Raw genomic sequence first — 112,906 nt, 5'->3', positions numbered from 1 at the left:
GCTGGCCGGAGGACTCCAGCACCTGCACTTCATACAGCGAGCCGTCACGGTTGATCGACACCAGCAAGCGCAAGTTGCCATAAATCTGCTGGCGTCGTGCCTCGTCCGGGTAGTTGAGGTTGCCGATGCGTTCGACCTTCTTGCGCCACTCGTCCTTATACCAGGCGCCTTTGTCGCGCATGGTCGAGGCCGCGTTCAGGCGGTAGATGCGCGGGCGCTTGGCATACAGCTGTTGTTCATGGGCCAGTTCGGCTTCGAGGCTGGAAATTTCGTCGGACAGCGTCGAACTGTCGAACGTCGGCGCAGGTTTCACCGGCTCGGGTTTGGGTTCGGTCTTGGCCTTTTCGCGCTGGGTCGGGGCTTTTTGCGGCTTGGGCGCGACGGTGGCTACCGCGGCCTTGGGCGTGGCCTGCTTGACCTCGGGCTTTGGCGCCGGCGGCGGGGTGACCTTCTTGACCTGGTTGTCATGGAAGGGCGCCACTTCGGTGGTCTTGGGCACGGCTTTCTTGTCGAGGGTGCCGCTGCCTTGCTGGTTGTCCTGGGCGAGAAAGTCAGCCTTTTCGGGCTTCTTTTCGCTCTTGAACGTGGCGAGGGTGATTTCCAGGGTCTTGGTGATCTGCTTGGGTTCCACCAGGGTGAACCCCACGCCCAGGAGCAAGGCGAGGTGAATCAGCGCAGCGAGAAACAGGGTAAAACCGAGACGATCAGCCGGGCGCACGCCGCTATGGGTGAATTCGGGGGGCAGATCGGACGGGAGTGTCATGACAAGAAAACCAACATCGCGCGTTTCACAGGTGGCGCATGATAACGCAATGTTGGTGTGTGTCCGGCTGTTCTATGTCACTTGGCTTTTAGCTTGCGCTCAATGGCGGCCATCAGCATTTCGCCGATATTCGTGCCAAATGCATTGTCGATCTCGCGAATACAGGTCGGGCTGGTGACGTTGATTTCGGTGAGGTTCTCACCAATTACGTCGAGTCCGACAAACAGCAGGCCTTTTTCCCGCAGGGTCGGGCCGACTTGAGCGGCGATCCAGCGGTCCTTGTCCGACAACGGCCGCGCTTCACCGCGACCACCGGCGGCCAGGTTGCCACGGGTCTCGCCGGCTGCCGGGATACGCGCCAGGCAGTAATCTACCGGTTCGCCGTCAATCATCAGGATGCGCTTGTCGCCGTCCTTGATTGCCGGCAGGTAGGCCTGGCCCATGATCTGCTGGGTGCCCAGGGCGGTCAGGGTTTCGAGGATCACCGACAGGTTCGGGTCGCCGGCGCGGTGACGGAAGATCGAGGTGCCGCCCATGCCGTCCAGCGGCTTGAGGATCACGTCGCCATGCTTGGCGGCGAATTCACGCAGTACATCGGCGCGGCGGCTGACCACGGTCGGTGGCGTGCACTGCGGGAACAGGGTGGCGAACAGCTTTTCATTGCAGTCGCGCAGGCTTTGCGGCTTGTTGACGATCAGCACGCCGGCCCGTTCGGCCTGCTCCAGCAGGTAGGTGGAATACACAAACTCCATGTCGAACGGCGGGTCCTTGCGCATCAGGATCACGTCGAGGTCGCTCAGCGGGCTGTCGATTTCGTCAGAAAGCTCGAACCACTTCTCGGGGTTGGCGAACACCTGCAGCGGGCGCATGCGTGCGCGGGCCTCGCCGTCACCCTGGTAAAGATCGCGCTGCTCCATATAGAACAAGGTCCAGCCGCGGGCCTGGGCGGCCAGGAGCATGGCCAGCGAACTGTCCTTTTTATAGGAAATGCTGGCGATAGGGTCCATGACAATGCCGACGCGAACGCTCATGGGGGATTTCCTCTAGCAAATTGGGGCGCATAAAAGTGGCGTCAGAGTGGCGCTGCGGCTGTTGTGGGTCAAGGAAAAACCACTGGGCGGGTGCCTCGATAGATTGCGCCAGGAGACTGTGCTAAAAAGGCTGGCACGGCGCAGCAGCCCTTGTATTCCAAGGCTTGCGGCGTTCATCCTGTGCAACATCAGGCAGTACACACCGAAAACCGATTCGCTGTGGCGATGGTAGAGCAGATATGGAACAGCATTCCAACGCCTTGAAGGTGATGGTGATCGACGATTCGAAAACGATTCGCCGCACCGCCGAGACGCTGTTGAAGAACATGGGGTGCGAGGTCATCACGGCGATCGACGGTTTCGACGCCCTGGCCCGTATTGTCGATCATCACCCGCACATTATCTTTGTCGACATCATGATGCCGCGCCTGGATGGCTACCAGACCTGCGCCCTGGTGAAGAACAACCCGGCGTTCAAGTCGATCCCGGTGATCATGCTGTCCTCCAAGGATGGCCTGTTCGACAAGGCCAAGGGACGCATTGTGGGTGTCGATCAATTTTTGACCAAGCCTTTCAGCAAGGAAGAACTGCTGGGGGCGATCAAGGCTTATGTGCCTGGGTTCGCCGCAGTAGAACAAGCACACTGACGCCGCCTCACGAGGGCTGGCGCCGACCAATGTAGCGGGGAAAACCATGGCACGTGTTCTGATCGTCGACGATTCGCCGACTGAAATGTACAAACTCACCGGCATGCTGGAAAAGCATGGCCACCAGGTGCTCAAAGCCGAAAACGGCGCGGACGGCGTGGCCCTGGCCCGCCAGGAAAAGCCCGACGCGGTGCTGATGGATATCGTGATGCCCGGCCTCAACGGCTTCCAGGCCACGCGCCAGTTGTCCAAGGAGCCGGAAACCAACGGTATCCCGATCATCATCATCACCACCAAGGACCAGGAAACCGACAAGATCTGGGGCGCACGCCAGGGCGCCAAGGACTACCTGACCAAGCCTGTGGATGAAGAGACCCTGATTGCCACCCTGAACAAGGTGCTGGCCGGCTAAGGCTTGCGATCATGACCGAGTCGCAAACCGCCTTCGAGCTGCTGCTGGACATCGACCGCCGCTGCCGCTTGCTGGCCGCGGACCTGCCGTCCCAGGAAACGCGCCTGCAACGCTGGAGCGGCATCGCCTTCCGCGTAGGGCCAAACGCCTACGTGGCGCCCATGGGCGAAGTCGCCGAGGTGTTGCATGAGCCGCGCTGCACCTTGATGCCGGGGGTTAAACCTTGGGTCAAGGGCGTGGCCAACTTGCGCGGGCGCTTGCTGCCGGTGATGGACCTGGGCGGTTTCCTGGGCCTTGAGTTGTCCAGGGTGCGCAAGCAACGGCGGGTGCTGGTGGTGGAGTTCAACGACCTGTTTGTCGGGCTGCTGGTAGACGAGGTGGTAGGCATGCAGCATTTCCCATTGGACGCCTGGGTGGCGAGCGCCGCCTCGAGCGCGCCGTTTATCCAGGGCCAGTTCGACGGCGAGCCGCAGTGGCAAGTCTTCAGCCCCTTCGCCCTGGCCCAGGCCCCTGGCTTCATGGATGTTGCCGCATGAGCACCGCTACCACGCCCAAACCCCAGGCCGCTTCGCGCAGCCGTTCGCAGATCATCGTGCTGTTTATCGCCTTGATCGTGTTCATCATGTTGCTGTTCGCCAACTTCGCGTACCTCAACACCCAGTCCACCTACGATAAACAGTACATCGGCCACGCAGGTGAGCTGCGCGTGCTGTCCCAGCGCATTGCCAAGAACGCCACCGAGGCCGCTGCCGGAAAAGCGGCGGCGTTCAAGCTGCTGGGCGATGCGCGCAACGATTTTGCCCAGCGCTGGGGCTACCTGAAAAAAGGTGACCCGCAAACCGGCTTGCCGGCGGCGCCCAGTGCGGTGCGCGCCGAAATGCGGGCGGTGCAGACCGACTGGGAGGCGTTGCTGAAAAACACCGACGCCATCCTGGCCAGCGAGCAGACCGTATTGTCGTTGCACCAGGTGGCGGCGACCTTGGCCGAAACCGTGCCGCAACTGCAGATCGAGTCGGAAAAGGTCGTGGATATCCTGCTGCAACGCGGCGCCCCGGCCAGCCAAGTTGCCTTGGCCCAACGCCAATCGCTGCTGGCCGAACGTATCTTGGGGGCGGTCAACACTGTGCTCGCGGGGGATGAAACCGCCGTGCAGGCTGCCGACGCCTTTGGCCGCGATGCCAACCGTTTTGGCGTGGTGCTCAATGGCATGCTCAACGGCAACCCGGGGCTGCGTATCACTCAGGTCGAAGACCCGGACGCCCGTGCGCGGCTGGCGGACATCGCCGAGCTGTTCGAATTTGTCTCTGGCTCCGTGGATGAAATTCTCGAGACTTCGCCACAGTTGTTCCAGGTGCGCGCCTCGGCGAGCAATATTTTCAACCTGTCGCAAACCTTGCTCGATGAAGCCTCGCACCTGGCCACCGGTTTTGAAAACCTCGCCAGCGGGCGCAGCTTCGACACCATCGGCGGTTACGTGCTGGGCTTGCTGGCGCTGGCCTCGATCATCCTGATCGGCCTGGTCATGGTGCGCGAGACCAACCGCCAACTGCATGAAACCGCACAGAAGAACGAGCGCAACCAGAACGCGATCATGCGCCTGCTGGATGAAATCGAAGACCTGGCCGACGGCGACCTTACCGTCACCGCCTCGGTCACCGAAGACTTTACCGGCACCATCGCAGACTCCATCAACTATTCGGTGGACCAACTGCGCGATCTGGTCGCCACCATCAACCTCACTGCCGGGCAGGTCGCCGGTGCGGTGCAGGACACCCAGGCCACCGCGATGCACCTGGCCCAGGCGTCGGAGCATCAGGCCCAGCAGATTGCCGAAGCGTCCACGGCAATCAACCAGATGGCGCAGTCCATCGACCAGGTGTCGGCCAACGCGGCCGAATCCTCGGCAGTGGCTGAGCGCTCGGTGGAGATCGCCAACAAAGGCAACGAGGTGGTGCACAACACCATCCACGGCATGGACAACATTCGCGAGCAGATCCAGGACACCGCCAAGCGCATCAAGCGTTTGGGCGAGTCGTCCCAGGAAATTGGCGACATCATCAGCCTGATCGACGACATCGCCGACCAGACCAATATCCTCGCCCTCAACGCCGCGATCCAGGCCAGCATGGCCGGTGACGCCGGGCGCGGCTTTGCGGTGGTGGCCGATGAAGTGCAACGGCTGGCCGAGCGCTCCTCGGCGGCCACCCGGCAGATCGAAACCCTGGTGCGCACCATTCAGGCCGACACCAACGAAGCAGTGATCTCCATGGAGCAGACCACCACCGAAGTGGTACGCGGTGCGCGCCTGGCCCAGGACGCCGGGGTGGCGCTGGAAGAGATCGAAGGCGTGTCCAAAACCCTGGCGGCGCTGATCCAGAGTATTTCCAACGCGGCGCAGCAACAGACCTCATCGGCGGGGCAGATTTCCCTGACCATGAACGTGATCCAGCAGATCACCACCCAGACTTCGTCGGGTTCCACCGCCACCGCCGAAAGCATTGGTAACCTGGCGAAGATGGCCAGCCAGTTGCGCAGGTCGGTGTCGGGTTTCACCTTGCCGCCGCCCAAGCAGGTCGATGATTGAAATACGCCCTGAAGAACGCCACAGTCCAATGGTGGGAGCTCCATTGTTTGTGAGATACCAGCAACTCATGAGTTCTAAGCGGAGCAGTTATGGTTGATCGGCACGACTATGTGGCCCTCGAATGGGTCAAGGGCGATATTGCCGAAACCCTGAAACAGGCCCGTTCGGCCCTGGACGCGTACGTTGAAACCCATGACGACGACGCTCTAAACGAATGCCTGGCCGGTATCCACCAGGTGCATGGCGCGTTGCAAATGGTCGAGTTCTACGGCGCGGCGCTGCTGGCCGAAGAGATCGAGGAACTGGCCCTGGCACTACAGGCTGGGCACGTCGGCCAACGCGATGAAAGTATCCGCCTGCTGCAACAAGCCCTTGGCCAACTGCCGCTGTACCTCGAGCGCGTGCACAGCGCCCGCCGCGACTTGCCGCTGGTGGTGCTACCGCTGCTCAACGACCTGCGCAGCGCCCGGGGTGAGAGCCTGCTATCGGAAACCAGCCTGTTCAGCCCGCAACTGCTATCGATCGAGCCGTTGCCTGAGCAAGCCCTGGCCCAACGGGCAACGCCGGATCTGCATGAACAGTTGCGCCAATGGCGCCATCTGCTGCAACAAGCCCTCGCCGGGTTGCTGCGTGAAGACCACGGCCCCAGCAACCTGGAAGACATGGCACGGGTGTTCGCACGCCTTGAAGCGCTGTGCCAGGGTGCGCCGCTGCTGCCGTTGTGGCAGGTCACCTCGGCGCTGGTCGAAGGCATGCTCACTGGCGTGGTCGCCAACAGCCCGGCGTTGCGCAGCCTGCTCAAGGCCAGCGATAAACAACTCAAGCGCTTGCTGGTTCAAGGCATCAATGGCATCAACCAGCCGGCGCCGGACGAGTTGCTCAAGAGCCTGTTGTTCTACGTCGCCAAAGTCACCCGGCCGACGCCGCGCATGCAGAGCCTGAAGGAACGCTACGGTTTGGACGAAGCCTTGCCCGACAGCGCCGTGGTCGATGCTGAACGTGCACGGCTGGCCGGGCCGGATCGCAATGCCATGGGCTCGGTGCTCGGCGCGTTGTGTGAGGAGCTGGTGCGGGTCAAGGAACGCCTGGATCTGTTCGTGCGCAGTGATCGCCAGCACACTCAAGACCTCGACCCATTGCTGGCGCCGTTGCGGCAGATCGCCGATACCCTTGCGGTACTGGGTTTCGGCCAGCCGCGCAAAGTGATCATCGACCAACTCGCGGTGGTGTTGAGCCTGGTCCAGGGGCAGCGCGAACCCAATGACGCGGTGTTGATGGATGTGGCCGGCGCGTTGCTCTATGTCGAAGCGACGTTGGCCGGGATGATCGGCACTGTCGAACCGCAAAGCCGTGAAGACAGCCGCTTGCCCACCACCGACCTGACCCAGATCCATCAGTTGGTGATTCGTGAGTCGTGCCAGTGCTTGCGCCAAGCCAAGGAGCTGGTGATCGACTGCATTGAGGCTGATTGGGATCGTCAGCGCCTGGAGTCCTTGCCCGAGCTGCTGAGCCAGGTGCGCGGTGCCCTGGCGATGATTCCCTTGCCGCGTGCGGCGAGCTTGATGCGCGGTTGCACCGATTACGTCGACGAGCAATTGATGATCAACCAGGCCGCTCCTTCGGCGGCTCAACTGGCGCATTTCGCCGAGGTGGTCAGCAGCCTGGAGTATTACCTCGAACGCATGCTCCAAGACCCTGACGCGGCGGGGGAAAAAGTGCTGGAGTTGGCCACCCAGGGCTTGAATGCATTGGGCTACCTGCCGGTGGAAAAACCCTGGCGCCAGGCCCTGGTCGCGCCCGAGGGGGCACTGTCCTCCGAGGCCTCGCCAAACCTATCCCAGTTCGATGCCTTGGCCAGCCCTGCATCACGTCTCAACCCTCCGGCCTTGCAGCGTCCAGGCAGCCTGTTGCCGCCGCCGGCCGGTGAAGAACCGATTGACGATGAGCTGCGCGAAGTCTTCCTTGAAGAAACCGATGAAGTCCTCGACGTGTTGCATCGCTACCTGCCCGACAGCGCGGACAAAACCGCCCAGGGCGAAATGCGCCGCGCCTTCCATACCCTCAAGGGCAGTGGCCGGATGGTGCGGGCCCTAGTGCTGGCCGAGCTGGCCTGGGCCGTGGAGAACCTGCTCAATCGCGTGCTGGAACGCAGCGTAGTCCTTGGCCCTGAGGTGCAGCAGGTGTTGGATGAGGCCGTGGCCCTGCTGCCGGAGCTGATCGCCGATTTTGCCAGCGACGACCAACGCCAGCGCGATGAAGTCGACGCCTTGGCCGCCCGTGCCCATGCCCTGGCCAGTGGCGCTGCAACGTCGGCCAACGAGCCCCATGACCCCATGCTGCTGGAGATCTTCCGCAACGAGGCCCAGGGACATCTGGACAGCCTCGACCACTTCTTGCAACAGGCCGCCGAGCAGGTGCCGCTGCAGGTCAGCGATGAACTGCAACGCGCCTTGCACACCCTCAAGGGCAGCGCCTACATGGCCGGCGTGTTGCCCATCGCTGAACTGGCGCGCCCGCTGGATCACCTCACCCGTGAGTACAAGGCCCACCGTGTGCCGCTGGGCAAGGACGAAGTGGCGTTGTTGCTTGAAGCACAAGGGCTGTTCCAGCGCGGGGTGCGTGACCTGGACAACAATCCCCTGGCGCCGATCCACGGCGCTGCCAGCGTGATCAGCCGCACCCAACACCTGCTGGAGCATCAACTTGCCGCCTTGCTCGACGCGCCCACGGCCGGCCTGCGCGTCAAGCGTGACCCGCACTTGATCACCAACTTCCTGGCCCAGGGCATGGACATCCTGCTCGACGCCGAAAGCCTGCTGCGCCGCTGGCAGCAGCACCCCGGCGACCGTCAGGAGCTCACGGCATTGCTGGACGAGCTGACTACGTTGGGCGAGGGCGCGCACCTTGCCGACCTGCACCCTATCGACGCGTTGTGCGAGGCCTTGCTCGACCTGTATGGCGCGGTAGAAGAAAGCAGCCTGGCGGTCAGCGCCCGGTTCTTCCACGAGGCTGAACAGGCCCACGACGCGCTGATCAACATGCTCGACCAGTTGGCCGCCGGCCAGGAAATCAGCCCCGCGCCTGCACGTCTGCAGGCGTTGCGCGCGTTGCTGGACGAAGCCTTGGACCCGTCCTCCACGGGCCTGATCAAAAGCGACGGCAGCCGCACCCTGAGTATCTCCGAGTTGGGCGCGGCCACTGCGCAGTTGGATCACGCCGCCGCGATGGACGACGAGATTGTCGAGATCTTCCTTGAGGAGGCCGTAGACATCCTCGACAGCGCCGGCCAGTCGCTCAAGCGCTGGTTACTGGAACCCGACAGCGCTGCGCCCTTGTCCTCGTTGCAGCGGGATCTGCACACCCTCAAGGGCGGCGCGCGCATGGCCGAAATCGACCCGGTGGGCGACTTGGCCCAGGAGCTGGAATGCGTTTATGAGGGGCTGGTGGACCGCCGCTATAGCTACTCTGTCGAGCTGTCCCAGGCACTGATGGCCAGCCACGAACGCTTGGCCCAACAGTTGGACGAACTGCAACAGCAGCAACCCTTGAGTGACGGTGCCGAACTGGTCGAAAGGTTGCGGGAATTGCGCCAGGCCAGCAGCCCGGCAGCTCCGGCTGCGGTGGCGCCAGCGTCGGGTGCCGACCCGGAGTTGCTGGATATCTTCCTCGAAGAAGCCGCCGATATCCTCGACAGCTCCGGCAGCGCGCTCCTGCGCTGGCAGGCCGAACCGGGCAGTCGCCAGGAAGTGGAAACCCTGCTGCGGGACCTGCACACCCTCAAGGGTGGTGCACGCATGGTCGAGATAGGGCCGATCGGCGATCTGGCCCATGAGCTGGAATTTCTCTACGAAGGGCTGTCCGCCGGTTTGCTCGCGCCGACCCCTGAACTGTTCGCACTGCTGCAAGGCTGCCATGACCGCCTGGCGCAGATGATCGACGCCGTGGCCGAGGGGTTGCCGGTGGGTTCGGTGGATAAACTCATCGAGCGCATCAAGAGCCTGGTGCACCCCAGTGATGAGCCGGTCACACCGGTGGCGCTGCCGGCTGGCAAGGCCGAAGCGGTCGCCGACCCGGCTGCCGACATGGTGAAAATCTCCGCCGACTTGCTTGATGACCTGGTCAACCTGGCCGGCGAAACCTCGATCTTCCGTGGGCGTATCGAGCAGCAAGTCAAGGATGCGCGCATTGCCTTGAGTGAGATGGAAACCACCATCGAGCGCATGCGCGACCAACTGCGCCGGCTCGACAGCGAAACCCAGGGCCGCCTCTTGAGCCGCCAGCAAGCCGAGGCCGAACGCCTGGGCTACGAAGAATTCGACCCGCTGGAAATGGACCGCCACTCGCAGCTGCAACAGCTGGCCCGTGCGCTGTCCGAATCTGCCTCCGACCTGCTCGACCTCAAGGACACTCTTGAGCGCCGCAACCAGGATGCCCACAACCTGCTGCAGCAACAGGCGCGCATCAACACCGAATTGCAGGAAGGCCTGATGCGCACGCGCATGGTGCCTTTCGAGCGCATGTTGCCACGCCTCAAGCGCATCGTGCGGCAAGTGGCGGGCGAGTTGGGCAAGGACGTGGAGTTTATCGTCGGCAATGCCGAAGGCGAGATGGACCGCAATGTGCTGGAACGCATGGCGGCCCCCTTGGAGCATATGCTGCGCAACGCCGTCGACCACGGCCTGGAATCGCGCGAAGTGCGGCTGGCTGCGGGTAAACCGCAGAAGGGCCGCATCACCCTGGACCTGACCCACGAAGGCGGCGACATCGTCTTCGACATGCGCGACGACGGCGCGGGTGTGCCCCTCGAAGCGGTGCGACGCAAGGCGATCAAGCGCGGCCTGCTCGCGCCCCATCAAGAGATCAGCGACCGTGACGTGTTGCAGTTCATCCTGCAACCGGGCTTTTCCACCGCAGAAAAAATCACCCAGATTTCCGGGCGCGGCGTGGGCATGGACGTGGTGCATGAAGAAGTGCGCCAGCTCGGCGGCTCCATGGTGATCGACTCGACGCCGGGCATGGGCGTGCATTTTCGCATTCGCCTGCCGTTTACCGTGTCGGTCAATCGTGCGTTGATGGTGCACTGCGCCGACGACCAATACGCGATTCCCCTCAACACCATCGAAGGCTTGGTGCGCGTGCTGCCCCACGAGTTGGCGGGGCACTACCAGCAAGACCCAGCGCACTATGAATATGGCGGCCAGCGCTACGAGTTGTTCTACCTCGGCGACCTGCTGCACACCGCCAGCCGCCCGAAACTGCTGGGCCAGTACCAGCCGGTGCCGGTGCTGCTGGTGCACTGCAATGAACGCCGCGTGGCGGTGCACGTGGATGCCATGGCCGGTACCCGCGAGATCGTGGTCAAGGGCCTGGGGCCGCAATTCTCCGGGGTGCAGGGCGTGACCGGCGCGACCATCCTGGGCGACGGCCATGTGGTGCTGATCATCGACCTGCTGGCGCACATCCGCGCCCGACAACCGGCCTTGCCGGCCCAGGCGGTGGATGCGCCGCTGATCCTCAACGACCCACTGAAAAAACGCCCGCTGCTGGTGCTGGTGGTGGACGATTCGGTCACCGTGCGCAAAGTCACCAGCCGCCTGCTGGAGCGCAACGGCATGAACGTGCTCACCGCCAAGGACGGTATCGACGCACTCGCCATCCTGGAAGAACACACCCCGGACCTGATGCTGCTCGACATCGAAATGCCGCGCATGGACGGCTTCGAAGTGGCCATACAGATACGCAACGACCCACGCCTGATGCGCTTGCCGATCATCATGATCACCTCACGCACCGGCCAGAAACACCGCGACCGCGCCATGGCCATTGGCGTCAACGACTACCTCGGCAAGCCGTACCAAGAGTCGGTGCTGCTGGAAAGCATCGCCTACTGGAGCAAGTCCCATGCTTGAGCACCGCACCAGCCAACTCACCGGCCTGCTACTGCCCTTGGCCGACCGCCATCTGGTGCTGCCCAACGTTGCCGTGGCCGAACTGATCGACTTCCAGCGCGGCGAACCGGCCAGCGACGCACCGCCGTGGTATCTGCGGCAAGTGACCTGGCGCGATCGGCAAATTCCGTTGATCAGCTTTGAGGCGGCCTGCGGCGAAGCCAGCATGACGGGCGAACGCTCACGCATCGTGGTGTTGAATGCACTGGGCGGGCGGCCGACATTGAAATTCATTGCACTGGTGATCCAGGGCATTCCCCGCTCGTACAAGCTCGATAGCGAATTGAGCTACGTGGACGTGCCGCTGTGCCCGCTGGAACTGGCGGCGGTGCAAGTGGGCGAGCAGGTGGCGAAGGTGCCGGACTTGATGGGGCTTGAAGCGCTGCTGGTAGAGTCCGGCCTGGCCTGACTGATCGTTCCCACGCTCCGCGTGGGAATGCCGCCGGGGACGCTCCGCGTCCCGCCAGTCAGAACAAGGGCGACGCAGAGCGCCACAGGATGCATGCCCACGCGGAGCGTGGGAACGATCAGTTATGTCGGAATAGGGTGGAGTTGCTGTAGGCGAGTTCTGAATTTGGAATAGGCGGGTTTTCAGGCCGTAGTGCAGTGGCTAGTTTCTGCACTCCTCACTGCCAGCAAGGACTCGCAAATGGCCGTACCGTTAATGCCGCCCGGTGTTTCAATTCTTGAAAACATGGCGATATCCAACTGCAAACGCATTCATCTCAAGCCCGGCTCGGCATTCGCCTATTCCTGGTTTTACTCCCAGGTCCGTGCGGCCGGCCCTTGGAACTACAAGAAGCAGGGGCGTCAGTACGAAGCTTTTGGTAACTTCAATTACGGTGCCACGGGCACGGTGCTGGGCATTCCCGAAAATGTGTTGCTGCGAGCCGCCGGTGTGGCTCAAACCGTCGCCAGAACGACTCGTCCGGATTTTGGATCATGGTGGGGCGGTGAGCCTTTTGGTGACGATCCACGGGACCAATATTGGATAAGAAGAGGTATCGAATATGCCATTTCGCAAGGCCACTAAGCGCCTCATACCTGTTCTGCGTAATTGCCTGCTTGTGATCTGCCTGATCTATATCGGCGGCAGTTGGGTTCTGTCGCCCGGAACACCGGACCTGGATGAAGTGGTGTTGAAGCATTCCCTGGGCAACGGTATGTCGATCTATGGTGCGCGAGATGGCCAAGGTGGCGCGACGGTGGGGTTTTCCTACAGGTACTACGTGCATAAGGATTTGGGAAGTGATCAGGAAATACTCAGCGCATTAGTGTCTGCACCTCCTTTTCTCAAAACAAAAGAGCCAGATGTTCAAGTCAATAATGTGGGTGGCGCCCTGCATCTGGTTATTCAGGGAGAAGTGTATGAGTACCACAGTTATGCGTTGGAGGGCCTGGGGAAGGTCAGGGTGATGATGGTGTTGTGATGGACCGGCGCTCAGATTTTTCCTGCAAGATGTCGGGCTGTGCATGAACTTGTTGTGATTGATCATCGCGCCTAGTCTTCGTCCCGTCATCGCAAAAAACGGTGACACGGACGTGCAAGTCCGAGAAATCTGTTTAGGCGCACAAGACGCCTAGATCCAAAGGCGTTCCTTACTGATCCATTTTAGGAACCGAACATCATGTCGAAGTCATCTTCCAACCGTTTCACCGTAAACCCCCACCAAGACACCGAAACCCTGCTGGTCAACGCCAGCGAAACCCTGTCCTCCCTCAACGCACTCACCTGCCACCTGGCTTTCGACCTGGACACTTCCCAGCGCGCCATCATGCTGGGGATCCAGCAAATGGCAGAGTTGGGGCGGTTGCTGATCGATAGGGCGCTGGAGCAAGTCAGCCCATCGCCAGCAACTTGAAACGGTCCCAAAAAGGGACCTATCGTTCCCTCTTTGGAGCCGCTATCTAACCAACACCACCGACCAATGTGGGAGCTGGCTTGCCTGCGATGGCGGCCTGTCAGTCAACATCTCAGTAGCTGACCTACAGCTATCGCAGGCAAGCCAGCTCCCACAGTTTGATCTTCGTTACTCCAGGCGTAACGGTTCGTCCTCCAGCTTGATTGATGCCCTTGCGCTTCACTCCTAAGGTAAGCCCCACGACAGCAAACCCCGTGGAGCGACCATGACAACAACCATCACCCCCGACTCGCGCTGGACGCGGCGGCGCGACGAGAAGCAGCGGCGGCTCGGGCTGGTCAAGAAATACGCAGACGGGGCGGTGTTGCCCAGTGACAAGATCGTCGAGGCCCTTGAAGCCTTGATCCTCCCCGGCGACCGCGTAGTGCTGGAGGGCAACAACCAGAAGCAGGCCGATTTCCTCTCGCGCTCCCTGGCCAAGGCTGACCCGACCAAGCTCCACGATTTGCACATGATCATGCCCAGCGTCGGGCGTTCCGAGCACCTGGACCTGTTTGAAAAGGGCATCGCCCGCAAGCTCGACTTCTCCTTCGCCGGCACCCAATCCCTGCGCATCAGCCAGTTGCTGGAAGACGGCCTGTTGGAAATCGGCGCGATCCACACCTACATCGAACTCTACGCACGGCTGGTGGTGGACCTGATCCCCAACGTGGTGCTCTCGGCGGGTTTCATGGCCGACCGCGCCGGCAACATCTACACCGGCGCCAGCACCGAAGACACGCCAGCACTGATCGAGCCTGCCGCCTTCAGCGATGGCATCGTCATCGTGCAGGTCAACCAGTTGGTGGATGACGTCACCGATTTGCCCCGCGTCGACATACCCGCAAGCTGGGTGGATTTCGTGGTGGTGGCCGACCAGCCGTTCTACATCGAACCGCTGTTCACCCGCGACCCACGCCATATCAAGCCAGTGCATGTGTTGATGGCGATGATGGCGATCCGTGGCATCTACGAAAAACACAATGTGCAGTCGCTCAACCATGGCATAGGCTTCAACACCGCTGCCATTGAATTGATCCTGCCCACCTACGGCGAATCCCTGGGCCTCAAAGGCAAGATCTGTCGCAACTGGACCCTCAACCCACACCCCACATTGATCCCGGCGATCGAAAGCGGTTGGGTAGAAAGTGTGCATTGCTTCGGCACCGAACTGGGCATGGAAAACTACATTGCCGCACGCCCGGATGTGTTCTTCACCGGCCGCGATGGCTCGATGCGCTCCAACCGCATGTTCTGCCAGCTCGCCGGCCAATACGCCGTGGACCTGTTTATCGGCGCCACCCTGCAAGTGGACGGCGACGGGCATTCCAGCACCGTGACCCGTGGCCGCCTCGCCGGTTTCGGTGGCGCGCCGAACATGGGCCACGACCCACGCGGCCGCCGCCATGGCACGCCGGCCTGGTTGGATATGCGCCACGACGATGCGCCCGAGGCCTTGCTTGAGCGTGGCAAAAAACTCGTTGTGCAAATGGTCGAGACGTTCCAAGAGGGCGGCAAACCCACCTTCGTCGACACCCTGGACGCGGTGGAAGTGGCCCGCAAAAGCGGCATGCCCCTGGCGCCAATCATGATCTACGGCGACGACGTCACCCACTTGCTCACCGAAGAAGGCATCGCCTACCTGTACAAGGCGCGCTCCCTGGAAGAACGCCAGGCAATGATCGCCGCCGTCGCCGGGGTCACCGCCATCGGTATGCGCCACAACCCCAAGGACACTGCGCGCATGCGCCGCGAAGGCTTGATTGCCTTGCCCGAAGACTTGGGTATTCGCCGAACCGACGCCACCCGCGAGTTGTTGGCCGCCAAGAGCGTGGCCGACCTGGTGGAGTGGTCCGGTGGCCTGTACAACCCGCCCGCCAAATTCAGGAGCTGGTAAATGCGCGCGCTCAAACAGCATGAACTGAGCCTGGCCGATCGCCTGGCGGATATGGCGGTCGATGCGCTGATCGACGAAGCGGATTTGTCGCCCAAACCCGCCTTGGTAGACCGGCGCGGCAACGGCGCCCACAGCGATTTGCATCTGGGGCTGATGCACGCCTCGGCGCTGTCGCTGTGGCCGATGTTCAAGGAAATGGCCGAGGCCGCGCTCGACATCGGCGAAGTCGGCCTGCCTCTGCGCGAAGCGCTCGGGCGTATTGGCCGGGAAGGCGAGCAGGCCATGCTCGCCACCACCCAGGGCGTGAACACTCATCGTGGTGCGATCTGGGCGCTGGGGTTGCTCACCGCCGCGGCGGCCTTGGAACCCCGCTCCATAACCCTGACTGCCGCCAAACTGGCGCTGCTCAACGACCACTTCGCCCCGCGGCCCATGAGCCATGGCGCCCAGGTCGCCCAGCGGTACGGCGCACGCGGTGCCCGTGAAGAAGCGCAGCTCGGCTTCCCTTCGGTGACTCAACGCGGCCTGCCGCAACTGCACAAGAGCCGCCGCGAAAACGCCGGTGAACAGAACGCCCGCCTGGATGCTTTGCTGGCGATCATGACGGACCTGGCGGACACCTGCGTGCTCTACCGCGCCGGTACCGAAGGCCTGGCCACCATGCAACAGGGCGCCCAGGCCGTGCTCGACGCCGGTGGCAGCGCAACCCTGGCCGGACGCCGCCAATTGCATGAGCTGGACCTGCAACTGCTGGCCTTGAATGCCTCCCCCGGTGGCGCCGCCGACCTGTTGGCCGCCTGCCTGTTTATCGACCGCCTCGACGGAGCGTTGTGATGGAAACCTTATCCTTTGAATTCCCTGCCGGGCAGCCCCCCAAAGGCCGTGCGCTGGTGGGTTGCGTCGGCTCGGGCGACCTGGAAGTGCTGCTGGAACCGGGCACGCCCGGCACCTTGACCATCCAGGTGCAAACCTCGGTCAATGGCGCGCAGCAACGCTGGCAGCACCTGTTCGAACGCATCTTCCAGGAGCAGACGCCACCGGCCCTGAACATTGATATCCACGACTTCGGTGCCACGCCCGGTGTGGTGCGCTTGCGATTGGAGCAAGGTTTCGAGGAGATCGGCCATGACTGACTTACTCGCTAAACACAGCTTTGTGGAACTCGGTGCCCGGCAGCGCGCCAAGGCGCTGTTGGATGCGGGCACCTTCCGCGAGTTGATCGACCCGTTCCAGCGGGTCATGTCGCCGTGGCTCAGCCGCCAAGGCGTGGTGCCCCAGGCCGATGACGGGGTGGTGATCGCCAAGGGCAGCATCGGCGCCAAGCCTGTGGTGATTGCCGCGATCGAAGGCAACTTCCAGGGCGGCAGCCTGGGTGAAGTCGGCGGCGCGAAAATCGCGGGCGCCTTGGAACTGGCCGCCGAAGACAACCGCAACGGCATTCCCACCTGCGCCGTGCTGCTGTTGGAAACCGGTGGTGTGCGTTTGCAGGAAGCCAACCTGGGCCTGGCCGCCATTGCCGATATCCACGCGGCGATTGTCGACCTGCGCCAGTACCAGCCGGTGATCGGCGTGGTGGCCGGCAGTGTCGGTTGCTTTGGGGGCATGTCCATCGCGGCTGGCTTGTGCAGTTACCTGGTGGTCACTCGCGAAGCACGCCTGGGCTTGAATGGCCCGCAGGTGATCGAGCAGGAGGCTGGCCTGGAGGAATACGACTCCCGCGACCGGCCTTTCATCTGGAGCCTCACCGGCGGCGAGCAACGTTTTAACAGTGGCTTGGCCGACCGTTACGTGGCGGACGATGTGGCGCAGATCCAGCAGACCGTCAGCGCGCTGTTGCAACAAGGGGCGTCCGAACAACCCCGCAGCCGGCGCGCTGATTTCTACCTGACGAAGCTGGCCGAACTCGACGCAACCGCGCAAATCGAACCCGCAACGGTTCGCGCGCTGTATCAGGGAGAACGCTCATGAGAGGGTTGCAGTGGTTCAACGCATTGAGCGTCGGCGCGACACTCATAGAGGGCTTGCCGGACTCATTGAAAGTCGCAGACGGCGTATTGGGTGAGCAGGCGGTGCGCTTTATCGCCGTGGTCACCGACCCGAATAACCGCTTCCCGCGTGCACGCAATGGCGAAGTCGGTTTGCTGGAAGGTTGGGGGCTGGCCAAGGCCGTCGATGAAGCCATCGCGACGGGTGACAAACGCCCCATCATCGCCATCGTCGATGTGCCCAGCCAAGCCTATGGCCGTCGTGAAGAAGCCCTCGGCATCCACCAGGCCCTGGCCGCTGCTGCAGACAGCTACGCTCGCGCACGCCTGGCCGGCCACCCGGTGATTGCGCTGCTGGTGGGCAAGGCCATGTCCGGTGCGTTTCTGGCCCACGGTTACCAGGCTAATCGCCTGATTGCCCTGCGTGATCCCGGCGTGATGGTGCACGCCATGGGCAAGGCTTCGGCCGCACGGGTGACGCTGCGCAGCGTCGAAGAACTCGAAGCCCTGGCCGCCAGCGTGCCGCCGATGGCCTATGACATCGACAGCTATGCCAGCCTGGGTTTGCTCTGGGAGACCTTGTCGGTGAGCCAGATTGAACAGCCGACGCCGGACGATGTGGTACGGGTCAGCGATTGCCTGGTGCATGCGATCAAAGATGTCGCGCAGCCTGATTTAAAAGGACGACTTGGTGCGACTAATCGCGCCGCCTCAAGCCACGTACGCCAACTGCTGCGGGAACAATGGTGAACGCCCACGATTTGCTCTGGGGCATGACCCCCGCCCATCTCCCCGCTGGCGCTCCGGCCTGGGCGCGGGACGCGCTGAGAGCCGGTCATCCAGTAGTGGTGCGGCGTGCCATTACCGAAGCGGGTCACGTGGCGGTTGGCGTACGTGGGCGTCTACGTGAGCAGCGTTATGGGGCGGTGATGCCTGTTGCTGCGGTGCAACGGCGCGTGGCGCCCGAAGAATTGCGCCAGGTGATCTCGCCACGGGATTTACCGGCGCTACGGGCGCTCCATCAACTGCGGCCAGTGTTGGCGCAGTATCACTGGGGCGTCAGCGGCAGCGCCGGATTTGAATTGGCGAGCGGCGTCGAAGCGTTGCATGCCATGAGTGACCTGGATTTGATCCTGCGCACCCCCGAACCGCTTGATCGCAACGCGGCGCGTGCATTGCTGGCGAAATTCGACACCGCACCGTGCGCCGTGGACCTGCAACTGCAAACCCCGTTTGGCGCCGTCGCCTTGCGCGAATGGGCCGGCGGATCTCGTCGTGTGCTGCTCAAAACCAGCAGTGGCGCGCACCTTGTACCCGACCCTTGGCAGGCTGTGGCATGAGCAGCCTCTTGGTGTTTGCGGGGCAGGGCGCCCAGCGCGTGGGCATGCTCCAGGCGCTATCGGCCGAGGTTCTGGAAGAAGCCAGTGATGCCTTGGGTGAAGATGTTCGCCGGCTCGATTCGGCGCAAGCCTTGGCGAGCACGCGTGCGGTGCAACTGTGCCTGCTGATCGTCGGCGTTGCCCATGCCCAGCAGTTGCGCCATACGCCTGACTACGTGGCGGGCCTGTCCATCGGCGCTTACCCGGCCGCCGTCATCGCCGGCGCCCTGGACTTCGCTGATGCGCTGAAACTGGTCAGCCTGCGTGGCGAGCTGATGCAACAGGCTTATCCACAGGGCTACGGCATGACCGCCCTGATCGGCCCCGATTTATCCACGGTTGAAGCCTTGCTTGCAGATATCCACAGCGCTGCAACTCCGGTGTATCTGGCCAATATCAACGCCGACAACCAGACCGTGATCGCCGGCAGCAATGAGGCGATGCAGCGTGTCGCCGAGCGCATCAAAGGCAGCGGCATCGCCAAGCGTCTTGCAGTGAGCGTGCCGTCCCACTGTGCGCTGTTGGAAGCGCCGGCCAAGGTGCTTGCCCAAGCGTTCGTGCCACTCAAGGCGCCGCGCATCACCTACCTGAGCAGCACGCGCGCGCGACCTATCCACAACCCTGAGCAACTGCGCGATGACCTGGCCTTCAACATGTGCCGCGTTGTCGATTGGCGCGGCACTGTGCAAAGCGCCTACGAGCGCGGTGTGCGCCTGCAGATCGAACTGCCTCCGGGCGCGGTGCTCACCGGTCTGTCACGCCGCGTTTTCGAACAAGGCACGGTGATCGCCTGCGAAGGCGCCCGCCTGGACACCTTGCAGGCCCTGCTGCAAGAGGAGGAACGCCGCCACCGATAAAGCAATACCCAAGGCTTTCGAAGCACAACAACAACAATTTCGAACGAGCACTTTGAGGACAACGACAATGATTATCTACGGTGTGGCATTGCTGGCGATCTGCACGCTTGCGGGCGTGATCATGGGTGACATGCTCGGCGTGTTGCTGGGCGTAAAATCCAACGTGGGTGGCGTGGGGATCGCGATGATCCTGCTGATCTGCGCGCGATTGTGGATGCAAAAGCGCGGCGGCATGACCAAGGACTGCGAGATGGGCGTAGGCTTCTGGGGCGCCATGTACATTCCGGTGGTGGTGGCGATGGCGGCGCAGCAAAACGTAGTAACGGCGCTGCATGGCGGCCCGGTTGCGGTGCTCGCGGCTATTGGTTCGGTGGTGGTGTGTGGTTGCACCATCGCCTTGATCAGCCGCACCCACAAGGGCGAGCCCTTGCCGCCCGAAGAGCCGCTGATTCTCGTCGCAGGAGGTCGCTGATATGTGGGACCTCATTGAAAAAGGCTTGGAGCATAACGGCCTGATTACCGCTTTCGCGTTCGTTGGCGTGGTGATGTGGATTTCCGTGGTGCTGTCCAAGCGCCTGACGTTCGGGCGCATTCATGGCTCGGCGATTGCCATTGTTATCGGCCTGGTCTTGGCCTGGGTCGGCGGCACGCTTACGGGTGGGCAAAAGGGCCTGGCGGACCTTGCGCTGTTTTCCGGGATCGGCCTGATGGGCGGTGCGATGTTGCGTGACTTCGCCATCGTCGCCACGGCGTTCGAAGTGCAAGCCACCGAGGCGCGCAAGGCCGGGATGATCGGCGTGATTGCACTGCTGCTGGGCACGATCCTGCCGTTTATTGTCGGCGCAAGCATGGCCTGGGCCTTTGGTTATCGCGATGCGATCAGCATGACCACTATCGGAGCTGGCGCTGTAACCTACATCGTCGGCCCGGTGACCGGCGCGGCGATTGGCGCGACCTCGGATGTGATGGCGCTGTCGATCGCAACAGGCTTGATCAAGGCGATACTGGTGATGGTTGGCACGCCGGTGGCGGCGCGCTGGATGGGCCTGGATAACCCGCGTTCGGCGATGGTGTTCGGTGGGTTGGCCGGCACCGTGAGTGGCGTCACAGCGGGCCTGGCGGCGACGGATCGGCGGCTGGTACCGTATGGCGCGCTGACGGCGACGTTTCATACCGGGCTTGGGTGTTTGCTCGGGCCTTCGCTGTTGTACTTCATTGTGCGTGGGTTGGTTGGTTAGGTTTGCAGATTGTGGTGTTTGATCGGGCCCAATCGGGGGCTTGCCCCCGATGGCATTCTCAAACCTGGCGATTGGCATACATCCGACACTCCGCCAACAACGCCAGCAAATTCGGATCGCGCTCCTTGGCTTTCAGGAACACCACGCCGATCTGCTGCTGCAATCGATACCTGGGCTGCAGCGGTATCAGCTTCACGCGGTTCTCATACACCGCTGCGATCCGCCCTGGCAGCAGGGCATAACCCACCCCTGAGCTGACCATGCTCAGCAAGGTGAAGATATCGTTTACCTGCATTGCCACCTTCGGCTCGAACCCGGCCTGATGGAACACCCGGTTGCCGTCCTGGTGCGTGGCGAAGCCCTGGGTGAGCGTGATGAAGGTGGCATCGCGCACGTCGGCCAGGTCGATTTCCTGATTGCGGTCCAGGGGCGAATCGGCCGGGGTGGCGAGGAAGATGTCATCGCTGAACAGCGCGATCTGCTCGCAGTCGGGGTCGTGGGCGTGTTCGTCGAGGGAGATGAGGATCGCGTCCACCTCCATGTTCTTGAGCTTGTAGAGCAGGTCGAAGTTGGAGCCCAGGATCAGGTCGATATTGAGTTCGCTGCGCCTGATTTTCAGACCCATGATCAACTGTGGCACGGTCTTGACCGTCAGCGAATACAGCGAGCCGAGCTTGAAGCGTTCGGCGGAGAACCCGGCGGCTTCGCGGGTCAGGCGCACGCTGTCGACCACGTCGGCCACCAGTTTCTGCGCACGCTCTTCGAGCACGTAGGCGCTTTCCAGCGGAGTGAGGTTGCGCCCCTCGTGTTTGAACAGCGGGCAGCGCAGGGCACTTTCCAGGGAGTGAATGGCGCGGTGCACGCTGACATTGCTGGTTTGCAGCTCGGCGGCGGCGCGGGCCAGGTTGCCGGTGCGCATGAACGCCAGGAAGATCTCCAGCTTCTTGAGGGTGAATTCTTCGTCGATCAGCATGGCCTTGGGCTCTTGTTCGATTGCGCTCGATTGTGCCCGTAAATGCGGCTGTCGTCGCCGGAACGTCATGTGCCGCTTGCACTCTGATGCGCAAGGCTGGACGCTTGTCCGCCTGTTCTTGAGGGTTACGGGAGGTCAGTGACAGATGTACCACGGGGAACGATTCAACGCCTGGAGCCATTTGCTCGGTGCAGTCGCGGCCTGTATAGGCGCCGTGTGGATGTTGGTAGTGGCGAGCCTGGACGGCAGCCCCTGGAAGATCGTCAGCGTGGCGATTTATGGCTTTACCCTGATGGTGCTGTACAGCGCGTCAACGGTGTACCACAGCGTGCGAGGCCGGCGAAAAGAGATCATGCAGAAGGTCGATCACTTTTCCATTTACCTGTTGATAGCCGGCAGCTACACGCCATTCTGCCTGGTGACCCTGCGCGGGCCGTGGGGCTGGACGTTGTTCGGGATTGTGTGGGGGCTGGCGGTGATCGGCATCCTGCAGGAGATCAAGCCGCGTTCGGAGGCGCGGATTCTGTCCATCGTGATCTACGCCGTGATGGGCTGGATCGTACTGGTAGCGGTCAAGCCGCTGATGGCGGCGTTGGGCACGGCAGGGTTTATCTGGCTGGCGTCCGGTGGGGTGCTGTACACCGTAGGCATTATCTTTTTTGCCCTGGAGGATCGCTTGCGCCATTCCCACGGCATCTGGCATTTGTTTGTGATTGGCGGCAGCCTGCTGCATTTCGTGGCGATCATGCATTACGTGCTTTGAGCTGCGCAAGGTCCAGCAACTCACGCGCCCGGGTGCCGAAAATCTGCAGCAGGTGAGCGAACATATGCGGCGGTGGCGCACCGGCGCGGGTCAGGGCGTACAAGGTGATGGGCAGCGGCGGGGTGAATGGGCGGATACAGGTGGTGGCCGTTGAGGCGCCAAGGGCCGTAAAAGGGTCGATCACGGCAAGGCCGGCACCGGATTCCACCATCGCGCGGGCCAGGGAGTAGGTCTGTACCGAGATCGTGACCCGAGGTGCGGGCTCGACATTTTCCAGGTAACCGGCAAGTTTCGCCGCCAACGGATCGGCGCTGGAAAGGCCAATTAACGGCGCTCCCGCCAGGTCCGCCAAGGGCAACGGCTGGTTCAACTCGTCGTCGCGCCAGAACCCCTTGGAGGCCAGCGCGACCAATGCGCCGTTGGCCAGCACTTGGGAGGTCAACCCTGGGTGGCCGGAGAAGTTGAGGGTCAGTGCAAGGTCGATTTCGCGCACCAACAGCTTTTGCACCAGTTCGCTGCTATGGTCGCTGGATAGCTCGCAGGTCATGTTCGGATAGTCGCGCGTCCACTCCAGAATCGCGGGTGGCAGCAAAGACAGTGCCAGTGCCGGGATCGCACCGATACGTATGCTTTGCCCTGGGTCGCGGCGCAGGCTTCTTGCCAGGCGTCGCACGCCTTGCAGGGTCTCGGTGACTTTCTCGACTTCGTTTTCCAGCGCCAGGGCTTCCGGCGTGGGTTGCAATTTGCCGCGAACCCGCAAGAACAAAGGAAAGCCCAGCTGCAGTTCGGCGTGCTGCAGCACTTTGGTCACCGCCGGTTGCGACACGTGCAGCAACTGCGCGGCTCCGCTGACGGAGCCGGTCTGCCGGATCGCCTGGAAAATTTCGATATGACGTAGACGCATAAAGCCATAACCCTGGTTTATAGACGTCCTACTTTTATTCATTGTGCAAGCCTTGTCACGCACCCTTAGTCTCGATTTAGTTTCGTGACGTGTGAGGTGACACTTTGGCAAAGCAGGTTTGTATCATCGGTGGGGGTGTGATTGGCCTGACGAGCGCGTACGCCCTGGTACGTGCGGGAATGGATGTGACGCTGGTCGAGGGGCAGAAAACCCTGGGTAGCGCCACCAGCTTCGCCAACGGCGGCCAGCTTTCCTATCGGTATGTCACGCCACTTGCGGATGCTGGCATGCCACTCAAAGCGCTCGGTTGGCTGCTGCGGGGCGAGTCGCCGCTCAAACTCAGGCCGCGCATGGACCCACTGCAGTGGCGCTGGCTCGCGTCTTTCCTGGGCGCTTGTCGTTCATCGGTCAATCACACCAATTCTCAACATCTCCTGCGCTTGGCGGCGCTGAGCCAGCAGACGCTGGAGAGCTGGCGTCATGAGGACAAGCTCGAAGGATTCAACTGGCAGCGTAACGGCAAGCTGCTGACCTTTCGCTCCTCCGAGAGTTTTGCCCAGGCCCGCCGTAAGTTGAGCGACCCTTTACAGCAGCAAGTGTTGTCGGCCGAGGACTGTCGGCGGTTGGAGCCCTCATTGAGCTCGGGCACGTTCATCGGTGGCATTTACAACCCTACCGAAGAAGCCGCTGATTGCCATGGGTTTTGCCAGCGCCTGACCGATCATCTGCAAGCCTCTGGGCGATGCCGATTCATGCTGGGAAGCAAGGTGTTGAAGATTCACGAGGCCTTTGGTTCGGTGGTGGCTCTGGAGCTCCAGGATGAAGTGCTGCCGGTGGATAACCTGGTACTGGCCGCCGGACATAACAGCCACAGCCTGAGCTTGCCGGCCTTGCATCTGCCGTTGTATCCGCTCAAAGGCTATAGCCTTACCGTGCCGATCGAAGACCAGCATACGGCGTTGAGCATCAATGTTACCGACTATGACCGCCGTACCGTCTATGCCCGTATCGGTGAGCAATTGCGCATCGCGGCAATGGTCGACATCGTCGGGTTCAACAGTGCTCCGGAGCCCAAGCGCATGGCGGTCATAAAACGCCTGGCTCGTCAGACTTTTCCTATGGCCGGGAATTATGACGCCGCTGTTGAATGGGCAGGTATGCGCCCGGCGACGCCCACTGGCCTGCCGCTGATTGGCGCCACGGCCTATCGTAATCTTTGGCTCAACCTTGGCCATGGTGCCCTGGGGTTCACCCTCGCGTGTGGCAGTGGGCAAGTATTGGCCGAAATGATCGACGCACAATCCACGTCTATCGATACACGGGCGTTTCTTCCCAAAGTGGCATGATCTTCCCGCCTAAACGCTAGCCTATAACCTTAGGTTATGGGCTGCTCCTCTTTATTCATTTTCGGCTGCCTGCCCGATGCCCCTACGCTGAGTTCTCTTAATCGACGGCTGGGGGCTGGGATGGCCAGGCAGGTTTGCATCATTGGCGGCGGTGTCATCGGCTTGGCGAGTGCTTATGCACTGGTACGAGCCGGCCATGAAGTGACGGTAATCGATGCGCGCGACAGTCTAGGCTGCGAGACCAGCTTCGCCAATGGCGGGCAGTTGTCCTATCGGTATGTCGCTCCGCTGGCTGATTCCGGCGTGCCGCTGCAGGCGATAGGCTGGCTGTTGCGCGGTGACTCGCCCTTGAAGCTGCGTCCCCGGCTCGACCCACAGCAGTGGCGCTGGATGGCGGCCTTTATCGGCGCGTGCCGGGGTTCGGTCAACAGGCGTAACGGTGCTCATCTTCTGCGCCTGGCAACCCTGAGCCAGAGTACGTTGCAGCATTGGCGCGAGGATGATCGCCTGGACGGCTTCGACTGGCGGCGCAACGGCAAGCTGGTCATGTTCCGCAGCGCCAGCACCTTCGAACATGCCCGCCGCAAGGTGACAAGTTTCCTGCAACAACAGGTGCTGTTGCCTGTTGAGTGCGCCCGCCTGGAGCCCGCATTGGCGGACGGCGGCTTTGCTGGTGGCATCTATACGCCGAACGAAGAAGTGGGGGATTGCCACGCCTTTTGCCAGCAATTAGCGACCCGCCTTCAGGCGTCGGGGCGTTGCAGGTTCTTGCTGGGGCGCAAGGTCACCGGGTTGCGCCACGCTGGCGGTGCGGTACAAGCCGTTGAGTTGGGTGACGAGGTGATGCCGGTCGAGCAGTTGGTGCTCGCTGCGGGTTATCGCAGTGCCGCGTTGGCACTGCCGGGGTTGTCGGTGCCCGTGTATCCACTCAAGGGCTACAGCTTGAGCGTACCGATTGGCGCGCAACACAAGGCGCCGAACGTAAGCATCACCGACTACGACCGCAAGATCGTCTACGCGCGCCTAGGTGAGCAACTTCGGGTCGCGGCCATGGTGGATATCGTGGGGTTCGATACCGGCCTTGAGCCTTCGCGACTGGCACTGATTAAACGCCACGCCGTAGAGACATTTCCCCTGGCTGGCGACTACCAGCACGCGCTCGAATGGGCTGGCATGCGCCCGGCCACGCCAACGGGCGTGCCGCTGATTGGTGCCAGTCGCTATCGCAACCTGTGGCTGAACCTGGGGCACGGTGCCCTTGGCTTTACCTTGGCCTGCGGCAGCGGCCAACTGCTGGCCGAGTTGATCGACCAGCGCACCCCTTCCATTGATATGCAGGGCCTGACGCCCCGCGCCGCTTGAGGATGCAGCCATGACCATTACCCGAATCAATAGCAACGAACGACTCAGCGGTGCCGTGACGTTCAAGGACCTGGTGTTCCTTTCGGGCCAGGTACCGGGCGACGGCCTGGATGTGGCTACCCAGACCCGGGAAGTGCTGGCCAGGATCGACACGCTGTTGGCCGAGGCGGGCAGCGATAAGGACCACTTACTCAACGCCACGATTTACCTGAAGGACATCGGTGCCGGTTTTGCACCGATGAATGAAGTCTGGTCCGCATGGCTCTCGCCAGGCATGGCGCCCACCCGCACTACCTTGCAAGCAGAGCTGGCGCGGCCGAGTGTGCTGGTGGAAATCAGCGTGATTGCAGTACGTAAATAACCTCAAAGTCCAACGGAGAATAACAATGAAAAAGATCCTGTTGACCGGCTGCACCCTGGGCCTTTTGTGGGGCGCGCAGGCGCATGCAACCGAAGCGCCGCTGGAGGGCACTTTGAGCAAGATCGCCAGCGCCAAGTCCATCACCCTGGGCTACCGTGATGCGTCGGTGCCGTTTTCCTACGTGGGGGATAGCAGTGGTAAGCCGATGGGCTACTCGGTGGACCTGGCAAACAAGATTGTCGAGCGTATCCAGCAGAAAACCGCAGTGGACGACCTCAAGGTGAAGTACAACCTGGTGACGTCCCAAACCCGCATCCCACTGGTGCAGAACGGCACTGTCGATTTGGAGTGCGGCTCCACCGGCGTGACGGCTGAACGGCAGAAGCAGGTGGCGTTCTCCTACGGGTTTATCTACGTGAAGGGCCAGTTGCTGACGGGCAAGGACAGCGGGATCAAAGGCTTTGCCGACCTTGCGGGCAAGAATGTGGTGACCACTGCCGGCACCACCAATGAGCGCTTCCTCAAAAGTTATAACGCTGAACACAAAGCCAATATGTTCGTGATCAGTGCCAAGGACCATGGCGAAGCGTTCAAGATGCTCGAGACTGGCCGGGCGGTAGCGTTCTATATGGACGACGCGTTGCTCTACGGCGAGCGCGCCAAGGCCAGGGACCCGCATCATTGGGTGGTGGTGGGCGAGGAGCAATCGCGGGAGATCTACAGCTGCATGGTGCGCAAGGATGACCCGCAGTTTCTGGCGGTGGTCAACGAAACCCTGGGCGATCTGTACCGCTCGGGAGAGATCAACGGGATTTACCAGCGCTGGTTCGAGCAGCCGATTCCGCCCAAGGGCTTGAACCTGGAGTTCCCGATGACCAGCGAGTTGAAGGCGATCATCGCCAAACCGGTGAGTGACCCGGTGGAGTGAGCCCGGGGTAACCCGATAAAACTGTGGGAGCAGGCAAGCCAGCTCCCACATTTGATTGGGTTTAGAAGTCGCCCCAGAGTTGTTGGGCGACGGAGAGTGCGACGACGGGCGCGGTCTCGGTACGCAGCACCCGTGGGCCGAGGCGAGCGGCGTGGTAGCCGGCACCCTGGGCGGTCTCGACTTCATTATCGGTGAGCCCCCCTTCGGGGCCGATCAGGAACGCCAGGCTGGATGGCTTGGCGTGGCTGATCATCGGCTCTGCCACCGGGTGCAGCACCAGCTTCAAATCCGCCTCGGTTTGCTTGAGCCAGTCTGCCAGCAAGAGCGGTGGGTGAATCACCGGCACCGTTGAGCGCCCACATTGCTCGCACGCGCTGATTGCCACCTGGCGCCAGTGCAGCAAACGCTTGTCGGCGCGTTCGTCCTTGAGGCGTACCTCGCAGCGGTCGCTGAAGATCGGCGTGATCGCGTTGACGCCCAGTTCAGTGGCCTTCTGGATCGCCCAATCCATGCGCTCGCCCCGGGACAGGCCCTGGCCGAGGTGAATGTGCAGGGGAGATTCGGCCTGGCCGGCAAAGCTATCGGTGAGTTGCACGGTGACGCGTTTTTTACCGACTTCCAGCAAGGTGCCACGAAACTCCTGGCCAGAGCCGTCGAACAATTGCACGGCATCGCCTTCAGTCATGCGCAGTACACGGCTGATGTAATGCGCCTGGGCTTCGGGCAGTTCGTGATCACCGAGGCTCAACGGGGTGTCGGTGAAAAAGCGGGACAGTCTCATGTCTGTTCTCTGAAGAGGTTGTTTATGTAGGAGCGAGGGGGGACGCCTAGTTCTTGCTCGCGAAAAACGTACATCCGACGCAGCGGTGCGCCTGGAATACCTTCGCGAGCAAGCTCGCTCCTACAAGGATTTCGGCAATCAACCCGGATCACGGAAGCCCGGGTGAAAATCTTTCGGCACCGCCACACTGACCTTGCTGTTGGTGGCGATATCGATCCCCTCGCTGGCCACCTCGGCCAGAAAGTCGATCTGCTCCGGGGTAATCACATACGGCGGCAGGAAATACACCACGCTGCCCAATGGCCGCAACAGCGCCCCACGCTCCAGGGCGTGCTCGAAGACCTTCAGGCCACGGCGCTCCTGCCACGGGTAGGCGGCCTTGGTGGCTTTGTCCTGCACCATCTCGATGGCCAGCACCATGCCGGTCTGGCGCACTTCGGACACGTGAGGATGGTCCACCAAGTGCGCGGTGGCGGTGGCCATGCGCTGGGCCAGGGCCTTGTTGTTCTCGATGACGTTGTCTTCTTCAAAGATATCCAGCGTTGCCAACGCCGCCGCACAGGCCAGCGGGTTGCCGGTGTAGCTGTGAGAGTGCAGGAACGCACGCAGTGTGGGGTAGTCATCGTAGAACGCGCTGTAGACATCTTCCGTGGTAACCACCGCGGCCAGCGGCAGGTAACCGCCGGTGAGGGCCTTGGACAAGCACAGGAAGTCCGGGCGGATGCCGGCTTGTTCACAGGCAAACATACTGCCGGTGCGGCCAAAGCCCACAGCGATCTCGTCGTGGATCAAGTGCACGCCATAGCGGTCGCAGGCTTCGCGCAGCAGCTTGAGGTACACCGGGTGGTACATGCGCATGCCACCGGCGCCCTGGATCAGCGGTTCGACAATGACGGCGGCAACGGTGTCGTGATGCTCGGCCAGGGTCTGTTCCATGGCCAGGAACATAGTGCGCGAGTGTTCTTCCCAGCTCATGCCTTCAGGGCGCAGGTAGCAGTCCGGGCTCGGCACCTTGATCGTGTCGAGCAGCAGCGCCTTGTAGGTCTCGGTAAACAGCGGCACGTCGCCCACCGACATCGCGGCGATGGTTTCGCCGTGGTAGCTGTTGGTGAGGGTGACGAAGCGCTTTTTGTTCGGCTGGCCGCGGTTGAGCCAGTAGTGGAAGCTCATCTTCAGCGCCACTTCGATGCAGGACGAACCGTTATCGGCGTAGAAGCAGCGTGTCAGCCCTTCAGGCGTCATCGCGACCAGGCGTTCGGACAACTCGATCACCGGTTGATGGCTGAAACCAGCGAGGATCACGTGTTCCAGCTGATCGACCTGGTCCTTGATGCGCTGGTTGATACGCGGGTTGGCATGGCCGAATACGTTGACCCACCAGGAACTGACGGCATCGAGGTAGCGCTTGCCTTCGAAGTCTTCCAGCCATACGCCTTCACCGCGCTTGATGGGCACCAGCGGCAATTGCTGGTGGTCTTTCATCTGGGTGCAGGGATGCCACAGCACCGCGAGGTCGCGTTGCATCCACTGGTTGTTCAAGCCCATCGGTGATCTCCTCGAAGCGGTCCTGCGGCGGGCGCAGGCGAAACAATCGCGCAAGCCTATGCAATGGTGGCTTGGGTCACAAGCCATTGTGGGGAAATTCGCAGTAAATGCAGGACGGTCTGTCACGTTTCCCAGGGATAGTCTTAATCCCTTGTTAATTTATGATGCCTAGCCTCTTTATCGTATTTCTCGATATTTCAAAGCAAAATTTTCCGCTTTAATTCGATAGGTAAAGCGCTAGTCTTTGGCACAGTTCTTACGGGATTAAGTACATGCAGCTACGTAATTCGCCGGCCCGCTATGGTTGGGTCAGCATGGTTCTGCACTGGGGCGTAGCCCTGGTGGTGTTCGGTTTGTTTGCCTTGGGCCTGTGGATGGTCGGTCTTGATTACTACAGCGCCTGGCGCAAAGATGCGCCCGACTTGCACAAGAGCATTGGCATCACGCTGTTCGCCATCATGCTGTTGCGGATCGTCTGGCGCCTGGTCAGCCCGCCGCCGCCACCGCTGGCCAGCTATAGCCGCATGACGCGGATCGGTGCCGCATTTGGGCACGCGTTCCTTTATGTTGGGTTGTTTGCCGTGATGATTGCCGGTTACCTGATTTCCACCGCAGACGGTGTCGGTATCCCGGTGTTTGGCCTGTTTGAAATTCCTGCCGTGGTTTCCGGTCTACCGGACCAGGCAGATACCGCGGGTTGGGTGCACCTGTACCTGGCCTGGGTGTTGGTGGTCTTCGCCGGCTTGCACGGCGTGGCGGCACTGAAACACCATTTTATCGATCGTGATGCGACCCTGACGCGAATGCTGGGACGCAAAGCCTGATGTTCAACCTCGACTCACAAGGAATAGAAAGCATGTTGAAAAAAACACTCGCTGCACTGGCAATCGGTTCTGCTCTGCTGTCCGCAGGTTCGGCGATGGCCGCTGACTACGTGATCGACAAGGAAGGCCAGCACGCCTTCGTCGATTTCAAGGTCAGCCACCTGGGCTACAGCTACATCACCGGTACCTTCAAGGACCTGGACGGCAAGTTCAGCTTTGACGCGGCCAAGCCGGAAGACGCCAAGATTGAAATGAATGTCCGCACCGCCAGCGTGTTCTCCAACCACGCCGAGCGCGACAAGCACGTCAACGGCCCAGACTTCCTCGAGTCGGGCAAATTTCCTGACGCCAAGTTCGTCTCCACCAGCGTCAAGCCAACCGGCAAGAACGCCGCTGGCAAGCAGACTGCTGATGTAACGGGCGACCTGACCTTCCACGGCGTAACCAAGCCTATCGTGGTCAAGGCTACGTTCCTGGGTGAAGGCAAGGATCCATGGGGCGGCTACCGTGCCGGCTTTGAAGGCACCACTTCGATCAGCCGTAAAGAGTTCGTCCCCAAGGGCATGGACGTAGGTCCACAGTCCGACGTGGTTGAGCTGTACATTACCTTCGAAGGTGTGAAAGCGAAGTAATGCTTCGTATGTAGGAGCGAGCTTGCTCGCGAAGGCCGCAAGGGCACCGCGTTAAACCGGGATGCCCGCGTTATCGTTGACGACCTTCGCGAGCTAGCTCGCTCCTACAGGCAAAAAAAACCCGTATCTCGCGATACGGGTTTTTTTTATGCCTCGCGGTTGCGGGTCAGCAGCGCTGGTTTTTCACCACGAGGACGGCCTGGCAGTTGATCCAACTGCTCAGGTGTCGGGAAGCGATCAGCTTTCGACTCCTTGTGGATAATCTTCGGCGCCGGGCCACCACGCGGGTTTTGCACGGCTGGCTCGGACAGGCGAGGCTGATCGTCACGGGCCGGACGGCGGTTGTTGCTGCGCGAGTCTTCGCGACGGGCCTGGCCGTCACGCGGTGCGCCATTACGCGGGCCGCTGCGCTTGGCGGGCGGGGTACCTGTGGTACCGCCGCTGCTGTTGCGCGGGGCGTTCTGGCGACCGCCTTGTGGCTGGCCGCTACGTGGCGCACCTGCGCCCTGGGCCGGAGCCCCTGGACGACGGCCACGGCCCTGGGCCGGTTTGGCCTGGGGCACGTAATCGACGCGGTTACCGAAGTTATCGATATCGTCGTCGAGGAACTCGTCCGGCGCGCGGTCGGCAGCGGCACGTGGTGGCTGGCTCGGCTGGCGCTGTTCGCGGGCCGGGGTGCCTTCACGTGGCTTCTGCTCACGGGCCGGGCGTTCGCCACGGCTGCTGGTCGCGGATTTTTCCTTGCCCTTGTCCTTGCCTTTGTCGCGACGGCCACCGCCACCGCCACCGCCGTTCGGGCCATCGCCCTTCGGACCGCGTGGGTTGCGGGGGTTACGCACGTCCGGACGCTCGCGCGCTTCTGGCTTCTCGGCCTCCACGGCGCTGGCATCGAAGCCCATCAGGTCGCCGTCGGCGATTTTCTGCTTGGTCATGCGCTCGATGCTTTTCAGCAGTTTTTCTTCATCCGGCGCGACCAGCGAAATGGCCTCGCCCGAACGACCGGCACGGCCCGTACGGCCGATACGGTGCACATAGTCTTCATCGACGTTTGGCAGTTCGAAGTTGACCACGTGTGGCAGTTGGTCGATATCCAGGCCGCGCGCGGCGATATCGGTGGCGACCAGGATGCGCACGGTACCGGCCTTGAAGTCGGCCAGGGCTTTAGTGCGTGCGTTCTGGCTCTTGTTGCCATGGATGGCAACAGCGGTGAGACCGTGCTTGTCCAGGTACTCGGCCAGGCGGTTGGCGCCGTGCTTGGTGCGAGTGAACACCAGCACCTGTTCCCAGGCACCGTGAGTGATCAGGTGCGCCAGCAGCGAGCGCTTGTGGCTGGCGGCCAGGCGAAACACGCGTTGCTCGATACGCTCGACCGTGGTGTTCGGTGGCGTGACTTCGATGCGCTCCGGGTTGTGCAGCAGCTTGCCGGCCAGGGCAGTGATGTCCTGGGAGAACGTTGCCGAGAACAGCAGGTTCTGCCGTTTGGCCGGCAGGCGGGCGAGGACCTTTTTCACGTCATGGACAAAGCCCATGTCGAGCATGCGGTCGGCTTCGTCCAGCACGAGGATTTCCACGTGGGACAAATCGACGCTGCCTTGGCCGCACAGGTCGAGCAAGCGACCCGGGCAAGCTACCAGCACGTCGACGCCACGGGACATGGCCTGAACCTGTGGGTTCATGCCGACACCGCCGAAGATGCAGGCGCTGACGAACTTCAAGTCGCGGGCATACAGCTTGAAGCTGTCGTGCACCTGGGCGGCGAGTTCGCGGGTTGGGGTCAGGACCAGTACACGCGGTTGGCGCGGGCCGTGACGTTGGGATTTGTCCGGGTGACCGTTGGGAAACAACCGCTCCAGGATCGGGAGGGCGAAACCGCCGGTTTTACCAGTACCTGTCTGAGCCGCAACCATCAGGTCGCGACCTTGCAACACGGCGGGAATGGCCCGCTGTTGCACCGGAGTAGGCTCGGTATAGCCCGCTGCCTCGATGGCGCGGACTAAAGCCTCGGAGAGACCGAGGGAAGCAAAGGACATGAGTAATCCTGTTTTAGTTAGGGCTTGGCCCAAAGGGATAATCTTGCCGGGCGTGAATGGCGCTTAGGGGAGCGCAACCCCGTCCGGTCCTGCTGTGTCTGGCGGGCACTCCACCGGCTCGCGCGGGCTGCAAAGCTGCGCAGTAGCTGGGTTGGGTGCCGTTTTCAAGACCCGAGCGGCCGGGCGTAAGCCTGGCGGAAAGGCCGCAGTATAACAGAGCAATCACCGCGCGCTGCTTTCCTGCTGCTCAACGGCGTGTTCGGGGGCCGGTATTGGCACCGGTTGCTCGTGCATCCGGCCATATTTGGCGCTCAATGTGGCATAGGCGGGCTCTTGTTTGAAGCGCTTGAGCTCGGCGGCAAAGCGTTGCACCAGCAGATCCATGCCTGCGCCACGGCGTACCGCAAGGAATTGCTGCTGGCGGCTGACCACCACCGACGCCTGGCTGACTTTACCTTCCAGGCCCAGCGCCTTGATCACGTGGTGCCCCACGCGCCGGTCAGTCACTACCAGATCGACACGCCCCAACATGAGTTTGCCAAAATTGGCTTCATGGCTGGGGGCGGGTTCACGCTGGAAGGTGTTGGCCCCACTGAACACGTCGCCATAAAGGTAGCCCGGGGAAACGCCGACCGTCAGGCCACGCAGGTCGTCGAGCGTGGCGGCGGGGTGAGGGCGTTCGTTGGCATAGAACAAAACGAATTCGACTTCCGACAACGGCTCGCTGGGATAGAGCAGCGACGCGTCGCGCTCCTGGCTGTGAAAGATATCCAGCGCGCCGTCGGCGTGGCCCTGGTCGAGCATCGCCAGGCAGCGCTTCCAGGGCAGGAACTGCCATTGCACCTCCACCCCCAGGCGCTGGAACACGATCACTGTGGTTTCATAATCCAGGCCCGCCATGGTGCCGTTGTCTTCGTAGACATAGGGCGCCCAGGGTTCGGTGACAATGCGCAGTTTCTCGCCATGAGCGGCCAGGCTCAGGCAAGAAAACAACACAGCGGTCAACAGCTTGAAGAGGACGGGCATACCCTGAGGTTACGACGCTCCCTGAAGAAAGAGAAGCTCTGGCACGCGCATTGGCGGGCGGTCTTACTTTGCGGGAGCATTCAGCAGGTGTTCGTGGATCGCGGCGCGGCGCTCACCCAGAATCAGGCGCACCACGGGGTTGGCAAACCAGTGTTCCAACTGGTGGGCATCAACCGGGCGCTTCTGGCGTTCTTCCTGGTTTTGTCGGGCCTTGTCCCACCAAACCGGACCGCAGGCCTGGTCGAACTCGTTTTCGTGTTCGTAGCAGCCGTAGAGGATCTCGCGGATGAACTGTTGCTGGTGCTTGGGCAGCAGCAGGGTGATCAGCTTGTACATCAAGCGCTGAAAACGCGGCGGGCGCGGCAGGTGCGAGGAGACCTGACGCGTATCGGCCAGGGCCTGCGCACTGGTGGGGGCGCTGGCGTGCTTGGCGATCCACGCCTTGACCTTGGCCCGGAACAGCTGTTTGCGGCTCCAGTAATGGTGGATCAGGTCCGGGCACTCGCGCACCTTGACGGTACGGTAGGCGGCGATCGACAGGCAGAACTCTTCCAGGGTGTAGGCGCCCTGGGCGTGGGGGAACAGTTCATCCATCAACTCGATGGAGCGGTCGAGGATGTGCGCATCCTGTTGGGTCAGGCCCATGACGCCGGAGTTGAGGGTCATCATGTCATCGTCGGCTACGCCCATGTCCAGCAGACGCTGGCGCAGGGCGGTGTAGAGGATGCTTTCGTGGTTGTCGCCGTATTTGGTGTAGAAGGCGTTGCACAGCAGGGTGCCGGGCTGTACGCGTTCGAACAGGGCCATGGGCGAATGATGGAAGAAGGTGTCAGTGTCGATGAGCAGTGCCACCGGGGATTCTTGCAGCACCTGGCGCAGCACCACGTGTTTGGTGCGAAAGTGATAGCCGTGGGGCTCGCTCCAGCGTTTGCGGGTGGCCTCGTCCAACGGTCGGACGCGCACCGGCAGCAAGCGATAAGGCTCGGGGTTGTCGCTGAATACCTGAATGTCGATGTTCGCGTCCGGCGTGTCCTGCAGGAACGCCAGTGCGCTGGCGATGCTGAATACCGCTTCCTGATGGTAGGTGTCGGCGCCGAAGACCAGGTAGACCAGTTGCGGGCGGGACGTCGGGGGCACTGTATTCATGGACTGCGGGGTTCCGTGGGTAACGTAAAACGACAAAGGCCCTCGTCAGGACGAGGGCCTTGGCACAACTGGGCAAGCGTTAACGTGGCAGCTTGAGGTTGTTCCAGATGGCAAGGCTGGGTTCAGCCTGGTTCAGGGTATAGAAATGCAACCCTGGTGCACCACCTTGCAACAATTGCTCACACATCTCGGTGATGACCTGCTCGCCGAACGCCTGGATGCTTTTGACGTCATCGCCATAGGCTTCCAGTTGCTTGCGCACCCAGCGGGGGATCTCGGCGCCGCAGGCGTCGGAGAAGCGCGCCAACTTGCTGTAATTGGTGATCGGCATGATGCCCGGCACGATCGGGATATTCACGCCCATCGCCCGTACACGCTCGACGAAGTAGAAGTAGCTGTCGGAGTTGAAGAAATACTGGGTGATTGCGCTGTCGGCGCCGGCATTGGCCTTGCGCACGAAGTTCTGCAAATCGTCTTCGAAATTGCGCGCCTGGGGGTGCATCTCCGGGTAAGCGGCGACTTCGACATGGAAGTGATCGCCACTTTCTTCGCGGATGAAGCTCACCAGGTCGTTGGCGTAGCGCAGCTCACCGCTGGCCATGCCCATACCCGATGGCAGGTCGCCACGCAGGGCAACGATGCGCTTGATGCCGGCGGCTTTGTATTGGGTCAGCAGGCTACGCAGGTCGGCCTTGCTGTCGCCCACGCAGGACAAATGCGGAGCGGCGGGAACTTTGACTTCACTTTCCAGCTGCAACACGGTGTTGATCGTGCGATCACGGGTCGAGCCGCCAGCGCCGTAGGTGCAGGAGAAGAAGTCAGGGCTGAAGCTGGCCAACTGCTTGGCAGTCGCCATCAGTTTTTCATGCCCAGCATCGGTCTTGGTCGGGAAGAACTCGAAGCTGTAGCGACGGTCTTGGGACATGGTAATAACCCTATGAAACTCAGATACCGGAAGTCATGCACCGATTTAATGTGGGAGCGGGCTTGCTCGCGAATGCGGTGTGTCAGTCGCCGAATGTATGGGCTGATACACCGCATTCGCGAGCAAGCCCGCTCCCACACAAGCCCGCCCCCATAAAGAGAGCGGGCAGCAGGCAAATCAGTAGCGGTAAGCGTGCGGCTTGAACGGACCTTCAACCGTCACGCCGATGTAGTCGGCCTGGGTCTTGGTCAGTTGAGTCACCACGCCGCCGAAGCCGCGGACCATTTCCAGGGCCACTTCTTCGTCGAGTTTCTTGGGCAGTACTTCCACGGTCAGGCGCTCGGCTTTCTGGGCGGGCGACAGGTCGGCGTACTTCTGTTCGAACAGGAAGATCTGCGCCAGCACCTGGTTGGCGAACGAGCCATCCATGATGCGGCTTGGGTGACCAGTGGCGTTGCCCAGGTTCACCAGGCGGCCTTCGGCCAGCAGGATCAGGTAGTCATCGTTCTGTGGGTCGAAATCACCAGCGCCGGTACGGTGAACCTTGTGTACCTGCGGCTTCACTTCTTCCCATGCCCAGTTCTTGCGCATGAAAGCTGTGTCGATTTCATTGTCGAAGTGACCGATGTTGCAGACAACGGCGCGCTTCTTCAGGGCCTTGAGCATGTTCGCATCGCACACATTCACGTTACCGGTGGTGGTGACGATCAGGTCGATCTTGCCCAGCAGGGCTTTGTCGATGCTGGCTTCGGTGCCGTCGTTCTGGCCGTTGATGAACGGCGAAACCACTTCGAAACCGTCCATGCAGGCTTGCATGGCGCAGATCGGGTCAACTTCGGAGACCTTGACGATCATGCCTTCCTGACGCAGGGACTGGGACGAACCCTTGCCCACGTCACCGTAGCCGATCACCAGGGCTTGCTTGCCCGACAGCAGGTGGTCGGTGCCGCGCTTGATCGCATCGTTCAGGCTGTGACGGCAGCCGTACTTGTTGTCGTTCTTGCTCTTGGTCACCGAGTCGTTGACGTTGATGGCCGGGATTTTCAGCTCTCCCTTGGCCAGCATGTCCAGCAGGCGGTGTACGCCGGTGGTGGTCTCTTCGGTCACGCCGTGGACGCGATCGAGGATCTGCGGGTACTTCTTGTGCAGCAGCTCGGTGAGGTCGCCGCCGTCGTCCAGGATCATGTTGGCATCCCAAGGCGCGCCATCTTTGAGGATGGTTTGCTCCAGGCACCACTCGTACTCTTCTTCGGTCTCGCCTTTCCAGGCAAATACCGGGATACCGGCGGCTGCGATAGCGGCAGCGGCCTGGTCTTGAGTCGAGAAGATGTTGCACGACGACCAACGCACTTCGGCACCCAGGGCAACCAGGGTTTCGATCAGCACGGCAGTCTGGATGGTCATGTGGATGCAGCCGAGAATCTTCGCGCCCTTGAGCGGTTGCTCTGCGGCGTACTTGCGACGCAGGCCCATCAGGGCAGGCATTTCGGATTCGGCGATAAAGGTTTCGCGACGGCCCCAGGCAGCGAGGGACATATCGGCGACTTTGTAGTCATTGAAATCTGCAGGCGTCATTACAGCGCTCATAGAGAGCCTCCATTCGTAGTGTGCGAATGGGCGCCGTTGTGCGTTTTGTATCAGGCCAGGACAACCAGGCCGGACAACGCCCCATCCGAGCCTGACAGGTTGAACCTGCTGCAGCGCCCCTCGGACAGGTGGCGGGAGAACGGTATCAATCGAAGATGACCGTTTTGAAGCGGAGGCGATTATAGCCGTGTAAGCGGCACTTCCCAAGCCTTTCTGTCGGCGGCATGAAGATCGCTCATGGGGTTGATAGCTAATGGCTCATAGAGCTTGGGCCTGGGCTCTGCCATGATGTTGCCCATCATTTCGCAAGACGCTTTGGAGTGACCATGAACTTCCACACCCGCAAATGGGTAAAACCCGAAGACCTCAACCCCAACGGCACCCTGTTCGGCGGCAGCTTGCTGCGCTGGATCGACGAGGAAGCGGCCATCTACGCCATTGTCCAGCTCGGCAACCAGCGCGTGGTCACCAAGTACATCTCGGAAATCAACTTTGTCAGCGCCTCGCGCCAGGGCGATATCATCGAGCTGGGTATCACTGCCACCGAGTTCGGCCGTACCTCCATCACCCTGACCTGTGAAGTGCGCAACAAGATCACGCGCAAAAGCATCCTGACCGTAGAAAAAATGGTCTTCGTCAACCTGGGCGAAGACGGTTTGCCGGCGCCCCACGGCCGTACCGAAATCAAGTACGTGAAGGACCAGTTCAAGGACGACAGTCTTCCCGAGTAACAACCCGGTGGCCTGATTTGCTTTACCAAATCATTCCGCGTGGATCTATCTGAGGCTCTCTCATCACTCAGGCCTACATCCTGTAGAGAGAGCCTCGTGTATGAAAGTCTCCGGTTCTGTTGTAGAGAATCACCCCCCATCGCCGCAAATCAGCGACCAGGGCGCCAAGATGCCCTTGGTCAAAGGTGTGGGCGAGCGCAACCTGAGTATTTATCGTCACAGCGATGGGCGTGTGGAGGTGGTGCTGTCACCGCCACCGCCCGCTCACTTGGTGCTCAGTGGCGGTGGCGCCAAGGGCATCGCCTTTCCAGGCATGGTGCAGGCGCTTGAAGACGCCGACAAACTCAAAGGTGTGAAAGTGGTTTCCGGTTCTTCTGCCGGTGCGATTTCCGCAGCACTGCTCGCCAGCGGCATGGATGCCAAGGCCTTTACGCAACTGTCGAATAACCTTGACCTGCCCAGCTTGCTCAACAGCAAAGACCCGGTCACGTCTTGGTTGCAGGACGCCAGTTCCGAGCTCGGCAAGCTCGTCAGAAGCCTGCCCGGGCCGGTTGGAAATATCTCTCAACTGCTGCTGACGTTGCTGCCGCGCCTGCAAACCGAGGGGCAGCCGCTGGAAGACTTGATCCGCAACGAATCGCGTCAATCGATTCTCGCCCATATCGCCGGCATGCCCCCAGCCAACCGCCCGCCGGAAGTTACGGCAATTGCCGAACGGCTCAGCGCTGGCGGGGGGGCGACTTTTCGCGACTTGGAAGTGTTGAACCGGCATATTCCGGCGATCAAGCAACTGAACATCACCGGCACGGGCATGTTCGATGGCCGCCCGCAGTTAGTGGTGTTCAATGCCAACCTGACACCGGATATGGATATCGCCCGCGCCGCGCTTATTTCGGGTGCCCTGCCTGGGTTGTTCAAGAGCCCCACCGAGCAGGGGCACGGGTTCCAGGCAGCGTCGCAGGTCACGGCGTTTCAGGACGGCGGGTTGCTGCTCAATACCCCTGCCCCAGGTGTCATCGAGCGCTCGTTCCCGGAAAGCCCCCTGGGCAAGGACGAAGCGCTGATCGTCAAGTTCGAGTCTGACAAGGCATCAGCACCGCCCAGGAGTGGTGGTTTTTTCAGCTTTCTGGCCGACACGTTCACCGGCACGCCACACACCGCCGCTGAAACCTACCAGAATGACCGGCTCCAAGCGTTCTCGGAGCAAACGGTCACGTTGCCGCTGAACTCGGACAAAGGCGACTTTCGCGGCCTGCTCGGTGGTACCGTCAACTTCACCATGACCCCCGAGCAGAAACAGCATTTGCAGGCCCAGGCTCGCCAGGCGGTGTCAGGGCATCTGCAAAAGCGTGAACTGGAGCGTGAGCGTCATGAGTTCCCCTCGCTGAACGATGCCGTGATGGCGATGGATGATCAAATGCTCGCCAGCGTGCAAGTTGACCTGCAAAAGGACCCGGCCGGCGCCGAGGCGTTGCGCTTTCGCAAAGACGCACAGCAGGCGCTAAAGGCGTTGGACACTGCCATTGGCGAAGCTAATCAATCCGACACGTCGCTGGTCATTACGCCAAAAATAGCCTCGGCACTGCGCAACCTGGACGCCCTCGCCCGTAGACCCGAGGATATCGAATGGCTGGGCAAGCGCCTGAACGCGCCAGGGCAGCATCATTTTCAGCAACTGCTGCAGGTGGGCGCCAAACAAAGGGCGGGCAATGGCTCAGGCCTGTCCAAGGTGTTGAGCCGCGGTGTCACTGAAATGCAAAAACGCGATATCGGGGTGAAGGCAGAGAATTTTATCCGCGAAGTCATTTATCCCTCGCTATACCGTCCTGGTCAGCCGTCTGCCAACGTTGAGCTACTGCAACGCGCGGTGCGTGATTTGGGCGAGGCGACGAGGCCGGAAGAGTTCAATCGCGTGCTTGATGGCATCGTCAAACACTACCGGGCGCGCAATAAACCCTGGAGTAAACCCTTCAGCTCTACCACCGTGGAGCAGGCCAAGGCTTGGCGTATTCCGGTTTAGTTGCAGTGCCACTGAACAGCCATCGTCGCGGCGGGTCGTAGCTACAGGCACCCCTCGGACTCTGGTACATCATGGCCACTCAAGCAGACGGCAAGACCCCTAACCTGTCGCAGGAAGAGCAACAGGACGTCGATGACAACCAGCCACCTCGCGCGGCTGTATTACACGAAATTATCCGCACCCAAGGCGATCAGGAGCTAGAGCGCAGTGTGGCAGCGTTGTGGTGGTCGGCGCTGGCCGCCGGCCTGACCATGGGCTTGTCGCTGATGGGCATGGGCCTGCTCAATTCGCGCCTGCCGGACGGTGATGAATTCAAGGTCATCGCCAGCTTTGGCTATTGCGCAGGCTTCCTCGCGGTGATTCTTGCCCGTCAGCAGTTGTTTACCGAAAACACCCTGACCGCCGTGCTGCCGGTGATGAGCAAACCGACCCTGGCCAACGCCGGCCGCTTGTTACGGCTATGGACGGTGGTGCTGGTGGGCAACCTGTGTGGCACCTTGCTGGTGGCCTACGTGATGCTGCACCTGCCGATCTTCGATACCAAGACCGACCTGGCCTTCCTCGAGATCGGTCGCAAGGTCATGGAGAACGACCCCGCGCAGATGTTCGCCAAGGGCATCGTCTCCGGTTGGATGATCGCCACCATGGTCTGGATGATTCCGTCGATGGAGAGCGCCAAGCTGTGGATTATCATCCTGATCACCTACTTCATGGCACTGGGCGACTTCACCCATATCGTCGTCGGTTCAGCGGAAGTGTCCTACCTCGTGTTTGCCGGCGAGTTGCCGTGGAAGGATTTCTGGCTGGTCTTCGCCGGACCGACTCTGGCCGGCAACATCATCGGCGGTAGCTTCATCTTTGCGTTGATAAGCCATGCGCAGGTTCGCAGTGAGGCGTCCGTGCCTGCTGTTGCTCAATCTCACACACAGGCGAAGCCCCGTCAGGATAAGGGCAAAGTGTGACATTACCCTGGCTGACGCGTCAGGCCTTGAAGGGCACGCGGGGAGGTTCGGAGGCCGGCGTGCTGTCGGGTGCCTTGAGCTGACCTTCCCAGCGAGCAATTACCAGCGGGGCCAATGCGTTGCCCAGTACATTCAGTGCTGTGACGGGCATATCCATCAGCCGATAGATGCCCGCGATGATCGCCACACCCTCCACGGGAAGCCCGGCCGCGGTCAACGTCGCGGTCAGGATGATAAACATGAAGCCTGGCACGCCCGCCGCGCCCTTTGATGTCAGCACCATGATCAAGACCAGCATGCCTTGATCCGCCAGGCTCAAGTCGATGCCATACGCTTGGGCGATGAACAGCGTGCCGAGTGCGGCAAACAGCGATGCACCATCCAGATTGAACGAGTACCCCAGTGGGATCACCATGCTGGTAATGGGCCGTGGCGCGCCATAGCGCTCCATCTTCTCGATCAGTTGAGGCATGACCGTCGCCGAGGCGGCACTGCTGAAGGCCAGCAGCAGTTCACTGCGTATTTCCCGCACCAGGTGAAAAAAGCCGACGCCGGCCAAGCGTGCCACTGCACCCAATACACACAGGGCAAATAAGAGCACCGCGACATAGGTCGTGCCGATCAGTTTGGCCAGCGGCAACAACGCACTGAGGCCAAAGCTGGCGACGGTGACCGCGATCAGGCCGAAAATACCTATCGGCGAGTAATGCATGACCAGATGGGTGACTTTGAACATGGTGTCGGAGACGCTTTGCATCACGCTGACCAAGGGCGCTTTGCGCTCCTCGGGCAACAACGATAAGGCACAACCGAACAGGATCGCGAAGAACAGCACCGACAGCAGTTTGCCCTGTGACATGGCCAGGACGATGTTATCCGGCACGATCGCCAGCAGTACCTGGCCCAGGTTCTGTGGGGTGCCACTGGAGGCCAGTCCCGTCGCCGGTGCCTGCAGCGTGCTGCCGAATTCGGCGCCCGAGCCGGGCTGCACCACATTGCCAACCAACAGCCCGAAGACGATGGCAATGCTGGTGATGGTGAAGAAGTACACGAAGGTCTTCAGGCCGACGCGACCCAGGGCAGACGGGTTGCCCATGCCGGCGATGCCGACGGTCATGCAGGCAAATACCAGGGGAACGACGATCATCTTCATCAGCTTGATAAACAGGTCGCCAGCCGGTTGCAGCAGATTGTCGATGAACCAGGTTTTTTGCTCGGGGAATTGATTGAGCAGGAGGCCGACGATTATCCCGGCAGCCAGGCCGATCATGATGCGAGTGATAAGACTGGTGGGTTTTCTAGTGGTCATGGGGGTGTCCCTTATTGTTGTGATTGTCAGGGATTTACTGGGCGAACAACCCTTCGAAGTGCTTGAACCCTTTCACTTCGATGGGGTTACCGCTGGGGTCGAGAAAAAACATCGTGCGCTGCTCGCCAGGTTCGCCGCCAAAGCGCGTCACGGGTGGAATCTCGAAGCGCGTGCCCAGGCGGGTGAGGCGCTCGGCAAGCGTCAGCCACTCATCAAGTGGTAACACCACGCCCAGGTGTGGCATCAGTACCTGGTGCTCACCGACCAGGCCGGTGCGTGTGGTTGGGAAGGGCGTACCCAGGTGCAGTGAAAGTTGGTTGCCGAAAAAGTCGAAGTCGATCCAGGTCTCGCTGCACCGGCCCTGCGTGCAGCCCAAAACATCTCGATAAAAAATGCGCGCCTTGTTTAAGTCATAAACATGATATGCAGCGTGAAAGGGTCTGTTCATGGCTGGTTCTCCAGATGGGGAACTGTCAGGTTAAACAGGCGATGCCGCCAGGGTAAAACGGGTTTGCCTTGGTCTGAGCGAAAGGAAAACTTATGGATGTTCGATTCCTGAGGAGCCTGGTCGCTGTCATTGAAACCGGGTCGATAGCCGCCGCTGCGCGCCGTGAAAATCGTAGTGCCGCGGCGATCAGCCAGCGGGTCAAGGCGCTTGAGCGCACGCTGGGTTGTACGCTGCTCATGCGCACGGCACATGCCGCTTGGCCTTCGGATCAATGCTTGCTGCTCTTGCCCAGAATCCAGGCAGTCATTGAACAGGCGCGCCAGCTGCAGGAGCATCTGAGCCAGGACGAATTATCGGGTGAAATTAAAATAGGGGCCATTTCCACGGCGCTGACCGGCGTCTTGCCGGGGGTGATCGAGCGTCTGACGCTGTCAGCACCCAAGCTGAGGCTGAAGATCACACCCGGCGACTCCAGAAGCCTTTATGAGAAGTTACTCAACCAGGAGTTGGATGCGGCGATACTGGTACGGCCGCCGTTTCAACCGCCCAAGGCCTTGTCGATGGCCTTGCTGCGTGCCGAACCCTTGATTCTGGTTGCGCCCGCCCAGTGGGGGGCGCAGGCGCTGGCTGCCTTGTTGCGTGAACGCCCATTCATACGCTATGACGCACGGTCCTGGGGCGGTCAGATTGCCCAGCGCTTTTTGGATGAACAGTCCTTCGACCCAGGGGTGCTATGTGAGCTGGATGCGCTGGAAACTATCCTGATGCTGGTCGCCCAAGGGATGGGGGTATCGCTGGTGCCGCAGTGGGCGGGCATGCCCTGCAACGGCATCAGTGTGTTACCGGCCGGCAACCCGCAGTGCTATGCGCGCGAGCTGGTAGTCATGTACGGCTCGACACCGCGCCGTCCACTGGCGATGCGGCATCTACTTGAAGTGTTGCGCGGCGCGGTTACTGCGGCCCAGTAACGCGGCTGACAACACGACCGATCGTCAACCCCTGCAACAGGATCGAAGACAGCACCACGATATAGGTGATGCTCAGCAACAAGTCACGCTCAGGGCCCAGGGGCAGGGCCAAGGCCAGTGCCACCGAGACGCCGCCGCGCAGGCCGCCCCAGGTGAGGATGCGGATAGTGCCGCGCGGCACCGTGCGCCAACGGCGCAGCAACAGGATCGCCGGGGCCACGGTCAGCAGGCGCGAGAGCAGGATCGCTACCGCCAGCAGGCTGGCCGCGAACACGTGCAGCCAATTGAATGGCAATAGCAGCAGCTCCATGCCGATCAGTGCAAACAGCAAGGCGTTGAGCATGTCATCGAGCAGTTCCCAGAAACCATCCAGGTAGCGACGCGTCATGTCGTTCATCGCCAGCTTGCGCCCCAGGTTGCCGATGATCAGCCCCGCGACCACCATCGCAATCGGTGCGGACACATGCAGTTCCGAGGCCATGGCCGAGCCGCCGATCACCAGGGCGAGGGTCAGCATGACTTCGATCTGGTGCTGTTCGATGCTCTTGATCATCAGGTACACGAGATAGCCGATCAGCCCGCCAAACAGCACGCCGCCAATGGCTTCGTGGGCAAACAGCATGGCCGTGGCGCCCACGGTGGGCGTTTCACCCAACTGCGCGATGCCCAGCAGCACGGTAAACACCACCACGGCGGTGCCATCATTGAACAGCGACTCGCCGACGATGGTGGTTTTCAGCGGTTTGGAGGCATTGGCGGTCCGCAGCACGCCGAGCACCGCAATGGGGTCGGTGGGGGAAATCAGCGCGCCGAACAGCAAGCAGTAAAGGAAGCTCACGTGCCAGCCAAACAGGGCGAAGATGTAGTACGCCAGACTGCCGATCACCACGGTGGCGATCAACACGCCAAAGGTTGCCAGCAGGCCGATGGGCCAGCGGTAGCTACGCAAGTCGTTCAAGTTGACGTGCAAGGCGCCGGCGAACAGCAGGAACGACAGCATCCAGTTCATCAGCAAATCGCCGAAGTCGATCTGGCCGATCAACTGCTGGATACGTTCTTCCAGGCCCGGGTAGCCGAGCACGCTCAGGCCTTGCAGGATCAGCGAGAACAGCAGTGCAGTGACCATCACGCCGATGGTGGGCGGCAGGCCGATAAAACGGAAGTTCACATAAGTGAGCAGGGTGGTGAGGCAGATGAAGGCGGCGACAAGTTCAAGCATCCGGGGTCCTTGGGGCAGGGAATTAGAGGTGCACGGGGTGCGTCGAGTCAGTGTTTAGTATAAACAGGTGCTGTTACATGACGTATCAATTAAGGAGGTTCTGGTGGTAGCGACAGCTCTGGTGCTGGTAGCGGCGCTGTTGCATGCGACGTGGAACACCTTGATCAAGTTCAGTGGCGAGCGCCTTTTAGTCATCGCCTGCATGGACAGTGTGGCGCTGCTGTTCGTGGTATTTGCGGTGGGGTTCGTGTCCTTGCCGCCGTTGGACATCTGGCCGTGGATCGCGGCCTCGGCGCTGTTTGAATTGCTCTATCGCTGTCTGTTGATCCAGGCCTATCGGGTGGGTGACCTGGGCCTGGTGTATCCGTTGATGCGTGGTTTGTCGCCGCTGGTGGTGCTGGTGCTGACCCTGGTGTTTGCTGGCGAAGTGCTGAGCACCCAGCAGATTCTGGGGATCTTGCTGATCCCGTTCGGCATGGTATGCCTGTTGTGGCAGGGCGGCGGCGGTGACCGGTTGCCCTGGTCGATGCTACCGGTGGTGTTGCTGATCGGCCTGTGCATTGGCTGCTACACCTTTTTGGACGGGCAGGCGTTGCGGCGCTGGTCGCACCCGCTGGATTACCTGGTGTGGTTGACGCTGATCAGCGCCTGGCCGTTTCCGCTGCTGGCGCTGGTGCGTAAACGTGCAGCCTTTAGCCTGTTCTGGCGCACCCAGTGGCGGTTGGGGTTGAGCGTGGGGTTATGCGTGTTGTTGAGCTACGCTTTGGTACTTTGGGCCATGCAGTTGGGCTCGATTGCCGAAGCTGCCGCGCTGCGCGAAGTCAGTGTGATTCTGGTGGTGCTGTTCGGCATGCGTTACTTGAAAGAACCTTTTGGCCGTCCACGGCTCATAGCCTGTGGGTTGGTGTTGATTGGCATGTTGGTGATGAAACTCTAACCGTCGGATAAAACTAAAAGGAATCGGTGATGACAGTCGCTTTATGGTGTGTGTTGATCGCAATCTTTCTGCCGTACATTTGCACCGGTGTGGCCAAGTTCAGTACAGGCAAGTTCGGGCCGCGGGATAACCACGACCCGCGTGCCTTCCTCGATAGCCTGGAAGGCGTCGCCAAACGTGCTCATAGCGCGCAACTCAACAGTTTCGAAGTGACCCCGGCGTTTGCCGCTGCAGTCATCATTTCGCACCTGGCCGGCAACGCCGAACTGGTGACGATCAACGTGCTGGCAGTGCTGTTTATTACCAGCCGCCTGCTGTACATCATTTGCTACCTGGCGGACTGGGCGATCTTGCGTTCGCTGGTGTGGGCCGTGGGTATGGCGTTGATTGCGAGTTTCTTCTTCGTTTCGATGTGAGGGACGCTGTAGGAGCGAGCTTGCTCGCGAAGAACGTCAACGATAACGCGTGCTTCCTGAATAGACGCGGCGTCTGTGAGTTCTTCGCGAGCGAGCTCGCTCCTACAAAAAAGCCCAAGCTCTCTTCCGGTCAGGTTCCGGCAGGCGCATCCGGAACCTGGGGCAACGCCGCGCCTTTGGGCCACAACATCCAGATCTGCCCTTGCTGTTTCATATTCCCCGCCAACTCGCCTGCGGCATTGCCTGTGCCCCAGAACAGATCTGCGCGCACTTCTCCGGTGATTGCGCCGCCGGTATCCTGCGCGGCGACCGGGCGTGCCAGTGGCGTGCCGTCTGGCTTGGTGGTCGACAACCACAACAGGCTGCCCAGCGGAATCACCTTGCGATCCACTGCCACGCTGTAGCCGGCGGTCAATGGCACGTTTAGCGAGCCGCGCGGGCCTTCGTTGCTGTCGGGGCGGGCGCTGAAGAATACGTAGCTGGGGTTGCTCGCCAACAGTTCAGGAATACGCTGCGGGTGGGCCTTGGCCCAGGCGCTGATGGCGCCCATGGTCACGTCTTCTTTTTTCAGTTCGCCTTGTTCCACCAGCCAACGGCCTATAGGGCGGTACGGGTAGCCGTTCTGGTCGCCGTAACCCACACGCAGTTGGCGCCCACCGGCCAGTTGAATACGTCCCGAGCCCTGGATCTGCAGGAATTGCAGGTCCATCGGGTCGGTCAGCCAGGCGATCGGCTTGGCGGTGGAACCTTGGCTGTTGAGGGTGCTGGCATCGTCATACGGCTTGAGCACACGACCTTCCAGGCGCCCGCGCAGGCGCTTGCCCTTGAGTTCCGGGTAGATGCTGTCGAGGTTGACGATGATCAGGTCGTCCGGCACGCCGTATACCGGCACGTGGGCGGTGGCGGTCTTGGTCAGGCTGCCGGGGTAGACCGGCTCGTAATAGCCCGTGATCAAGCCGTTTGGCGTGTTGTCCGCCGAACGCAGGCCGAAGACATCCAGGTGTTCCTTGAGAAAGCCACGAACCGCCACGGCATCGCCCGGTACGCTGGCCGCTGCCGCGCAGGTCGGGCCCCAGATCGGGTCGGCCTTGAGGCGCTGGCAGGCGCTGCGCCAGGATTCGAAGCCGGCGAGCAAGTCGCTGTCGGAAACGCTCGGCAAGGCTTCCCACGGTGCGCTCACATAGGTGGCAACGGCGTGAGGTTTGGTGGGTTCCTGGGCAACCTCTTTGCCGGCGTCTTTACCGGCATCGCAGCCGGCCAGTAGCGCGAACATTGGCAGAGCCCACGCCAGGCGCCGGCCCCAGGGTTTGAAGGTGAGATTCATGCAAGCAATTCCTGAAACGATTGCCCGTGCTTCACTGCATTCGGGCAACCCTTATTATTAATAGGGCTATTGGTCTTTGCGGGCGGTGCGAGGATACTGGCCGCCGTTTCCCGTGACCTTGAAGCCATGATGATGTTAAAAAAATTGACCGTTGTATTGCTGGCCTGCCTGGCAGTGTCTGCCTGTGGCGGTGTTGATCCCAATTCCCCCCTGGGCCAGCGCAAGGCGATCTTCAAGCAGATGCTCAAGACCGGTGAAGACCTGGGCGGGATGCTGCGCGGGCGTATCCCATTTGACGGCGCCAAGTTCGCAGAGGGTGCGGTCAAACTGGATGCGTTGTCCCATGAACCGTGGAAGCATTTCCCGAGCGTGCGCGAAGAAGACCACACCAGTGCCAAAGATGATGTGTGGCAAAAACAGGCGCAGTTCCAGCAACTGGCCCGTGACCTTGAGGCGGCCACCGGTGAATTGGTGATCGCCAGCCAAGTGCTGCCTTATAAAGCCAGCAACCTTCAACCTGCGGTGCAAAAAGTTGAAGATGCCTGCAGCGCCTGCCATAAACAGTTCCGCGATCATTGACCGGTTTTACTGGTCGAGTTCTTCCACCGCGTCCTGCAGCTCTTTGCGCGAGTCGGCCAGCTTCTCCTTACGCTTGTTGATTTTGTCCGGGTCGCCTTTTTTCATGGCCTTGTCGAGGTCGGCCTGACGGCGGCTGACTTCATGCTTGGCGTCTAGCACTTTGTTTTCACGTTCTTTCTTCAAGCCGGCATCGGTGCAGTGGGTGGTGACTTCGTCCAGGGCTTTTTCCAGGCCGGCCTGCTGGGCGCTGTTACCGTGGGCCTTGGCCTGTTCGATCTGGCTGCTGATGGCCTGGCGCTTGGCGGCGCAGCCGGTGAGGGGTTGTACGTCTTCGGCGGCCAACAGCGGCGTGGCCATGAAGCTTGCGACGGTCAGCAAGGCAAAGGGGGCGAGAAATTTCATATAAAGCTCCAAGTTCGCAATCAGGTGGCCGGGGGGGGGTTAAAACCCGTCTATCCCGGCTACGCGTAATGTTTCAGCCAAGGCTTGTACGTGCGGGTCGCGAAAAAAAGCGCTGAGTTGCGCCGCGCGTCCCGGGCCGATGCCGTCTGAGGCCAGCCAGGCTTGGGTGTCTTTGGTGACCAGCGTCTGCCAGTTACCTTCCAGGTTGTTGCGCGCCGCTGGCGGTATGCCCAAGGCGCAGAGCCATTGTAAAAAAGGGCGTTGCCGGGCGCTTTGAATACTGTCGAGCACCCGCGCACGGGTCCGCTCGCCTAAGCCCTCAATGGTAGCAAGCTCGGCCGCATCCAGGGTCAACCAATCGAGAAAGCCTGTGATTAGACCGGCCTGGATCAATACGTTCCAGGTCTCACGGCCCATATGGGGTAAGGCCAGGCCATGTTTGCCGCTCAGCCAAGTGAGGCGGGCGAGCAACTGATCTTCGCAGCCGGGGTCCAGTTGCCAGCAGCTCAAAGCGTGGAAGTCTTGAGGGTCGGGTACCTGCAGGTCCACGCGCGTCTCGTTACGCAGGATCACCTCGTCCAGTCTCGGTATCACCTGGCCCGCCAGGCTGATCGACACATGATCGCCGGGGCGGATATCCAGGGCTTGCCAGCGTTTCAGGGAGCTGGCGCTGACCCGGCTGATCTGCCGATCATCCAGCCGCACGGGTTCCAATTCGAGGATCGGGGTAATGCGCCCGGTGCGCCCCACCCTGAACTGGACGTTGCGTACCAGGGCCAGGGCCTTGATGGCCGGGTACTTCCAGGCAACCGACCAGTACGGCGCACTGGCTTGCCAGCGCTCGGCGGGCGCTCGCGCAGCCTGGTGCAGCACCACGCCATCGCTGGCGAAAGGCAATGCAGCGTTGTACCAGTGCGTACGCCAATGCGCAGCTTCGCTAATAGAAGCGACGGGTTGGCTGTACTGCTGGCTGTCGGTAAACCCCCAGCGCGCCAGGGTGGCCAGGCCTTCGGTGAAGTCCTTCGGGCCGTCGGGCCATGCCCAGACGAACAGGCCGATCCCTGCCGCCTGGGCGTCGCTCAACTGGCGACGGTTCATCAGGCCAGCCACTTTACTGCGTGCATTGAGCCCGCCCTTGAGCGATTGCACATGATGGTTGAGGCGCCAATAGAGTTCGCCTTGCAGCACCACGTCAACGGCGTCGGGCAACTGTTGGACAATGCCCGGAATCTTGGCGGCGGAGGCTGACCAGTCGTGCCCCAGCAGGCCGTCGCCCCGACTGATGAGCTGGTGCAAGCGGCCCTGGCGATACACCAGCGTCACCGCGACGCCATCGACCTTGGGTTGGACCCATACATCCTGGCGAGTGCTAAGCCAGTCACTGACGGCAGGCTCGCCCGGCAGCTTTTGCAGGCCGGTGTGCGCGACCGGGTGACGTAAGGTGCCGCGCGCACTGGCCAGCGGGTTATCAGGCTTGGGGGGCTGCTGACGGGCGCATTCCTGCCAATGCGCGAGGCGCTTGCGGGCCTGGTCGTAGAGCTCATCGCTGATCAGGGACTGGCCCTGCCGATGATAGCTGTCATCCCACTGCTGGATTTGCCTGGACAGGGTTTCCAATTGCGAGTGAACGTTATCTGGACAGGCTTCGGCCCAGGCCCAGGCTGGCAGGGCGCTTATGAGAACAGCCAGTAATACGTGCATCATGAGCATCCTTGCTCGAAAAGGGCCCCCAGCCTAAGTGATCCACGCGCCCACAAAAAAGCCCCGACTGAGCGAGGCTTTTTACCGAGTATTTCTGTTTACTTGAACAGGCCGCCCAAGGCCTTCACAGCATCGTTGTTTTCAGCCTTGGCCTGCTGTTTTTGCTGCTTGGCGTCGACTTTTGCCTGGCTGTCGGCGAGTTTGTTGCAAGCTTTGTTGACCTGCTCCAGCGCAGCCTCATACGCCCGCACTTTCAACAGATCGTTCTTGGCATTGGCCGCGTCGATCTTGGCTTGCAGGTCTTTGGGTTGCTGCTGGCAGTCGCCGGCATTGCCGCCACCGAGCTGGGCGCTCAGGGCGCCGCTCAGCGCGTTCAGGTCAGCGGCCTGGGCCGACAGGGTGAACAGGCTGAGCAGAAGGGCGGCAGGGGCGAGCGTGGAAATGCGCATGAAAACCTCAATGTTCGATTGCCTGCGCGCTTATCCATCCCGGGCGGGCGCAGTGCAATATCCAAATAAGGTGAGTGGCCCGAGAGGGCGCGGATTCTAGTGGGCCATCATTTGGCCTGCAAGCCTTGGATCCAAAAAAGCCCTAAGTGGCTCTGCAGGCAACAAAAAGCCCCGCCAGGCAGACCTGGCGGGGCTTTATTTACCGCGAACGATTACAGGCCGGCGGCGGTACGCAGGTCGTTGGCACGGTCGGTTTTTTCCCAGGTGAAGGTACTGAAGGTGTCATCACCCACAGTCTTCTGCGCCGGGGTGCGGCCGAAGTGGCCGTAGGCTGCGGTTTCCTGATACATCGGGTGCAGCAGGTCGAGCATGGTGGTGATTGCGTAAGGCCGCAGGTCGAAGATCTCACGCACCAGCTTGACGATCTTGTCATCGCTGATCTTGCCGGTGCCGAAGGTGTTCAGCGAGATCGACGTAGGCTGGGCGACGCCAATGGCGTAGGAAACCTGGATTTCGCAGCGCTCGGCCAGGCCGGCAGCCACGATGTTCTTGGCTACATAACGACCGGCGTAAGCCGCAGAGCGGTCAACCTTGGAAGGGTCCTTGCCGGAGAATGCACCACCGCCGTGACGGGCCATGCCGCCGTAGCTGTCGACGATGATCTTGCGGCCGGTCAGGCCGCAGTCGCCCACCGGGCCACCGATGATGAACTGGCCGGTCGGGTTGATGTGGAACTGGGTGTCCTTGGTCAGCAGTTCGGCAGGCAGTACGTGCTTGACGATCAGTTCCATCACGCCTTCGCGCAGGTCGGCGTAGGACACATCCGGGTTGTGCTGGGTCGACAGTACGACGGCGTCGATGCCCACCACTTTGCCGCCTTCGTAGCGGCAGGTCACCTGGGACTTGGCGTCCGGGCGCAGCCATGGCAGTACGCCGGATTTGCGCGCCTCGGCCTGGCGTTGTACCAGCTGGTGCGAGAAGGTGATCGGCGCGGGCATCAGTACATCGGTTTCGTTGCTGGCGTAGCCGAACATCAGGCCTTGGTCGCCGGCGCCCTGATCTTCAGGCTTGGCCCGGTCAACGCCTTGGTTGATGTCTGGGGACTGCTTGCCGATGATGTTCATCACGCCGCAGGTTGCGCCGTCAAAGCCGACGTCGGAGCTGTTGTAGCCAATGTCGGTGATCACGTCACGCACGATCTGCTCCAGGTCAACCCAGGCAGTGGTGGTGACTTCGCCGGCGATGATCGCCACGCCCGTTTTCACCAGCGTCTCGCACGCCACACGGGCGAACTTGTCTTCAGCGATGATAGCGTCCAGCACCGCATCAGAAATCTGGTCGGCGATTTTGTCCGGATGCCCTTCAGACACGGACTCGGAGGTGAAAAGGGAGTATTCGCTCATCTCGATGTTTTCCTGATATTTACCGATGGTGAGTGTCGCCAGCCGGTCGCTGAAAATGGCGGACCTGAATCTGGAAACCATTACGTAAACCTACATAGAGGCTTTCCCCGGGAACGAGTCCCGCAGCGGTGGCCCAACGGGCCAGATCGTCCTGTTCAAAACCCAGCCAGAGATCACCGCAGGCCTCCTTGGCCCAATTCTGGTTGTGGCTGCATAAATCCGTAACCAGCAGGCTACCGCCGGGGTGCAGCAACCCGGCCATTTGCTTGAGGGCTTCTGCCGGTGCGGCAAAATGGTGCAAGACCATGTTCAGCACCACGCAATCGGCCCGCAGGCCGGTGTCGCTCAGGGCGTCGGCCAACTGCAGGCGCACATTGCCCAAGGCTTCGCGCTCACAGAGTTGGCGCGCCAGTTCAAGCATCGCCGGGCTGTTATCCAGCGCGGTGACCTGCTCGAAGCGGCGCGCCAGTTCGGGCAGGAAACCGCCGTCGCCAGGGCCGACTTCCAAGGCCGTGGCCTCTTCACTGAAGCTCAGCTTGTCCAACAGCGCCAGTACGCTTTCGCGGTACTGGGCCAAGCCGGCGATCAGATCCTGCTGGGCGCGAAACTTATCGGCCACCCGCGAGAAAAAGTCCTGGCTGGCGGCGGCGCGTTGCCCGTGCACCTGGCCGATACGCGATTGCACATCGCCGGGCAGGCATAAGTTATCCACTTCGTCGAGCAGGGCCGCGTGCAATTTGCCGCCAAGCAGTTCGGTATGGGGCAGGGCACGCCGGTAGAAAATCGCATTGCCTTCGCGACGGGTAGCCACCAGGTCGGCCTGGGCCAGTACCTTCAAATGGTGGCTCATACCGGACTGGCCGATGGCGAAGATCTGCGCCAGCTCCAGTACCCCGAAAGAATCGTTGGCCAGTGCGCGCAGTACGTTCAAGCGCAACGGATCGCCAGCGGCCTTGCACAAGGCAGCCAGTTCATCGCCGTCGTCAGGACGCAGGGAGGGCACGGGTAGGTTCATAAGGCCAGCAGTCTAGTGACGGGTGTAGATCCCCGCAAGGCCAATATCAAAAAGTTTTGATATTGAACGATAAGTGGCGGTTATAAGCCGTCGCTATAACCTTTAGACGAACCGGTTAAAGGTTTCTGCAAGGGATTGATGCCCAAAGCACAGGAAAAACGCCCTCAAGTGACTATCTGTCATTGCCCGCAGGCGGTGGCTGAGGGAAAATGCCGGTCCTTTTTTCCGTTTCTTTTCAGCAAACTCCAGGAGATCAGCGATGCCCAGCCGTCGTGAGCGTGCCAACGCCATTCGTGCCCTCAGCATGGATGCCGTGCAAAAAGCCAACAGCGGCCATCCCGGTGCCCCGATGGGCATGGCGGATATCGCCGAGGTACTTTGGCGTGACTACCTGAAACACAACCCGAGCAACCCGTCGTTCGCCGACCGTGACCGCTTTGTGCTGTCCAACGGCCACGGCTCGATGCTGATTTATTCGCTGCTGCACCTGACCGGCTACGACGTCACCATCGACGACCTCAAGAGCTTCCGTCAACTGCACAGCCGCACCCCGGGCCACCCGGAATTCGGCTACACCCCGGGCGTTGAGACCACCACCGGTCCCCTGGGCCAAGGCCTGGCCAATGCGGTTGGTTTCGCCCTGGCGGAAAAAATCCTGGGCGCGCAGTTCAACCGCCCTGGCCACGACATCGTTGACCACCACACCTACGTATTCCTGGGTGATGGCTGCATGATGGAAGGCATTTCCCACGAAGTCGCGTCCCTGGCCGGCACTCTGGGCCTGGGCAAGCTGATTGCCTTCTACGATGACAACGGCATCTCCATCGACGGCGAAGTCGAAGGCTGGTTCACCGACGACACGCCAAAGCGTTTCGAAGCCTACAACTGGCAGGTGATCCGCAACGTCGACGGCCACGATCCGGAAGAAATCAAGATCGCCATCGACACCGCTCGCAAGAGCGCGCAGCCAACCCTGATCTGCTGCAAGACCACCATCGGTTTCGGCTCGCCGAACAAGCAAGGTAAAGAAGACTGCCACGGCGCCCCACTGGGTGACGCGGAAATCGCCCTGACCCGCGAAGCGCTGAAGTGGAACCACGGCCCATTCGAAATCCCGGCCGACATCTACGCCGAATGGGATGCCAAGGAAAAAGGCCTGGCGGTTGAATCCGAGTGGGACCAGCGTTTCGCTGCGTACTCTGCCGAATTCCCGGAATTGGCCAACGAGCTGGTACGTCGCCTGGCCGGTGACCTGCCTGCCGACTTCTCGGAAAAGGCCTCGGCCTACATCGCTGAAGTCGCGGCCAAGGGCGAGACCATCGCCAGCCGTAAAGCCAGCCAGAACACCCTGAACGCCTTTGGCCCGTTGCTGCCTGAGTTCCTCGGCGGTTCGGCTGACCTGGCTGGTTCCAACCTGACCCTCTGGAAGGGTTGCAAAGGTGTCTCGGCCGAAGACGCCAGCGGCAACTATATGTACTACGGCGTGCGCGAGTTCGGCATGAGCGCCATCATGAACGGCGTGTCCCTGCACGGCGGTTTGGTGCCTTACGGCGCGACCTTCCTGATGTTCATGGAGTACGCACGTAACGCTGTACGTATGGCGGCGCTGATGAAGAAGCGCGTGATCCACGTCTACACCCACGACTCCATCGGCCTGGGCGAAGACGGCCCGACGCACCAGCCGGTCGAGCAACTGACCAGCCTGCGCACCACGCCGAACCTGGATTGCTGGCGCCCAGCCGATGCGGTGGAATCCGCCGTGGCCTGGAAGCACGCCATCGAGCGCAAGGACGGCCCTTCGGCGCTGATCTTCTCGCGTCAGAACCTGCAACACCAGGTGCGTACCGACGCGCAGATCGCCGACATCAGCCGTGGCGGTTATGTGCTCAAGGACTGCATCGGCGAGCCGGAGCTGATCCTGATCTCCACCGGTTCCGAAGTAGGCCTGACCGTTCAGGCCTACGACAAGCTGACCGCACAAGGCCGCAACGTGCGTGTTGTGTCCATGCCCTGCACCAGCGTGTTCGAAGCCCAGGACGCCGGCTACAAGCAATCGGTATTGCCGTTGCAGGTAAGTGCGCGTATCGCCATCGAGGCGGCTCACGCCGACTACTGGTACAAGTACGTGGGCTTGGAAGGCCGCGTGATCGGTATGACCACCTACGGTGAGTCGGCGCCGGCGCCAGCCTTGTTCGAAGAGTTCGGTTTCACCCTGGAAAACATCCTGGGTCAGGCTGAAGAGCTGCTGGAAGACTAAGGCGCACCACACCCATTGTGGGAGCGAGCTTGTTGTGGCGAGGGAGCTTGCTCCCGCTGGAGTGCGAAGCGCTCCCAAACCGGTCACCAGGTGTATCTGATGCATCCCGATCGTTCGGTTTGGGGCCGCTTCGCGGCCCAGCGGGAGCAAGCTCCCTCGCCACACAAGCTCGCTCCTACAGTGGTTTGTGTCGCCCACAATGCGAGAACCCCATGCCCCAACCGCGTCCCTACAAAGTTGCACTCAACGGCTACGGCCGCATTGGTCGTTGCGTCTTGCGTGCTCTGTTCGAGCGAGGGGCGGCGGCCGGGTTTGAAATTGTCGCGATCAATGATTTGGCCGACATGGCCAGCATCGAATACCTGACACGCTTTGACTCCACCCATGGCCGCTTCCCTGGCGAAGTGCGGGTTGAAGGCGATTGTCTGCATATCAATGGCAACTGCGTACAAGTGTTGCGCAGTGCCACCCCCGAAGGCATCGACTGGAAAGCACTGGGCGTCGACCTGGTGCTGGAATGCTCCGGTGTCTATCACACCCGTGCCGATGGCCAGCGTTTCCTCGACGCCGGCGCACCGCGTGTGCTGTTTTCCCAGCCGATGGCCAGCGAGGCGGATGTCGACGCCACCATCGTCTACGGCATCAACCAGGACTGCCTGACCGGCGATGAGCTGCTGGTGTCCAACGCGTCATGTACCACCAACTGCAGCGTGCCGTTGCTGCGCCTGCTGGACCAGGCGATCGGCCTGGATTACGTGTCGATCACCACGATTCACTCGGCGATGAACGACCAGCCGGTCATCGACGCCTATCACCACGAAGACCTGCGCCGCACGCGTTCGGCGTTCCAGTCAGTGATTCCTGTGTCCACTGGCCTGGCGCGCGGCATCGAGCGACTGCTGCCGGAACTTGCCGGGCGAATCCAGGCCAAAGCCGTACGGGTGCCGACGGTAAACGTGTCTTGCCTGGATATCACCATGCAAACCGTCAGTGATACTGACGCGGCCGAGGTCAACCGGATCCTGCGCGACGCCGCCACCAGCGGCCCGCTCAAAGGCCTGTTGGCCTACACCGAGTTGCCCCACGCCAGTTGCGATTTCAACCATGACCCGCATTCGGCGATTGTCGATGCCAGCCAGACCCGCGTTTCCGGCCCCAGGCTGGTGAACATCCTGGCCTGGTTCGACAACGAATGGGGCTTTGCCAACCGCATGCTGGATGTTGCCGAACACTATCTGCACATCGCTTCTAAACAACCTCAACAGTAATTCAGGAACTGCGACCCATGACCGTGTTGAAGATGACCGACCTCGATCTGCAAGGTAAGCGCGTACTGATCCGCGAAGACCTCAACGTCCCCGTCAAGGACGGTGTTGTCACCAGCGATGCGCGAATCCTGGCCTCGCTGCCGACCATCAAGCTGGCCCTGGAAAAAGGCGCGGCCGTGATGGTCTGCTCCCATCTGGGTCGCCCGACCGAAGGTGAGTTCTCTGCCGAAAACAGCCTCAAGCCTGTCGCCGAGTACCTGAGCAAGGCCCTGGGCCGTGACGTGCCACTGGTCGCAGACTACCTGGGCGGCGTGGACGTAAAAGCCGGCGATATCGTGCTGTTCGAAAACGTGCGCTTCAACAAGGGCGAGAAAAAGAACAGCGACGAACTGGCCCAGCAATACGCCGCCCTGTGCGACGTGTTTGTGATGGACGCGTTCGGCACCGCCCACCGCGCCGAAGGTTCGACCCACGGCGTGGCCAAGTTCGCCAAGGTCGCCGCGGCTGGCCCGCTGTTGGCTGCTGAGCTTGCGGCGCTGGGTAAGGCCCTGGGCGCTCCGGCCCAACCGATGGCGGCCATTGTTGCCGGCTCCAAGGTCTCCACCAAGCTTGACGTGCTCAACAGCCTGAGCCAGATCTGCAACCAACTGATCGTCGGCGGCGGCATTGCCAACACCTTCCTGGCTGCCGCCGGCCACCCGGTGGGCAAGTCCCTGTACGAGCCAGACCTGCTCGACACCGCCCGCGCCATCGCCGCCAAGGTCAGCGTGCCGTTGCCGGTGGACGTGGTGGTTGCCAAGGAATTCGCTGAAAGTGCCGCCGCCACCGTCAAACTCATTGCTGACGTGGCCGACGATGACATGATCCTGGACATCGGCCCGCAAACCGCAGCCAACTTCGCCGAGCTGCTCAAGGCATCCCAGACTATTCTGTGGAATGGTCCGGTGGGCGTATTCGAGTTCGACCAATTCGGCAACGGCACCAAAGTACTGGCTAAAGCGATCGCTGAAAGCTCGGCGTTCTCCATCGCTGGCGGTGGCGATACCCTGGCGGCGATCGATAAATATGGTGTGGCTGATCAGATCTCCTACATTTCTACCGGTGGTGGCGCTTTCCTCGAGTTCGTCGAGGGTAAGGTGTTGCCAGCTGTGGAAGTGCTGGAAACCCGAGCCAAAGGTTAAGGCTCGCGTGATCAGGAAAAGGAGCGTTCCCATGATCAAGTCGTTGGCACTGGTGATCGCAGCGGGCCTGTTGGCCGGCTGCGGCAGCACACCCAGCGCGGCGCCCGAGGCGGATAACGCCCAGGCACCGTTGAGAAAAAGCTGTTACCAGGCTGACTGGCAAGCCGAGACCATGCCGGTGATCAACAAGCGCATCGGCAACGAACGGCTGGAGAAATACGACTCCGCGCCCAACGGTCAGGAACAGGGTTGCCCATGACGGGTCTGATCCACTAACCGACAGCAACGGCGGCCCCAGGTCGCCCTGCGAGGATTGGCAATGAAAGGCGTTTTCGCCCTGGCAGCTCTGGCCCTGTTGGCCGGCTGCAGCAACATGAACCTGTTCAACAAGGCAGAGCCAGCCGACAAATGGACCACCTGGACCTGCGACAGCAAGGCCGAGGTCAACTGGCGCTTTGCCAATCAGGCCCGTTCCGAAGTGGATGTACGCCTCGGCGGTTCGGACCAGGTTTACCGTCTCAAACAAGAGGTAGCCGCCTCCGGTGTGCTGTATAGCGACGGCCAGTTGGCGTTTCACACCAAAGGTGAGGAAGGCCTGGTTTACTGGGTTGCCACCGATGATTTGATTGGGCGCGGCTGCAAAGCCCAGTGAGAATACGATCTGAAGTCCAATGAGATCAAAATGTGGGAGCTGGCTTGCCTGCGATTGCGGTGGGTCAGCAAAGCCAATATCGACTGGCTCTGCGCCATCGCAGGCAAGCCAGCTCCCACATTGACCTGTTTCACAGTGGCACTAGCGCTAAGCCACACCAGCAATAACGATTCAGCAGCACAAGGCTCAACCCCTTGATCTGCAAAAACTTGAATAGCAGCCGCCGCTACGGCAGGCTTGCACGATTAACGACCCTCGACCGGGAGAGACAACACAATGGCACTTATCAGCATGCGTCAAATGCTGGACCACGCAGCCGAGTTCGGCTACGGCGTCCCAGCCTTTAACGTCAACAACCTTGAGCAGATGCGCGCCATCATGGAAGCCGCTGACAAGACCGACTCCCCCGTGATCGTCCAGGCTTCGGCCGGTGCGCGCAAATACGCCGGCGCCCCGTTCCTGCGTCACCTGATCCTCGCCGCGATCGAAGAATTCCCACACATCCCGGTGTGCATGCACCAGGACCACGGCACCAGCCCTGACGTGTGCCAGCGCTCGATCCAACTGGGCTTCAGCTCGGTAATGATGGACGGCTCCCTCGGCGAAGACGGCAAGACCCCAACCGACTACGAGTACAACGTACGCGTGACCCAACAAACCGTAGCCATGGCGCACGCCTGCGGCGTATCGGTTGAAGGCGAACTGGGCTGCCTGGGTTCGCTTGAAACCGGCATGGCCGGCGAAGAAGACGGCATCGGCGCCGAAGGCGTGCTGGATCACAGCCAGATGCTGACCGACCCGGAAGAAGCGGCCGACTTCGTCAAGAAGACCCAGGTCGACGCCCTGGCCATCGCCATCGGCACCAGCCACGGCGCCTACAAGTTCACCAAGCCGCCTACCGGCGACGTGCTGGCCATCGACCGCATCAAGGAAATCCACAAGCGCATCCCCAACACCCACCTGGTGATGCACGGTTCTTCCTCGGTACCGCAAGAGTGGCTGGCGATCATCAACCAGTACGGCGGCGACATCAAAGAAACCTACGGCGTACCGGTTGAAGAAATCGTCGAAGGCATCAAGTACGGCGTGCGCAAGGTCAACATCGACACCGACCTGCGCCTGGCCTCTACTGGTGCAATGCGTCGTCTGATGGCTACCAACCCGAGCGAATTTGACCCACGTAAATTCTTCGGTGCTACTGTGACGGCGATGCGTGATGTGTGTATCGCACGTTATGAAGCCTTTGGTACTGCGGGCAATGCTTCGAAGATCAAGCCGATCTCGTTGGAAGCGATGTACCAGCGGTATTTGAAAGGTGAGTTGAACGCTAAGGTGAACTGAGCCTCAAGCGTCTAACAAAGAAGCCCGCAGTGATGCGGGCTTTTTTGTTAGGCGTAAAAGAGGGTGTCGCTGACCATCTAATCTTTTTGTGTCGTTCTCATCGTTTGGCGATCAACTAATAAGTTCTTTTCAAGTCTATGCGGTGACTAGCGCCATTCAGCCAGTAATCTCCGCTTAATGTATTAAATGGGGTGGAAATATCCACTGGATTTGAGACAAGTACAAATTTGTAAGACGTTTGCTCACCCGGGGGGCTGGCCAAATCTAACCTTGCTTGCCCTCCTTTTTCCGCATTAGCGAATTTATATGTTCCGCTGATCGGATTGGCCCTGGCTCCGTCATGGTAGAGTGCTGTTACGTCACCGGTATGGCTGTCGGCACTTGTGATTGTCAAGTAACGATGCTGAGTGGGATTGGCAGTTGTTACTCCGGCATACGTTCCCATTGGATTAGGCATTGTCATGATAAATTTCCCTATAACGGTTGCTAAAGGATTAGCTTAAAGCGGCGCATTTTTTGTTGTGCCGTTTTTGTAAGGCTATAGAGAGTTGGTCTGTATGGCACCTGTGAAATATGACAGTGTCTTATACTGTTTTGGAATTGAAAGTAAATGGCGGCAGATATACAGTGTTAATGCATTTTTCTTCATAAAGGAAGGGAGGCGCAATCGAGTTGAACGCAATTACATTTGCGTTGCTTATTTCTAAGTGGTATTAAAATCTGTCAATGTTGACAGTATCGCTAGTTAACCCTCTTGCGCATGCTTGGCTCACTCATCCAGGAAGGGGAATACGCTATGTCACATTCAACTCTTAAGTGGCTTCAGTTTTTTTGCGGCGACGTGTGCGTTGATGCTGATAGGTAATGCACTGGCGGCCCAGTTATCTTGCCCAGATTCTTCAACAATTAAGGTTGTGAGCATTCAGTTTTCAGCTGGAGAGCAAGAGCAGCAATGGAGTGGCGAACAGCTCGTTGACGATTATTTGAGGTTGTCTAAGCGGTTTGTCTTGCCTCCCGCGTGGCTAACGGTTCTGGTTGGAATGAGAATAAAGAGTGTACAAATAGTAACGTCACGGACTGTGTTTTTGAGCTGATGAACTCAAAGGGGCCTGCCAAGTTCACATGGCCTGTTCAGAAGGAGGGGCGGGGGATTTTCCAATCTTTCGTCGCCTAAAGAAAACCTGCAGAAATGCGGGTTTTTTGTGTCCGGGTTTCGATCAGCTCGGCGGTGATGTATCGAATCCACGGTGTTCAATGACCCGAAACACATCACTCACGTCCTGCACCAGAATGCGTGCGGTATTGGCCACGTTGTTCAGGTCGCGCTCGGCAAAATCCGGCAGGCTGGAGCAGGCCATCAGGTTTAGGTGTTCCAGAGCGGCGTTGAGACGTTCGCGCAGGCAGGCGTGGAGGTCGAGCAGTGGGGCTTCGCTGTCGATCAATAGCACGGGGTAGTCGGTGGCGGTTTCGGTGCAAGGGGTGAAGCGACGAGGTGGTAGTTGCTGGGTCATGGTGAATCCTTAACTCGAGAGAAGAATGACCACCGTTTGCTGCGAAACAAATTGGGTGGCAGCTGTACGCGGGTTCGCAGACCGAGGAGTTAAGACCCGGCAGACCCGAAGGTCTCCCACGCACAGCCGCCATAACAAAGACGACCTTCGGCAAGGGTACCGGGGTTGTTTTGACGGGTGCGGTTTTAACTCTGTAGGGCTGCGAAACCCTATCGCCGATCAATACCAGCGACGGGGCGAACTATAAGCGGCGATGTGGCTGGCCGCAACGGTGCTGTAGGACCCGCACCGGACCTTGAGCCGATGCACGGTCAATGTGGGAGCCGGGCTTGCCCGCGATGACAGTGTGTCAGGCGCCTAGGATATTGGCTGATACGCCGCCATCGCGGGCAAGCCCGGCTCCCACAGGGGGCTGCGGTGTGTTTAAGGCTTTGGATTTATCTGGGAAAAATCCTGTGTCTCACGGGACGATTCACTCATGATCAATATCCAACTTCGCAAACGTGACCCGCGCACCCTCATTCGTGTCGCCCGAATTGTCCTGCACGTACACCCCCGCCTTGAAGTACAGCGGCTTGTCGCCCCACGCCGCGCCAATCCGTTCATTCCACTCGCTGTCAGCGGCATACACGCTGAGCAGCCCGGCTTTATTTAGATTGATCACATAGGTGAAGCTCTTCTCCAGCGGCACATTGGAGGCGACGATGATCACCCGGCTTTCGGCTTCATCCGGGCGCATGCGCACTTTGGCGACGATGTTGCCGGTCTGGGTTTTCTCCTTGAATTGGTACTCCAGCTTGATCAACGGTTTCTGGCTGTCGTAAGCGTGGATCTGGCCGATCACGATCTTGCCGGAGGAGGGCACCTGGTTCACCGCCAGGGTGGCGCGCAGGAAGTTGTCGGCCTCGGGGTAGGTCCAGTTACGCAGGCGGCCGTCGGCGTAGGTTTCGCGCAGTTCGCTGCGTGGGTAGATGGCGTTTTCGGTGCGGGTGCCCGTCACGGGTGTCCAGAACTGCACATCGCTGCCTTCGGCCTGGAAGTATTGATCGTTGAAGCCGCTCATCAGCCTTGGCGTTTCAATGGTCGTGGGTGGGGAGCCGACCGGGATGCTCAGGTTCCAGGTGGAGAGGTCGATCATGGTGTTGGCCTTTTTTACAGAGGGTGTAGGCATTGGCCCAGAGGGCCTTCCAGGTTCTTTATAGGCGGTGCTGGTGAGATTGTTAAACAATTGCTGGCAATTTATTGGCGTCAGAGGAATGCCAAAAAGCCATGTTGCCCGTGAACCGCGGGCTACAGGGCCTTACCGTTAGTCGGCTTCCTGGCCTTTGGCACAATGAGGGCACCCACGTCACTTCTGCTTTTTTGGCCGCGCGGCTAGAGTGAGCCCTCAGTGTTTGTCCGGCCTTGGTAGCAAAAGTGACCGGTGCAGCTCCCTAAGGAAGAGACGTAGCATGGATGGCGCTCCACAACACGACGATGCAATTTCGGTTCTGTTGGTGGTCGATGACTACCCGGAAAACCTCGTCAGCATGCGTGCGCTGTTGCAGCGTGACGACTGGCGGGTGATCACCGCTGCGTCTGGCCTGGAAGCCTTGGAGTTACTGCTGGCCCACGACGTCGACCTGGTGCTGCTGGACGTACGCATGCCGGGCATGGACGGCTTTGAGGTCGCACGCCTGATGCGGGGCAGCCAGCGCACGCGCATGACGCCGATTATCTTTCTGACCGCCACTGCCCACTCGCCCGACGCGGTACTTGAAGGCTATGCCAGTGGGGCGATCGACTACCTGTTCAAGCCGTTTGACCCGCATATCCTCAAGCCCAAGGTGCAGGCGTTGCTCGAGCACCAGCGCAATCGCCGTGCCTTGCAGCGCCTGAGCCATGACCTGGAATTGGCCCGCGCTTTTAATGCCTCGGTGCTGGATAACGCCGCCGAGGGCATTCTGGTGGTGAGCGAAGCCAGTGTGATCGAGTACGCCAACCCGGCAATTTCCCGGCTGTTGAATGCAACGATGGCTGAGTTGCAGGGCGAGAGTTTCCTCAGTTTCCTGCAAAAGCCCCATGTGCCAGCCTGGTTGGGCTTTCCCATGTACGAGGCGTATCGCCGGGGAGAGACGTGGCGCCAACACGACGCCATTTTGCGCACCGGTCGGGGCCAGCAGGTGCCAGTGGCGTTGTCCTGCGCGCCGTTGCCAGCGGAGCAGAAGGCGATGGTGGTGACGGTGCTGGACATGTCCGAAGTGCGTCACCTGCATCAGCAACTGGAATTCCAGGCCGTGACCGACCCGCTGACCGGGCTGCTGAACCGGCGCGGTTTCCATCAGGCGATGGAGAATACGTTGCTGCGCAGCGAACGTAGCGAGCAGGCGCTGGTATTGCTGTACCTGGACCTGGATGGCTTCAAGCGGGTCAACGATACGCTGGGCCATGACGCCGGGGATCGCGTGCTGCGATGGGTTTCGGAGCAAATGCAGGCGTGCCTGCGTTCCTACGACATTCTGGGGCGCATGGGCGGGGATGAGTTCACCGCGTTGCTGGAACTGGAGTTCCCCGAGCAGGCCGCGAAGATCGCGGAAAAGCTCATCGAGCGGGTATCTGTGTGCCAGCAGGTCGATGGTCTGGAGGTGATGCTTGGGGTCAGTATCGGCATCGCGACCTTCCCGGATTGCGGCTCGGACTTGAGCGGCCTGCTGCGGGCGGCGGATATTGCCATGTACGAAGCCAAGCGCGCCGGCCGTCAGCAGTATCGTTACTACGACCAGGAAATGAACGGCCGCGCCCGCTCGCGGTTGATGCTGGAAGACAGCGTGCGTACCGCCATTGCCAACAAGGATTTCACCTTGGTGTACCAGCCCCAGGTTTCCCTGGAGGACGGGCGTTTGCGCGGTGTCGAGGCGCTGTTGCGCTGGCAGCATCCCAGCGTCGGTGATGTGCCTCCGGGTCTGTTCTTGCCGCTGTTGGAAGAGGCGCGGTTGATCAACCAGCTGAGTGCCTGGATCTACCAGCAAGTCGCTGCCCAGCGCCAGGCCTGGCAAGCTGCCTTCGACTCCGAACTGGTGTTGAGCGTGAGCCTGAGCAGCAGCCAGTTCAACATGCCCAACCTGGCCAACCAACTGCAGCAGATGCTGGAGCGGCATGGGTTACAGGGGCGGCAACTGGAGGTGGAAATCGGCGAAGACTGCTTGATGAGTAATCTTGCGGAGTCTACCAAGCAACTCCAGCTACTGCGCCGGATCGGGGTGCGGATTGCCCTGGACGACTTTGGCTCTGGCCAGTGCTCCCTGGCTCATTTGCGCGACCTGGCATTCGATACCCTCAAGCTTGACCCTCAACTGGTGGCGCGCCTGCCTGGCTCGGCGCGGGATGGGGCGATGGCGCGCAGCATCATCCAACTGTGTGAGCATTTTGGCGTGCTGGTGATCGCCGAAGGCGTGGAGACCCTTGAGCAAACACAGTGGCTCAAGGCCAATGGCTGCGCCTGTATCCAGGGGCCGTGGGCGGCGCTGCCGTTGATGGCCGAGGACGTTGCCGGCTGGTCGTACCCTCGCGCGCTTTGAATTCGCTACACTGGCGCCCGTCCCAATTGCGTTGCAGAGCCCATGACCGCGTTGAAATACCTCCAGGCCTATCCCGCTGCGCTCCAGGAGCAAGTGCGCCAACTGATCGCCAAGGGCCAGTTGGGGGCTTACCTGGAACAGCGGTACCCCGAACGCCATGGGGTGCAGAGCGACAAGGCCCTGTACGCCTATGCCCTGGCCTTGAAGCAGGAGCACCTGCGTAACGCGCCGTCTATCGACAAGGTGCTGTTCGACAACCGCCTGGACCTGACCCACCGAGCCTTGGGTTTGCATACCACGATTTCCCGGGTGCAGGGCGGTAATCTCAAGTCCAAGAAAGAGATCCGCATCGCTTCGCTGTTCAAGGAGGCGGCTCCGGAGTTTCTGCGCATGATCGTGGTGCACGAGTTGGCTCACTTTAAAGAGTCGGACCACAACAAGGCGTTCTATAAGCTCTGCCAATACATGATGCCGGGCTACCATCAGGTGGAATTCGACCTGCGTGTGTACCTCACCTGGCGCGATTTGCAGGGCAAGCCCTAACCCCAAGGCGACTACCATGGATGTGAGCAAGACCAAAAGCAGCTTCTACCGCCGCCTGTACGTGGCGTACTTGATCGACAGCCAATTGGCCAGCAGCGTCCCGGCGCTGACCGAGGCCACCGGCATGCCTCGGCGTACCGCCCAGGACACGATTGCGGCGTTGGCCGATCTGGATATTGTGTGTGAGTTCGAGCAGGAGGACGGTGCGCGTCACCATGCCGGGCGCTATCGGATTCGGGACTGGGGGGCGATTGATCGGGGGTGGATCGAGGTCAACCTGGGGTCGATCAAGCAGGTGTTGGGCTACCCCTGAGGCTAGTGGTGGATCGTCTGACGCCTTCGCGAGCAAGCCCGCTCCCACATTCGACCGCATTTCAAAGTATGTACGCGGTTAAATGTGGGAGCTGGCTTGCCTGCGATGGCGCCCTCAGATGCGCCGCATACCGATATGTGGAATATCATCTTCCAGGTATTCCTCACCCGCCACCACAAACCCATACCGCCCGTAGTACCCCTGCAAATGAGCCTGGGCCGAGAGAAAAATCGGCGTTTGCGGCCAGATATCCTCAATACGCTCAAGCGCCTCTTCCAGCATTTGATGCCCCAGCCCGGTGCCCCGTGCCGCCTGCGAAACGATGACGCGGCCAATCACCACATCACCGCCCTGGGACTCTGGGTCCAGCAGCCGCAGGTAAGCCACCAGCTCATTATCATTCCAGGCCATCAGGTGATGGGTGTCCCCCGCCAGGTCCTGCCCGTCGATGTCCTGATACGCGCATTTCTGCTCGACGACGAATACCTCGCTGCGCAAGCGCAGGACGGCGTACAGCTGGTCCTTTCCCAAGTCGTCGTGATGTTTGCAAACCCAATCAACCGTCATGATGTGTGCTCTGATAAAGACGTGCCTGGATAGTAAGCGCGGCGGGCGCCGCTGTCTAAAATTGGCAAATGTGTGAATGGCGTCAATTTGCCATCATCCAGTGCGTGCGCCGTTGGCTTCTTTGTGTAATCTGCAATGCAAGCTTATTGATGAGCTACTGTTATCAGGCCACCGCCTGCCCGCCAAGGACTTTAAGCATGCCGCGATTGACTCGTGCCGTTGCTTTGATCGCAGTGCTGCTGCTGGCCCCGCCGGTGCTGGCCCAACGTCTGCGTCTGGTGGCGGATGGCTGGCCGCCGTTCACCGATGCCACTTTGATCAATGGCGGCTTGGCCACGGATATCGTCAGCACCGCCCTGGCCCGTGCGGGGTACGCCAGTGATTTTGAGCAGGTGCCCTGGGCCCGTGCGCTCAAGGGCGTGGGCGATGGGCGCTACGATGTGCTGATCAACGCTTGGTACGACGAGGCTCGCACGCAGTTTGGCCAGTTTTCTGCTGAGTACCTGCTTAACCGCGTGCGCTTTCTCAAGCGCAGCGACGATGACATCGTTTATCAGAGCCTGGCCCGACTGCACGACGAGACCATCGCCGTGGTGCGCGGTTACGCCTACTCGGCAGCGTTCGATCAAGACACCCAGCTACAGAAAGTACCCGTGCACAACTTCGCCATGGCGGTGCGCATGCTCGCCGCGCGGCGGGTGCGGTTGACGCTGGAAGACGAATACGTGGCGCGTTATTACCTGGCTCGGGAGTCGCCGCGGGTACGCAATGCGGTGGCGTTTGTGGGCAAGCCGTTGAGCGAGAACAGCCTGCATATTCTGGTCAGTTTGAAGAACCCCGAGCATGCGCAGATCGTTGCCAGCTTTGATCGGGAGATTGCCAGGATGAAGGCTGATGGCAGTTATGCGCGGTTGATGAAGGCGCATGGGATGTAGGGTGCTTGCGGGCCTCATCGCGGGCAAGCCCGGCTCCCACATTTTGCCCGCATTCTTATGTTGGAACTCGGTCAAATGTGGGAGCTGGCTTGCCTGCGATAGCGGTTTAAGCCGCACCGGTATCCTTGATCAGATGCGCCGCCAACGTACGCAACGGCCCCAACTGCCGGCAAATCAACGCCAACTGCGTCTGCACCAACCGCTGCGCTTCATCGATCTCATCCGGCATTTGTTCCAGCTCGGCTGCCAACCCTTCCTCGGCATCACTCTGGATCGAAATCGGCTGTTTATTGGCCAGGCCGGTGGCGATCTCATCGATGCTCGCCGCCAGGCTGTTGCCCGCGCCTTCGATCAAGTGCTCGCGTACGTCGGTCGGTAGCTGAGTATCGCGGTGTGCACCCAATCCGGATAAGTAGCTGAGCAAGGTGTGAGACAGCACCAGGAATCGGAAGCCCACGTCGGCTTCCTTACGGAAGTGCCCCGGCTCCATCAGCATATTCGCCAGGGTGGTGGACAACGCGGCATCGGCGTTGTGGGCATTGCGGCGGGCCAGGCGGTAAGCCAGATCGTCACTCTTGCCGGCGGCGTATTGCTGCATGATCTGGCGCAGGTAGATGCTGTTGCAGGTCAGGGTATTGGCCAGCACTTTGTTCAAGCGTCGGCCTTGCCAGTCCGGCAGGAACAGGAACACCGCCAGGCCCGCGATCAGGCTGCCGAGCAAGGTATCGAACAGGCGCGGCAGGAACAGCCCATAACCATCGCCCACCTGGTTGAAGCAGAACAGCACCATCAGGGTGATCGCCGCCGTTGCCAGGGTGTAGCGGGTGGTGCGGTTGATAAAGAACACCAGGCCTGCGGCGATAGCGAACATCGACTGCACCACCGGGTTGGGGAACAGATCGAACAGCGCCCACGCCACGGTGAGGCCGATGGCGGTGCCGATGATCCGCTGGCCGAGTTTGCGCCGGGTGGCGCCGTAGCTCGGTTGGCACACGAACAGAGTGGTGAGGATGATCCAGTAGCCCTGGGACGCGTGGATAGCGTGCAGGGTGGCGTAGCCGACGGTCAATGCCAGGGACAGGCGCAGGGCGTGGCGAAACAGTAGCGAGGTGGGCGTCAGTTGGGTGCGCAGACGTGTCCACATTTCCTTGAGGTTGCGTGGGGCGCGGTCCAGCAGGTTGCTGTCGGTGGCGTCGGCCAGGGCATCGGGGTTGCTGGCGTCGCCCAGCAGGCGGTCGAGGGTGGACAGGTTGGCCGCCAAGGCGCGCAATGAACGCAGCAGGCCACGCCAGGCCGGGTTGCTCTGGATGCGCAGGTGCTCCAGGGACGCGTTGAGGTCGCCCAGGGCTTGGGCAAAGCTGTCGTCATAGATGAACGGTTGGCGCAGTTGGATCGACTCGGCCAGGGTCTGGCAGGCCTTGCCTTGCTGGCGCAATAGGCGCTGGCAACGAAACAGCACATCGCTGTGGAAGAAGGCTTCGGTGAGGGCGTTGTAGGGGTAGTGGGAGGAACTGGCGCGCTCGTGGATGTCCTGGGCCAGGAAGTACAGTTTCAGGTAACGGCTGACCTTAGAGCCCGGTCGCCCATTGCCGACGCGGTGCAGGATGATTTCCTTGGCGGCATTCAGCGCTGCGACTACTCGGCCATTTTGCTGGGCCAATTCCAGGCGTCGCGCTTCCACATCCAACTGCCGGATTGGTTCGAACAACGATGACTTGAGCTTGAGGTAACGCCCCAGCTCGCGGAACAACCGCGCCAGGCTCTGCTGCACCGGCTGGTTGGAAAACAGCGCCTGCCACAGCACGGACAGCACACCGTACCAGGCGGCACCGGCGACCAGCAACAGTGGCTCATGCCAGAAATCCGTGACGGCGCCGCCGCGCTGGTCCACGCCGATCATGGTGTAGACCGACAGAATCAAGGTGGCCGAGGCAATCGCGCCATAGCGTTCGCCCAGTGCGCCGAGCATGGTCAGGCCGAAACTGGCCAGGGCCAGGGCGATGGCAAATATCCAGGGGTAAGGGAACAGCAGCTCCACCGACATCGCGGCAATGCTGAAACACACCAGTGTTACCGCCAGCGCGTTGAGGCGGCCTTGCCAGCTGTCATCGGTCTCGGCCAGGGCGCTGGCGATAATCCCCAGGAACAGCGGGATCAGCAGCGTCATTTCATCCTGGTACCAACACAACGCCATGCTGCCGGTGAGGGCGATGAACACCCGTACGCTGTAGCTGAATTTATCCAGCGCCCACAGGCGCCGCATGGACTGCTTGAACGAGGTCGATGACATGAAGTCTGGAGTCTTCCGGGACGTTGTCGCTAAATTGAGCTATCAAGGACGCCACGGCAAGCGTGGTGATCACATCCAGCCGCAAAATTCTCAGGATCACTGCAAAACCCCTGTGGGAGCTGGCTTGTCGGGCCGCCGCATCGCTGCGATAGCGGCGGTGAATCCAACACCGCTATCGCAGGCAAGCCAGCTCCCACAGGGGGTTGCATTTCAAGACGGAAGTCAGGCGTATTGCGCCGCCGCGTAGCCCGAGGCCCAGGCCCACTGGAAATTGAATCCGCCCAGGTGGCCGGTCACGTCCAGCACTTCGCCGATAAAGTACAGGCCGGGGCTTTTCAGCGATTCCATGGTCTTGGACGATACCTCCCGCGTATCCACCCCGCCCAATGTCACCTCGGCGGTGCGATAACCCTCGGTGCCGGCCGGTACCAGTTGCCAGCTCCCCAGCTTTTGCGCGATATCGGCAATTTCAGCGTGGGTGTACTGCTTCATCGGCTTGGATTCGAACCAGCTTTGGGCCAGCAGGTTGGCCATCTTCTTGGTGAAAATCTCGCCCAGCAGGGTTTTCAACTCGCTGTTGGGGTGTTCGGCCTGTTGCTGTTGCAGCCAGGCATGGGCGTCGTGGTCGGGCAGCAGGTTGATTTCTACCGTGTCGCCAGAGTGCCAATACGAGGAAATCTGCAAAATCGCCGGCCCGCTCAGGCCGCGATGGGTGAACAGGATGTTCTCGCGAAAACTTTGGCCGTTGCAGCTCACCAGGCAGTCGACCGAGGTGCCGGACAACTCGCCGCACAACTCCTTGAGCTGGTCGGTGATAGTGAACGGCACCAGCCCGGCGCGGGTCGGCAGCAGTTCATGGCCGAATTGCCTGGCCACTTGGTAACCGAAACCGGTGGCGCCCAGCGTCGGGATCGACAAACCGCCCGTGGCGATTACCAGGGATTCACAGCGCAGTTCACCCAAGGTGGTTTGCAGTTGATAGCCGCTTTCGAGCTTGGCGATTGCCTCGATGGAGGTGTCCAGGTGCAGGCTCACGCCGGCCTGGATGCACTCGTCGAGCAGCATGCCGAGGATGTCGCTGGACTTGTTGTCGCAGAACAGCTGGCCGAGTTTCTTCTCGTGATACGGCACGCCGTGTTTGGCCACCAGCCCGATAAAATCCCACTGCGTATAACGGGCCAGGGCCGATTTGCAGAAGTGCGCGTTGTGCGAGAGGAAGTTGGCCGGCTCGGTGTACATGTTGGTGAAGTTGCAGCGGCCGCCACCGGACATCAGGATTTTCTTGCCGGCCTTGTTGGCGTGGTCGATCAACATCACCTTGCGCCCACGCCCGGCGGCGGTCAGCGCGCACATCAAGCCTGCGGCGCCGGCGCCAATGATCACAACTTCGGTCGAGCGCACAGCCATGTCCTCACAAAACTATTGATTTGAAATGCCATCAACACTGTGGGAGCTGGCTTGCCTGCGATAGCGGTAGTGGATTCACCGTCGCTATCGCAGGCAAGCCAGCTCCCACATTGATTCGGTTCCTGTAATGGGAACTCGGTGTTATTACAAAATGCGCACGCGCAGCGAACGGCCTTTGATCTTGCCGTCATTCAAACGCTGCAACGCCTGCTTGGCGATCCCGCGTTCTACCGCCACGAAGGCCTGGAAATCAAAGATCGCGATCTTGCCGACCTGGGCACCCGCAATGCCGGCTTCACCGGTCAATGCACCGAGAATGTCGCCTGGGCGCACTTTGTCTTTACGCCCGGCGGCGATGCACAGGGTGCTCATCTGCGGCAGCAGCGGGCCGCCGCTTTGCGGCTTGAGGTTGTCCAGTTGGTCCCAGTTCAGCGGCGACTTTTGCAGTTGCTCGATGGCCTGGGCGCGGTGGGCTTCGGACGGCGCCACCAGGCTGATGGCGATGCCAGTCTCACCGGCACGGCCGGTACGGCCTACACGGTGGATGTGAATTTCCGAGTCGCGGGCCAGTTCGACGTTGATCACCATGTCCAGGGCGTCGATGTCCAGGCCTCGAGCGGCGACGTCGGTGGCCACCAGCACCGAGGTGCTGCGGTTGGCGAACATCGCCAGTACCTGGTCACGGTCGCGCTGTTCCAGGTCACCATGCAGGCCAACAGCGGAAATGCCCTTGGACGTCAGGTGGTCGACGGTTTCCTGCACTTGCTGCTTGGTGAAGCAGAACGCCACGCACGAAGCAGGGCGGAAGTGCGCCAGCACCTTGGTCACGGCGTCCATGCGTTCTTCCGGGGAGATCTCGTAGAAGCGCTGTTCGATCTGATCATCGGAGTGGAACGCTTCGGCTTTCACTTGCTGAGGCGCACGCATGAACTTGGAGGCCAGTTGCTTGATGCTCACCGGGTAAGTGGCCGAGAACAGCAGGGTCTGGCGGCGCGCTGGGGTCTTGCTGATGATGTCTTCGATGGCGTCGTAGAAGCCCATGTCGAGCATGCGGTCGGCTTCGTCGAGGATCAGGGTGTTCAAGCCGTCCAGCACCAGCGAACCTTTACGCAGGTGTTGCTGGATGCGTCCCGGGGTGCCGACGATAACGTGGGCGCCATGCTCCAGGGAGGCGATCTGCGGGCCGAGAGACACGCCGCCGCACAGGGTCAGTACTTTGATGTTGTCTTCGGCACGGGCCAGGCGACGGATTTCCTTGGCGACCTGGTCGGCCAGCTCACGGGTCGGGCACATCACCAGCGCCTGGCAACCGAAGTAGCGCGGGTTGATCGGGTTCAACAGGCCGATGCCGAATGCAGCGGTCTTGCCGCTGCCGGTCTTGGCCTGGGCAATCAGGTCCAGCCCTTTGAGGATCACCGGCAAGCTTTGCGCCTGGATCTGCGTCATCTCGACGTAACCCAGCGAGTCGAGGTTAGCCAGCATGGCGGCGGACAGGGGCAAAGTATTAAAAGCGGTGGCGATGGTAGTCACGGGACTGGCTCTGCAAAACAAAATGTCGCGCAGTGTACCAGTCTCGTGGGACTTTCCTCGCAAGTTCTCGACGAGACGCCCGTTAGTGCTCGATATCGTGCTCGCGGCTAACTACGCGTTTGCCGTCCTTGGGCGACAGTTGCAGGAAGATCGCCGCCGCCAGCATCGCCATGATGCCCACAGTGAGGAAGGTCAGTTGGAACGCGCCGAGGACACTTTCAACACCGTCATTGCCGGCCTCGGCAGTAAACCCGCCAAGCAATGCGCCGGCACAGGCCACGCCCAGGCTCAGGGACAATTGCGCCACCACCGACAACAAACTGTTGCCGCTGCTGGCCTGGGCGTCGTCGAGGTCGATCAGGGTCACGGTGTTCATCGCGGTGAATTGCAGGGAGTTGATCGCGCCGAGCACGGCCAGCATAGCCAGCAACAGTGGGTAGGGTGTGTGCTCGCTGACCAGGCCCATGCTCGCCAGCATGATGCCCAGGGCCAGGGTATTGCCGGTCAGCACGATGCGATAGCCGAGGCGCTCAATCAGTGGCCGCGCCACGGACTTGGCAAACATCGCCGCCGCCGCCAGCGGTAACATGCTCATGCCGGCTTCCGACGGCGAATAGCCCAGCGCCACTTGCAACAGCAGCGGCACCAGGAACGGCAATGCGCCGCTGCCTAGCCGTGCAAACAGGTTGCCGAGGATCCCCACGGCAAAGGTGCGCGTCTTGAACAGCACCGGCGAGAACAACGGGTTATCAATGTGCCCGGCGCGCAGCCAGTACGCCGCCAGGCAGGCGAACCCGCCGAACAGCAGCAATATCACGCGCAGGTGCGGCAGATGCAGTTCGCCCAGGCCCTCCATGGCGATAGTGATCAACACCATCGCTGCGCCGAACAGCAGGAAGCCAAGGCCGTCGAAGCGCGTGCGCTCGCTGCCGCGCAGGTCGGGGATGAATTTCCACACGGCATAGCAGCCGATCATGCCCACCGGCAGGTTGATCAGGAAGATCCAGTGCCAGGTCAGGTATTGCACCATCCAGCCGCCCATGGTCGGGCCAAGCAAGGGGCCGAGCAGGCCGGGAATCGTGATGAAACCCATGATCCGCACCAGCTCGGAGCGTGGATAAGCCCGCAGCACCACCAGCCGCCCGACTGGCAACATCAGCGCACCGCCCAGGCCCTGGATCACCCGTGCGCCCACCAGCATGCTCAAGCTACTGGACAGCGCACACAGCAGCGACCCGATGCTGAACAGCATGATCGCGCCAAAGAAAATCTTCTTGGTGCCAAAGCGGTCAGCGATCCAGCCCGACGCCGGAATCAGCAAAGCCACGGTGAGCATGTAGGCGATCACCACCCCTTGCATGCGCAGTGGGTTTTCCGCGAGGTCCTGCGCCATGGCTGGCAGCGCGGTGTTGAGAATCGTCCCGTCCAGCGACTGCATGAAGAAGGCAATCGCTACCACCCAGGGAAGCCAGCGGGCGGTCTTGGCATCGAGAGGGGCACGATTCGGCATGGGATCCCTTTTAATTAGCAGGCTATGTGTTGGCGATTATGCGCCATCCGTCGCCCCTTTTCCCACTGGCGGTTCGTCTATATCTGACAATGTCACATGTTCGCCCACCAGGAAATCCAGCAACGCCCGATGCACTGCCAGCGCGGATTCGCGGGACTCCAGGTCGAGCAGATGGCCGGTGTGTTCGGCCACGGCAAAGCTGCTGCGGCCTACATACTGTTGGAACAACTGAGCCTCGGCGGCCGGCGTGTATTCGTCCAGTGCGCCGTTGAGAAAGTGCACCGGTGTTTCAATCTGCTTGAGTGCCGGCAGGTAATTGCCATCACCCAAGGCCAACACTTGATGGATATGAAAGCGCGCCTGGCGATACTCGGTGGTGGCCATGGTCGACAGGTGCCGATGGTTATTGCGTTTGAGGCGGGGCGACAGGTATTTGCCAACCGTTTCGTTGAGCAGATGGCCGACCGCCGACTTGTCATCGGCCTCGATCAGCAGGCGTACGCGCTCTACATACTCGAGCATCGCCTGGTTGAGGTTGGGCGCCAGGGCCATCACCACAGAGCTTTCGATAGAGGGCGGGTTGTGCGCCAGGGTCAGCAGCGTGGAGATCCCGCCCCATGACGCCGAGACCAGATGGTTGACGTCGAAGCGCGCCACCAAGGCCCGCAGGATTTGCACCTCGTCGTCCTTGGTGACCAGGTCGAGTTCGGTGTTGTGCTCGCGTGATAAGCCAGAGAATGGCAAATCGAATAGCAGCACATTGAAATGCTCGGCCAGGCATTTGCTGGTGCGGGCAAAAGAGCGCGTGGTGGACAGCGCACCGTTGACCATCAGTACGGTTTTTCTATGTGGGTCGTTACCGAGTTGCTCTACGTGAACGTTGTAGTGCTTGAACAAATTTTCTATGACAAAACTTCCATGGTCCATGTCAACGCTCCAGCTTGCCTTTCCCGGGCAAGGTTATGCTCTCGTGGGCAGGGGTGGCGAGAAGCCATCAACCGTTATAACGAGGAATGCGCAGGGCGACAACAGGCCGAACGGCCAAAACATGCGGGATAGACGTTTCTTTGCAGCGTAGGGTATTGCTCTGTAGGAGCGAGCTTGCTCGCGAAGAACGTCAACGATAACGCAGCGCTGACAGCCAGCCCGCGTTGCCTTTACGTTCTTCGCGAGCAAGCTCGCTCCTACAGTTTAGAGGGTCAGCGTCAGGCGTTTTACCAAAGCGCCTGGCAACAGGTTGGAAGCGGTATTGCGCTGGTCATAGGTACTGGCCGACAACAGCAACTCTCGATCAGCGGTCAGCGCTTCCAATTGTGAACCGAGCAACTGATAGACACTGTCATCAAAGCGCATGGTGCTGACCGGCGCCTTGATCTCGCCGTTTTCCACCCAGAAGGTTGCAAAGCGCGTCATGCCGGTCAGGCGCGCTGCCGGCAGGTCGGAGTAGTTCAGGTACCAGAGGTTGCTGATATACAGCCCGGTGCCCAACTGTTTGAGAATATCGGCCTGGGCCAGGCTGCCGGCCGCCATTTGCAGGGCGCTGGGCGACTCGTCGCTGCTGGCGCCGTTGGTGTTCAAACCGTATTCGGCGGCGCTGCGCGAGTTGACCAACTGGCCCTCGGCCTTGCCTGCGTTGATCAGGGTGACATCCTTGCGCGGGTAGCCTTCAGTGGAAAACGCCTGGCTCAGGGAGCCGCTGATCTGCTCATCCACCGTCACCAGCGGGCTCAGTGACTGATCACCCGCGTACAGGCGTTGCAACGAACTGCCTTTGCTCGCGATGGCCTGGGCCGAAAAACCACCCCAGGTGATGATGCTGATGATTTCTTCCAGCGCTGCCGGCGCCAGGTAGGCGCGATATTGGCCCGGCGCCAGGTTGTGGAGCGGGCGACCGAGAAACGCCAGTTGCTCACGGGCCTGTTGGAAACGGGCGGCGAATTCAGCGCTGTTCCAGGTGTGCCCGGCGTAGCTGGCTTTTACCGCTTCGCCATTGGCGTGAAACAGGCTGAAGTCGAAATTGAAGCTGTTAGCCCGGTGCCAGCCGAACGCCCCCGATGAGCTGGCGAAACCACGGCTGATGGGGCCGGCGGCGTAGAAGCCAACCAGGTCCACGCCGTCGGCGGCCCGGCTGATATCGTCCAGCACTTGGGCCAGTTCCGGCAGCGGGCGCAGCTGTTCGTTATGGTTGTGCCAGGCGTCGGGGTTCAGCAGCAGGTACGGGTCAGGCGGCAACAGCGGCAAGGTTTCGCGCAGTTGTTGCAGGCCGTCGGCCAGGCGCTGGCGATCCAGCTGCGCCTCGCCGGACAGGGTGATACCCAGGTCGGCGTGGCGCCCATCGTTGATCAGCTTGAGGTTCAGGCTGGCCTGTTGTACCTGGCCAGCCTGGCGTACCTGCGCGTGGTTGAACCGCACGAACTCGGACGCTTCATCCGCGTAGCCGAGGTGAAATTGTTCTTGATCGGTGACCGCCTGCTTGAGCCAGTCCACCAGTGCCTTGAAGTGGTTCATCAGGCATCTCCCCCAAATACATCGACATTGCTGAATACACAGGCCGGCGACGCATGGCCGACGCGGATCACCTGGTTGGGTTCGCCTTTGCCGCAGTTTGGCGTGCCTAAGACCTTGAAGGTGCTGGCGTCGCCCACCGCGCTGAGCTTGCGCCAGAACTGCGCGGAAATCGCCCGGTAGTTGGGGTTCTTCACCACGCCCTTGAGTTCGCCGTTTTCGATCAACTGGCCCCACTCGCAGCCGAACTGGAACTTGTTGCGCGCATCGTCGATGGACCACGAACGGTTGGTCGACATCAGGATGCCGTTTTCAATGCCGGCCACCAGTTGTGCGAGGCTTTTATCCCCAGGCTCGATATTCAGGTTGGCCATGCGGTCGATAGGTGCACGGTTCCAGCCGCAAGCGCGGCTGTTGGCAACGCCTGGCAGGTTGGCGCGAAATTGCGATAAGGCGCCGCCCAAGGGCTTGAGCAGCAGGCCCTCGCGAATCAGAAATTGCTTGCTGGCAGGCGTGCCGTCGTCGTCATGAGCGTAGCTGGCAAGCTGTTCGGGGATGTCCGGGTCGAAGGTGACGTTGAGCAGCGGTGAGCCATATTGCAGGTGGCCGAAATCGCTGGCTTTCACAAAACTGGTGCCGGCGTAATTGCGCTCGTCACCGAGGATGCGATCCAGCTCCAGCGGGTGGCCGATGGACTCGTGGATCTGCAGGATCATCTGGTCGGGCATCAGCAGCAGGTCACGCGGGCCGTGGGGCGTATTCGGTGCGAGCAGCAATTGCAGGGCTTCATCGGCCACCTTGCGCGCGGCGCCCATCAGGCCGAAGCGCTGGATCACACCGGCACTGCCTTGCTGGCCGAAGTTGGTACCGCCCAGGGTGCGGGTCTGGCTGTCGTTGCCGTCGAAGGCGGTCACGCTCAGGCCCGGAAAGACGAAGCGCTGGGCCTGACGCAATTGCGCGCCGGCGCTGTTGAGGTAGATCTGTTCAACCCGCGTGGTCCCCAGGCTGACTTCCCAGCTCACCAGGCGCTCATCCTTGGGCACGGCGGCGGACTCATCGCCGAGCAATTGGTAGCAGTCGCTCAGGGATGGAAAGGGCTGGTCGAGGTCGGGCGACAGGTAGTCGGCGACATCGCTGGACACCGGTTGCTGGTGCAGGTCGAGCAAGGCGTGGGGCTTGATCAACCGGGCTTGCTGTTCAGCACGCTCAAGGGCGGCTTGCAGACCGGCAAGGGAAATATCGTTGGTCGCGGCGTAGGCTTCCACGCCGTTGAGACGCACGGTGAGCATGGCGCCTTCGTCATGGCCGAGGTGAGGCGGCTCGGCAACATTCTTGCGTACCGACAGGTACTGGCCGGATTCGCGTACGTAGCGCAGGGAGAAAAATTCAGCGGTGGTGCGCAGAGCACCGAAGTGTTTCTTGAGCGTGGCGTGGTGTTCGAACATGGGGCCTTCCTTGTGGGCGGCTCGGCGCGGGCAGGCGAACAGAGTAGGCCTGGGCGGGGAGCTGATCAAGGGAGGGTGATCACCTGTGGCGAGGGAGCTTGCTCCCGCTGGGCTGCGTAGCGGCCCTAAGATCTTGGGAGCGCTTCGCACTCCAGCGGGAGCAAGCTCCCTCGCCACAGGGTGTTTCAGTTACTGCGCAATCTCACGCAACGGCTTGCCACGCACCGGCGCATCGCCTGCCACGTAGTAGTCGGCGGTGCTGCGCGGCAGTGGCTTGCGGCCACGGATCTTGTCGGCGATTTTCTCGGCGATCATGATCGTCGGCGCGTTCAGGTTGCCGGTGGTGATGATCGGCATGATCGAGGCATCGACCACACGCAAGCCCTGCATACCATGTACGCGGCCTTCACCATCGACTACGGCCATCTCGTCGGTGCCCATCTTGCACGAGCAGGAAGGGTGGAACGCGGTCTCGGCGTGCTCGCGGATGAACTTGTCCAACTGCTCGTCGGTTTGCACTTCGATACCCGGGCTGATTTCGCGGCCACGGTACGGGTCAAGTGCCGGCTGCTGCATGATTTCACGGGTCAGGCGGATGCCGTCGCGGAACTCCTGCCAGTCCTGCTCGGTGGCCATGTAGTTGAAGAGGATGCTCGGGTAGTCCCGTGGGTTCTTCGACTTCAGCTGGATACGGCCACGGCTTGGCGACCGCATGGAGCCCATGTGCGCCTGGAAACCGTGCTCTTTCACACCGTTGCTGCCGTTGTAGTTAATCGCCACCGGCAGGAAGTGGTACTGGATGTTCGGCCATTCGAATTCTTCACGGGTACGAATGAAACCGCCCGCTTCGAACTGGTTGCTGGCGCCGATGCCGGTGCCGTTGAACAGCCATTCGGCACCAATCGCTGGCTGGTTGTACCAGAGCAGCGAAGGGTACAGCGACACTGGCTGAGTGCAGGCGTATTGCAGGTACAGCTCAAGGTGGTCCTGCAGGTTTTCACCCACGCCCGGCAGGTCGTGGACCACAGGGATGTCGAGGCTTTCCAGCAGTTTGGCCGGGCCGACGCCGGAGCGTTGCAGCAATTGCGGCGAAGCGATTGCGCCGCTGCACACCAGTACTTCTTTGCGCGCGCGGGCTTCAACACGCTCTTCGGCGGCGCCGATCAGGTAACGCACACCGACCGCACGCTTGCCTTCGAACAACACTTTGTCGGTGAGGGCATGGGTGACGATGGTCAGGGTCGAACGCTTTTTAGCTGTGTCCAGGTAACCGCGTGCGGTGCTGGCGCGACGGCCGTTCGGCGTGACGGTACGGTCCATCGGGCCGAAGCCTTCTTGCTGGTAGCCGTTCAAGTCTTCGGTACGCGGGTAACCGGCCTGCACGCCGGCTTCGACCATGGCGTGGAACAGCGGGTTATTGCCGGCTTTCGGCGTGGTCACGCTGACCGGGCCATCGCCACCGTGCCAGTCGTTGGGGCCGATGTCGCGGGTTTCGGCTTTGCGGAAATACGGCAGGCAGTCCAGGTAGGTCCAGTCTTCCAGGCCCGGCAGCTTCGACCAGTTGTCATAGTCCATGGCGTTGCCGCGGATGTAGCACATGCCGTTGATCAGCGAAGAGCCACCCAGGCCCTTGCCGCGACCGCATTCCATCCGGCGACCGTCCATGTGCGGCTCTGGATCGGTTTCGTAGGCCCAGTTGTAGCGGCGGCCTTGCAGCGGGAAAGCCAGTGCGGCTGGCATCTGGGTACGGAAGTCGAGACGGTAGTCCGGGCCGCCGGCTTCCAGCAGCAGGACGGTGACGCCTTCGTCTTCGGTCAGACGGGTCGCCAGGGTGTTACCGGCGGAGCCGGCACCCACAATGATGTAATCGTATTCTTGGGACATGAATGTACCCTCGTAAAATGGGTTCAGGCTGCTTTTGTGGCGAGGGAGCTTGCTCCCGTTCGACTGCGCAGCAGTCGCAAAATCAGCGCTCGAGTTCTGTCTGAAAGAACTACTGGGTCTGGAATGGGGCTGCTTCGCAGCCCAGCGGGAGCAAGCTCCCTCGCCACAGAGGAGCATTCCAGGCCCATAAGGTGTTAGAACACCGAGGCGTAATCGCCCAACTCAACCTGTACCGATTTGATGCGGGTGAAGTTGTTCAGCGAGCTGATGCCGTTCTCACGGCCCACACCCGACTGCTTGTAGCCACCGACCGGCATCTTCGCGTCGGACTCGCCCCAGGCGTTGATCCAGCAGATACCCGCTTCCAACTGGTGAATCACGCGGTGGGCGCGGTTCAGGTCGCGGGTTACAAGGCCAGCAGCCAGGCCGAAGTCGGTGTCGTTGGCGCGGCGGATCACTTCTTCTTCGGTTTCGTAGGTGAGGATGCTCATCACTGGGCCGAAGATTTCTTCACGCACGATGACCATGTCGTCGGTGCAGTCGGTGAATACGGTTGGGGCCACGAAGGCGCCTTTGGCGAAGTCGCCGTCGGTCAGGCGGTCGCCACCGCACAGCAGGCGGGCGCCTTGCTCTTTGCCCTTGGCGATGTAGCCCAGCACGCTTTCCATGTGGGCGAAGCTGACCAGCGGGCCGAAGTTGGTGTTTTCGTCTTCCGGGTTGCCGATGCGAATACGTGCAACACGCTCAACGATCTTGGCTTCGAACGCTGCTTGCAGGTGCTTGGGCACGAATACGCGGGTGCCGTTGGTGCAGACCTGACCGGAGCTGTAGAAGTTGGCCATCATGGCGGTGTCGGCGGCGCGGTCGAGGTCGGCGTCGTCGAAAATGATCAGCGGGGACTTGCCGCCCAGCTCCATGGTCACGTCCTTGAGCGAGGAGCTCGACGCGCTGGCCATGACTTTCTTGCCGGTGTCGGTGCCGCCGGTGAAGGAGACTTTTTCGATGCGCGGGTGCTCGGTCAGCCAAGTGCCGACTTCACGGCCGCTGCCGGTCAGTACGTTGAACACGCCCGCTGGAACGCCAGCCTCGGTGTAGATCTCGGCCAGTTTCAGGGTGGTCAGCGAGGTGACTTCGCTTGGTTTGAAGATCATCGCGTTACCGGCAGCCAGGGCCGGTGCGGATTTCCACAGGGCGATCTGGATCGGGTAGTTCCACGCGCCGATACCGGCAACCACGCCCAGTGGCTCGCGGCGGGTGTAGACAAACGAGGTGTCGCGCAGTGGGATCTGCTCGCCTTCGATCGCAGGTACCAGGCCGGCGTAGTATTCCAGCACGTCAGCGCCAGTGACGATGTCGACGTACTTGGTTTCGGAGAAGGCTTTACCGGTGTCCAGGGTTTCCAGGGCAGCCAGTTCATCGTTGCGCTCGCGCAGGATGTCCACGGCACGACGCAAGATGCGCGAACGCTCCATGGCGGTCATGGCGGCCCAGATTTTCTGGCCTTTTTCAGCGCTGACCACGGCACGTTCAACGTCATCGAAGGTGGCGCGTTGCACTTGGGCGAGAACTTCACCGTTAGCCGGGTTGATGGCTTCGAAGGTGGCATCGCTGCCAGCGTCGCTGTAGCCGCCGTCAATGTAGAGTTTTTGCAGGTCGAAACGGGCCATAAAGTCCTCGCAAGTGCATAAGTGGTTGGCGTTACCCGCCGAACAGTGGGCCATGGGGTTGTGGCAACACTGAGCGGCGGACGTTCAGGGGTTGAGCATTTATAAGGGCTCTAACTCACCTGCTTGGCCAATTGGAAATCCATGTATTCGTAAGCGATCCGTTGCGCCTGCTCCGTGTCGAAAGCGTCTCCCGACAGGGCGCCGCGCAACCACAAACCGTCGATCAAAGCCGCCAGGCCGCGGGCTGCGCTGCGTGCCTCGGGTAACGGCATCGCACGGCGGAACTGGCAACACAGGTTGGAATACAGACGGTGATCGTTGATCCGCTGCAACCTGTGCAATGACGGGTGGTGCATGCTGGTGGCCCAGAAGGCCAGCCAGGTTTTCATTGCCGGGCCGTTGACCTGGCTGGCGTCGAAGTTGCCTTCGATGATCACCTGAAGGTGCGCCCGTGGGCTGTCATCCTTCAAGGCACGCCTGCGCTCTTGCACGTTCTCGATCAGCGCATTCATCAGGTAGCGCATCGTCGCTGCGATCAGGCCGTTCTTGTCCTGAAAGTAGTGGCTGATGATGCCGTTCGAGACGCCGGCCAGACGAGCGATCAGCGCAATGCTGGCATCTCCCATCCCGACCCGATCGATGGCCGTCAACGTGGCTTCGATCAACTGCTGGCGGCGTATGGGTTGCATACCGACCTTGGGCATGTAGCACCTCTCCTTAGGCCTACCGATGGGCGATCCACGTCCGTCGGCTTGAGGGCCAGTCTATTTTGTTTTGATTGAACGTTCAATCAACAAAGAATAAGATCTGCGACAAATGGTCGCTGCCTACAGATGTTTCCTACCTGCGAGCTGCAACCTTCGACACCTGCAAAAACCCTTGAAACAGGCCACTTCAGAGCCTGGTCACCGCTTTGGCGGGCTCAAGAATTTTCGGGGTGTCTTTATAACACCCGTCCGTCGACTGCCGAAAAATCGATGTCCCGGGATAACCGTTGCCTTGTGTTTCTCTCTCGCACTGCCTGGAGCATCTGCGCCATGAGTTCTGCCTCTCTTATAAAGACCCCACCGGAAAAGGTCCGGGTCAACGGTTGGGTGTTCTACACCTCCACCGCGCTGATTTTGTTGTTGACCGCCATTCTGATCGTCGCCCCGCAGGAGGCCGGGCGCATGCTCGGCGTAGCACAGGCCTGGCTGTCGAAAAGCTTTGGCTGGTACTACATGGTGGTCATCGCCGCCTACCTGGTGTTTGTGGTCGGCCTGGCGTTTTCGTCCTATGGGAAACTTAAGCTGGGTGCGAAGGACGATACCCCAGACTTCAGCTACGGCGCCTGGGCCGGCATGTTGTTCTCGTCGGGTATCGGCATCTCGCTGTTGTATTTCGGTGCGTCCGAGCCGTTGGACCACTACTTCAACCCGCCCGAAGGCGCTGCCGCCAGCAATGGCGCGGCTCGCCAGGCGCTGCAACTGACCTTCCTGCACTGGGGCCTGCACGGCTGGGCGATCTATGCGCTGGTCGGCCTGGCCGTGGCGTATTTTGCCTACCGTCACAACCAACCGCTGGCCCTGCGATCGGCGCTTTACCCGCTGGTGGGCGAGCGTTGGGTGAAGGGCGCGGCCGGCCACGCGGTAGACGGTTTCGGTATGTTCGTGACCTTGCTGGGCCTGGTGACCAACCTGGGGATCGGCTCGATGCAGGTGTCGTCGGGGCTGGAAAACCTGTTCGGCATGGAGCACAGCAATACCAATTTGCTGATCGTGATCATCGTGATGAGCACCGTGGCGACCATCGCTGCCGTATCGGGTGTGGAAAACGGCATTCGTCGTCTGTCCAACCTCAACATCGTGCTGTTCAGTGGTTTGCTGATCTTCGTGCTGCTGTTCGGCCCCACCCTGCACCTGCTTAACGGACTGGTGCAGAACACTGGTGATTATCTCAACGGTATCGTGCTGAAAACCTTCGACCTGTATGTGTACGAAAGCGACGGTGCCAAGACCGAACGCTGGATGGGCCTGTGGACCCTGTTCTACTGGGCCTGGTGGATTTCCTGGGCGCCATTTGTGGGCATGTTCATCGCGCGTATTTCCCGTGGTCGTACCGTGCGCGAACTGGTGGCTGGCGTATTGCTGATCCCGCTGGGCTTTACCCTGGCGTGGCTGTCGATCTTCGGCAACTCGGCCCTGGACCTGGTGTTGAACCATGGGGCCGTGGAGTTGGGCAAGACGGCGTTGGAACAACCGTCCATGGCCATCTACCAACTGCTTGAGCATTACCCTGCGTCGAAAGTAGTGATCGGCGTGTCGATCTTCGTGGGCTTCGTGCTGTTCCTGACGCCTGCGGATTCCGGCGCGGTGATGATGGCCAACCTTTCCTGCAAAGGCGGCAACGTGGATGAAGACGCGCCGCACTGGTTGCGCATCTTCTGGTCGGCGGTGATCACCCTGGTGACCATCGGCCTGCTGTTTGCCGGTAACTTCGAAGCCATGCAAACCATGGTGGTGCTGGCAGGGCTGCCGTTCTCGGTGGTGCTGGTGTTCTTTATGTTCGGTTTGCACAAGGCCATGCGCCAGGACGTGGCCATCGAACAGGAGCAGGCGCAATTGGCTGAACGCGGGCGTCGTGGTTTCAGCGAACGCTTGACCGCCCTGGACCTGCAACCGAGCCAGGCCACCGTGCAGCGCTTTATGGACAAGCACGTAACGCCGGCGTTGGAAGAAGCCGCGAGTGCGTTGCGTGATCAGGGCCTGGAAGTGCAGACCCTGCTGGGCAAATCCAAACGCTGTATCGGCGTGCGCATCGAGATGGATGAGGGCAACCCGTTTGTCTACGAAGTGAGCCTGGATGGCTACTCGGCGGCACCGGCTGACCTGCCTGAGGAAGAGCGCACTCGTTACTACCGTGCCGAGGTGTACCTGCACAACGGGCCGCAGGAGTATGACCTGATGGGCTTCACCCAGGAGCAGATCACTCGGGATGTGCTCGATCAGTTTGAAAGCCATCGGCAGCTCCTTGGCCGGGTCTATAGCTGATAGTTGAGCTGGCGGCGCCCTCACTGGCGCCGCTTAGCTAATGTGAAAGCAGATCAAAATGTGGGAGCGGGCTTGCTCGCGAATGCGGTGGATCAGTAATAGATGTACTGACTGACACATCGCATTCGCGAGCAAGCCCGCTCCCACATTTGCTTTGCGGTGCGGCTTAGCCCAGGTTCTTGCCCAGCAGGGCATGGTAGAGCTCACTGTCCCCCAGTATCCCCACCACCTTGTTGTTGTCATGCAACACCAGCTTGTTGCCTGTCTGGTAGCGAATCTGCAACGCATCGCGCATGCCGATGTTCGAATCCACCAGCGTAGGTACGCGGCCCAAGCCTTCCACGGCTTGCCCTGGCGCCCAGTTCTGCAGGTTCATCGCCACGCCATTCTGGCGCGCACCCTGGATGGTGTTGCCTTCGGCCAGGTCCAGCCACGAGTCACCACCCGGATCAAGGCACACCGAACCGTTCACGCGCTTGCAGTTGTCCAGCGTGCGCATCAGGCTGCGTCCGCACAGCACGTTCAGCGGGTTGGTGTGGGCGACGAAGGTGCGCACATAGTCGTCCGCCGGGTTCAGCACGATTTCTTCCGGCACGCTGTACTGGATGATTTTGCCGTCTTTCATGATCGCGATTCGGCTACCCAGTTTCAGCGCTTCATCCAGGTCGTGGCTGACGAACACGATGGTCTTGCTCAACTTGCGTTGCAGTTCCAGTAGTTCATCCTGCAAGCCTTGGCGAATCAGTGGGTCGAGGGCCGAGAAGGGTTCGTCCATCAGCAGGATATCGGCGTCCATCGCCAGGGCGCGAGCCAGGCCGACGCGCTGCTGCATGCCACCGGACAACTCGTCGGGCTTCTTGTTGCGCCATTGGCTCAGGCCCACCAGTTCGAGTTTCTCGTCCACCAGCGTGCGCCGTTCTTTCTCTGGACGGCCCTGCATTTCCAGGCCGAAGCTGATGTTCTCGCGCACCGTCAACCAAGGCATCAGGGCGAACTTCTGGAACACCATGGCGATGCGTTTGGTGCGCATCATTTTCAGTTCGGCGGGGGTGCAGGAGGCGATGTCGATCTGACGCCCTTCATGCTCCACAAACAGCTGGCCACGGCTGACGGTATTGAGGCCGTTGATGCAGCGCAGCAAGCTGGACTTGCCTGAGCCCGAGAGGCCCATCAGCACACAGATCTCGCCTTTCTCGATATCCAGGCTGGCGTTCTCGACGCCGACGATCTGCCCGGTCTTCTTCAGGATTTCGTTACGGCTCATGCCCTGGTCCAGCAGTTTGAGCGCTTCGCGTGGGTCTTTGGAAAAGATCACGTCGACTTTGTCGAATCGGATAATGCTCATGCATCACCCCCTACTTTAGCGTCGGGTTGTTTGCAGATACGGTCGAGCATGATGGCGAGCAACACAATGGCCAGGCCCGCTTCAAAGCCCAAGGCAATATCGGCGGTGTTGAGTGCGTTGACCACCGGTTTACCGAGGCCGTCGGCGCCTACCAGGGCCGCGATTACCACCATCGACAACGACAGCATGATGCATTGGGTAATACCGGCGGCGATGCTCGGCATGGCGTGGGGCAGTTCAATGCGCGAGAGCAACTGGCGGCGCGAGCAGCCAAAGGCCTTGCCGGCGTCCATCAGCTCTTGCGGAACATCGCGGATACCCAGATAGGTCAGGCGGATCGGCGCGGCAATCGCGAACACCACCGTGGAAATCAGCCCAGGCACCACACCCAGCCCGAAGAGGGTCAGGGTAGGGATGAGGTAGACGAAGGTCGGCACGGTCTGCATCAGATCGAGTACCGGCCGCATCATGGTGTAGAACATCGGTTTATGCGCGGCAACAATGCCCAGCGGCACACCGATGACCACGCAGACCAGGGTGGCGAACAGCACCTGCGCGAGGGTTTCCATGGTTTCCTGCCAGTACCCCAGGTTGAGGATCAGCAGGAAGGAGGCGATGACAAAAACAGTCAGTCCCCATTTACGTTGAATAAAGTGAGCCAGCAGCGCAATCAGACCGATCAATGCCAGTGGATTGAACCAGGTCAGCGCAAACGTCACGCCGTGGATCATCGTTTCCAGTGTCGATGCGATTGCGTCGAAGTAGTTGGCACCGTGTTGGGTCAACCAGTCGACGAAGGCAGCGATGTACTGGCCTAGTGGGATTTTCTGTTCAGTCAGCATGGTAGTGAATGTCCACATGCGAAGGGGAAAACATCCCAGGCCAGCGCACCGGCCTGGGGTCAGCGGGTGCTATTTGGCGAGGTAAGCTTTAACGGCATCGAGCCCTGGTTTGCCATCGACGGTGGTGACACCGGCGAGCCAGGTGTCGAGCACTTGCGGGTTCTTTTGCAGCCAGGCCTTGGCGGCGGCGTCGGCCTTCATTTTGTCGTCCAGGACGTTCCCCATCAGGGTGCTTTCCATGTCGAGGGTGAACACCAGGTTCTTCAGCAACTGGCCGACGTTGCTGCATTCCTGGGTGTAACCTTTGCGGGTGTTGGTATAGATGGTGGCCTGGCCGTAGTTGGGGCCGAACGAGTCGTCACCACCGGTCAGGTACTTCATCTTGAAGCGGGTGTTCATCGGGTGCGGTTCCCAGCCGAGGAACACGATGGCCTGGTTGCGTTTGGAAGCGCGTTCAACCTGGGAGAGCATGCCGGCTTCGCTGGATTCGACCACCTTGAAGCCAGCGGTTTTCAGGCCGAAGGCATCTTTATCGATCAGCGTCTGGATGGTGCGGTTGCCATCGTTGCCCGGCTCGATGCCGTAGATCTTGCCGCCCAGCTCATCCTTGAATTTGGCGATGTCGGCGAAGTCTTTCAGGCCCTTGTCGTACAGCGCCTGTGGGACTGCCAGGGTGTACTTGGCGTTCTCCAGGTTGGCGCGCACGGTTTCCACGGTGCCGGCATCACGGTACTGCTTGATGTCGTTTTCCATGGTCGGCATCCAGTTGCCGAGGAAAATGTCCATGTTCTTGCCGTCGGCCAGGGACTTGTAAGTCACAGGTACCGAAATCATCGTGGTGCGCGGCTTGTAGCCCAGGCCCTTGAGGATCTCGCTGGTGGTCGCGGTGGTGACGGTGATGTCGGTCCAGCCGACATCGGAGAAGTTGACGGTCTTGCACTGTTCCGGTTCTGCGGCGTGTGCCACGACTGGCAGACTCAGCATGGCGGCCAACAACAACGAGGGTGAACCTTTCATGTGGGTAGACTCCTGTGTCTTTCTGGCGGCATTCGCCGCGCTTTATAAGTGTTGCGGTTGGAGCGTGCGACGAAGCGGATGGCGCGGTGCCGTGCAAACGAGTCGAGACTGATCATGTACCAGTGAAAATCTGACGCCTACAGGGGGCGTCGTATCCAGTACAGGGAGGGTCGCATCCAGTACCGATGACGTCGCTTACAGGTTTTTCCTAAGGTAAAACTGCTGTTTTTACCCGTCTGCACCGCAAAAAACGGCCAAAACTGGCGTTCGCACGCGAGCGACGCTGGTGAGCATGAGTGCGTCGGTGTGAGACGCCGTGATGACGAATAAAAGCTTGATGATGCCGCCATCTGGGCGATCTGAGCGTAGCACCTCGTTCAAGCCCGGCCCGTGCTTATCGAGGAGTTTCACGTTAATGGCTATCAGCGTTTTCGACCTGTTCAAGATCGGCATCGGGCCTTCGAGTTCGCACACCGTGGGGCCCATGCGCGCCGCGGCGTTGTTCGTTCAAGGGTTGCGTGAGCGTGGGTGGCTGGAACAGGTGCAGCGTGTCGAAGTGCGACTGTACGGCTCGTTGTCGGCCACCGGCATCGGCCACGGCAGCGACACCGCTACCATCATGGGCCTGATGGGCGAATGGCCGGACGCAATCGACCCCACGCAAATCGGTGCACGTATCCACACTCTGCGCGAAACCGACACGCTGCTGCTGGACGGGCGTTTGCCGGTGCCATTTGTGTGGGCGCGGGACATGCGCCTGCTCGACGAAAACCTGCCGTTTCATCCCAATGCCATGACCTTGGTGGTGTTTGGCGAGAACGGCGAGTTGCACCGCGACACCTATTACTCAGTGGGCGGCGGTTTCGTGGTGGATGAAGCCCAGGCCCAAAGCGGTGTGGCGGACATGGACCGCACCGAGCTGCCCTATGATTTTTCCAGTGCCGTGGAGCTGTTGCAGCTGTGCAAGACCCACAACCTGCGCGTTGCCGAACTGATGCTGGCGAATGAAAAAACCTGGCGCAGCGAAGAAGAAATCCGCAGCGGCCTGATGAAACTCTGGCGCGCCATGCAAGATTGCGTGGAGCAGGGCCTCAAGCACGAAGGCATCCTGCCTGGCGGCTTGAACGTGCGCCGTCGCGCCGCCAAGTTGCACCGCAGCTTGCAGGAGCTGAACAAACCCAATGTGATCGGCTCGACCTTGAGCGCCATGGAATGGGTCAACCTGTTTGCCCTGGCGGTCAACGAAGAAAACGCCGCCGGTGGGCGCATGGTCACGGCGCCCACCAATGGCGCGGCGGGAATCATCCCGGCGGTGTTGCACTACTTTATGAAGTTCAGTGAAGAAGTCACCGAAGCCAACGTGGTCGACTACCTGCTGGGCGCGGCGGCAGTGGGCATCCTGTGTAAAAAGAACGCCTCGATCTCCGGTGCCGAAGTCGGTTGCCAGGGCGAGGTTGGTTCAGCGTGCGCGATGGCCGCAGCCGGGCTGGCGGAGATCCTTGGCGCCACGCCGGAGCAACTGTGCAACGCCGCCGAAATCGGCCTGGAACACAACCTCGGCCTGACCTGCGACCCGGTGGGCGGCCTGGTGCAAGTGCCGTGTATCGAGCGCAATGCAATCGCGGCGGTGAAGGCGATCAACGCGGCGCAAATGGCGTTGCGGGGCGATGGCCAGCACTTCATCTCGTTGGACCGGGTGATCCGCACCATGCGTGATACCGGGGCCGATATGCATGACAAGTACAAAGAGACATCACGCGGTGGGTTGGCGGTGAGTGCTGTCGAGTGCTGAGACCGAGTTGCCTGCATTCGCGAGCAAGCCCGCTCCCACATTTGACCGAGCACACCCTGACGAAATGCGGTCGAGTGTGGGAGCGGGCTTGCTCGCGAATGCGGTAGCTCAGCCAGCGCTGCTCACAAAGTGAACACCCCGGCCAAAATCGCCACCTTTTAGCGCGTCGCAAATAGATAAGTAGCTTCCGAACGAATTCCTCCACGATCACACGCCTGATGTGCTTTGGGTGACAGACTTCTCCTACGCCCGCAAAGCGCCTTCCCACAAGTGCTACCGATCTGCTCACCCCCCTTGGACCCCGCCCGTTATGCGTCATATCCCGCACTTCACACGCGGGCTTGTATAGACGCGTCAACAGGTCGTTTTCAGGAGTTCTTGAATAGCCATTCAATTTTAGGCATGGCATTTGCTCTATCAATTTCAAAGCCTCTCCTTTCCAGGACGAGTGCAATAACAAGAGCCTCGCCTGAGGCCACCACCCGCTTTGTGTGATGTGAGGAGATACCGCGATGACGTCGACCAACTCCGGGGCCCAACCCCAGAACCGTGCGCCTCAATCCATCGGCTTTTTGCTGCTGGACAATTTCACGCTGATTTCCCTGGCGTCAGCCGTGGAGCCACTGCGCATGGCCAACCAGCTGTCCGGCCGCGAGCTGTATCGCTGGACAACCCTGAGTGTCGACGGCAACCAGGTGTGGGCCAGTGATGGACTGCAAATCACACCCGATGCCTCCATGCACAAAGCACCGGTCCTGGACACTGTCATCGTGTGCGGCGGTGTCGGTATCCAGCGCACCGTCACCCGTGAACATGTGTCGTGGCTGCAAGGCCAGGCGCGCCAGTCTCGCCGCCTCGGCGCGGTGTGCACCGGCAGTTGGGCCCTGGCCTGCGCCGGCTTGCTCGACGGCTTTGATTGCAGCGTGCACTGGGAATGCCTGGCGTCGATGCAGGAAGCCTTCCCGCGGGTGGCCATGAGCACGCGCCTGTTCACCCTCGATCGCAACCGCTTCACCAGCTCCGGTGGCACCGCGCCCCTGGACATGATGTTGCACCTGATCAGCCGCGACCACGGCCGGGAATTGTCGGCCGCCATCTCCGAGATGTTCGTGTACGAACGCATCCGCAACGAACAGGATCACCAGCGTGTGCCGCTCAAGCACATGCTCGGCACCAACCAGCCGAAACTGCAGGAAATCGTCGCGCTGATGGAAGCCAACCTCGAAGAGCCGATCGACCTGGACGAACTGGCGGTGTACGTCGCCGTGTCGCGCCGGCAGTTGGAGCGGCTGTTCCAGAAATACCTGCACTGCTCGCCGTCGCGCTACTACCTCAAGCTGCGCTTGATTCGTGCACGGCAACTGCTCAAGCAGACCCCAATGTCGATCATCGAAGTCGCCTCGGTGTGCGGGTTTGTGTCTACGCCGCACTTCTCCAAGTGCTACCGCGAATACTTCGGCATTCCGCCACGGGATGAACGTGTAGGCTCCAACACCACCCAGCAAGTGGCGATGATGCCGATTCCGCCGGCACTGGTGTTGTCCCCGTTGTCGGGGCCGATGTCGGCGTTGAGCCAGGCGCGCAATGAGTCGACGTTTGCCAGTGTAAGGCTCTGACACCGGGCTGACTTATTGTAGGAGCGAGCTTGCTCGCGAAAAACTCAAGATCGCCGTGGGATATCTGATGCCCCGCGTTATCGTTGGTGATCTTCGCGAGCAAGCTCGCTCCTACAGAGGATGTATTTCAGGCGCCAGAGCTTTGTTTGAACTGCATCAGCGCCGGCAACAATTGCTTGTCGATTGCCTGCCTCACCGCCGGCAAAATCGTCGCGCTGCCGCCGTACATCTGTTCCACCATGCCCTTGAGCGCCTTGGCCCGCGTTTCGCTCAACCCGCGCACCGCACACTCGCAAGCCTGCTCGGCGGTAGCGCCGCTGGACACTTCAAAACCCAGCGAGCGCAGTTGGCCCAGCAGGTCATCCTGGTCAATCAAATCCGCGTGCATCATGACGGTCATCCTGGTGTAGGGAGCGGGAATTGACTTGGATTCTGGTAGGCCCCAGGACTGGCGGCAAGAGCAGAATCCACCGATGGCTCGTATGGCTATGAACAGGTCGTTTTCGGGTTACTTGACCTGGCCCGTAACGGGCACACTGAACCCAGGCACGCAGCTTGAAGGTTTGGTCACCCTCGAAATGCACGGCTCACACAAAGCACTCTGCCCCGATCCCGTCACGGCTGGATCGGGGCTTTTTTTTGCGCGGGCAACCCGATCACCCGGCCGAGTAGAGCAGGCCTGGGTAGATCGGCGTGTTCCCGGCTCAGGGCAATGAGTTTTTCCAGGGTCGCGCCGGCAAACGGCGCCGACTGCGGCCCGGCCAGATCGACATGCAGTAGCATCTGTTCGTTACCCGCCAACTCGCGCTCTTCGCCCACAAGGTGCAGGCTGTGATAAAGGTGCAGGCGCTTGGCGTCATGGGCGATCAGTTGGGTATGCACCTCAACCTCGGCGCCGAGCTTTACCTCATGCAGATAGTTCAGGTGCAACTCCAGGGTGAACAGCGAGTGGCCGCTGGCTTCGCGGTTTTCGCTGTCCAGGCCCAGGGTGTCCATCAGCGCATCGGTGGCATAGCTGAAGATCAGCAGGTAGAACGCGTCACGCAGATGGCCGTTGTAGTCGACCCAGTCGGGCAGGATGTTCGTGGTGTAGGTGGTCAGTGCGGGCATGGCATGAATCCAATTCAAAAGGCTTTTTGTAGGAGCGAGCTTGCTCGCGAAAAACTCAAGATCGCCGTGGGGTAACTGATGCCCCGCGTTATCGTTGGCGATCTTCGCGAGCAAGCTCGCTCCTACAGGATTATTCGGCGAAGTTCATGCCGTGCTTGGCCTTGGTTGTTTTTACGGCTTCCAGCACCGCCAGCAGGCAATCATCACGATAGCGCTCCAGCGCCGAAATGCTGTGGTTACCTAATTGTTCACGGGTGCCATCGACCACATCATCAATCAGTTTTTCAGTCAGTTCAGGCGCCGGCAGGTAAGTCCATGGCAACTGCAACGCCGGGCCGAACTGCGCCATGAAGTGGCGCATGCCAGCATCGCCGCCCGCCAGGGTGTAAGTGAGGAAGGTGCCCATGAACGACCAGCGCAACCCGGCACCAAAACGAATGGCATCGTCGATTTCGCCGGTGGTCGCCACCCCGTCATTGACCAGGTGCAGCGCCTCACGCCACAGCGCTTCCAGGAGGCGGTCGGCAATAAACCCCGGCACTTCCTTGCGCACATGCAGCGGGCGCATGCCGAGGGATTCATACACCTTGATCGCCGCCTGGATTGCCTCTGGCGCAGTGTGCTTGCCGCCTACCACTTCCACCAATGGCAGCAAGTAGACCGGATTGAACGGGTGGCCGACCACGCAGCGTTCCGGGTGGGTGGAGCCTTCATAGAATTCGCTGGGTAATAGCCCTGAGGTGCTGGAGCCGATCAATGCGTTCGGCTTGGCCGCGGCGCTGATCTGGCTGTGCAATTGCAGCTTCAGCTCCAGGCGTTCCGGGGCGCTTTCCTGGATGAAGTCGGCGTCTTTCACGCACTCTTCGATGGTGCTGACAAAGCGCAAGCGGTCTTGGGAGGCTCCGGGCGCGAGGCCCTGTTGCTCTAGGGCGGCCCAGGCGTTGGCGACGCGTTTGCGCAAGGCCGCCTCGGCACCGGGTGCCGGGTCCCAGGCCACCACATCCAGGCCATGGGCAAGGGCACGGGACACCCAGCCGCTGCCGATGACACCGCTGCCCAACGCAGCAAAGGTTTTGATTTCGGTGATAAAGCGCATGGCGACATTCCTGAAAAGTTCGGTAATTCCTTGTGGGAGCGGGCTTGCTCGCGAATGCGGTGGTTCAGTTGGTGCATTCGGTACTGACCCACCGCATTCGCGAGCAAGCCCGCTCCCACAGGGTTGTGTGGTGTCTGTGTTAGCCGCGTTGGGTCAGGCCCATCTTGATGCGGCCTTCGGCTGGGGTCAGGACTCGTGCTCCCAACCGGCTGAGAATTTCACTGGCGCGTTCCACCAGTTGGCCATTGGTGGCGAGCACGCCCTTGTCCAGCCACAGGTTGTCTTCCAGGCCCACCCGTACGTTGCCGCCCAACAGCACCGCTTGCGCGGCCATTGGCATTTGCATGCGGCCAATGCCGAAGCCGGCCCACACCGCGTTGGCGGGCAGGTTATCGACCATGGCTTTCATCGTGGTGGTGTCGGCCGGTGCGCCCCAGGGAATGCCCAGGCACAGTTGGAACAGTGGGTTATCCAGCAGCCCTTCCTTGATCATCTGCTTGGCGAACCACAGGTGGCCGGTGTCGAAAATCTCCAGCTCGGCCTTTACGCCCAGTTCCTGGATACGTTTGGCGCCGGCCCGCAGTTGCGCCGGGGTGGACACGTAAATGGTGTCGCCATCGCCGAAGTTCAGCGTGCCGCAGTCCAGGGTGCAGATTTCCGGCAGCAGTTCTTCAACGTGGGCGAGGCGGGTCAGCGGGCCCACCAGGTCGGTATTAGGCCCGAACTCCATGGGATTCTCGCCGCCGCCGATCTCCAGGTCGCCCCCCATACCGGCGGTGAGGTTGACGATGATGTCGATGTCGGCCTCGCGGATGCGCTCCATCACTTCGCGGTACAGCGCGACGTCGCGGCTGAACTTGCCGGTCTCGGGGTCGCGTACGTGGCAATGCACGACCGTGGCGCCGGCCTTGGCGGCCTCCACGGCAGCGGCGGCGATTTGTTTGGGAGTGACCGGCACGTGGGGGCTTCTGGCGGTCGTGTCGCCAGCACCGGTGAGTGCGCAGGTGATGATGACGTCGTGGTTCATGAGGTGGTTCCTTGCAGGCGGGTGATTTCAAGGCGTAGGGCGCCGTTCGCAGCCTTCAGGGGCTGCGAAGCGGTGATCTGGATGGGTTATTTCGTGGTCAATTGCAGGTTGGCGGCAGCCGGCTTGCCGTCGAAGGTGGTCACACCCTCCAGCCAGCGCGCCTGGTCTTGTGGATGGTCCTTGAGCCACTGCCTGGCGGACGCGATGGCGTCCTTGTGGTCCAGCAGCGGTTGCATCATGCGGCTCTCGTCGGCGGCGGTGAACGTCAGGTTGGTCAGCAACTTATGCACGTTGGGGCACTGTTCGGCGTAGGCCGGCGCGGTCACGGTCCACACAGTGGCCATGCCTTCGTTCGGGCCCAGGGCGTCTTCGCTGCCGGTGAGGTAAGTCATCGCCACATTGACGTTCATCGGGTGCGGGGCCCAACCAAAGAACACCACGGCTTCCTTGCGGCGCACGGCACGGTCCACGGCCGCCAACATGCCGGCTTCGCTGGACTCCACCAACTGGAACTTGCCCAGGCCGAACTGGTTCTTGGCGATCATCGCCTTGATCTGCGTATTGGCGCCCGAGCCCGGCTCGATGCCATAAATCTTGCCGCCCAGCTCTTTCTCGAACCTGGCGATGTCGGCGAAGGTTTTCAGGCCCTTGTCCGCAAGGTAGGTGGGTACTGCCAGGGTGGCGCGGGCGTCTTGCAGGCTGGCTTTGTCGAGGACCTTGACTTGCTTGGCGTCGACGAACGGTGTGATGGTCTGGGTCATCAGCGGGTTCCAGTAGCCAAGGAACAGGTCCAGGCGCTGATCACGTATACCGGCAAAGATGATTTGCTGGGACGCGCTGGTTTGTTTGGTTTTGTAGCCCAGGCCGTCGAGCAGTACTTGAGCCATGGCGCTGGTGGCGATGACGTCAGTCCAGTTCACCACGCCCATGCGCACGTTCTGGCAAGAAGCGGCGTCCGCTGCCATGACGGTGTTACTCAAGATGGCGCTGGCGCTGAGTGCAAGTACGCAGCGGCTGATCAGTCGGTTCATGGGTGGAACCCTCGGCAGGTCGTTATTGTGGGTGCCGGCGTCTTTGTGCGCCGTGGGATCACGTTACGCAGCTTGGCGCCCCGCAAAGCGCACGGCGGCGACTAGCTCTTGCACTGCAGCGACCTGGGCTCTTGAATGGCCGGTTGAACTGGCGTATCACAGTGAGCACGCTGCCCGTACGACGAGAGCGCCACCATGTCCCAGGATGTCTATTTCTTGCTGATGCCGGGGTTCTCGGCCCTCGGTTTTATCTCCGCGCTGGAACCGTTACGCGTGGCCAATCGCTTTCGCGGCGAGCTGTACCGCTGGCACATCTTGAGTGCCGATGGCGCAGCGGTGCTGGCGAGCAACGGCATGTCGGTCAACGCCGACGCCGCGCTGGAACCGTTGAAAAAAGGCGCGACCTTACTGGTGGTGGCTGGCTTCGAACCCTTGCAGTTCGCCACGCCCGCCCTGGAGCATTGGCTGCGCCGCCTCGACCAGGACGGGGTGACACTCGGCGCCATTGATACCGGCGCCTGCGTGCTGGCCGAGGCGGGCCTGCTTGACGGCCACCGCCTGACCTTGCACTGGGAAGCCATCGACGCCTTCAAGGAGGCCTATCCGCACCTGAGCGTGACCCAGGAACTGTTCGAAATCGACCGGCGCCGCATCACCTGCGCCGGCGGCACTGCTTCCATCGACCTGATGCTCGACCTGATCGCCCAGGCCCACGGCCCCGAGCTGGCGATTCAGGTCTCGGAGCAGTTCGTACTCGGCCGCATCCGCCCCCGCAAGGACCACCAGCGCATGCAGATCGCCACGCGCTACGGCATCAATAACAAGAAACTGGTGCACGTGATCGGCGAAATGGAACAGCACACCGAACCGCCCCTGAGCACCTTGGCCCTGGCCGAAACAATCAAGGTCACCCGACGCCAACTGGAGCGGCTGTTTCGCCTGCACCTGAACGATACGCCGAGCAATTTCTACCTGGGCCTGCGCCTGGAAAAAGCCCGCAAACTGCTGCGCCAGAGCGACATGAGCGTGCTGGAGGTGAGTATTGCGTGTGGGTTCGAGTCGCCGTCGTACTTCACGCGAAGTTATCGAGCTAGGTTTGCCAAATGCCCGCGGGAAGATCGGCGGCGGGAGGTAGTTTAAGCCTTGGCGCAAAATTCAATGTGGGAGCTGGCTTGCCTGCGATGGCGGTGTATCCGTTGGCATATGCGGTGCTGACCCGCCGCAATCGCAGGCAAGCCAGCTCCCACATGGGCAGGCGGTGTGGCTTATTTTTTCAGCAGTGCCGAGCACGCCGCTTTGTAGGCTTCATGCTGGTATTTGTTCAGCGTCGCCGGCAGTTCAAAGGCGTGCTTCTTGTTCTGCGCATTGATGGTTTGCGGCGACAGCAGCGTCACCTCCACCCCGTCCAGTAACTGAAACACTCCTTCAATCTTGAACGTCGTCGGGCCACCGGCGAACTCGCCTTTCTTGCTGCGCTTCTTGATCGCGATACGGGTAATGGCGTTCGCCTGCACGAACGCCTTCACCTGGGCGGCGAAGGCTTTCACGTTGGCTGCTTCGTCGTCGTCTTCAAGGGCGATTTTCTTGGTGGAAAGGGCGATGTGGGTCAGCGTCTGGTTGTCCAGGGCGGCGAGGGCGATGATGGCCTCGCTGCCTTTGATTTCGATGCCGCAGAGGGTCATGGCGTTGCCTTGAGCAGATGAAGAGGGCGTGAATGGTAGCAGGCTCGAAGCAGTTAAACGGTGTCGACCATTCGTCAGAGCACTGCCTGAACTGTCAGATATGACAGTAGATGTGTGTAAGCCCCATAACCTAGATTCAGGACAGGAACTTCTGCGATTTCAAACCATTGTGAACAGGGAGCTGGCGATGAACATACGCAAGGAAATTAGAACACTGAGCGGGACCGAATGGCTGGATTTTCTCAATACGTTGCTGGCCCTCAAGGCGCGCGGCGACGGAAAAGATGGCTACAACAAGTATGTTCATTGGCACCACGAAGTGATGGTGCCTACGGTTCATCCCGATGAGCCCCAAGACCCCGACTATCGTAACGGCGCCCACTTGGGCCCCGCCTTTTTACCATGGCACCGTGAGATGCTTCTGCAACTGGAAGCCGACCTGCAAGCCATCAAACCTGACGTAACGCTGCCTTATTGGGATTGGACATTGGATGCCGAAGAACCAATGAAATCACCGGTATGGAAGCTAATCGGCGGCGACGGTAAAGCTGCCGATTATTTCAGGGTGCAAGATGGCCCTTTTGCGCACCAATACGGCAATTGGCCGGTGCCGGATTACCCTGAGGACGGCCTGCCGGAGCCGGGCCTGAAGCGACAATTCTCGCAACTGGTCACCTCGCTGCCTACGGCTGCCGACGTGAAGATGGCAATGAATGAAGGTTTGTATGACGAGCCCAATTATAACGCGAGCCCGTTCAACCGGGGCTTCAGAAACCGACTTGAAGGATGGATCACCCAGAAGGGCGACCCGCAAGTCAGCACGCCCGGCTCGCAGTTGCACAACCGAGTCCATCTGTGGATCGGCGGCAACATGTTGGCAATGACGTCCCCCGAGGACCCGGTGTTTTTTCTGCATCACTGCTTTATCGACAAGATCTGGGCCGACTGGCAGGCGCAAATGAAACTGGATAAGCCTGATCTGTCGCCTCACTACTGCCCAATGCAAGGGGGGCCGACCGGGCACAATTACGATGATGTGATCAAACCCTGGGAGCGTCGCATCCGCGACGTGATGGACATCACCACCCTGGGTTATGCCTATGAACCAGGCGTGCCTCTGACCAAGAGGCCATTCAAGTCACCTTTCATGGCTTGAATGGGGCAAGGCCCTTCCCGCGTCTCAGCCGTTGGGAAGGGCATTTATTCCTGCCCGATCGACTCCAAAAACTCCGACCGCTCATCACTCATCCGCGCCAGGCAGTCGTTGTGCGCAATCGCATAGGCCTTGGTGCCGGTCACTGCCGGGAAGGTGTCCACTGCACAATCGGCGTCGCGCAGTTTTTCCCACTTCTGCTGGGCATCCTTCAGACGGGCGGTAATGTCCGCCAGTTTGGTCTTGTCGCTGCCGTAGGTCGAACCCATGCGCTCCAGCAACCCCTGATAGTTATCCTTGAGCAATTGCTCGGCGGTGGTTTTGTTGTAAGTGGCGCATTCCAGGGTTTGCTGGTCGTTCTCAATGCCGTCGCACGGCGTGCTGTCGGTGTCTTCGGCCGCGTGGGCGGTGGTTGCGATGAGTGCCAAAGCCAGGAAAATCGATTTCATTGCGCCGTCTCATATCACGTGATGCGCAATTCTGGCTCAAGCGTAAGACAAAGAACAGCCGCCAGTCAGGCATGTCTGCATAGCCTTTGTCGTGGATTGACGCTTTCGGCAATTCCCCTGTCGTTTTTGCACCCGGCTCCGTCGGTGCCTGGGCATATGCTGGCTCCAAAGCGCCGGCAGACGATTCGGCGCATGAATCGCCAATAAGGGGACGCCTGATGAGCCCAGCCGAGTTGCACGCCGACAGCATCGTTATCGACGGTCTGATTATTGCCAAGTGGAACCGCGACCTGTTCGAAGACATGCGCAAAGGTGGCCTCACTGCCGCCAACTGCACGGTGTCGGTGTGGGAAGGCTTCCAGGCCACGATCAATAACATCGTCGCCAGCCAGACCCTGATCCGTGAAAACAGTGACCTGGTGATCCCGGTGAAAACCACCGCCGACATCCGCCGCGCCAAGGAGCAGGGCAAGACCGGCATCATCTTCGGTTTCCAGAATGCCCATGCCTTTGAGGACCAGCTTGGCTATGTCGAGATCTTCAAGCAGCTCGGCGTTGGCGTGGTGCAGATGTGCTACAACACCCAGAACCTGGTGGGCACCGGTTGCTATGAGCGCGATGGCGGCCTGTCGGGTTTCGGGCGTGAGATCGTCGCCGAGATGAACCGCGTCGGCATTATGTGCGACCTGTCCCACGTGGGCTCCAAGACCAGCGAAGAGGTCATCCTCGAATCGAAAAAGCCGGTGTGCTATTCCCACTGCCTGCCGTCCGGGCTTAAAGAGCACCCGCGCAACAAGTCTGATGAAGAGCTGAAGTTCATCGCCGACCATGGCGGTTTTGTCGGCGTGACCATGTTCGCGCCGTTCCTGGCCAAGGGCATCGATTCGACCATCGACGACTACGCCGAAGCCATCGAATACACCATGAATATCGTCGGTGAAGACGCCATCGGCATCGGCACCGACTTCACCCAGGGACATGGCCAGGATTTCTTCGAAATGCTCACCCATGACAAGGGCTACGCCCGCCGCCTGACCAGCTTCGGCAAGATCATCAACCCGCTGGGCATCCGCACCGTGGGTGAGTTCCCCAACCTCACCGAGACCCTGCTCAAGCGCGGCCACAGCGAGCGCGTGGTGCGCAAGATCATGGGCGAGAACTGGGTCAACGTGCTCAAGGACGTCTGGGGCGAATAAGCCACTGCTCGCTTAATCCTTCACCCGCCGCCATCCGCGTGGCGGGCATCAAAACGAATTTTCTGGAGTTAAGTTTCCATGGCCAAGATCGCCCCGCAATTGCCAATTGAAGTCGACAGCGAAACCGGTGTCTGGACCTCCGACGCCCTGCCGATGCTGTACGTGCCACGCCATTTCTTCGTCAACAACCACATGGGTATCGAAGAAGTACTGGGGGCCGACGCCTACGCCGAGATCCTCTACAAGGCCGGCTACAAATCCGCCTGGCACTGGTGTGAAAAAGAAGCTGAATGCCACGGCCTGGAAGGCGTCGCGGTGTTCGAACACTACATGAAGCGCCTGTCGCAACGCGGCTGGGGCCTGTTCAAGATCCAGGACATCGACCTGGACAAAGGCACCGCCAGCGTCAAGCTGGAACACTCGGCGTTCGTCTACGTGTACGGCAAGGTCGGCCGCAAGGTGGACTACATGTTCACCGGCTGGTTTGCCGGCGCCATGGACCAGATCCTTCAAGCGCGTGGCAGCAAGATTCGCACTGTCGCCGAACAAGTCTACGGAGGCTCCGAAGAGGGCCACGATGATGGTTTGTTCACCGTCAAACCGTTGTAAGCCGAGGACCGTGCCATGGCTTTCGAAGCAATGTTCCAGCCGATCCAGATCGGCAAACTGACCATCCGCAACCGGGTGCTCAGCACTGCGCATGCCGAGGTGTATGCCACCGACGGCGGCATGACCACCGACCGCTATGTGAAGTACTACGAAGAGAAAGCCAAGGGCGGTATTGGCCTGGCGATCTGCGGTGGCTCCTCCGTGGTGGCCATCGACAGCCCGCAGGAATGGTGGGCGTCGGTGAACTTGTCCACCGACCGCATCATCCCGCACTTCCAGAATCTGGCCGATGCCATGCACAAGCATGGCGCCAAGATCATGATCCAGATTACCCACATGGGCCGGCGCTCGCGTTGGGACGGCTTCAACTGGCCGACCCTGATGTCGCCGTCCGGTGTGCGTGAGCCGGTGCACCGTGCCACCTGCAAGACCATCGAGCCGGAAGAAATCTGGCGCGTGATTGGCAACTACGCCCAGGCTGCGCGTCGGGCCAAGGCCGGTGGCCTGGACGGGGTGGAATTGTCGGCCGTGCACCAGCACATGATCGACCAGTTCTGGAGCCCGCGGGTCAACAAGCGTACCGACGAGTGGGGCGGCAGCTTCGAGGGCCGCATGAAGTTCGGTCTGGAAGTGTTAAAGGCCGTGCGTGCCGAAGTGGGGGATGACTTCTGCGTGGGCATGCGCCTGTGCGGTGACGAGTTCCACCCGGACGGCTTGTCCCACGAGGACATGAAGCAAATCGCCAAGTACTACGATGACACCGGCATGCTCGATTTCATCGGCGTGGTGGGCTCGGGTTGCGACACCCACAACACCCTGGCCAACGTCATCCCGAACATGAGCTACCCACCGGAGCCGTTCCTGCACCTGGCGGCCGGCATCAAGGAAGTGGTCAAGGTTCCGGTGCTGCACGCGCAGAACATCAAGGACCCGAACCAGGCCACGCGTATTCTGGAAGGCGGCTATGTGGACATGGTCGGCATGACCCGTGCGCACATCGCCGACCCGCACCTGATCGCCAAGATCAAGATGGGCCAGATCGACCAGATCAAGCAGTGCGTGGGCGCCAACTACTGCATCGACCGCCAGTACCAAGGCCTGGATGTGTTGTGCATCCAGAACGCCGCGACCTCCCGTGAATACATGGGCGTGCCGCACATCATCGAGAAGTCCACCGGGCCCAAGCGCAAGGTGGTTGTGGTGGGCGCCGGCCCGGCCGGGATGGAAGCCGCGCGCGTGGCCGCTGAACGTGGGCACGACGTGACGCTGTTCGAGAAAAAAGAGTTTATCGGCGGGCAAATCACCACGGCGTCCAAAGCGCCGCAGCGTGACCAGATCGCCGGTATCACCCGTTGGTATCAACTGGAACTGGCACGTTTGAAAGTCGACCTGCGCCTGGGTGTTGCAGCCGATGCCGAGACCATCCTGGACGTGCGTCCGGACGTAGTGGTGCTGGCGGTGGGCGGGCATCCGTTCATCGAGCAGAACGAACACTGGGGCGCCGCTGAAGGCTTGGTGGTGAGCAGTTGGGACGTGCTCGACGGCAAGGTGCTGCCTGGCAAGAACGTGTTGGTGTACGACACCATCTGCGAGTTCACCGGCATGTCGGTGGCCGACTTCCTGGCCGACAAAGGCAGCCAGGTGGAGATCGTCACCGACGACATCAAGCCGGGCGTGGCAATCGGCGGTACGTCGTTCCCCACGTACTACCGCAGCATGTACCCCAAGGAAGTGATCATGACCGGCGACATGATGCTGGAAAAGGTCTACCGCGAGGGCGACAAGCTGGTGGCCGTGCTGGAGAACGAATACACCGGCGCCAAAGAGGAGCGGGTGGTCGACCAGGTCGTGGTGGAGAACGGCGTGCGTCCGGACGAGGCCATTTACTACGGGCTCAAGGAAGGTTCGCGCAACAAGGGCCAGATCGACGTTGAAGCGTTGTTTGCGATCAAGCCGCAGCCATGCTTGAGCGAGGCGGGCGAGGGGTACTTGCTGTTCCGCATTGGTGACTGTGTGGCCCAGCGCAATACCCATGCCGCCATCTATGACGCCCTGCGCCTGTGCAAGGATTTCTAAGCCGAAAGTGGACCCGGTCTGAATGTGGGAGCTGACCAGTGTGGGAGCCGGGCTTGCCCGCGATGCAGGCGACTCGGTCTTGAGTGAGACCGAGTCGATGCCATCGCAGGCAAGCCAGCTCCCACATTGATCCGGCCCTCATGCAAGACCTGTGTGGTCTGTGGGAGCTTCACCATGTTGAATACCTTGCTGCCTATTCTCTTGTTTGCCGCCCTGGGCCTTGCCGTCCTCGGTGCCTTGCGCCGGGTGAACATGTGGCGCCGTGGCCGCTCGTCCAAAGTCGACCTGCTGGGCGGCCTTTTGGCCATGCCCAAGCGCTACATGGTCGACCTGCACCACGTGGTCGCCCGTGACAAATACATCGCCAACACCCACGTAGCGACGGCGCTCGGCTTTGTGCTGTCGGCGCTGCTGGCGATCCTGGTGCACGGCTTCGGCCTGCAAAGCCGCATTCTTGGCTATGCGCTGCTGCTGGCATCGACATTGATGTTTGTCGGCGCGATCTTCATGTATCTGCGCCGCCGCAATCCGCCTGCCCGCCTGTCCAAAGGCCCGTGGATGCGCCTGCCGAAAAGCCTGATGGCCTTCTCGGTGAGCTTCTTCCTGGTGACCTTGCCGGTGGCCGGGATTCTACCTGCCGACTTCGGTGGCTGGTTGCTCGCGGCATTGCTGAGCGTGGGCGTGTTGTGGGGCGTGTCCGAGATGTTCTTCGGCATGACCTGGGGCGGGCCGATGAAACACGCCTTCGCCGGTGCGCTGCACCTGGCCTGGCACCGCCGCGCCGAGCGCTTTGGCGGTGGCCGCTCCACCGGTCTGAAGCCGCTGGACCTCAGTGATAAAACCGCGCCGCTGGGCGTGGAAAAACCCAAGGACTTCACCTGGAACCAACTGCTCGGCTTCGACGCCTGCGTGCAGTGCGGCAAGTGCGAAGCGGCGTGCCCGGCGTTTGCCGCGGGCCAGCCACTGAACCCGAAAAAACTCATCCAGGACATGGTGGTCGGCTTGGCCGGTGGCACCGATGCCAAGTTCGCCGGCAGCCCGTACCCTGGCAAACCGGTGGGCGAACACGGCGGCAACCCGCACCAGCCGATCGTCAACGGCCTCGTGGACGCCGAGACGCTGTGGTCGTGCACCACCTGCCGCGCTTGCGTGGAAGAGTGCCCGATGATGATTGAGCACGTGGACGCCATCGTCGACATGCGTCGCCACCTCACCCTGGAGAAAGGCGCCACGCCGAACAAGGGCGCCGAAGTCCTGGAAAACCTGATCGCTACCGACAACCCCGGCGGTTTCGCACCCGGTGGTCGTCTGAACTGGGCGGCAGACCTGAACCTGCCGTTGCTCAGCGACAAAGGCAGTTGCGATGTGCTGTTCTGGGTCGGCGATGGCGCCTTCGACATGCGTAACCAACGTACCCTGCGTGCGTTCGTCAAAGTGCTCAAGGCCGCCAAGGTCGACTTCGCCGTGCTCGGCCTGGAAGAGCGCGACAGCGGTGATGTGGCGCGGCGCCTGGGCGATGAAGCGACGTTCCAGTTGCTGGCCTCGCGCAATATCCAGACCCTGGCCAAGTACAGCTTCAAGCGCATCGTCACCTGCGATCCGCATAGCTTCCATGTGCTGAAAAACGAATACGGCGCCTTCAACGGCAACTACCGCGTGCAGCACCACAGCACCTTCATGGCCGAGCTGATCGGCGAGGGCGCGTTGAACCTGGGCCAGCACAAAGGCAACAGCGTGACTTACCACGACCCCTGCTACCTGGGGCGCTACAACGGTGAATACGAGGCGCCGCGCCAAGTGCTGCGGGCGTTGGGTATCGAGGTCAAGGAAATGCAACGCTCGGGCTTCCGGTCGCGCTGCTGCGGTGGCGGTGGCGGTGCACCGATCACCGACATCCCCGGCAAGCAACGTATCCCCGATATGCGCATGGACGACATTCGCGAGACCGGTGCCGAACTGGTGGCCGTGGGTTGTCCGCAATGCACCGCGATGCTTGAAGGCGTGGTCGAACCGCGCCCGTTGATCAAGGACATCGCTGAACTGGTAGCCGACGCGTTGCTTGAAGACGCCGCGCCGGCCAAAGCCCCCGTCAAGCGTGAACCTGCGGAGGTGCACTGATGAGCGATATTATCCGCCGCGACCCACGGGCCGAATGGATCGCCCGTAACCGCCTGCACCCGTTGCACGCGGCGATGCAGCCGGTGCAACACAGCTGGATGGGGCCCAACGGCGTCATTCGCAAAAACGTGCATGGTGTCGGTTTTATCGGCCCCAACGGCATCAAGCGCATCGACCGCAGCGGTGCCCAGCAGGGCGGCGCGGCCAAGCGCACCGCGGCAGTGCAAGTGCAATTGCCGCTGCATCAGGTGCCGGCCCCGGCGTTCTACATCAACGTGGTGCCGGACATGGTCGGTGGCCGCCTGAGCAGCCACGACCGTGACCTGCTTGGCCTGGCGCGCCAGTTGGCCGGCAGTGACGGCGCGGTGTTGGCGGTGGTGTTCGGTGAACACAAGGAAAGCGCCTTTGCCACGGCGGGCGTCGATCGTCTGCTGGTGCTGGATGGGCATGAGTTCGAGGGTTATGCACCGGAGCAACGCGTGCAGGGCCTGCGCGCTGTGGATAACCAATTCAGCCCGCGCCACTGGTTGCTGCCAGACAGCCGCAGCGGTGGTGGTGAGCTGGGGCGACGCTTTGCCGCCAGCCTCAAGGAACGCCCGGCGACGCGGGTGTGGCAGATCAAGGGCGAGGAATGCATCGGCCGTGCCGGTGCCGGCCAGGAAGACCTGGCGCGGCCGTTGCCCCGTCTGATCCTCGCCGCCGCCGAATGTGTCGACCCGGTCAGCGAGACCCGCCACGAAGTCTTGCCCGTGGAGTTATCCACAAGCCTGGCGCGCAGTTTGCCGCGTATCGAAGACCTCGGCGCGGTGGCGGTCGACCCGGCAGCGATTCCAATGGCCGAGGCCGAGTTCATTTTCTCCGGTGGCAACGGCGTGAAGGACTGGGCGCTGTTCCACCAGACCGCCGCGGCCCTGGGTGCCACCGAAGGCGCCTCGCGGGTGGCAGTGGACGATGGCTTCATGGCGCGTGATCGCCAGGTCGGCGCCAGCGGCACCTGGGTCACTGCGCGGGTGTACGTGGCCGTCGGGATTTCCGGGGCGATCCAGCACCTGCAAGGCATCGGTGCCTGCGACAAGGTGGTGGCGATCAACCTCGACCCGGGGTGCGACATGATCAAGCGTGCCGACCTGTCGGTGATCGGCGAAAGCGCCGCGATACTGCAAGCCTTGATCGCGGCGGTCGAGACCTACCGCAACGGCGCCAAGCGTGATGCAGCCTGAGGATATGACCATGACGATCACTGTATTCAGCCTGGTGTCCATCGGCGCTCACCCTACTTCCGGGCGACCTCGCCGCGCCGAGCAGGACGCCCGTGCGGTCGAGTTGGGGCTGCAACTGGCTGGGGATAAGTTGCAAGTGCTGCACGCCGGCAACATCGCCGAACCGACCCTGCGCAGCTACCTGGGCATGGGCCTGCCGCAACTGCAGGTATTGGAACAACCGGCGGGCGCCGATGCGTTGCCGGTATTGAGCGACTATCTGCGCGATGCGGGAGCCCACGTGGTGCTCACGGGCAGCCAGGCGGAAACCGGTGAAGGCTCGGGTATGTTGCCGTTCCTGCTGGCCGAGCAGTTGGGCTGGCCGCTGATCGTCGGGTTGGCGCAGGTGGAGTCCATCGAGGGCGGCGTGGCCCATGTGCTGCAGGCATTGCCACGTGGCCAGCGGCGGCGCTTGAAAGTGCGCCTGCCGTTTCTGGCGACGGTGGATAACGCCGCACCCAAACCTCGGCAAAGCGCGTACGGCCCGGCGCAACGCGGTGAATTGGCGGCCCATGAGGTCGAGGTTGAAGACGATGAGTTATTCACAGCCGCCGTACTGCAGCCAGCCAAGCCCAGGCCCAAGCGGCTCAAGGTGATCAAGGCCAAGAGTGGTGCCGACCGTATGAAAGCCGCCACGGCCAAGGCCAGTGGCGGCGGTGGGCAGGTGCTCAAGGGCGTGAGCGCCGAAGAGGGCGCGCAAGCGATTCTCAAGCTTCTTGTAGAAGAGGGCGTCGTACGCTGATCCCTGACCACCACCTAACCTTGTGGGAGCTGGCTTGCCTGCGATAGCGGTGGGTCAGCAACCCATGCCTCCGTTGACGTGCTGCCATCGCGGACAAGCCTAGGTCCACATTTTTCTGCATTGCCATTGGCTTACCCACAATGCCTGTTGATCCGCCTGTGGATAACCTGTTCGCGGGTGTCCACAAGCCCGGCTTATCAAGCTCTGCAGCCCTCTGTACGAAAAATAACCAGTCTAACTCGCGGTTTTTGCTCGGGTTTTCACCGGGCCAAAGCCTCGACTTGCCCCCAAAGTCTGTTGGCGCTTTTGTGGATAAGATGTTCGCTATCCGCTACAGGCCTTATAAAACGTGGCTTTCACGGGGTTGGTTGATAATTGATCAATCCCTAAATTTTTGCCTTTTAAACTGCTGGATATCCCCGATTTATGAGGGTTTCAAGGGCTTTTCCACAGCCCGGACAAAGTTGCCCCCAAAGTCTGTTGGTGCCTCTGTGGATAAGGTGTTCGCTTACCGCTGCAAGCCACGCCAAACAAGGCTCTTGGAGGTTTGATCAATAAATGATCAGCTTGAGCTGAAACCCGGAAGTTTGAATAAGTCACGGATTTTCTTGATTTAATTTTCGTCCACGGCGCACTTGCCCACAATTGCTGTGGGTGGCTTTGTGGATAAGTTGTTGGGTAAAGGCTGGAGGGCAGGGCGCTAGCGGCTTGCGCGAGAACTGATCAAATAGTAAGCGGCGACTGCTTCACGTGTAGGAGCGAGCTTGCTCGCGAAAAACGTCAACGATAACGCGTGTTTCCTGAGTAAACGCGGTGCCTGTGAGTTTTTCGCGAGCAAGCTCGCTCCTACATTGTGATCTATGGGGGGCAGTTATTCGTGTGCGGCCACACCTTTGAGGTACGGCGCCGGAGCGGCGCCCAGGTTGTTGAGCATCCGCTCGCTGTACCAATCCACAAAATTCACCACGCCAAACTCATAGGTCTTGGAGTAAGGGCCAGGCTGGTAGGCGGTGGAGTTGATACCGCGCTGGTTTTCTTCGGCCAGGCGGCGGTCCTGGTCGTTGGTGGCGTCCCACACCTGGCGCATGCGTTCCACGTCGTAGTCCACGCCTTCCACAGCGTCCTTGTGCACGATCCACTTGGTGGTGACCATGGTTTCCTGGGCGCTGATGGGCCACACGGTGAACACAATGATGTGGTCGCCCATGCAGTGGTTCCAGGAGTGCGGCAGGTGCAGGATGCGCATCGAGCCCAGGTCTGGGTTCTTGATGCGGCCCATGAGCTTGGCACAGCCTTGTTTGCCATCCAGGGTCATCGACACGGTGCCCTTGAGCAGCGGCATGCGCACAATGCGGTTACGCAGGCCGAAGCTGGCGTGGGCGTAAGGGATTTTTTCGGCATCCCAAGCGGTGGCGCAGGCGCTCACGTGGTCCTTGAACGCCTGGTCGGCGCGCGGGTCGGTAACGTCGTCCCACTCCAGCAGGGTTTTAAGCAGTTCGGGGTGTGACGCGTTGCAGTGGTAGCACTCGCGGTTGTTTTCCAGCACCAGCTTCCAGTTGGCTTTTTCGAACAAGGTGGTCTGGATCGCCACCTTGGTGTTCTCCATGTCGTAGGGTTCCATGTAATGGCTGAGCGTCGACAGGAAGTCATCGATGGCCGGCGGGTTTTCGGCCAGGCTGATAAAGATGTAGCCGCCAGCGGTCTTCACGTTCACCGGCTTGAGGCCGTACTGTTTCATGTCGAAATCGGCGCCCATCTCGGTGCCGGCGAACAGCAGGCGGCCGTCCAGCTCGTAGGTCCACTGGTGGTAGTGGCATACCAATTTAGCGACCTTGCCCTTGTCGCTGGTGCACAAGCGTGAGCCACGATGGCGGCAGACGTTGTGGAACGCATGCACCACGCCGTCGGCACCCCGGATCACGATGATCGGGTTCTTGCCCACTTGCAGGGTCAGGTAATTGCCCTTGGTGGGGATTTCGCAGGTCATGCCGGCGATCAACCACTCTTTCTGGAAGATCTCCTGCATGTCGATATCGAACAGCCGCTCATCAGAGTAGAACGGCTGCGGCAGCGAAAAAGTGCGCTCGCGCTCTTGCAGCATTTGCGCGGTGGCCTTGCGTGCGGGTTCCAGCGGATCGCCCAAGCTTAAGGTTGCGGTGACGTCCATCGTGTGTGTCCTCATGGCCATTCTGTGTGGCCGGCGAATAGTGGCTACGGTTGGTGCTGTGCAAGGCGTAAAGAACGCGTCTTTGTTGGGAGCGAGTGTGGGCCCGGCGTAACGTCGAACCTTATCCATGGGCGACATGGCCCAATCTGATCCCGACGCGCAAGCCCCTGTCTTTGGGGGCTGGTCGCCGTAAGTATGTGAATGTCGCAGATAGGTAAGTGGGTGGTTCTCGCGTTACGCAGAATCGCCACCATAAGGCCGACGTCGGCGGTGGAGAACAACATGTCCAATAATTTCCTGAATCCGGTAACCACCCAGACCTGGGCCAATGGTCGGCACATCGTCCGCTGCGTCAAAGTCATCCAGGAAACCTGGGACGTGCGCACCTTCTGTTTCATGGCCGATCAGCCGATTCTGTTCTTTTTCAAGCCGGGGCAATTCGTCACCCTGGAGCTGGAAATCGAAGGCCAGCCGATCATGCGCTCCTACACGATTTCCAGTTCACCGTCGGTGCCTTACAGCTTCTCGGTGACCATCAAGCGCGTACCGGGCGGTCGGGTTTCCAATTGGCTGCACGACACTTTGCACGAAGGCCAGGAGTTGGCGGTGCACGGGCCGGTCGGGCTGTTCAATGCCATCGATTTCCCGAGCCCGAAAGTGTTGTACCTCAGCGGCGGCGTTGGGATCACACCGGTGATGTCCATGGCGCGCTGGTTCTACGACACCAACGCCAACGTCGACATGACCTTTATCCACAGCGCCCGCTCGCCCAAGGACATCATCTATCACCGTGAGCTGGAGCACATGGCGTCGCGGATCGACAACTTCAGCCTGCACCTGATCTGCGAAAAACACGGCCTGGGTGAGCCATGGGCCGGGTATCGCGGCTACCTGAACCACAAGATGCTGGAGCTGATGGTGCCGGACTTCCTGGAGCGCGAGGTGTTCTGCTGCGGCCCTACGCCGTACATGAACGCGGTGAAGCGCCTGTTGGAAGTCGCCGGTTTCGACATGACGCGTTATCACGAAGAATCCTTTGGCGCGACACCGCCCGAAGCCCGTGCCGATGCGGTGGAGCAGGCCGAGCAAGCGGCGGATGCGCCGGAGATCGACCTGGCAGACCTGCATCAAGTGGAATTTATCGCGTCCGGCAAGAGCATTCGCGTGGCGCCGGGGGAAACGGTGCATGCCGCGGCCGCCAAGCTCGGCCTGCTGATCCCCAAAGCTTGCGGTATGGGCATCTGCGGTACGTGCAAGGTGATGAAGCTGGGTGGCGAGGTGGAGATGGAGCACAACGGCGGGATTACCGAAGAAGACGAGGCCGAAGGCTACATCCTGTCGTGCTGCAGTGTGCCGAAGGGTGATGTACGCATCGAGTTCTGATCTGCTCGTTCCCACGCTCTGCGTGGTAACGCCTCCCAGGACGCTTCGCGTCCCGTCGCAATTGAGGGGGGACGCGGAGCGTCACGGGCTGCATTCCCACGCGGAGCGCGGGAACGATCTTCCCGGCAGAAGGCACATGCTCGTTCCCACGCTCTGCGTGGTAACGCCTCCCAGGACGCTCCGCGTCCCGTCGCAATTGAGGGGTGACGCGGAGCGTCACGGGCTGCATTCCCACGCGGAGCGCGGGAACGATCTTCCCGGCAGAAGGCTGCATGCTCGTTCCCACGCTCTGCGTGGTAACGCCTTCCAGGACGCTCCGCGTCCCGTCGCAATTGAGGGGTGACGCGGAGCGTCACGGGCTGCATTCCCACGCGGAGCGCGGGAACGATCTTCCCGGCAGAAGGCTGCATGCTCGTTCCCACGCTCTGCGTGGTAACCCCTTCCAGGACGCTCCGCGTCCCGTCGCAATTGAGGGGTGACGCGGAGCGTCACGGGCTGCATTCCCACGCGGAGCGCGGGAACGATCTTCCCGGCAGAAGGCTACATGCTCGTTCCCACGCTCTGCGTGGTAACGCCTCCCAGGACGCTCCGCGTCCCGTCGCAAATGAAGGGTGACGCGGATCTTCAGAGCCAAGGTTGGATGTCGATCAGGCCTGGCATACCTGCATAGTTGCGGGCGCTGGAGTAACGCCAGTGTTCAGCCAGGTCCACATAGCCTCGCTTTATGGGGTTGTGATGGATGTAATCAAGCTTCTGGCGCATGACTGCCTCGCTGTAAACCAATTCCGCATGTGAACCTTCCTGCCACAGTTGATAAACACGATCTGTCTTGTGTGCACGCTTGCAGAAACGCAGGCGCTGCAATACCCGCTCCGCGCCTTTGCTTTGCAGGTCGTCAATGATGGTGCGGGCGGTGAAGGATTTGAATTGGCTGACGCACTTTCCCAGATCGGGCGCTTGAGCAATAAAGTGCAAGTGATTTTCCAGGATGACGTAACCAAACAAGTTTAAAGCGTGGTTGCTTTGTTGATATCGCCAGCAATCCAGAAGATGGTCCACCAGGTAGTTACGGGTGAAGAGGGGGAGCCATTCCATGACAGTGCAGGTGAGGAAGTGGGGTTTTTCGGGTTCGGTGATGACATAGCGGCTTCTGCCCACGTGTTCATCCTTGATTTCGGGTGGACGCGGAGCGTCCGAGGAGGCATTCCCACGCGGAGCGCAGGAACGATCATGATTCAGCGTCGCGTCGCAGGCCGGGAGTCTGCGACGCGAGCCTTAGGTGTTAACAGTTATTGGGCGTAGATATGGACAACGAAGTGCTGGCCTGAGTTTGTCAATTCGTAGGCTTTGTCGTAGATGGTCAACGTCCGTGATGGCTCTTGAATGGTGTCCCCGATCTTGGCGTGTTTCCTGAACTCATCCCAGTCAATGACCGTGGTGCTGGTGCTGCCTCCGCTTTGCAGCGTGTTGCCATTACTTTGATATTCCATGATAAAGCTCTCCATTGATGTGCCTTTGCCGCCGATTATTCGGCTGGCGGTGAAACCCGAAAGGTGGCAGATATCGCTGCGTTTTCCTTGCGGGTAACAAGAGGCTAGACAATAAAAATGAGCTGGATAGCTGTCAGAAATATCAAAAAACAGTCTGGGCAATCGGCCAGTACCAACTGGCCGAATTCGTACGTTAAGCGTTCATTACTTCCCGAATATCGGCAGCCAATTCCCTTACACGCTCTTCCTCGGTATCCCACGCACACATGAAGCGCGCACCGCCTTTGCCGATGAAGGTGTAGAAGCGCCAGCCCTTGGCGGTCAGCGCTGCAATAGCGGGTTCCGAGAGTTGCAGGAACACGCCGTTGGCCTGTACCGGGAACATCAATTCCACGCCGGGAATATCCGCCACCAAGCTGCTCAGCAATTGCGCACAGTGGTTGGCGTGGCGTGCATGTTTGAGCCAGGCGTCATTTTCCAGCAGGCCCACCCATGGGGCGGAGAGAAAGCGCATTTTCGACGCCAACTGACCGGCCTGTTTGCAGCGGTAGTCAAAGTCTTCAGCCAATTTGTGATTGAAGAACAGGATGGCTTCACCCACCGCCATGCCGTTTTTGGTACCACCAAAGCACAGCACGTCAACGCCGGCTTTCCAG

The 112,906-nt window shown here is 60.8% G+C and carries 102 protein-coding genes and 1 riboswitch (2 of these 103 cut by a window edge); of the genes, 54 read left to right on the top strand and 48 right to left on the bottom strand.

Going from position 1 to position 112,906, the window contains the following annotated elements; all coding sequences use genetic code 11:
- A protein-coding gene (locus ODQ19_RS16235; protein WP_034133983.1) for an energy transducer TonB crosses the window boundary here: on the bottom strand, positions 1 to 763 show its 5' portion. It extends 143 nt beyond the left edge of the window; only the first 763 of its 906 coding nucleotides appear in the window; it begins with the start codon at positions 761 to 763; its stop codon lies off the left edge, out of view.
- A 77-nt stretch (positions 764 to 840) separates the two neighbouring features.
- Complete coding sequence (gshB, locus tag ODQ19_RS16230) at positions 841 to 1,794, bottom strand: glutathione synthase (RefSeq protein ID WP_003195061.1); 954 nt, start codon at positions 1,792 to 1,794, stop codon at positions 841 to 843.
- Positions 1,795 to 2,033: 239 nt separating this feature from the next.
- On the opposite strand from gshB, the gene pilG reads away from it, so the two are divergent.
- The 18 genes from pilG to madM all read left to right on the top strand — a co-directional run bounded on the left by pilG (position 2,034) and on the right by madM (position 20,642).
- The gene (gene pilG, locus ODQ19_RS16225; RefSeq protein WP_014720321.1) at positions 2,034 to 2,441 is read left to right on the top strand and encodes a twitching motility response regulator PilG; all 408 of its coding nucleotides are present in this window, start codon (positions 2,034 to 2,036) and stop codon (positions 2,439 to 2,441) included.
- 46 nt (positions 2,442 to 2,487) lie between these two features.
- Positions 2,488 to 2,853, top strand: a complete 366-nt coding sequence (gene pilH / locus ODQ19_RS16220) for a twitching motility response regulator PilH (RefSeq protein WP_014720320.1) — start codon at positions 2,488 to 2,490, stop codon at positions 2,851 to 2,853.
- 11 nt (positions 2,854 to 2,864) lie between these two features.
- Positions 2,865 to 3,389, top strand: a complete 525-nt coding sequence (locus ODQ19_RS16215; protein ID WP_330210623.1) for a chemotaxis protein CheW — start codon at positions 2,865 to 2,867, stop codon at positions 3,387 to 3,389.
- Positions 3,386 to 5,437: a methyl-accepting chemotaxis protein gene (locus ODQ19_RS16210; protein WP_014720318.1), complete on the top strand. Its 2,052-nt coding sequence runs from the start codon at positions 3,386 to 3,388 to the stop codon at positions 5,435 to 5,437. The genes ODQ19_RS16215 and ODQ19_RS16210 overlap by 4 nt, the downstream gene beginning before the upstream one ends.
- Positions 5,438 to 5,526: 89 nt before the next feature.
- Positions 5,527 to 11,346 (top strand): Hpt domain-containing protein, encoded by a 5,820-nt coding sequence (locus ODQ19_RS16205; protein ID WP_330210622.1) that lies wholly within the window; start codon positions 5,527 to 5,529, stop codon positions 11,344 to 11,346.
- Complete coding sequence (locus ODQ19_RS16200) at positions 11,339 to 11,794, top strand: chemotaxis protein CheW (RefSeq protein ID WP_003195048.1); 456 nt, start codon at positions 11,339 to 11,341, stop codon at positions 11,792 to 11,794. The genes ODQ19_RS16205 and ODQ19_RS16200 overlap by 8 nt, the downstream gene beginning before the upstream one ends.
- Before the next feature lie 240 nt (positions 11,795 to 12,034).
- Positions 12,035 to 12,418: a polymorphic toxin type 44 domain-containing protein gene (locus ODQ19_RS16195; protein WP_044269533.1), complete on the top strand. Its 384-nt coding sequence runs from the start codon at positions 12,035 to 12,037 to the stop codon at positions 12,416 to 12,418.
- Positions 12,396 to 12,815 carry a hypothetical protein gene (locus ODQ19_RS16190; RefSeq protein ID WP_330210621.1) on the top strand — a complete coding sequence of 140 codons (420 nt, stop codon included), beginning with the start codon at positions 12,396 to 12,398 and terminating at the stop codon, positions 12,813 to 12,815. Before ODQ19_RS16195 ends, ODQ19_RS16190 begins: the two co-directional genes overlap by 23 nt.
- Positions 12,816 to 13,013: 198 nt before the next feature.
- Positions 13,014 to 13,247 (top strand): DUF6124 family protein, encoded by a 234-nt coding sequence (locus tag ODQ19_RS16185; RefSeq protein WP_330210620.1) that lies wholly within the window; start codon positions 13,014 to 13,016, stop codon positions 13,245 to 13,247.
- A 265-nt stretch (positions 13,248 to 13,512) separates the two neighbouring features.
- The gene (gene mdcA, locus ODQ19_RS16180; RefSeq protein WP_330210619.1) at positions 13,513 to 15,183 is read left to right on the top strand and encodes a malonate decarboxylase subunit alpha; all 1,671 of its coding nucleotides are present in this window, start codon (positions 13,513 to 13,515) and stop codon (positions 15,181 to 15,183) included.
- Complete coding sequence (locus tag ODQ19_RS16175) at positions 15,184 to 16,017, top strand: triphosphoribosyl-dephospho-CoA synthase (protein ID WP_330210618.1); 834 nt, start codon at positions 15,184 to 15,186, stop codon at positions 16,015 to 16,017.
- Positions 16,017 to 16,316 carry a malonate decarboxylase subunit delta gene (locus tag ODQ19_RS16170; RefSeq protein ID WP_014720312.1) on the top strand — a complete coding sequence of 100 codons (300 nt, stop codon included), beginning with the start codon at positions 16,017 to 16,019 and terminating at the stop codon, positions 16,314 to 16,316. The genes ODQ19_RS16175 and ODQ19_RS16170 overlap by 1 nt, the downstream gene beginning before the upstream one ends.
- Positions 16,309 to 17,151, top strand: a complete 843-nt coding sequence (locus ODQ19_RS16165; protein ID WP_330210617.1) for a biotin-independent malonate decarboxylase subunit beta — start codon at positions 16,309 to 16,311, stop codon at positions 17,149 to 17,151. The genes ODQ19_RS16170 and ODQ19_RS16165 overlap by 8 nt, the downstream gene beginning before the upstream one ends.
- The gene (gene mdcE, locus ODQ19_RS16160) at positions 17,148 to 17,918 is read left to right on the top strand and encodes a biotin-independent malonate decarboxylase subunit gamma (protein ID WP_330210616.1); all 771 of its coding nucleotides are present in this window, start codon (positions 17,148 to 17,150) and stop codon (positions 17,916 to 17,918) included. Before ODQ19_RS16165 ends, mdcE begins: the two co-directional genes overlap by 4 nt.
- Positions 17,912 to 18,508: a malonate decarboxylase holo-ACP synthase gene (locus ODQ19_RS16155; protein WP_116667677.1), complete on the top strand. Its 597-nt coding sequence runs from the start codon at positions 17,912 to 17,914 to the stop codon at positions 18,506 to 18,508. The genes mdcE and ODQ19_RS16155 overlap by 7 nt, the downstream gene beginning before the upstream one ends.
- Entirely contained in the window at positions 18,505 to 19,404 is a 900-nt protein-coding gene (mdcH, locus tag ODQ19_RS16150; protein ID WP_330210615.1) for a malonate decarboxylase subunit epsilon, read from the top strand. The genes ODQ19_RS16155 and mdcH overlap by 4 nt, the downstream gene beginning before the upstream one ends.
- Positions 19,405 to 19,471: 67 nt before the next feature.
- Positions 19,472 to 19,876: a malonate transporter subunit MadL gene (gene madL / locus ODQ19_RS16145; RefSeq protein ID WP_046069910.1), complete on the top strand. Its 405-nt coding sequence runs from the start codon at positions 19,472 to 19,474 to the stop codon at positions 19,874 to 19,876.
- A gap of 1 nt (position 19,877) precedes the next feature.
- Complete coding sequence (gene madM / locus ODQ19_RS16140) at positions 19,878 to 20,642, top strand: malonate transporter subunit MadM (RefSeq protein WP_046069909.1); 765 nt, start codon at positions 19,878 to 19,880, stop codon at positions 20,640 to 20,642.
- Between the two features lie 58 nt (positions 20,643 to 20,700).
- On the opposite strand, the gene ODQ19_RS16135 is transcribed toward madM, so the two are convergent.
- Positions 20,701 to 21,615, bottom strand: coding sequence for a LysR family transcriptional regulator (locus ODQ19_RS16135; RefSeq protein ID WP_003195021.1), 915 nt, complete (start codon positions 21,613 to 21,615; stop codon positions 20,701 to 20,703).
- Positions 21,616 to 21,760: 145 nt separating this feature from the next.
- On the opposite strand from ODQ19_RS16135, the gene trhA reads away from it, so the two are divergent.
- Positions 21,761 to 22,378, top strand: a complete 618-nt coding sequence (gene trhA / locus ODQ19_RS16130; protein ID WP_072445582.1) for a PAQR family membrane homeostasis protein TrhA — start codon at positions 21,761 to 21,763, stop codon at positions 22,376 to 22,378.
- Here the strand turns inward: trhA and ODQ19_RS16125 are convergent.
- Positions 22,359 to 23,282, bottom strand: coding sequence for a LysR family transcriptional regulator (locus tag ODQ19_RS16125; protein WP_330210614.1), 924 nt, complete (start codon positions 23,280 to 23,282; stop codon positions 22,359 to 22,361). The genes trhA and ODQ19_RS16125 overlap by 20 nt on opposite strands.
- A gap of 104 nt (positions 23,283 to 23,386) precedes the next feature.
- Between ODQ19_RS16125 and ODQ19_RS16120 the strand changes: the two genes are divergently transcribed.
- The 4 genes from ODQ19_RS16120 (at position 23,387) to ODQ19_RS16105 (ending at position 27,279) form a co-directional block, all read left to right on the top strand.
- A complete protein-coding gene (locus tag ODQ19_RS16120; RefSeq protein WP_330210613.1) occupies positions 23,387 to 24,628 on the top strand; it encodes a D-amino acid dehydrogenase in 1,242 nt (413 codons plus the stop codon).
- A gap of 120 nt (positions 24,629 to 24,748) precedes the next feature.
- A complete protein-coding gene (locus ODQ19_RS16115; protein ID WP_330210612.1) occupies positions 24,749 to 25,990 on the top strand; it encodes a D-amino acid dehydrogenase in 1,242 nt (413 codons plus the stop codon).
- A 10-nt stretch (positions 25,991 to 26,000) separates the two neighbouring features.
- On the top strand, positions 26,001 to 26,351 hold the full coding sequence (locus tag ODQ19_RS16110) for a RidA family protein (protein WP_116667683.1): 351 nt from the start codon (positions 26,001 to 26,003) through the stop codon (positions 26,349 to 26,351).
- A gap of 25 nt (positions 26,352 to 26,376) precedes the next feature.
- Entirely contained in the window at positions 26,377 to 27,279 is a 903-nt protein-coding gene (locus tag ODQ19_RS16105; RefSeq protein WP_330210611.1) for a transporter substrate-binding domain-containing protein, read from the top strand.
- A 61-nt stretch (positions 27,280 to 27,340) separates the two neighbouring features.
- Here ODQ19_RS16105 and ODQ19_RS16100 read toward each other — a convergent pair whose 3' ends face one another.
- Both ODQ19_RS16100 and ODQ19_RS16095 read right to left on the bottom strand, forming a co-directional pair.
- Positions 27,341 to 28,060, bottom strand: coding sequence for a 16S rRNA (uracil(1498)-N(3))-methyltransferase (locus tag ODQ19_RS16100; protein ID WP_330210610.1), 720 nt, complete (start codon positions 28,058 to 28,060; stop codon positions 27,341 to 27,343).
- A 138-nt stretch (positions 28,061 to 28,198) separates the two neighbouring features.
- The gene (locus ODQ19_RS16095) at positions 28,199 to 29,605 is read right to left on the bottom strand and encodes an adenosylmethionine--8-amino-7-oxononanoate transaminase (RefSeq protein WP_032902293.1); all 1,407 of its coding nucleotides are present in this window, start codon (positions 29,603 to 29,605) and stop codon (positions 28,199 to 28,201) included.
- A 272-nt stretch (positions 29,606 to 29,877) separates the two neighbouring features.
- Between ODQ19_RS16095 and ODQ19_RS16090 the strand changes: the two genes are divergently transcribed.
- Together ODQ19_RS16090 and ODQ19_RS16085 are read left to right on the top strand one after the other, a co-directional pair.
- Positions 29,878 to 30,429, top strand: coding sequence for a cytochrome b (locus ODQ19_RS16090; protein WP_116667690.1), 552 nt, complete (start codon positions 29,878 to 29,880; stop codon positions 30,427 to 30,429).
- Between the two features lie 32 nt (positions 30,430 to 30,461).
- Positions 30,462 to 31,061, top strand: a complete 600-nt coding sequence (locus ODQ19_RS16085) for a YceI family protein (RefSeq protein ID WP_330210609.1) — start codon at positions 30,462 to 30,464, stop codon at positions 31,059 to 31,061.
- Positions 31,062 to 31,207: 146 nt separating this feature from the next.
- Here ODQ19_RS16085 and ODQ19_RS16080 read toward each other — a convergent pair whose 3' ends face one another.
- The 5 genes from ODQ19_RS16080 to ahcY form a co-directional block, all read right to left on the bottom strand.
- Positions 31,208 to 33,091: a DEAD/DEAH box helicase gene (locus tag ODQ19_RS16080; RefSeq protein ID WP_330210608.1), complete on the bottom strand. Its 1,884-nt coding sequence runs from the start codon at positions 33,089 to 33,091 to the stop codon at positions 31,208 to 31,210.
- A gap of 222 nt (positions 33,092 to 33,313) precedes the next feature.
- Complete coding sequence (locus ODQ19_RS16075) at positions 33,314 to 34,117, bottom strand: substrate-binding periplasmic protein (RefSeq protein ID WP_330210607.1); 804 nt, start codon at positions 34,115 to 34,117, stop codon at positions 33,314 to 33,316.
- Positions 34,118 to 34,180: 63 nt separating this feature from the next.
- Entirely contained in the window at positions 34,181 to 35,263 is a 1,083-nt protein-coding gene (locus tag ODQ19_RS16070) for a hypothetical protein (protein WP_330210606.1), read from the bottom strand.
- A gap of 79 nt (positions 35,264 to 35,342) precedes the next feature.
- A complete protein-coding gene (gene metF, locus ODQ19_RS16065; protein WP_330210605.1) occupies positions 35,343 to 36,188 on the bottom strand; it encodes a methylenetetrahydrofolate reductase [NAD(P)H] in 846 nt (281 codons plus the stop codon).
- Between the two features lie 177 nt (positions 36,189 to 36,365).
- Entirely contained in the window at positions 36,366 to 37,775 is a 1,410-nt protein-coding gene (ahcY, locus tag ODQ19_RS16060; RefSeq protein ID WP_034128916.1) for an adenosylhomocysteinase, read from the bottom strand.
- 21 nt (positions 37,776 to 37,796) lie between these two features.
- Positions 37,797 to 37,903, bottom strand: a riboswitch (S-adenosyl-L-homocysteine riboswitch).
- A gap of 198 nt (positions 37,904 to 38,101) precedes the next feature.
- On the opposite strand from ahcY, the gene ODQ19_RS16055 reads away from it, so the two are divergent.
- From ODQ19_RS16055 to ODQ19_RS16045, 3 genes are all read left to right on the top strand, one after another.
- On the top strand, positions 38,102 to 38,506 hold the full coding sequence (locus ODQ19_RS16055; protein WP_003194988.1) for an acyl-CoA thioesterase: 405 nt from the start codon (positions 38,102 to 38,104) through the stop codon (positions 38,504 to 38,506).
- A 100-nt stretch (positions 38,507 to 38,606) separates the two neighbouring features.
- Positions 38,607 to 40,526: a patatin-like phospholipase family protein gene (locus tag ODQ19_RS16050; RefSeq protein WP_330210604.1), complete on the top strand. Its 1,920-nt coding sequence runs from the start codon at positions 38,607 to 38,609 to the stop codon at positions 40,524 to 40,526.
- Positions 40,527 to 40,597: 71 nt separating this feature from the next.
- Positions 40,598 to 41,488 carry a formate/nitrite transporter family protein gene (locus tag ODQ19_RS16045; RefSeq protein WP_330210603.1) on the top strand — a complete coding sequence of 297 codons (891 nt, stop codon included), beginning with the start codon at positions 40,598 to 40,600 and terminating at the stop codon, positions 41,486 to 41,488.
- A 19-nt stretch (positions 41,489 to 41,507) separates the two neighbouring features.
- On the opposite strand, the gene ODQ19_RS16040 is transcribed toward ODQ19_RS16045, so the two are convergent.
- On the bottom strand, positions 41,508 to 42,797 hold the full coding sequence (locus tag ODQ19_RS16040; protein WP_330210602.1) for a cation:dicarboxylate symporter family transporter: 1,290 nt from the start codon (positions 42,795 to 42,797) through the stop codon (positions 41,508 to 41,510).
- Between the two features lie 34 nt (positions 42,798 to 42,831).
- A complete protein-coding gene (locus ODQ19_RS16035) occupies positions 42,832 to 43,245 on the bottom strand; it encodes a VOC family protein (RefSeq protein WP_330210601.1) in 414 nt (137 codons plus the stop codon).
- Between the two features lie 92 nt (positions 43,246 to 43,337).
- On the opposite strand from ODQ19_RS16035, the gene ODQ19_RS16030 reads away from it, so the two are divergent.
- On the top strand, positions 43,338 to 44,213 hold the full coding sequence (locus ODQ19_RS16030; protein ID WP_330210600.1) for a LysR substrate-binding domain-containing protein: 876 nt from the start codon (positions 43,338 to 43,340) through the stop codon (positions 44,211 to 44,213).
- Here ODQ19_RS16030 and ODQ19_RS16025 read toward each other — a convergent pair.
- Positions 44,197 to 45,432, bottom strand: coding sequence for a cation:proton antiporter (locus ODQ19_RS16025; RefSeq protein WP_330210599.1), 1,236 nt, complete (start codon positions 45,430 to 45,432; stop codon positions 44,197 to 44,199). The genes ODQ19_RS16030 and ODQ19_RS16025 overlap by 17 nt on opposite strands.
- A gap of 103 nt (positions 45,433 to 45,535) precedes the next feature.
- On the opposite strand from ODQ19_RS16025, the gene ODQ19_RS16020 reads away from it, so the two are divergent.
- Together ODQ19_RS16020 and ODQ19_RS16015 are read left to right on the top strand one after the other, a co-directional pair.
- The gene (locus tag ODQ19_RS16020) at positions 45,536 to 46,369 is read left to right on the top strand and encodes an EamA family transporter (protein ID WP_330210598.1); all 834 of its coding nucleotides are present in this window, start codon (positions 45,536 to 45,538) and stop codon (positions 46,367 to 46,369) included.
- A gap of 29 nt (positions 46,370 to 46,398) precedes the next feature.
- A complete protein-coding gene (locus ODQ19_RS16015) occupies positions 46,399 to 46,785 on the top strand; it encodes an MAPEG family protein (RefSeq protein ID WP_330210597.1) in 387 nt (128 codons plus the stop codon).
- 130 nt (positions 46,786 to 46,915) lie between these two features.
- Here ODQ19_RS16015 and mltA read toward each other — a convergent pair whose 3' ends face one another.
- Complete coding sequence (gene mltA / locus ODQ19_RS16010; RefSeq protein ID WP_330210596.1) at positions 46,916 to 48,109, bottom strand: murein transglycosylase A; 1,194 nt, start codon at positions 48,107 to 48,109, stop codon at positions 46,916 to 46,918.
- A gap of 129 nt (positions 48,110 to 48,238) precedes the next feature.
- Here mltA and ODQ19_RS16005 point away from each other — a divergent pair, with 129 nt between their 5' ends.
- A complete protein-coding gene (locus ODQ19_RS16005; RefSeq protein ID WP_330210634.1) occupies positions 48,239 to 48,688 on the top strand; it encodes a c-type cytochrome in 450 nt (149 codons plus the stop codon).
- Positions 48,689 to 48,694: 6 nt separating this feature from the next.
- On the opposite strand, the gene ODQ19_RS16000 is transcribed toward ODQ19_RS16005, so the two are convergent.
- From ODQ19_RS16000 to ODQ19_RS15980, 5 genes are all read right to left on the bottom strand, one after another.
- Positions 48,695 to 49,090: a DUF1090 domain-containing protein gene (locus ODQ19_RS16000; protein ID WP_330210595.1), complete on the bottom strand. Its 396-nt coding sequence runs from the start codon at positions 49,088 to 49,090 to the stop codon at positions 48,695 to 48,697.
- A 39-nt stretch (positions 49,091 to 49,129) separates the two neighbouring features.
- Positions 49,130 to 50,794, bottom strand: a complete 1,665-nt coding sequence (gene ligB / locus ODQ19_RS15995; protein WP_330210594.1) for an NAD-dependent DNA ligase LigB — start codon at positions 50,792 to 50,794, stop codon at positions 49,130 to 49,132.
- A gap of 95 nt (positions 50,795 to 50,889) precedes the next feature.
- Complete coding sequence (locus ODQ19_RS15990; RefSeq protein WP_014720281.1) at positions 50,890 to 51,240, bottom strand: DUF1090 family protein; 351 nt, start codon at positions 51,238 to 51,240, stop codon at positions 50,890 to 50,892.
- Positions 51,241 to 51,452: 212 nt separating this feature from the next.
- Positions 51,453 to 52,643 (bottom strand): methionine adenosyltransferase, encoded by a 1,191-nt coding sequence (gene metK, locus ODQ19_RS15985; protein WP_003194964.1) that lies wholly within the window; start codon positions 52,641 to 52,643, stop codon positions 51,453 to 51,455.
- 19 nt (positions 52,644 to 52,662) lie between these two features.
- Positions 52,663 to 53,658: an ArsR/SmtB family transcription factor gene (locus tag ODQ19_RS15980; protein ID WP_003194962.1), complete on the bottom strand. Its 996-nt coding sequence runs from the start codon at positions 53,656 to 53,658 to the stop codon at positions 52,663 to 52,665.
- Between the two features lie 259 nt (positions 53,659 to 53,917).
- Here ODQ19_RS15980 and tkt point away from each other — a divergent pair, with 259 nt between their 5' ends.
- From tkt to fba, 6 genes are all read left to right on the top strand, one after another.
- Positions 53,918 to 55,915, top strand: coding sequence for a transketolase (gene tkt / locus ODQ19_RS15975; RefSeq protein WP_116665889.1), 1,998 nt, complete (start codon positions 53,918 to 53,920; stop codon positions 55,913 to 55,915).
- Between the two features lie 212 nt (positions 55,916 to 56,127).
- Positions 56,128 to 57,183, top strand: coding sequence for an erythrose-4-phosphate dehydrogenase (gene epd / locus ODQ19_RS15970; RefSeq protein ID WP_003194958.1), 1,056 nt, complete (start codon positions 56,128 to 56,130; stop codon positions 57,181 to 57,183).
- A gap of 17 nt (positions 57,184 to 57,200) precedes the next feature.
- Positions 57,201 to 58,364 (top strand): phosphoglycerate kinase, encoded by a 1,164-nt coding sequence (locus tag ODQ19_RS15965; protein ID WP_116665887.1) that lies wholly within the window; start codon positions 57,201 to 57,203, stop codon positions 58,362 to 58,364.
- Positions 58,365 to 58,395: 31 nt separating this feature from the next.
- A complete protein-coding gene (locus tag ODQ19_RS15960; RefSeq protein ID WP_330210593.1) occupies positions 58,396 to 58,623 on the top strand; it encodes a hypothetical protein in 228 nt (75 codons plus the stop codon).
- A 60-nt stretch (positions 58,624 to 58,683) separates the two neighbouring features.
- Positions 58,684 to 59,016 carry an MliC family protein gene (locus tag ODQ19_RS15955; RefSeq protein ID WP_116665886.1) on the top strand — a complete coding sequence of 111 codons (333 nt, stop codon included), beginning with the start codon at positions 58,684 to 58,686 and terminating at the stop codon, positions 59,014 to 59,016.
- Between the two features lie 276 nt (positions 59,017 to 59,292).
- A complete protein-coding gene (fba, locus tag ODQ19_RS15950) occupies positions 59,293 to 60,357 on the top strand; it encodes a class II fructose-bisphosphate aldolase (RefSeq protein WP_003177554.1) in 1,065 nt (354 codons plus the stop codon).
- A 115-nt stretch (positions 60,358 to 60,472) separates the two neighbouring features.
- Here the strand turns inward: fba and ODQ19_RS15945 are convergent, their stop codons facing one another.
- The 3 genes from ODQ19_RS15945 to ODQ19_RS15935 all read right to left on the bottom strand — a co-directional run bounded on the left by ODQ19_RS15945 (position 60,473) and on the right by ODQ19_RS15935 (position 63,006).
- A complete protein-coding gene (locus tag ODQ19_RS15945; RefSeq protein WP_330210592.1) occupies positions 60,473 to 60,820 on the bottom strand; it encodes a hypothetical protein in 348 nt (115 codons plus the stop codon).
- A gap of 754 nt (positions 60,821 to 61,574) precedes the next feature.
- Positions 61,575 to 61,868: a fructose-bisphosphate aldolase gene (locus ODQ19_RS15940; protein WP_116665884.1), complete on the bottom strand. Its 294-nt coding sequence runs from the start codon at positions 61,866 to 61,868 to the stop codon at positions 61,575 to 61,577.
- Between the two features lie 472 nt (positions 61,869 to 62,340).
- Complete coding sequence (locus tag ODQ19_RS15935; RefSeq protein WP_116665882.1) at positions 62,341 to 63,006, bottom strand: polysaccharide lyase family 7 protein; 666 nt, start codon at positions 63,004 to 63,006, stop codon at positions 62,341 to 62,343.
- Positions 63,007 to 63,319: 313 nt separating this feature from the next.
- Here ODQ19_RS15935 and ODQ19_RS15930 point away from each other — a divergent pair, with 313 nt between their 5' ends.
- From ODQ19_RS15930 to ODQ19_RS15920, 3 genes are read left to right on the top strand one after another with little or no spacing between them, the layout of a single operon-like run.
- Positions 63,320 to 65,425: a putative bifunctional diguanylate cyclase/phosphodiesterase gene (locus ODQ19_RS15930; protein ID WP_330210591.1), complete on the top strand. Its 2,106-nt coding sequence runs from the start codon at positions 63,320 to 63,322 to the stop codon at positions 65,423 to 65,425.
- Between the two features lie 42 nt (positions 65,426 to 65,467).
- Positions 65,468 to 65,968 carry a M48 metallopeptidase family protein gene (locus ODQ19_RS15925; RefSeq protein ID WP_116665880.1) on the top strand — a complete coding sequence of 167 codons (501 nt, stop codon included), beginning with the start codon at positions 65,468 to 65,470 and terminating at the stop codon, positions 65,966 to 65,968.
- Between the two features lie 16 nt (positions 65,969 to 65,984).
- Positions 65,985 to 66,281 carry a winged helix-turn-helix domain-containing protein gene (locus ODQ19_RS15920; protein ID WP_330210590.1) on the top strand — a complete coding sequence of 99 codons (297 nt, stop codon included), beginning with the start codon at positions 65,985 to 65,987 and terminating at the stop codon, positions 66,279 to 66,281.
- A 114-nt stretch (positions 66,282 to 66,395) separates the two neighbouring features.
- Here the strand turns inward: ODQ19_RS15920 and ODQ19_RS15915 are convergent, their stop codons facing one another.
- Positions 66,396 to 66,848: a GNAT family N-acetyltransferase gene (locus tag ODQ19_RS15915; protein ID WP_116665878.1), complete on the bottom strand. Its 453-nt coding sequence runs from the start codon at positions 66,846 to 66,848 to the stop codon at positions 66,396 to 66,398.
- 197 nt (positions 66,849 to 67,045) lie between these two features.
- Between ODQ19_RS15915 and ODQ19_RS15910 the strand changes: the two genes are divergently transcribed.
- Positions 67,046 to 67,783: a substrate-binding periplasmic protein gene (locus ODQ19_RS15910; protein WP_116665877.1), complete on the top strand. Its 738-nt coding sequence runs from the start codon at positions 67,046 to 67,048 to the stop codon at positions 67,781 to 67,783.
- 106 nt (positions 67,784 to 67,889) lie between these two features.
- On the opposite strand, the gene yccS is transcribed toward ODQ19_RS15910, so the two are convergent.
- The 10 genes from yccS to betI form a co-directional block, all read right to left on the bottom strand.
- Positions 67,890 to 70,073, bottom strand: a complete 2,184-nt coding sequence (yccS, locus tag ODQ19_RS15905) for a YccS family putative transporter (RefSeq protein ID WP_330210589.1) — start codon at positions 70,071 to 70,073, stop codon at positions 67,890 to 67,892.
- A 222-nt stretch (positions 70,074 to 70,295) separates the two neighbouring features.
- Complete coding sequence (locus ODQ19_RS15900; protein WP_330210588.1) at positions 70,296 to 71,474, bottom strand: NAD(P)/FAD-dependent oxidoreductase; 1,179 nt, start codon at positions 71,472 to 71,474, stop codon at positions 70,296 to 70,298.
- Between the two features lie 150 nt (positions 71,475 to 71,624).
- The gene (dbpA, locus tag ODQ19_RS15895) at positions 71,625 to 72,962 is read right to left on the bottom strand and encodes an ATP-dependent RNA helicase DbpA (RefSeq protein ID WP_330210633.1); all 1,338 of its coding nucleotides are present in this window, start codon (positions 72,960 to 72,962) and stop codon (positions 71,625 to 71,627) included.
- Between the two features lie 130 nt (positions 72,963 to 73,092).
- Positions 73,093 to 74,520, bottom strand: a complete 1,428-nt coding sequence (gene mdtD / locus ODQ19_RS15890; protein WP_330210587.1) for a multidrug transporter subunit MdtD — start codon at positions 74,518 to 74,520, stop codon at positions 73,093 to 73,095.
- Positions 74,521 to 74,556: 36 nt separating this feature from the next.
- Positions 74,557 to 75,447 (bottom strand): alpha/beta fold hydrolase, encoded by an 891-nt coding sequence (locus tag ODQ19_RS15885; RefSeq protein ID WP_116667907.1) that lies wholly within the window; start codon positions 75,445 to 75,447, stop codon positions 74,557 to 74,559.
- Between the two features lie 264 nt (positions 75,448 to 75,711).
- Entirely contained in the window at positions 75,712 to 77,028 is a 1,317-nt protein-coding gene (locus ODQ19_RS15880) for a TldD/PmbA family protein (protein ID WP_330210586.1), read from the bottom strand.
- Entirely contained in the window at positions 77,028 to 78,470 is a 1,443-nt protein-coding gene (locus ODQ19_RS15875) for a TldD/PmbA family protein (RefSeq protein WP_330210585.1), read from the bottom strand. The genes ODQ19_RS15880 and ODQ19_RS15875 overlap by 1 nt, the downstream gene beginning before the upstream one ends.
- A gap of 189 nt (positions 78,471 to 78,659) precedes the next feature.
- Positions 78,660 to 80,354, bottom strand: a complete 1,695-nt coding sequence (betA, locus tag ODQ19_RS15870; RefSeq protein WP_330210584.1) for a choline dehydrogenase — start codon at positions 80,352 to 80,354, stop codon at positions 78,660 to 78,662.
- Positions 80,355 to 80,548: 194 nt separating this feature from the next.
- Positions 80,549 to 82,021, bottom strand: coding sequence for a betaine-aldehyde dehydrogenase (gene betB / locus ODQ19_RS15865; protein ID WP_044271841.1), 1,473 nt, complete (start codon positions 82,019 to 82,021; stop codon positions 80,549 to 80,551).
- A 110-nt stretch (positions 82,022 to 82,131) separates the two neighbouring features.
- Positions 82,132 to 82,725 carry a transcriptional regulator BetI gene (betI, locus tag ODQ19_RS15860; protein WP_054898188.1) on the bottom strand — a complete coding sequence of 198 codons (594 nt, stop codon included), beginning with the start codon at positions 82,723 to 82,725 and terminating at the stop codon, positions 82,132 to 82,134.
- 390 nt (positions 82,726 to 83,115) lie between these two features.
- Between betI and ODQ19_RS15855 the strand changes: the two genes are divergently transcribed.
- Positions 83,116 to 85,050 (top strand): BCCT family transporter, encoded by a 1,935-nt coding sequence (locus ODQ19_RS15855; RefSeq protein WP_330210632.1) that lies wholly within the window; start codon positions 83,116 to 83,118, stop codon positions 85,048 to 85,050.
- A gap of 166 nt (positions 85,051 to 85,216) precedes the next feature.
- On the opposite strand, the gene choV is transcribed toward ODQ19_RS15855, so the two are convergent.
- The 3 genes from choV to ODQ19_RS15840 form a co-directional block, all read right to left on the bottom strand.
- Positions 85,217 to 86,395 carry a choline ABC transporter ATP-binding protein gene (gene choV, locus ODQ19_RS15850; RefSeq protein WP_014720259.1) on the bottom strand — a complete coding sequence of 393 codons (1,179 nt, stop codon included), beginning with the start codon at positions 86,393 to 86,395 and terminating at the stop codon, positions 85,217 to 85,219.
- Positions 86,392 to 87,237, bottom strand: a complete 846-nt coding sequence (gene choW, locus ODQ19_RS15845; RefSeq protein WP_003194913.1) for a choline ABC transporter permease subunit — start codon at positions 87,235 to 87,237, stop codon at positions 86,392 to 86,394. The genes choV and choW overlap by 4 nt, the downstream gene beginning before the upstream one ends.
- Before the next feature lie 69 nt (positions 87,238 to 87,306).
- A complete protein-coding gene (locus ODQ19_RS15840; RefSeq protein ID WP_044271836.1) occupies positions 87,307 to 88,254 on the bottom strand; it encodes a choline ABC transporter substrate-binding protein in 948 nt (315 codons plus the stop codon).
- A gap of 415 nt (positions 88,255 to 88,669) precedes the next feature.
- Between ODQ19_RS15840 and ODQ19_RS15835 the strand changes: the two genes are divergently transcribed.
- Positions 88,670 to 90,046 carry an L-serine ammonia-lyase gene (locus tag ODQ19_RS15835; RefSeq protein WP_330210583.1) on the top strand — a complete coding sequence of 459 codons (1,377 nt, stop codon included), beginning with the start codon at positions 88,670 to 88,672 and terminating at the stop codon, positions 90,044 to 90,046.
- Between the two features lie 512 nt (positions 90,047 to 90,558).
- Positions 90,559 to 91,662 (top strand): GlxA family transcriptional regulator, encoded by a 1,104-nt coding sequence (locus ODQ19_RS15830; RefSeq protein ID WP_330210582.1) that lies wholly within the window; start codon positions 90,559 to 90,561, stop codon positions 91,660 to 91,662.
- A 127-nt stretch (positions 91,663 to 91,789) separates the two neighbouring features.
- On the opposite strand, the gene ODQ19_RS15825 is transcribed toward ODQ19_RS15830, so the two are convergent.
- The 5 genes from ODQ19_RS15825 to ODQ19_RS15805 all read right to left on the bottom strand — a co-directional run bounded on the left by ODQ19_RS15825 (position 91,790) and on the right by ODQ19_RS15805 (position 95,926).
- Positions 91,790 to 92,053: a hypothetical protein gene (locus ODQ19_RS15825; RefSeq protein WP_116667914.1), complete on the bottom strand. Its 264-nt coding sequence runs from the start codon at positions 92,051 to 92,053 to the stop codon at positions 91,790 to 91,792.
- Between the two features lie 224 nt (positions 92,054 to 92,277).
- Positions 92,278 to 92,772: a thioesterase family protein gene (locus tag ODQ19_RS15820; protein ID WP_330210581.1), complete on the bottom strand. Its 495-nt coding sequence runs from the start codon at positions 92,770 to 92,772 to the stop codon at positions 92,278 to 92,280.
- 130 nt (positions 92,773 to 92,902) lie between these two features.
- Positions 92,903 to 93,868 carry an L-carnitine dehydrogenase gene (locus ODQ19_RS15815; protein ID WP_330210580.1) on the bottom strand — a complete coding sequence of 322 codons (966 nt, stop codon included), beginning with the start codon at positions 93,866 to 93,868 and terminating at the stop codon, positions 92,903 to 92,905.
- Positions 93,869 to 94,007: 139 nt separating this feature from the next.
- On the bottom strand, positions 94,008 to 94,895 hold the full coding sequence (locus ODQ19_RS15810; RefSeq protein ID WP_330210579.1) for a 3-keto-5-aminohexanoate cleavage protein: 888 nt from the start codon (positions 94,893 to 94,895) through the stop codon (positions 94,008 to 94,010).
- A gap of 86 nt (positions 94,896 to 94,981) precedes the next feature.
- Positions 94,982 to 95,926, bottom strand: coding sequence for a choline ABC transporter substrate-binding protein (locus tag ODQ19_RS15805; protein WP_116667917.1), 945 nt, complete (start codon positions 95,924 to 95,926; stop codon positions 94,982 to 94,984).
- A gap of 195 nt (positions 95,927 to 96,121) precedes the next feature.
- Between ODQ19_RS15805 and ODQ19_RS15800 the strand changes: the two genes are divergently transcribed.
- Entirely contained in the window at positions 96,122 to 97,066 is a 945-nt protein-coding gene (locus tag ODQ19_RS15800; RefSeq protein ID WP_330210578.1) for a GlxA family transcriptional regulator, read from the top strand.
- A 125-nt stretch (positions 97,067 to 97,191) separates the two neighbouring features.
- Here ODQ19_RS15800 and ODQ19_RS15795 read toward each other — a convergent pair whose 3' ends face one another.
- Complete coding sequence (locus tag ODQ19_RS15795; RefSeq protein WP_330210577.1) at positions 97,192 to 97,608, bottom strand: DUF3010 family protein; 417 nt, start codon at positions 97,606 to 97,608, stop codon at positions 97,192 to 97,194.
- A gap of 187 nt (positions 97,609 to 97,795) precedes the next feature.
- Here ODQ19_RS15795 and ODQ19_RS15790 point away from each other — a divergent pair, with 187 nt between their 5' ends.
- Positions 97,796 to 98,764 carry a tyrosinase family protein gene (locus ODQ19_RS15790; RefSeq protein WP_116667920.1) on the top strand — a complete coding sequence of 323 codons (969 nt, stop codon included), beginning with the start codon at positions 97,796 to 97,798 and terminating at the stop codon, positions 98,762 to 98,764.
- 44 nt (positions 98,765 to 98,808) lie between these two features.
- On the opposite strand, the gene ODQ19_RS15785 is transcribed toward ODQ19_RS15790, so the two are convergent.
- Positions 98,809 to 99,210 carry a lysozyme inhibitor LprI family protein gene (locus ODQ19_RS15785; RefSeq protein WP_014720247.1) on the bottom strand — a complete coding sequence of 134 codons (402 nt, stop codon included), beginning with the start codon at positions 99,208 to 99,210 and terminating at the stop codon, positions 98,809 to 98,811.
- A gap of 218 nt (positions 99,211 to 99,428) precedes the next feature.
- Here ODQ19_RS15785 and ODQ19_RS15780 point away from each other — a divergent pair, with 218 nt between their 5' ends.
- The 6 genes from ODQ19_RS15780 to etfB all read left to right on the top strand — a co-directional run bounded on the left by ODQ19_RS15780 (position 99,429) and on the right by etfB (position 107,210).
- Entirely contained in the window at positions 99,429 to 100,406 is a 978-nt protein-coding gene (locus ODQ19_RS15780; protein ID WP_032879065.1) for a dipeptidase, read from the top strand.
- A gap of 78 nt (positions 100,407 to 100,484) precedes the next feature.
- Complete coding sequence (locus ODQ19_RS15775; protein WP_008033249.1) at positions 100,485 to 101,015, top strand: DUF5943 domain-containing protein; 531 nt, start codon at positions 100,485 to 100,487, stop codon at positions 101,013 to 101,015.
- 15 nt (positions 101,016 to 101,030) lie between these two features.
- A complete protein-coding gene (gene dgcA, locus ODQ19_RS15770) occupies positions 101,031 to 103,091 on the top strand; it encodes a dimethylglycine demethylation protein DgcA (RefSeq protein WP_003194876.1) in 2,061 nt (686 codons plus the stop codon).
- Positions 103,092 to 103,265: 174 nt separating this feature from the next.
- A complete protein-coding gene (gene dgcB / locus ODQ19_RS15765; protein ID WP_330210576.1) occupies positions 103,266 to 105,209 on the top strand; it encodes a dimethylglycine demethylation protein DgcB in 1,944 nt (647 codons plus the stop codon).
- Positions 105,209 to 106,429 carry an electron transfer flavoprotein subunit alpha gene (gene etfA, locus ODQ19_RS15760; RefSeq protein WP_330210575.1) on the top strand — a complete coding sequence of 407 codons (1,221 nt, stop codon included), beginning with the start codon at positions 105,209 to 105,211 and terminating at the stop codon, positions 106,427 to 106,429. The genes dgcB and etfA overlap by 1 nt, the downstream gene beginning before the upstream one ends.
- 10 nt (positions 106,430 to 106,439) lie before the next feature.
- On the top strand, positions 106,440 to 107,210 hold the full coding sequence (gene etfB / locus ODQ19_RS15755) for an electron transfer flavoprotein subunit beta (protein ID WP_116667992.1): 771 nt from the start codon (positions 106,440 to 106,442) through the stop codon (positions 107,208 to 107,210).
- 871 nt (positions 107,211 to 108,081) lie between these two features.
- Here the strand turns inward: etfB and gbcA are convergent.
- The gene (gene gbcA / locus ODQ19_RS15750; protein ID WP_330210574.1) at positions 108,082 to 109,377 is read right to left on the bottom strand and encodes a glycine-betaine demethylase subunit GbcA; all 1,296 of its coding nucleotides are present in this window, start codon (positions 109,375 to 109,377) and stop codon (positions 108,082 to 108,084) included.
- Between the two features lie 282 nt (positions 109,378 to 109,659).
- On the opposite strand from gbcA, the gene gbcB reads away from it, so the two are divergent.
- Positions 109,660 to 110,760, top strand: coding sequence for a glycine-betaine demethylase subunit GbcB (gbcB, locus tag ODQ19_RS15745; RefSeq protein WP_014720237.1), 1,101 nt, complete (start codon positions 109,660 to 109,662; stop codon positions 110,758 to 110,760).
- 624 nt (positions 110,761 to 111,384) lie between these two features.
- Here gbcB and ODQ19_RS15740 read toward each other — a convergent pair.
- The 3 genes from ODQ19_RS15740 to ODQ19_RS15730 form a co-directional block, all read right to left on the bottom strand.
- Entirely contained in the window at positions 111,385 to 111,918 is a 534-nt protein-coding gene (locus tag ODQ19_RS15740) for an REP-associated tyrosine transposase (protein ID WP_003194866.1), read from the bottom strand.
- A 131-nt stretch (positions 111,919 to 112,049) separates the two neighbouring features.
- On the bottom strand, positions 112,050 to 112,250 hold the full coding sequence (locus ODQ19_RS15735) for a hypothetical protein (RefSeq protein WP_003194864.1): 201 nt from the start codon (positions 112,248 to 112,250) through the stop codon (positions 112,050 to 112,052).
- A 193-nt stretch (positions 112,251 to 112,443) separates the two neighbouring features.
- Positions 112,444 to 112,906, bottom strand: partial view of a threonine aldolase family protein gene (locus ODQ19_RS15730; RefSeq protein WP_073525870.1) — the 3' end only. Its footprint extends 578 nt past the window's final position; 463 of the gene's 1,041 nt are visible here — the last part of the coding sequence; its start codon lies beyond the right edge, outside the window; the stop codon is at positions 112,444 to 112,446.

It is taken from the genome of Pseudomonas sp. AM4(2022), assembly GCF_036346515.1.
In the GTDB taxonomy this organism is placed as follows: domain Bacteria; phylum Pseudomonadota; class Gammaproteobacteria; order Pseudomonadales; family Pseudomonadaceae; genus Aquipseudomonas; species Aquipseudomonas paracarnis.
This window is presented reverse-complemented; position numbering and strand designations above follow the sequence as displayed.

What these genes read in the sequence shown, in the direction of transcription:
- gshB (WP_003195061.1), bottom strand. Translation starts at nt 1,794, where the DNA reads ATGAGCGTTCGCGTCGGCATTGTCATGGACCCTATCGCCAGCATTTCC.
- pilG (WP_014720321.1), top strand. Translation starts at nt 2,034, where the DNA reads ATGGAACAGCATTCCAACGCCTTGAAGGTGATGGTGATCGACGATTCG.
- pilH (WP_014720320.1), top strand. Translation starts at nt 2,488, where the DNA reads ATGGCACGTGTTCTGATCGTCGACGATTCGCCGACTGAAATGTACAAA.
- ODQ19_RS16215 (WP_330210623.1), top strand. Translation starts at nt 2,865, where the DNA reads ATGACCGAGTCGCAAACCGCCTTCGAGCTGCTGCTGGACATCGACCGC.
- ODQ19_RS16210 (WP_014720318.1), top strand. Translation starts at nt 3,386, where the DNA reads ATGAGCACCGCTACCACGCCCAAACCCCAGGCCGCTTCGCGCAGCCGT.
- ODQ19_RS16205 (WP_330210622.1), top strand. Translation starts at nt 5,527, where the DNA reads ATGGTTGATCGGCACGACTATGTGGCCCTCGAATGGGTCAAGGGCGAT.
- ODQ19_RS16200 (WP_003195048.1), top strand. Translation starts at nt 11,339, where the DNA reads ATGCTTGAGCACCGCACCAGCCAACTCACCGGCCTGCTACTGCCCTTG.
- ODQ19_RS16195 (WP_044269533.1), top strand. Translation starts at nt 12,035, where the DNA reads ATGGCCGTACCGTTAATGCCGCCCGGTGTTTCAATTCTTGAAAACATG.
- ODQ19_RS16190 (WP_330210621.1), top strand. Translation starts at nt 12,396, where the DNA reads ATGCCATTTCGCAAGGCCACTAAGCGCCTCATACCTGTTCTGCGTAAT.
- ODQ19_RS16185 (WP_330210620.1), top strand. Translation starts at nt 13,014, where the DNA reads ATGTCGAAGTCATCTTCCAACCGTTTCACCGTAAACCCCCACCAAGAC.
- mdcA (WP_330210619.1), top strand. Translation starts at nt 13,513, where the DNA reads ATGACAACAACCATCACCCCCGACTCGCGCTGGACGCGGCGGCGCGAC.
- ODQ19_RS16175 (WP_330210618.1), top strand. Translation starts at nt 15,184, where the DNA reads ATGCGCGCGCTCAAACAGCATGAACTGAGCCTGGCCGATCGCCTGGCG.
- ODQ19_RS16170 (WP_014720312.1), top strand. Translation starts at nt 16,017, where the DNA reads ATGGAAACCTTATCCTTTGAATTCCCTGCCGGGCAGCCCCCCAAAGGC.
- ODQ19_RS16165 (WP_330210617.1), top strand. Translation starts at nt 16,309, where the DNA reads ATGACTGACTTACTCGCTAAACACAGCTTTGTGGAACTCGGTGCCCGG.
- mdcE (WP_330210616.1), top strand. Translation starts at nt 17,148, where the DNA reads ATGAGAGGGTTGCAGTGGTTCAACGCATTGAGCGTCGGCGCGACACTC.
- ODQ19_RS16155 (WP_116667677.1), top strand. Translation starts at nt 17,912, where the DNA reads ATGGTGAACGCCCACGATTTGCTCTGGGGCATGACCCCCGCCCATCTC.
- mdcH (WP_330210615.1), top strand. Translation starts at nt 18,505, where the DNA reads ATGAGCAGCCTCTTGGTGTTTGCGGGGCAGGGCGCCCAGCGCGTGGGC.
- madL (WP_046069910.1), top strand. Translation starts at nt 19,472, where the DNA reads ATGATTATCTACGGTGTGGCATTGCTGGCGATCTGCACGCTTGCGGGC.
- madM (WP_046069909.1), top strand. Translation starts at nt 19,878, where the DNA reads ATGTGGGACCTCATTGAAAAAGGCTTGGAGCATAACGGCCTGATTACC.
- ODQ19_RS16135 (WP_003195021.1), bottom strand. Translation starts at nt 21,615, where the DNA reads ATGCTGATCGACGAAGAATTCACCCTCAAGAAGCTGGAGATCTTCCTG.
- trhA (WP_072445582.1), top strand. Translation starts at nt 21,761, where the DNA reads ATGTACCACGGGGAACGATTCAACGCCTGGAGCCATTTGCTCGGTGCA.
- ODQ19_RS16125 (WP_330210614.1), bottom strand. Translation starts at nt 23,282, where the DNA reads ATGCGTCTACGTCATATCGAAATTTTCCAGGCGATCCGGCAGACCGGC.
- ODQ19_RS16115 (WP_330210612.1), top strand. Translation starts at nt 24,749, where the DNA reads ATGGCCAGGCAGGTTTGCATCATTGGCGGCGGTGTCATCGGCTTGGCG.
- ODQ19_RS16110 (WP_116667683.1), top strand. Translation starts at nt 26,001, where the DNA reads ATGACCATTACCCGAATCAATAGCAACGAACGACTCAGCGGTGCCGTG.
- ODQ19_RS16105 (WP_330210611.1), top strand. Translation starts at nt 26,377, where the DNA reads ATGAAAAAGATCCTGTTGACCGGCTGCACCCTGGGCCTTTTGTGGGGC.
- ODQ19_RS16100 (WP_330210610.1), bottom strand. Translation starts at nt 28,060, where the DNA reads ATGAGACTGTCCCGCTTTTTCACCGACACCCCGTTGAGCCTCGGTGAT.
- ODQ19_RS16095 (WP_032902293.1), bottom strand. Translation starts at nt 29,605, where the DNA reads ATGGGCTTGAACAACCAGTGGATGCAACGCGACCTCGCGGTGCTGTGG.
- ODQ19_RS16090 (WP_116667690.1), top strand. Translation starts at nt 29,878, where the DNA reads ATGCAGCTACGTAATTCGCCGGCCCGCTATGGTTGGGTCAGCATGGTT.
- ODQ19_RS16085 (WP_330210609.1), top strand. Translation starts at nt 30,462, where the DNA reads ATGTTGAAAAAAACACTCGCTGCACTGGCAATCGGTTCTGCTCTGCTG.
- ODQ19_RS16080 (WP_330210608.1), bottom strand. Translation starts at nt 33,091, where the DNA reads ATGTCCTTTGCTTCCCTCGGTCTCTCCGAGGCTTTAGTCCGCGCCATC.
- ODQ19_RS16075 (WP_330210607.1), bottom strand. Translation starts at nt 34,117, where the DNA reads ATGCCCGTCCTCTTCAAGCTGTTGACCGCTGTGTTGTTTTCTTGCCTG.
- ODQ19_RS16070 (WP_330210606.1), bottom strand. Translation starts at nt 35,263, where the DNA reads ATGAATACAGTGCCCCCGACGTCCCGCCCGCAACTGGTCTACCTGGTC.
- metF (WP_330210605.1), bottom strand. Translation starts at nt 36,188, where the DNA reads ATGTCCCAAGACCGTCGCTACAGCTTCGAGTTCTTCCCGACCAAGACC.
- ahcY (WP_034128916.1), bottom strand. Translation starts at nt 37,775, where the DNA reads ATGAGCGCTGTAATGACGCCTGCAGATTTCAATGACTACAAAGTCGCC.
- ODQ19_RS16055 (WP_003194988.1), top strand. Translation starts at nt 38,102, where the DNA reads ATGAACTTCCACACCCGCAAATGGGTAAAACCCGAAGACCTCAACCCC.
- ODQ19_RS16050 (WP_330210604.1), top strand. Translation starts at nt 38,607, where the DNA reads ATGAAAGTCTCCGGTTCTGTTGTAGAGAATCACCCCCCATCGCCGCAA.
- ODQ19_RS16045 (WP_330210603.1), top strand. Translation starts at nt 40,598, where the DNA reads ATGGCCACTCAAGCAGACGGCAAGACCCCTAACCTGTCGCAGGAAGAG.
- ODQ19_RS16040 (WP_330210602.1), bottom strand. Translation starts at nt 42,797, where the DNA reads ATGACCACTAGAAAACCCACCAGTCTTATCACTCGCATCATGATCGGC.
- ODQ19_RS16035 (WP_330210601.1), bottom strand. Translation starts at nt 43,245, where the DNA reads ATGAACAGACCCTTTCACGCTGCATATCATGTTTATGACTTAAACAAG.
- ODQ19_RS16030 (WP_330210600.1), top strand. Translation starts at nt 43,338, where the DNA reads ATGGATGTTCGATTCCTGAGGAGCCTGGTCGCTGTCATTGAAACCGGG.
- ODQ19_RS16025 (WP_330210599.1), bottom strand. Translation starts at nt 45,432, where the DNA reads ATGCTTGAACTTGTCGCCGCCTTCATCTGCCTCACCACCCTGCTCACT.
- ODQ19_RS16015 (WP_330210597.1), top strand. Translation starts at nt 46,399, where the DNA reads ATGACAGTCGCTTTATGGTGTGTGTTGATCGCAATCTTTCTGCCGTAC.
- mltA (WP_330210596.1), bottom strand. Translation starts at nt 48,109, where the DNA reads ATGAATCTCACCTTCAAACCCTGGGGCCGGCGCCTGGCGTGGGCTCTG.
- ODQ19_RS16005 (WP_330210634.1), top strand. Translation starts at nt 48,239, where the DNA reads ATGATGTTAAAAAAATTGACCGTTGTATTGCTGGCCTGCCTGGCAGTG.
- ODQ19_RS16000 (WP_330210595.1), bottom strand. Translation starts at nt 49,090, where the DNA reads ATGAAATTTCTCGCCCCCTTTGCCTTGCTGACCGTCGCAAGCTTCATG.
- ligB (WP_330210594.1), bottom strand. Translation starts at nt 50,794, where the DNA reads ATGATGCACGTATTACTGGCTGTTCTCATAAGCGCCCTGCCAGCCTGG.
- ODQ19_RS15990 (WP_014720281.1), bottom strand. Translation starts at nt 51,240, where the DNA reads ATGCGCATTTCCACGCTCGCCCCTGCCGCCCTTCTGCTCAGCCTGTTC.
- metK (WP_003194964.1), bottom strand. Translation starts at nt 52,643, where the DNA reads ATGAGCGAATACTCCCTTTTCACCTCCGAGTCCGTGTCTGAAGGGCAT.
- ODQ19_RS15980 (WP_003194962.1), bottom strand. Translation starts at nt 53,658, where the DNA reads ATGAACCTACCCGTGCCCTCCCTGCGTCCTGACGACGGCGATGAACTG.
- tkt (WP_116665889.1), top strand. Translation starts at nt 53,918, where the DNA reads ATGCCCAGCCGTCGTGAGCGTGCCAACGCCATTCGTGCCCTCAGCATG.
- epd (WP_003194958.1), top strand. Translation starts at nt 56,128, where the DNA reads ATGCCCCAACCGCGTCCCTACAAAGTTGCACTCAACGGCTACGGCCGC.
- ODQ19_RS15965 (WP_116665887.1), top strand. Translation starts at nt 57,201, where the DNA reads ATGACCGTGTTGAAGATGACCGACCTCGATCTGCAAGGTAAGCGCGTA.
- ODQ19_RS15960 (WP_330210593.1), top strand. Translation starts at nt 58,396, where the DNA reads ATGATCAAGTCGTTGGCACTGGTGATCGCAGCGGGCCTGTTGGCCGGC.
- ODQ19_RS15955 (WP_116665886.1), top strand. Translation starts at nt 58,684, where the DNA reads ATGAAAGGCGTTTTCGCCCTGGCAGCTCTGGCCCTGTTGGCCGGCTGC.
- fba (WP_003177554.1), top strand. Translation starts at nt 59,293, where the DNA reads ATGGCACTTATCAGCATGCGTCAAATGCTGGACCACGCAGCCGAGTTC.
- ODQ19_RS15945 (WP_330210592.1), bottom strand. Translation starts at nt 60,820, where the DNA reads ATGACAATGCCTAATCCAATGGGAACGTATGCCGGAGTAACAACTGCC.
- ODQ19_RS15940 (WP_116665884.1), bottom strand. Translation starts at nt 61,868, where the DNA reads ATGACCCAGCAACTACCACCTCGTCGCTTCACCCCTTGCACCGAAACC.
- ODQ19_RS15935 (WP_116665882.1), bottom strand. Translation starts at nt 63,006, where the DNA reads ATGATCGACCTCTCCACCTGGAACCTGAGCATCCCGGTCGGCTCCCCA.
- ODQ19_RS15930 (WP_330210591.1), top strand. Translation starts at nt 63,320, where the DNA reads ATGGATGGCGCTCCACAACACGACGATGCAATTTCGGTTCTGTTGGTG.
- ODQ19_RS15925 (WP_116665880.1), top strand. Translation starts at nt 65,468, where the DNA reads ATGACCGCGTTGAAATACCTCCAGGCCTATCCCGCTGCGCTCCAGGAG.
- ODQ19_RS15920 (WP_330210590.1), top strand. Translation starts at nt 65,985, where the DNA reads ATGGATGTGAGCAAGACCAAAAGCAGCTTCTACCGCCGCCTGTACGTG.
- ODQ19_RS15915 (WP_116665878.1), bottom strand. Translation starts at nt 66,848, where the DNA reads ATGACGGTTGATTGGGTTTGCAAACATCACGACGACTTGGGAAAGGAC.
- ODQ19_RS15910 (WP_116665877.1), top strand. Translation starts at nt 67,046, where the DNA reads ATGCCGCGATTGACTCGTGCCGTTGCTTTGATCGCAGTGCTGCTGCTG.
- yccS (WP_330210589.1), bottom strand. Translation starts at nt 70,073, where the DNA reads ATGTCATCGACCTCGTTCAAGCAGTCCATGCGGCGCCTGTGGGCGCTG.
- dbpA (WP_330210633.1), bottom strand. Translation starts at nt 72,962, where the DNA reads ATGCTGGCTAACCTCGACTCGCTGGGTTACGTCGAGATGACGCAGATC.
- mdtD (WP_330210587.1), bottom strand. Translation starts at nt 74,520, where the DNA reads ATGCCGAATCGTGCCCCTCTCGATGCCAAGACCGCCCGCTGGCTTCCC.
- ODQ19_RS15885 (WP_116667907.1), bottom strand. Translation starts at nt 75,447, where the DNA reads ATGGACCATGGAAGTTTTGTCATAGAAAATTTGTTCAAGCACTACAAC.
- ODQ19_RS15880 (WP_330210586.1), bottom strand. Translation starts at nt 77,028, where the DNA reads ATGAACCACTTCAAGGCACTGGTGGACTGGCTCAAGCAGGCGGTCACC.
- ODQ19_RS15875 (WP_330210585.1), bottom strand. Translation starts at nt 78,470, where the DNA reads ATGTTCGAACACCACGCCACGCTCAAGAAACACTTCGGTGCTCTGCGC.
- betA (WP_330210584.1), bottom strand. Translation starts at nt 80,354, where the DNA reads ATGTCCCAAGAATACGATTACATCATTGTGGGTGCCGGCTCCGCCGGT.
- betB (WP_044271841.1), bottom strand. Translation starts at nt 82,021, where the DNA reads ATGGCCCGTTTCGACCTGCAAAAACTCTACATTGACGGCGGCTACAGC.
- betI (WP_054898188.1), bottom strand. Translation starts at nt 82,725, where the DNA reads ATGCCCAAGGTCGGTATGCAACCCATACGCCGCCAGCAGTTGATCGAA.
- choV (WP_014720259.1), bottom strand. Translation starts at nt 86,395, where the DNA reads ATGAGCATTATCCGATTCGACAAAGTCGACGTGATCTTTTCCAAAGAC.
- choW (WP_003194913.1), bottom strand. Translation starts at nt 87,237, where the DNA reads ATGCTGACTGAACAGAAAATCCCACTAGGCCAGTACATCGCTGCCTTC.
- ODQ19_RS15840 (WP_044271836.1), bottom strand. Translation starts at nt 88,254, where the DNA reads ATGAAAGGTTCACCCTCGTTGTTGTTGGCCGCCATGCTGAGTCTGCCA.
- ODQ19_RS15835 (WP_330210583.1), top strand. Translation starts at nt 88,670, where the DNA reads ATGGCTATCAGCGTTTTCGACCTGTTCAAGATCGGCATCGGGCCTTCG.
- ODQ19_RS15830 (WP_330210582.1), top strand. Translation starts at nt 90,559, where the DNA reads ATGACGTCGACCAACTCCGGGGCCCAACCCCAGAACCGTGCGCCTCAA.
- ODQ19_RS15825 (WP_116667914.1), bottom strand. Translation starts at nt 92,053, where the DNA reads ATGATGCACGCGGATTTGATTGACCAGGATGACCTGCTGGGCCAACTG.
- ODQ19_RS15820 (WP_330210581.1), bottom strand. Translation starts at nt 92,772, where the DNA reads ATGCCCGCACTGACCACCTACACCACGAACATCCTGCCCGACTGGGTC.
- ODQ19_RS15815 (WP_330210580.1), bottom strand. Translation starts at nt 93,868, where the DNA reads ATGCGCTTTATCACCGAAATCAAAACCTTTGCTGCGTTGGGCAGCGGT.
- ODQ19_RS15810 (WP_330210579.1), bottom strand. Translation starts at nt 94,895, where the DNA reads ATGAACCACGACGTCATCATCACCTGCGCACTCACCGGTGCTGGCGAC.
- ODQ19_RS15805 (WP_116667917.1), bottom strand. Translation starts at nt 95,926, where the DNA reads ATGAACCGACTGATCAGCCGCTGCGTACTTGCACTCAGCGCCAGCGCC.
- ODQ19_RS15800 (WP_330210578.1), top strand. Translation starts at nt 96,122, where the DNA reads ATGTCCCAGGATGTCTATTTCTTGCTGATGCCGGGGTTCTCGGCCCTC.
- ODQ19_RS15795 (WP_330210577.1), bottom strand. Translation starts at nt 97,608, where the DNA reads ATGACCCTCTGCGGCATCGAAATCAAAGGCAGCGAGGCCATCATCGCC.
- ODQ19_RS15790 (WP_116667920.1), top strand. Translation starts at nt 97,796, where the DNA reads ATGAACATACGCAAGGAAATTAGAACACTGAGCGGGACCGAATGGCTG.
- ODQ19_RS15785 (WP_014720247.1), bottom strand. Translation starts at nt 99,210, where the DNA reads ATGAAATCGATTTTCCTGGCTTTGGCACTCATCGCAACCACCGCCCAC.
- ODQ19_RS15780 (WP_032879065.1), top strand. Translation starts at nt 99,429, where the DNA reads ATGAGCCCAGCCGAGTTGCACGCCGACAGCATCGTTATCGACGGTCTG.
- ODQ19_RS15775 (WP_008033249.1), top strand. Translation starts at nt 100,485, where the DNA reads ATGGCCAAGATCGCCCCGCAATTGCCAATTGAAGTCGACAGCGAAACC.
- dgcA (WP_003194876.1), top strand. Translation starts at nt 101,031, where the DNA reads ATGGCTTTCGAAGCAATGTTCCAGCCGATCCAGATCGGCAAACTGACC.
- dgcB (WP_330210576.1), top strand. Translation starts at nt 103,266, where the DNA reads ATGTTGAATACCTTGCTGCCTATTCTCTTGTTTGCCGCCCTGGGCCTT.
- etfA (WP_330210575.1), top strand. Translation starts at nt 105,209, where the DNA reads ATGAGCGATATTATCCGCCGCGACCCACGGGCCGAATGGATCGCCCGT.
- etfB (WP_116667992.1), top strand. Translation starts at nt 106,440, where the DNA reads ATGACGATCACTGTATTCAGCCTGGTGTCCATCGGCGCTCACCCTACT.
- gbcA (WP_330210574.1), bottom strand. Translation starts at nt 109,377, where the DNA reads ATGGACGTCACCGCAACCTTAAGCTTGGGCGATCCGCTGGAACCCGCA.
- gbcB (WP_014720237.1), top strand. Translation starts at nt 109,660, where the DNA reads ATGTCCAATAATTTCCTGAATCCGGTAACCACCCAGACCTGGGCCAAT.
- ODQ19_RS15735 (WP_003194864.1), bottom strand. Translation starts at nt 112,250, where the DNA reads ATGGAATATCAAAGTAATGGCAACACGCTGCAAAGCGGAGGCAGCACC.